The organism is Phyllobacterium sp. SB3 (genome assembly GCF_040009165.1).
GTDB lineage: Bacteria > Pseudomonadota > Alphaproteobacteria > Rhizobiales > Rhizobiaceae > Phyllobacterium.
The window spans coordinates 282,794-398,136 of record NZ_JBDYKI010000005.1; the positions used below are offsets into that span (position 1 = coordinate 282,794).

The following is a 115,343-nucleotide window of genomic DNA, read 5'->3' on the forward strand; positions in this document are numbered from 1 at the left end:
GGGAAGACGCTGCGGGTCGTGCGGTTGAGCAAGCGGACGCCGAGACTTTGCTCCAGCGCTCGCATGGTATGGCTCAATGATGAGCGCGACACGCCGAGTGAATCAGCCGCGGCCCGGAAGCTGCGGTGTGCGGCTATGGCGGAGAAGGCGATTAGGTCGGCGAACGTCGCTTTGGGCATTGGTGTCAATTCTTCACAAGGTCATGCCGTTTGTAGCGTATTCTCACACCAGTCTGAAGGGCTATATTTCTGGAAACGAGCAAGAAGGACCGCAATGCCGGATACGTGGTTCCCAGTAGGGCAGCCCGGCTGCAGCCTCGTACTGCGGGAAAGTCTTAGCCCACCAGGAGCTGGAAGTTGAACAAAAAGACCGCGACGCCTCCAATCGAAGCCACGATGTCGCAAGCTTCGATCAAGCTGTTTTTATCAAGGACATTACGGGCTTCTTCTCTAAGTGGCGCATCCGAAAATGCTGTTAAGAAAAAATCAGGACCCAGCCACGAATACGGAGGTCACCTCTCAACGCAAATCAAGAGACGCAGCTCTCATGGAAGACCAACATGACCAATACGGTCCTGATTACCGGTGCGTCGAGCGGCTTTGGCAAAGATGCCGCACTGTTGTTCAAGTCGAAGGGCTGGAACGTCGTGGCAAGCATGCGTTCGCCGGAAAAAGCTGAAGCGTGGACTGTGCCGGCGGGACTGTTCGCGCCAAGGCTTGATGTGACAGATCGTGCTTCTATGCAGTTTGCGATCGATGAAACCGTTAGCCGGTTTGGCGGGATCGACGTCCTGGTCAACAACGCAGGCTTCGGGTTAATGGGCCCGCTCGAAGGCGCATCACCTGCCGATATTCGACGCGAGATCGACACGAACCTGATGGGCGTCATCGAGATGACACAACTAGTCCTGCCCTTGATGCGAGCGGTCAGAAACGGCGTGATCATCAATGTCTCGTCACTCGGTGGCCGGGTGACCCTTCCCCTCTTCTCGACCTATCACGCAACGAAGTTCGCGGTGGAGGGCCTGACCGAAACCTTGCAGTACGAGCTGCAGGGGCATGGCATTCGGGTGAAACTGGTCGAGCCGGGCGGCTCGCGGACCAATTTTGATGGCAGTAGCATGGTTCGGACGCCACACCCCGCTTACAAAGCCCTTAGCGATGGCTTTGACAAAACTTGGGAAAAAACAGCGGCCAGTCTTCCCGGTCCCGGGAAGGTGGCGCAAACCATTTATTGCGCGGCCACCGACGGAACGAAGCGTCTGCGTTACCCTGTTTTGGCATTCCCCTTTCTCACCATTCGCAACCTTGTTGGCGCGCGCGGATGGAGCGCCCTCATGAAGGCAATGGCGCGGCGCATGAATTGACCGTCGGGCAACGGGCTTTGGAATTGAATCGAGAGTCTTGCGGGCAACTTCCTAGATTGCTGGCGCACTATGACCGGCTGCAATCGCACTCCTTTTGGCGTCAGTTGAAGACGGGATCACCGGTTAGCCGCCGAGCATGGTAGCTTTCGGCGTGCAGCCGAATCCCTCAACGTCTCTTAGTCATCCGCTAGTCGGCGGATACAGATTCTTGAGCGTAGGCTCGGAGTTCCGATGTTCACCCGGTTACTGAGTTACGGACGGGTATGGAGGAGTTGTTTTTATTCGCATCGACGGTGCCAAAGAGGTCATCTCTTTGAGTGTGATTTGGAGAAATGCAAATGAGGTCACGCTCTAAAAGTGATGCTCCAATTAAGTAAAAATGCGGTCTAGCGGGCTTGATCCGCCAACAGCCGTCGGGCGCGGATGAACGCCCGATCTGTCCCAAGAAATCGCTCCAGCATCGGTGGGATCAAACGCATCGCATCTCCGACAGATTGTCCAGTTTCCATCGCATGAATTTCGGCATAGGCGATGAGATCGCTATGCAGCGCAGCCGGCAGCGCGAGTGTGACTTTGACCGGCTTGTCGTTCGCGATCGGCCCGAGCTTCAATTTCGTCATCACGATCCTCCATATGGTTCGAGTATCAAATCCCGAGTGACGATCACGCGCACAGGAAAGCCCGGTCGTATCGTCAGGGTCGGCGCGATGTTAAGCTGACGGCGCACGATCTGCTGGCCGGCGTCGTTTATCGTGTCCTGCCCGCCGTTGCGGATCGCGCTAATTAGTCGATCGTCGTCGTTTGTGGCCAGCTCCGCGCCGACGCTGAGCAAGGTCGAGAGCCCTGCCGCCTTCGCCAGATCCCACCAGTGATAGTCGACGCCGTCCTGGAGACCGGCGAATCCTTCGGCGTCTGCGCCTGGCTGACGCTCGAGAACGATCGAGCGACCGTTCGGAAAGACCAGGCGGTTCCAGACGAGCAGCACACGGCTTTGCCCGAACTGCACGTTGTTGTCGTACTGGCCGATGACGCGCGTGCCCTGCGGCACGAGGAGGATACGTCCGGTCGGGCTGTCGTAGATGTTCTCGGTGACCTGGGCGGTAATCTGGCCTGGCAGATCGGATCTGATGCCGGTGATCAGCGCGGCCGATATGACTGCGCCTGCCTGCAGGATGTTCGGAGATGCGGGCGCGATGACACGATCGACCGCAACCGTGCGGCGATCAGGCGCCGCGTTGAGGAAGGCGGTTTGGCGGTCCTGCGCCGATGGTGTCGCCGGCGGAGGCGCGAGGCCAAGGCCCGCGAGGTCAGGCGCTGGCAGCGGAGCGATAGCAGGCGCCGCCACGGAGGCCCCAGTGCGCGTCTCGGTGCCGGAAAATAGTCGACTGGTTCTGGCGGTTTCGATCTCCTGCAGCCTGCGCTGTTCTTCCGGACTGATGCCTGGATTGGGAGTGGCGATGCCAGGAGTTGGAACAGGCTGGCCTCGCTCCTGCGCGCCGAGGATCGGGCGGCCGAGATCTCCCGGCAGGGGCGGACCAAGGCGCGGTACACCGCTATAGTCACGCGGCAATCCGGCGAGCCCATCGGCGGTTGAGCGGTTCTCTGTCGAATAGAGTTCCTCGTTCGAGCGCGTGCCATCGCGGGTCTGAAGCGCATAGACGAGTGCGCCACCAAGCCCGACGCTGGCGACGAGGCCGATTCCTGCGAGAACCTTACGCGATAGCCGAGTGACACGTGGCGGCTCGGCCCGCAGTCGCATAGGCGCGGCGCTAACCGGCTCGCCGGTCAAGGGCTGGGTATCGTCAGCTGGTGTTTGCTCGTTCGGGCGCTCGTTGTCACTCATGACGCTGGCCGCCCGTCGGTGCGGGTGATGCGCACGCGCTTCTGGTGATCGCCGGAACCAAAGCGCAGTTCGGCGGCGGCAAAGAGCCGGTCGACGATCATATGGTTGCCGCGGACCCGGTAGTTCACGAGTTCGGAGGTGCTGCCCTCGGGGCCGACGACGAACAGCGGCGGCATCTCGCCTTGGCCGATTCCGCGCGGGAATTCGATGAAGACTTGGCGGCCGTCGTCGAAAGCGCGCAGTGGTCGCCACGGCGCACGGTCGCCGTCGATGGCGTAGCGGAAATTGACGTTGGTGAGATCGACGCCGCTCGCCACCGGCTGGGAGGCCTGCGCTTCGGCGTTCTGCCGGCGCAGAGCGATCAGTTGGTCCTGCGGATATTGCCAGGAGACCGACGCCATATAGGTCCGCTCGGTCGAGCGAAGCTCCATATGATAGGTGCGCAGATTGGTGTTGATGATGAGGTTCGTCATCAGATCGGTGCGTGTAGGCTTCGCGAGGATATGGACCTGCCGGGTCGCGCCCGAGCCGCTCTCGGTATCCCCGATGATCCAGCGCACGGTGTCGCCGGCGGCGACTGGCCCCGAGCCGACGAGCTGCTCGCCAGGCTGCAGAGCGATGTCCGTGATTTGCCCGACGGCGGTATAGACCTGATAGAGCGCGCCTTGCGTGAACGGATAGACCTGCATCGAGTTGATGAAGCCGTCGCGCACCGGCTGGATGCGCGCGGCGGCATTGGCCTGGTTCACCCGCGCCGTTGGATCGGTCGGTTCCGGTATGCGCCGGGATGGCTCGACGCGCTGCAACTGGCCAGGCAGCGGCAGCGGCCGAGGCAGTTCGACTACCGTTACGGGCGCAGGCGGATCGACGGTCTGCACGGCCGGAGCCGCATTGTCGTAGGAGATTTCCGGCGGCGGATTTGCGGTGGCGCAACCGGCAAGCGCGGTTGTCGCCAGTAGGACGACGGGGAATGCGGCTTTCCGGAAAGTGGCGACAACGGATGTGTGTGAAGCCGGGCTTCCGGCTTTACGGAAATACGGCTTCATTGCCCAAGCTCCCGTGACCAGTTGATGGCGTTGACGTAGATGCCCAGCGGGTTCGCCCTGAGCCGGTCGGCGTTGCGCGGGATCTGCACCACGATCGTCAGGATCGCGGTCCAGCGCGTGGTCTCGGCGAGCTGGCCGTTCTCATAGCGGCGCTCGACCCAGGCGACGCGGAAGCTGTCGGGGGACGCGCGAATGACGCTGGAGACGTCGACCGCGATCTGCTGGCGGCCGACCTTCGCGAACGGGTCGTTCGACCGGGCATAGTCGTTGAGAGCCATGGCTCCGCGATCGGTTGTGAAGTCGTAGGCGCGCAGCCAATTCTGGCGGACGATTATGGCGTCCGACGGAATCGAGCGGACCTGCTCTATGAAACGCGCGAGGTGGAAGGCGATCTGGGGATCGGTCGGCCGGTAGTCGGCGACGGCAGGCGCCACGGCCTGCGCCTGGCCGAGTCGATCGACCTGCACCACCCATGGTACGATCGTGCCTCGCGCCGATTGCACGACGAGCGCGGTAGCAAAGCCGGCGGACAGGATCAGCGAGCCGAACGCCATCAGCCGCCAATTCTTGGCTTGCACGCGCGAGGCGCCGATGCGCTCATCCCAAACTTGGGCGGCGCGCTGATAGGGCGTCTCCGGCTCGGAGGCTTTGCCGTAATGGGTGGAGGGTCGTTTGAACATCAGCGATCACCTTCGGAAAGATTGACGGAAGAGCCGCCGCCATGGGCGTCGCCGGAGCGGACGGCGTGGGCCGCGGCCTGGGCGGCATGGGTCATGTGCTGCGAGCGGCGCATCCGCTGCGCCCAGGCGGGGGGACCGCCGGCGTTCGCGGAGTTTGCGGCAGCGGCGCCGTCACCGGCCGCGTCACCGCCGATCGAGCCTGCGGTGGATGTGCCGCCCGTCACCTCGAAGGCGGCCTTGCCGCCGGCATTGAAGCTGGAGCGCATGCTTTCGGCGGCGCGCGAGGCGGCGCGGCGCAGTGGTGAGACGGCGGCGCTGCCGCCAGCGCGGCCAACGCCGCCGAGCCCGGATGCGACCCCGGATGCACCGGACTGGCCTGCTGCGCCAAGGCTGTAGGCGGTGGACGCGCCGCCGGCGATCGCAGCACCGCCGCGAGCGGCAGCGGCGGCGCCGCCGGCCAGCGCAGCACCACCGGAGGCGGCGGCGCCGATGGCGCCAGCGCCGAGCGCGACCATGCCGCCTGCGGCGATGCCCGTGCCGACCGCTGCGCCGGCGCTGAGCTGCGGGCCGCCGGAGACCAGACCACTGGCGATACCGGGACTGAAGATGCCGAGGCCGAGCAGCGACAGGGCCGCGAGCACGATCGCCATGGCCTCGTCGATAGTGGGGGTTGCGCCGCCAAAGCCTGACGTGAATTCGGAGAACAGCGTCGAGCCGATGCCGATGATGACGGCGAGCACTAGGACCTTGATGCCGGAGGAGATGACATTACCGAGCACGCGCTCGGCCATGAACGCCGACTTGCCAAACAGACCAAACGGGATCAGCACGAAGCCGGCGAGCGTCGTCAGTTTGAATTCGACGAGCGTGACGAAGAGCTGGATGGCGAGGATGAAGAAGGCGAGCAGCACCAGCGCCCAGGCAAAGAACATGCAGGCGATCTGGATGAAGTTCTCGAAGAACGACCAGTAGCCCATGAGGCTCGAGATAGAGTCCAGCAGCGGCCGGCCAGCGTCGAGACCGGTCTGTGCGACCTTGCCGGGGCGCAGCAGATCGGCCGTGGTGAAGCTCGTCCCGCTGGCCTTCAGGCCGAGGCCGGCGAAGCTTTCGAAGATGATCCGGGCGAGGTTGTTCCAGTTGCCGATGATGTAGGCGAAGACACCGACGAACAGGGTCTTCTTCACCAGGCGGGCCATGATGTCGTCGTCGGCGCCCCAGCTCCAGAAGAGTGCAGCCAGCGTCACGTCGATGACGATCAGGGTGGTTGCGATGAAGGCGACTTCACCGCTGAGCAGCCCGAATCCGCTGTCGATGTAGCGGGTGAATACTTCGAGGAAATGGTCGATGACGCCGGTGCCGCCCATGATGTTATCTCGACTCGTTGAGCTGCGACGGCGCGATCGGCGCGGCAGGCTCCAAGGCCGGCTGATCGGTGCGGCCCGGTCGGGGAATGGCGTCGTTTCGCGGCGCTGGCGGCATGTCCGGCAGTCGCTCGGCAGGTCGTGCGCCGGGCGCGAGGAAGCGATTGCGGTTTTCGGCCCAGGCGCGCAGGCATGCCGGATCTCGCGGCCCGGCTTCGCCGAGCGCCTGGCAGCGGATCAGCTCGTCGCGCAACGGGTCGGCCGCGGTCACGGCGGCGCGGCCGGACGGCCACGCCTCGGGCGCTTCCTCTTTCCGGCTCATCTCGATCGCGGTCGCAGTGATCGCGACCGCGACGAACACGACGGCTCCAAGCCGGGCGAACATCTTGCCGTCCATCGCCGCGCCCTCAGTTGCCGTTAGGGAACATGCGGGCGTTGCCCGGCTGGTAGCCGCTGCCCGGCGTCAGGAAGCGACGGCGCTGCTCGCGACCTTGCTCGGCCGCGGCCGAGCGCTCGGCCTCGGTCAGGCTCTGCGCGCGACCGTTTGCGGCGACCACAGCCGTCAGATCGGCGAGCTGTTGTGCTTGCAGGGCGAGAAGCTGGTTGCCAGCCTGTGTCGCCTGCAGAGCGCCGGTGGCGCCCTGGCTCTGGCCGACCAGTGCTGACATCTGGGTCCGGTTCGTGTCGATGTTTCCGACGACGCCGGCCTGGACGCGCATCGCATCCTGCAAGCCGCCGACCGTGTTCTGCCAGCGCTCCCGCGCGCCGGCGACGAGCTGCTGGTCCGAGGCGGTCATCGACGCGTTGCCGTAGGTCGTGCGGAACGCCTGGTCGATGTTCTGCACATTGTAGGCGATGTTCTGCGCTTGGGTGAGGAGCTGTTGCGTCCGCTGCACGGACTGCTGAAGCTGCTGCAGTGACGAGTATGGCAAGCTCGCGAGGTTGCGCGCCTGATTGATCAGTGACTGCGCCTGGTTCTGTAGCGAGGTGATCTGGTTGTTGATCTGCTCAAGCGCGCGGGCGGCCTGAAGAACGTTCTGCGCGTAATTGGTGGGATCGTAGACGATGATGGCGTGCGCCGGCGCGGTGAGCAGCGGTGACAGCGCCAAAGGCGCCGCCAGAATGGAGAAGGCGAGCCGAGCGGCGCGTGAGCGGGAACGAACGGAACGAGTCATGGGCGTACCTCCGGATCGGTTTGGGGGATGACGTTGGTGAGGTCGGCGATGAGGTCGGCGGCCCACGCGAGCCGGTTTTCGGCGAGCCACTCGGCGAGAAAGCCGTCAGTGCCGCTGCGGGCGTGAACTTCGGCGATCAGCGCCTGGTGCTGTTTTGACGATGCGGCGCAGAGCGCCAGCGCCACGTCCGACAGGCCCAGCTCGAACAGCCGGTTGCCGCGCCGTGACTGGCAGTAATAGTCACGCTTCGGCACCGCCCGCGCGAGGATCTCGATCTGGCGATCGTTCAACCCGAAGCGGCGATAGATGGCGGTGATCTGCGGCTCGATCGCGCGCTCGTTCGGCAGCAGGATGCGGGTCTGGCAGCTTTCGATGATAGCCGGCGCGATGGCCGAGCCATCGATGTCTGAGAGCGATTGCGTGGCGAAGATGACGCTGGCGTTCTTCTTGCGCAGTGTCTTCAGCCACTCGCGGAGCTGGCCCGCGAAGCCCTCATCGTCCAGCGCCAGCCAGCCTTCATCCACGATCAGCAGCGTCGGCCGCCCGTCGAGCCGGTCCTCAATGCGGTGGAAGAGATAGGCGAGCACCGCTGCAGCGGCGCCCGTGCCGATGAGCCCTTCGGTCTCGAAGACCTGAACGTTGGCTTCGCCGAGATGCTCGGCCTCCGCGTCGAGCAGACGTCCATACGGGCCGCCGACGCAATAAGGTCGGAGCGCCTGTTTCAGGTCGTTGGATTGAAGGAGAACCGACAGACCCGTCAGAGTCCGTTCGCTGACGGGCGCGGAGGCCAGCGACGAAAGCGCCGACCAGAGATGCTCCTTGACCTCGGGCGTGACCGGAACGCTTTCGCGCCCCAGGATGGCGACCAGCCAGTCGGAGGCCCAGGCGCGCTCAGCGACATCGTCGATGCGCGCGAGCGGCTGAAGCGACACGCTGTCGTCTGCTCCCTCCGTGAGGCCGCCGCCGAGATCGTGCCAGTCGCCACGCATGGCGAGCGCGGCTGCCCGGATCGAGCCACCGAAATCGAAAGCGAAGACCTGGGATTGCGGATAGCGCCGGAACTGCAACGCCATCAGCGCCAGCAGCACCGACTTGCCGGCGCCTGTGGGGCCGACGATCAGCGTATGGCCGACATCGCCGACATGGATGGAAAGCCGGAACGGGGTCGAGCCCTCCGTTCTGCCGTAAAGCAATGGAGGTGCATCGAAGTGCTCGTCCCGTTCAGGTCCCGCCCATACCGCGGAGAGCGGGATCATGTGGGCGAGATTGAGTGTGGAGATCGGCGGCTGGCGGACATTGGCGTAGACATGGCCGGGTAGCGAGCCCAGCCAGGCGTCCACAGCGTTGATCGTCTCGGGCATCGCGGTGAAGTCGCGGCCCTGGATGACTTTCTCGACCATCCGCAGCTTCTCGGCGGCGATACGGGGATCATCGTCCCAGACGGTGATCGTCGCGGTCACATAGGCCTGGCCGGCATAGTCGGCGCCCAGCTCCTGCAACGCCATGTCGGCATCGGCCGCCTTGTTGGACGCATCGGTGTCCACGAGGGCGGAGGCCTCGTTCGTCATTACCTCCTTCAAGATGGCGGCGATCGATTTGCGCTTGGCGAACCATTGCCGCCGGATCTTGGTCAGCAGCTTGGTGGCGTCGGTCTTGTCGAGCAGGATGGCCCGCGTCGACCAGCGATAGGGAAAGGCCAGCCGGTTCAGCTCGTCGAGGATGCCGGGCGTCGTCGCCGTCGGGAAGCCGACGATGGTGAGGATGCGGACATGCGCGTCACCGAGCCGGGGCTCCAGCCCGCCGGTCAGCGGCTGATCGGCGAGCAACGCGTCCAAATACATCGGCGTTTCGGGCACGCGAACGCGATGCCGCTTGGTCGAGACGGTCGAGTGCAAATAGGTCAGCGTCTCGCCGTCATCGAGCCAGGCGCATTCCGGCATGAAGGCGTCGATAAGCTGGAGAATGCGATCGGTGCGGTCGGCGAAACCGCGCAGGATCTCATGCGCGTCGACACCGGCGTGATCGCGGCCCTCATAGAGCCAGGTCTCTGCCCGCGCGGCATCCTCGGCGGGCGGCAGATAAAGGAAGGTCAGGAAGTAGCTCGACTCGAAATGCGCGCCGGCCTCTTCGAAATCTGCCTTGCGTTCCGCGTCGACCAGGCCGGATGCGCTGTCGGCGAACATGCTGGCCGGATAGGTCGCGGCGCCATGGCGCTGCGCTTCGACGAAGATGGCCCAGCCGGAGCCGAGGCGACGGAAGGCGTTGTTGAGCCGGCCGGCGACGGCGACCAACTCGGCCGGCACGGCGCTGTCGAGGTCGGGGCCGCGGAACCTTGCGGTGCGCTGCAGGCTGCCGTCCTTGTTCAGCACGATGCCTTCGCCAACAAGTGCGACCCAGGGCAGGAAGTCGGCGAGCCGCGTATTGCGGTTGCGATATTCGGCGAGGTTCATCATCGGCGTCGCTCCTCAGACCGACAGGTGGCCGGGGATGCGCAGATGCTTGCGCACGACGTCGACGAACTGCGGATCGCGCTTGGCAGCCCAGACGGCCGCGAAATGTCCGACAGCCCAGAGGCCGAGGCCGACCAGCCAGAGGCGAAGGCCGAGGCCAAGCGCGGCCGCCAGCGTGCCGTTGAGGATGGCGAGCGAGCGCGGGGCGCCGCCGAGCAGGATATGCTCGGTCAGCGCCCGATGGACCGGGACCGAGAAGCCCGGCAGCTCGCCGCCATGGTCCGCGCCGTCGGCCATCAGACGAGCGCTCCGCCGCCGAACGAGAAGAACGACAGGAAGAAGCTGGACGCGGCGAAGGCGATCGACAGGCCGAAGACGATCTGGATCAGACGACGCGCGCCGCCCGATGTGTCGCCGAAGGCGAGCGTCAGGCCGGTGATGATGATGATCATCACCGCGATGATCTTGGCGACCGGCCCCTCGATCGATTCGAGGATCGATTGCAGGGGTGCCTCCCAGGGCATCGACGAGCCGGAGGCGTGGGCGGCCGGCGCGAGCGCCAGCGTGAGAAAACTGACGGACACCGCCGTGGCGATATGGCGGCGGATGCGCAAAGCATGCTGGATCATGACGGGTCTCCTGTGAGGGGCTGGCTTGCGGGGGTGACGCGGTAGTCGCCGTTGGGGCCGAGACCCTCGATGCGGGCGAGTTCGGCGAGCCGGCGCGAGGCGCCGCGGCCGGAGAGCACGGCGACGAGATCGATCGTTTCGGCGATCAGCGCGCGCGGGACGGTGACGACGGCTTCCTGGATGAGCTGCTCCATCCGACGCAGCGCGCCGATGGCGGTGCCGGCGTGGATCGTTCCGACGCCGCCGGGGTGGCCGGTGCCCCAGGCCTTCAACAGATCGAGCGCCTCGGCGCCGCGCACCTCTCCAATCGGGATGCGGTCGGGGCGCAGGCGAAGCGAAGAGCGAACCAGATCCGAGAGCGAGGCGACGCCGTCCTTGGTCCGCATCGCGACCAGATTTGGCGCGGCGCATTGCAGCTCGCGCGTATCCTCGATCAGCACGACGCGGTCGGAGGTCTTCGAGACCTCGGCTAGCAGCGCGTTGGTAAGCGTGGTCTTGCCTGTCGACGTCCCGCCGGCGACCAGGATGTTGCGACGGTCGGCGACGGCCTGGCGCAGCGTCTCGGCCTGACCGGCCGCCATGATCCCGGCGGCGACGTAATCGTCGAGCGTGAAGACGGCGACGGCGGGCTTGCGGATCGCGAAGGCCGGCGCGGACACCACGGGAGGCAACAGCCCCTCGAACCGCTCTCCCGTCTCGGGCAGCTCGGCCGAGACACGCGGGGCGCCGGGATGAACCTCCGCACCGACATGATGGGCGACGAGGCGGATGATCCGCTCGCCGTCCGACGGCGACAGCAGCTCACCCGTGTCGGAAAGCCCTTCAGAAAGCCGGTCGATCCAGAGCCGCCCATCGGGGTTGAGCATCACCTCGACGATCGCGGGGTCTTCCAGAAACCGGGCGATCGCCGGCCCGAGGGCCGTGCGCAGCATGCGCGCGCCGCGAAGGATCGCCTCCGATTTCTGGTGAGTGGGCGCCACGTCGTCCCCGTTCTCTTGCGGGACCGCGACATGCGGCCCTGGATCGGGGATGAGTAGAAGAGGCAGAAATCATGGCCTGACAACAACCATAATGTGGTCGTCGTACTGTGGCGTGCAAATACAGGGAAACGGCGGAATGTCGCCGAGCATTGTCGTTTCAGCTAAGGTAGTGTGGGGCCGATCACGTGACGTTTCTCTGCGGATATGGAAAACGGAGAAGCTGCTACGCAAGCCAGTAAAAATAATATCTGCAATCTTAGACAAGGAATACAGCCACAATGAAATGCGGGATTCTTGTCGTTGGTTCGCTCTTGTGGGATGCGGAGACGGTTGGGCGGGCGGATTGGCGAAATGAACGTCTCGAGCTTGAGCAACAAAGTTCGGTGACTGCGCCAATATACTACGGTCGCAAATCGAACTCCCGCGGCGGCACATTCACGATGACGTTTCGTCGGGATGGGCCGTCAGGCTTAGCCATCGTCGTGCCTTGCAAGCGCGATATCGAGAGCATCCAGGACGTGATGATCGAGGCTCGCGCACTTTGGAAAGCCGAGGCCCCAAACTCAAAATCCGGTGCAATCGCCAGCGCGTGGGGAAGCGTCGGTATTCTCTTTGGAAATAACGGAGCGCGTGATTTGTTGGCCGCCGATTGGAGCTGTTGTTTCAAAAACGCAGGTGGGAAGGAGTTTTCGGTAGTAACGGTCGATGGGCAGTTTGATATCGCTTGGCCGACAAACGCCGATGGCACGCCGGTAGAGCTGGATATCATATTGGCAACCGCGACGATTCCGGAACTCGATCAGCCTCCTGTGGAAGCGGTCGCAGACGCATGGATAAACCAGAATGGTGGCTATGAGCGCTATTTTATCGAGAACGTGCGCAATGGTATCCGAACTGCCGACGATCTCGGTATTTGGGCGCGCATCGAAAAGCAGGCGCCCACATGGCTTGCAACGGCGGACTCGTATAGCGAAGCTTTGATGCTGCTGCGCACTGAGACGGCGGAAAGCGGGGCTGGCTGATTTCGCGAGAATCCCAGCGTGCGACAATCACTTCGGCTGACCCGCAGCATCTACGTCCTCCGAGATCTCTTGCCGAAGCTTCGGTCCGTGAGCGAGTCTGCGGCCGAGCGCGGTGACGAAAGCTTCATAGCGCTCTCCGGCCTTGGAGCGCGCCGCGGCCTGGGCGGGCTCGGGGAGCGGCGGGTTCGTCCTCAGCCAGAAGCGGATGAACACGGCCAGCGTTTCGACGGCGATGCCGAGGTCGCGTTCCATGCGCGCCAGTCGGCGATCGAGCTGGTCGAGCCGCTTCGTCGTCGCAGCCTCCTGCCGTTCGGCGGCATCAGGCGACAGGAAAGAGGCGATGCCGGCTTCCGCGATCAGCGAGAGGGATTGATCGCGCCGGGCGGCGTGTGCGGCGAGCGCCTTCATGACGTCCGGTTCGAGATAGACAGATAGCCGCTGCTTCTTGGGAGGCTTTGCCATGGTTCCTCCTAAAGCTCGATACCGTCGCCGGGATCGAGCGACGCTTGGCGTGCCACCTGGCGCATGGTCTGATTCATCCGCGAGAGGCGTGCGGCGTCCTCGTCGGCGTCGTCGCGGGGATCGATCTCGAACTCGTTTTCGATGGGTAGCTTAGGCTCGACGGGTTTCGAGCGGCTCAGTTCTGGCTGGTGCCGGCGTTCGGAGTCGGTCGTATCCTCATCCTCCGATCCGCTGCCGCCCGTAGCTGTCGCCACCGCCGGCGTCACCGGAAGGGGCAGCGTGCTCCAGTCGTCCGGTCGGGCCGTTGTCGGCTTAACGAGGTCCGGCGGCGTTACGATGCGCTCCTGAAACCGGCGATCCTCATAATATCGCGCCTTCTTCGCGCGGATCGGCGGGGTGCCGGCGACCATGACGATCTCGTCGGATGGCGGGAGCTGCATGATCTCGCCTGGCGTCATCAACTGCCGGGCTGTTTCCGAGCGCGAGACCATCATGTGGCCCAGCCACGGCGACAGGCGATGACCGGCATAGTTCTTCATCGCGCGCATCTCGGTCGCGGTGCCCAGCGCGTCCGAGACCCGCTTGGCGGTCCGTTCGTCATTGGTCGCGAAGCTGACGCGGACATGGCAGTTGTCGAGGATAGAATTGTTCGGCCCATAGGCCTTCTCGATCTGGTTCAGCGACTGCGCGATGAGGAAAGCTTTGAGGCCGTAGCCCGCCATGAAGGCGAGCGCGCTCTCGAAGAAGTCGAGGCGACCCAGCGCCGGGAATTCGTCGAGCATGAGCAGCAGCCGGTGGCGATTGCTCTTCGCATTCAGATCCTCCGTGAGCCGTCGACCGATCTGATTGAGGATCAGACGGATCAGTGGCTTGGTCCGATTGATGTCCGACGGCGGTACGACTAGGTAGAGCGTCGTCGGATGTTTGCCGCCGACGATGTCGGTGATCCGCCAGTCGCAGCGGCGCGTGACCTCGGCGACGACGGGATCGCGGTAGAGGCCGAGGAACGACATGGCGGTGGACAGCACACCCGACCGCTCGTTGTCGGATTTATTCAGCAGTTCGCGGGCCGCGCTGGCGATCACCGGATGGGGGCCGGCCTCGCCGAGATGAGCCGTCCTCATCATGGCGGCCAGCGTCGAGTCTATCGGCCGCTTCGGATCGGAGAGGAAGGCGGCAACGCCCGCCAAGGTCTTGTCGGCCTCGGCGTAGAGGACGTGCAGGATCGCGCCGACCAGCAACGCGTGGCTGGTTTTTTCCCAGTGGTTCCGCTTCTCCAGCGAGCCTTCCGGGTCGACCAGGATGTCAGCGATATTCTGGACGTCGCGGACCTCCCACTCGCCACGGCGGACCCCGAGCAGGGGATTGTAGGCCGCCGATTTCGCGTTGGTCGGATCGAACAGCAGCACGCGGCCGTGCCGGGCTCGAAAGCCCGCCGTCAGCGTCCAGTTCTCCCCCTTGATGTCGTGGACGATGGCCGAGCCCGGCCAGGTCAGCAGTGACGGCACGACCAGGCCGACACCCTTGCCGGACCGGGTCGGCGCAAAGCACAGCACATGCTCGGGACCATCGTGGCGGAGATAGTCGCGCTCGAACTTTCCGAGAATGACGCCATCCGCGCCCAAGAGGCCGGCGGCACTCACTTCGCGGGCATCAGCCCATCGGGCGGAGCCGAAGGTCTCGGCGTTCTTGGCTTCGCGCGCCCGCCAGACGGACATGCCGATTGCGACGGCGATGGAAATAAAGCCGCCTGACGCGGCGATATAGGCTCCCTCGATGAAGATCGGAGGTGCATAGGCGTCGAAGAAGTACCACCACCAGAAGAAGGCGGGCGGATAGTAGATTGGCCAGCCGGCCAGTTCGAACCACGGAAGTCCGAGCTGCGGCTGGAAGCCGAGCCGATAGGCCGTCCACTGCGTCGCCGCCCAGGTCGTCATCAGCACGATCAGGAAGACAGTGAGGATTTGGCCCCAGAGGATCTTGGTCGCCGACATGGTGGGCACTCCTTTCTTGATTGGGCTACATGCCGAGGCCGCGATTGCGGCCGAAGCTCCAGTCGACGCCACCGGCGCCGCGCGACACGCCGGAGACGTGCTGACCGATCTGACGCTCGATGGACGGCGACCAGGGCACGAGCTGGAAGCCGAGGCCGTCGTCGATCATGGCGAAGCGGCCGGACGCGAGCGCAAAGCGCTGGCGATAGGTGCCGGCCACATATTCGCCCGCCGCGGCCTTCGAGAATTGCCGACCGGTCTCGGCCGCAAGCTTCTCGCCAAGCGCGTCGACCTCGCGCTGGCGCAGCGTGTCGATCAGCCCGGGGGTGAAGCTGACACCGCGCGTCTGCCGCTCGGCAAGGCCCTGAGCAACGAGGTGCTCGGCACGGCGGTCCATCGCCTGGCGAACCTCGGCGCCGAAACCGCCGCCTCCGAGTGCAACGGGATCGCGGGCGATCGCCTGCCGATCGAGCCAGGTCGCGCCGGTGGCGTTGACTTGGGCAGAGATGTCGAGATCGGAGCGGACGGCGAGCGCGACACGTCTGCGTCCCTGGGCGTCGTCGAATTTCCGCAGCTCGACGATCGAGCCCGGCGCGCTGTCACCGGCCGCGTCGAGGTCGGGCAGCTTGATGTGGTGGGTGCGTCCGTCCGTGCCATCGACCACGGCGTAGGCCGTGCCCTTCAGCTCGTCGTCGAGACCGCGATCAACCAGCCGGCCGACGACGGGATCGTCGAGGCTCTCGCCGGCCAGCACATAGCTCGCCGCGCCGCGCTCGATACCGCGTTCCGTCAGGCCACGATGAATGCGCTTGATGATGTCGCCGCGCTCGCCAAGCTCGCGCAGCGTTGCCTCGGCGTTCTCCGATACGACCCACTGACCGGGGCCGACCTGATCGGCTAGACCGAGCGTCTCCAGCTTCCGCAGCCGGCCAACTTTCATCGCGTGGAATTCGTCGGGCTGGCGGTCGGGGTGTGGCGCAAGATCGACGACGCCGGTGCGATAGCCGTCGCGGGCAAGTTGGCGGTCAAGATTGGTCCAGCGCTCGGCGTCGATCTGACGTTGGAGATTGCGGCGGATCTCGTGATCGGTGCGCGGCCCCAGCTCCTGCGTGACGAGGTCCTGCGCGCGGGCGCGCATGCCTTCCTTGATGTAGTCGCGCGAGATGACGAGGTCCTGGCCGTCGTCGGTGCGACCGCGCAGGATGATATGGACGTGCGGGTTGTCAGTGTTCCAGTGATCGACGCCAACCCAATCGAGCTTCGTGCCAAGGTCCTTCTCCATCTGTCCCATCAGGTCGCGGGCATAGGTTTTGAGGTCGGACATCTCCGTCGCGTCCTCGGGCGAGACGATGAAGCGGAAATGATGCCGGTCATCCTGGGTTCGCTCGGCGAAGGCCTTGGGATCGGCGTCCTCGGTCTCGGGACCGAACAGCCGTGCCTTCTCTCCATCCCGGGTGACGCCTTCGCGCCGCAGATAGCTGAGGTGCGCGGCGAGCGGCGCGGCACGCGCTGAGTGCCGGACGACGCGGGTCTTGATGACAGTGTTGCGCGATCGGCTGGTGAGCAGCCGGTTGGCTTGCACGGTCGCACGCTGGCCGCGCCCGAAACGCGAGCGGTTGCCCGAGCTGATCTTGCCGGAGCGCGAGACGCTGCCGCCGGCCCGCTGTGCGGCGGCGAGAGCCTGGGCGATGAAGGGTCGCGCCTGCTGAGCGCGGGTGGAGCGGATGCGGCCTGGCCGGATGCGGAAATCGTCGTCGCCGCTCATGGTCGCGGCCCCGCACATCGCGCAAACGCGCGGAAATCCTTGGCGAATTGGCGAATGCGCAGCCTGCGCCGATCAGGCGCACCTCGCGCAGATGCGCCATAAGTCCCTGAAAACACACGACCGCACCAAGCCGCACATCGCGCGCTTTTATCTCGCCATCGTGCGGTTGTGTTGCCTGCTCCTCCTCCTCGGACCGCCCATCCTCCGCCAAAGCACGCCATTCCACGAAATGCTGCGAACACCGTCATCGCGGCCCCCCATCGCCGTTTCGGGCGACAAACAGGCCTGCGGATTGCGGAGCGATGGCTATGGCATCGCGCACCGGAGTTGCAGCCGGAGCCTCATTCGAAGCGCGATCGCCGGGTGTCGGAGCAGCGGTCGCGGCGCGCTCGGACTGCACGATGAAGAGTGGCGAGCGTGTCCAGGCGTTGGGATCGACTGCCGCGACCGCGACGGGAGCAAGGGTATCCGCGCCGCTGATGATGGGCGCGAGCGTGGCGACATAGGCGCGGGTTTCGGCCGGCAATGGTCGACCAGCGAGATACTCTTCATAGCGGCCAGGACCTGCATTATAGGCTGCCAGAAACCCCGGCGAACCATAGCGGTCGTGCATCTCGCGGAGATAAGCCGCGCCTGCCAAAATGTTGTCGCGTGGATCGTAAGGATTCGCGCCGAGCCGGTGACGGGCGCGCAGGTCAGCCCATGTGGCGGGCATGACCTGCATCAGGCCCACCGCGCCGGCTGACGAGATCGCCCGCACGTCGCCAGCGCTTTCCACGCGCATGACGGCGCGTATCCAGTGCTCGGGAACGCCGAACCGTTGCGCGGCCTCGGCGATGAATGTGGCGTAGGGATCGGCGCGAGAGGGCCGCTCGGCCGACACGGTCTGCGCACTCGCATTGGCGCAGAGCGGCGCGTTGAGCAGCAGGCCGGAAAGGAGAAGGAGGACTGTGCGCCGGGCGGTGTTTGACCGCCCGGCGACAGCTTTGGGGAGCGGGACCGACATCGCTCAGTCCCGCTCGGCGCGCTTAGGTGGACGGTTCCAGTGCAAGCCCCAGGCGGACTTGTCGCCGGCCGACTGGAAGAGGTTGGCGCGGATCGGATGACCGAAGGTTGGATCGTCGATGTGCAGCGAGACGTAGTCGCCGGCCTTCTCGCCGGTGCGCTTCCAGCCCGCACCGATCTCCGCGCCGGTTTCGTTGTTCATGCTGTTGAGAACATGGACGCGGAAGTCTGGCGCGTTCTCGGCATCGGACGGTTCGGCCGGAACGATGATAATGTCTTGGTGCAATGACAGCGTCATCAGGTGGCCGATGAAGCCATCATTTTCGCGCGTGAATTGACCGATAATGGACATGGGTCGTTTCCTTCAGATTGCGGTGGACAAGGTCATGGGCGTGCCGTCACCGCGTCGGCGCGCGCCAGACGAAGCGGCCATCGCCGTCCTCGTCGGTGTAGAGGGGGGTCGCCACGCCGATGATGGAGTTGGCGGGGAGCGGGCCGAAGTAACGGCCGTCGAGGCTGTCACGGACCTGCCAGTTCATCAGGAAAAGTTCGCCGTCGGCGACGACGCGGCATCCCTGCCAGATGGGCAGTTCGCGGCCCCGGCGATCACGGTCGAGCGCATTGCCGATGGTCTGGCCATCGACGGTGATCGTGTGGCCGGTTCGGCACACACGTTGACCGGGAAGGCCCGCGACCCGCTTCAGCAGCGGCACGCCGCGCGGCAGATATCCGGCATCGGCAAGGAACGTGGCGATCGGCTCTGGCGCCGCTACGGCGACGAGGTCGGACGCTTCCAATTCGTCGCTGGCGCTGATCGCATAGAGGCCGATCGGCGTGCTGGCGGAGGCATTCCAGATCAGCTTCGGCGCGAACGAGACGATCGACAGGATGCCCATCAGCATCACCGCGAAGTACGTCGTCATGACGTATCCAAAGCGGCTCATGGCATGATCCCCCGGCGCAGGAGAAAGGCATGATGCTGCTGCGCGTCGTAGGCGCGCGGTGCTTCACCGACCGTCAGACGGTTGTGGACGTGTCGCCAGTGATCGGGCGAAACGTCGATCGCCGCGATGCCCCGTGCCTCGATGGCGTCGATGAGCTGGAGCACGCGCTCGACCTTCGGCCAGCCATCGGCGCGCAACAGGATGTCACCGCCAGGGCGCACGAATGGCAGGGTCTGGCAGGGTTCGGCGGCACTCACGGCGCGCACGATGTCGAGCCGTGACAGCGCGGTGCCGTAGTCGTTCGAGGTCCAGCGAACGAAGGCGAAGACACTGCCCGGCGCGAACGACACGACGCGTCGGCGGCGGTCGAGGATCTGTTCAGCAGTCTCGCGACCGAACCTGATCCAGAATTCGATCGTCTTCTCGATCCATGTCAGCTCGACATGGGTCAGGGCATCGGCCGCAGGCGCAGGCGGCAAGCCGCTGCGTAGCGACGGGTCGGCGACACCGATCATCGTGGCTCTCCTTCGCTGGTGGGAAATTCGCGCTCGAACAGCGCGCGCAGCATGTCGGCGACGGTCTGCCCGCGCTGGAAGGCCACGATCTTGATCCGTCCGCGCATGTCGGCGGTGACATCGATCGTCAGCCTGGCGGTGAACTCGGCTCCGGTCTCAGCGCGCGACACTGGACGGTCGGGTGATTTGACCCAGCTTTCCGGATCGACCGGGCGGGATGCGAAGCCGCGTTTCGGGGACGGCTCGCTCATGCCCCGATCCTCGTGACTTCGGCGGCAAGCGCGGCGATCTCCCGCGCTGCGGGCGACGCATCGTCCTGTTCCGCTGCAAGCCGCCCAGTCTGCACGACGTCGGCGAAAGCGATGCGCTGGCCGATGGTGGTCAGGAGCGGTGGCGGGTCGTGATCGGCAAGCGTCTCTGCTGTTTCGCGGGCGAGGATCGTGCGGGCCGCACAGCGGTTGAGCACGAAGCGCGCCTTGAGGTCCGGCCGATAGATTCGAGCTTCGCTGAGCAGCGTCAGCATCTCGGCAGACGCCCAGCCGTCGAGCGGCGACGGCTGTACCGGGATCAGCACAAGATCGGCCGCCAGCAGCGCCGAGCGCATCAGGCCGGCAACACGCGGGGGTCCATCGATGACGACATGATCGACATCGCGCGCCAGCTCCGGCGCCTCGCGGTGGAGCGTGTCGCGCGCCAGGCCGACGACACCGAACAGCCGGTCCAATCCCTCCCGGCTGCGCTGTTGTGACCAGTCCAGAGCCGAGCCTTGCGGATCGGCGTCGATCAGCGTGACGCGCTTTCCGCCGCGCGCCCATTCGCCGGCGAGATGCAGCGCCAGCGTCGTCTTGCCGACGCCGCCCTTCTGATTGAGGAACGCGACGATCATGACGGTCTCCCGGCGATCGGGAACTCGTCCACAGCGGTCGAAAAACGCGGTCGCGTTAGAAAGATTCCGTAGGAATCTAGGTTAGATAAGTTACAGGGCTCGCAAGTTGCTGATTCAGCACGAGAAATCGGCGATTTCGGTCCCCGATAGCACGAGAGTCCAGTCCCCGATGGCACGATAGTGCCGGTCCCTGATAGCACGAGATGATTCACAGCTTATCCCCAGGGCGAGTTGTCGAGCGGCGTCGGCGGCGAGGGATGCCGAGGGCGTCGGGATCGGTTGGTACGAAGGACAGGATTTCGGGGCCGCCGACGCATTGCTCGATGGCCAGGCGATAGCCGGGCAGCGGCTGGCGTCGGACAATGTCGCGCAGGTCGTAGGCGAAATGCTTGAGCGGCGAGAGGCTGCCGGACTTCGCGTGCAGATGCGGAAAATCGAAGCTCCAGCCGAACTCCTGCTTGCCGCCGTGCTTGCGCACGAGGCGGTAGAGCCAGCGCTCCAGACCACCGGTGAGATCGAAGTATTTGCGGTCGATCGTCAGCACGAGCGCGTCGTCGAGGACGGCGCCGTAAAACCAGTCGGGGAGGATCAGCTCGAGGCCAAGCGGTCGGCCCCGATGGTCGGCGCGCTCCTTCCATTCGTTGATCCAGGAGAAGCGGTGCATCCGCCGCTCGGTGGGCTGGCGGATCGAGGTCGCGACGGTGGTCGATTGAAGCCGGTCGAGCGCGGCCTTCAGCCGGTCGTAGTCGCGGAGCGACACACCGCGTCCAATGAAGTTCAGAATTTCATAGGGCGTGGTCGCCATGAGGCGAGACGGGCGCAGGCCGACGTCACGGGCTTCGACGATCTGCGATGCCGCCCAGATCAGAACGTCCGCATCCCAGATCGTCGCCATCCCGTGTTCGGGCACGGCCTCGACGCGGATCTTCACCGAGCCGGCCTTGAAGTCGATCGGCGCCAGGCGCTTCGACTTGGCAAGCGAGAAGAACGGATAGGCCATGAGGTCCTGCGCATCGCGCGGCGCGAGATCGCCGGGCAGCGCCCGGAACAGATCGAGCTGCGCACGCTCATCGTGTTGTGTGTGGCGGGACGACATGGCAGGTCGTCTCAGCGCGGCTGGCGGCCGGCGAAGCGGCGATCGGAAGGCTCCTGCCTCTTGGCTGGAAGCACCGTGCCGCGCGGATCGGAGGTCGAGCTGACGAGGCCGCGATCGGCCCAAGTCTGGAGATCCTCGATGGCGTATACGACTCGGCCGCCGAGCTTCCGGTAAGCCGGGCCGGTGCCGTAGGTGCGATGCTTCTCAAGCGTGCGCTCGGAAAGTCCGAGGAAGCGGGCTGCCTCCTGCGTGCGCAGGTAGCGCGGCGGGATGCCGGCGGTAGTTTCGGCCATTGTCGAGCCTCCGTGGTCTCATCGGGGGCCGCTGCCGTCAGGCGGCGGTTCGAGAGCACGGTGGCGTGAAGACGGTGGGTCGGACGATGTCGAAGATAGGAATCTAATTTCGACACGCCTCAGGCGATTGATGGCGGCCTATGATCGGCGGGGTCGGCGCAGGAGGGAGCGGTAACCGCCTTCCACGAGTTTCACGCCGTCACGCACGAGGCGGATCGTCGTTTCACGAACCGAGTTTCCGACCCAGGATTGCGCGTCGATCTGGTAACCGAGAAAAAGGATTTCGCCGATGGCGCGGTAGGTCTCACCCGCATAGTGCGCGTCGACCGCTCGAAGCATCGTACGCATTCGCTGGCGTCGTGGGGTGGTCAGGCGATCGTCTGGAGCGGTCTTGCGCCTCCACATCGTCGACCAAAAGCGGTCGATCGCCTGGAGCCGATCCGGCGTGATGTCGTCGAGTATGACGAGGGCGGCGAGCGGTGCGTCACCGGCTTCGCCGTGAAAAGCGATGTCGAACATCTGGCCATTGGCGGCGAGACGAATGGACTCATCGGCAGAAAGGTGAGTGGGGGAAATTGTTTCGCTGGTTACCCCTCTGCCAGCGGGCGATGCCGGTGACGGAGCGAGGAGAAGTTTGAACGGATCGGCGGTAAGGGTCCAGGAGATAACCGTGGTCAAGGCATTGAGGGCTGGGTCTGTAGCGAAAAGACAACCCCCAGTGATCAGACAGAGCCCTTGCTTTGTCTGGAGCGAGGTGGCCGGCTTGCTGTAATTCCGCGTATTCGCGGCGGTAGTCGCGGTTTCTCCGCAGAAACTCCCACGCGATATCTGGCGCACTTAGGCCGTCGATATAGTCATAGGCCGAGCCAGTTCTCCAACTTCCTTCCTCAGACATGCTTTTTCCTCTCCAGCCGCGCCTCTCTGAAGCGAGCAATGCGGAGAACACGATTCCAAGTTGTCTTAGGCTTGGGAAGTTCGAAGGTGGCGCGACGTGATGCAGGTTCTGCATCACTGGTCGATCAGTGGTAACTCGACCGGACCAGATGGCGAAAGCCGTTCTCCGTCATCCATTTCGCCCGGGCCAGGTGGCTGGTGTAGACGCGCTCAGCCCGCTGGGCCTCATTGTCTGGATCGAGGCCGAATATAACGGCGACCGCTTCTTCCCAGCACGCCCCGTCGGCCTCGGCGTCCAGCAGTCGCAGATAGGTTTTCAGGTGCTCGCGATCATACGGCGTGAGCACGGCGCTCTCAGGTGGTTCGTCTAGGAAGTCTGTCTTGGTCACACCGGTCCCCTGACGTCATTCTTATCCATTCCGGTGGCATTTGTTAACCTTGTCTTGGTTGCATCGCAGCAAAATATACGCCGGTGATGCCAAAGGCGTGCCGGGGGCACGCGGTTGGCAAGGGAGACGTTATCGCCTGTCGATTTTCCCACGAACCACCATCACTCCTTCGCCTTGGTCGGTGGTCAGGAGGAGGATGCCATGGCCCTCAAGCGTCCGACGCACCTGATCGCGTGTGGTCTCATACACCTCGAGCCCGCTTGCGGATTCGAGGCGCTTGAGCGCGGTCAGTGATACCTGGGCCTTGTCAGCGAGCGTCTCCTGATTCCATCCAAGCAACGCGCGTGCGGCCCGCGATTGTCGGGCGGTGATCATGCATGATCACCTCCCACTCAGACCGACGCGTACACCAGAACTACGACTATAATAGTCGCTCTTGAGCGGCAATGCTACCTGAGACTGCCTATACGGCTGAGGCTGACAACCATTGGGCCTCCAACTGATTCGGTCGCCCGCAGAAGCGTTTGGCCCCGCCCGGATTGTCCGGGCGGGGCGTTGCGCTGGTCTTACTCGCCGTTGCGGCGGCCGTTCGGGCGGGACCAGATGAGGCTGAAGGCTTCGCCTTCCTCGTCGTCGAAGAGGTTGGCGTAGATCGGGGCGTTGAAGCTGGGATCGTCGAGCTTCAGGCCCAGATAGGCGCGCCCCTCGTTGGAGGTCTTGGACCAGGCGGCGCCGATCTCGGCGCGGCCGACGAAGACGCGGTGGCTGGGGGCGTTCTCGCCGGTCGCGCGGGCCTCGGGGACGATGCGGACGTTCTTGGTCTGCAGGCTGAGGGTGACGATTTCGCCGGTGAACTCGTTGTTGCCGGTTTTCTTGAAGGTGCCGATGGTCGCCATGGTAGTTCTCCTTGAACTCTGTCCCGAGCCCGCACCATTGCGGCCTCGATGGCGATCGACGGGCCGGAGGCGATTGACGGCGCACCCCGCAGGGGCCTGACAGCAAAGGAGGGGCTTTCTTGGCGCGCGAGGAATGACGGCGCAGCCGGCAGGGGAAGAAAGTTTCGACGCCGCTGTTGCGGCATAGGCGATCGAGGCGCAGCCGACCTTCGGCCAGATCAGCCCATTGAAGAGGCCGTTTTGGAGCGGTCGACCTGACAGAGACGCATCACAGGAGAACGTGGCGACCACCCCGAACCGATGGACCGTGACGACGCCTGACACCGCGGTTCAAACCAGCTCCGGCAGACGCTCCGTTCCGCCGACTCCTGCCCGTCGCCCACGAGATCGGCACTCGCACCGTCGTTGGGCGCGCCGTCAGGGCATTGCCCCCAGCACCGTCACCGAGGGCATGGCGCGTCAGTTGGGTTAGCCGTCGATCCGATCAACGCGATTGCGAACGACCCTGCCGACGAGGAGCGCGACACGTAAGACATCAACCCACCGTCCTGCCGCCGCCGGCAACGATGTCAGGCGCGCGCGACGTTCTGCACGGTTGGCCCGGGCGCGGCCATGGCTGTCACCCGAATCAGCGCCGTGACGCCAACGGCGATTGCGCCGATAACGGAGAAGATGATCTGCCACGTGTCGGAGGGCATGGTGTGTTTCAAGATGCCATGCGTCGCGTGGTAGCCGGCGAGCGTAGCGGGCGCGACGAAGGCGAGTGCGATCGCGAGCCGTATCCAGAGCGGTCGGATGAAGGCGAGCAGGAACTGCCCGAGGCCGAGTGTGAGTGCGGCAGCGACAAGGCCGACGATGATCGCGCCGAGCCAACCGACGCCGGTCTGATAGGCCCATGTCCCGGCGCTGACGCCGGCGAAGAACGGGAGCGCGAAGACGGCCAATGTGAACAGCAGCCAGCAGAGAACGCCGATCGCTGCGATGCTGGAGAGGATGCCGATGAAGATCATGGTGGTGTTCTCCGTGAGATAAAGGTCTGACGGTCGCGCCACCACCACCACCACGGCGCGTTGCCAGTATAGCCGAAGAGAAGGCAGGACGGGAGCGGAAATCCCGTAGGATTCCCGCATGCGGCCGCGACGCCTTGCCCGCGGTCAGCGGGCGAAAGGATCGATCTCGTGAACGATGGCGGCGAGTTCGCCGTCATATTCGCCGGCGGGCATGACGCCCATGGTGCCGTCTCCGGCCTGGAAGATGACGATCGAGACCATGAGGGTGGTGGCGAGGCTGAAGGCGAAGGCGTGAGCTTGATTGAGGGACATCTGACCGGCTCCTGTCTTGGAGGCGGGAGACCATCTCCCGCGCGACAGGCGCCCGATGTGTCCGGCCGGATGGCCGCAATCACCGCGCAGGCAAAGCTGGAGCGGCGGCATGCTCGCATAGCCGACCCTTTACGGGTTGATGGCGTCAGGCCAGCGGCTGGACCAAGGATCAGCGCAATGGAAGCGGGAGATGGTTTTCCGCCATGACCGAAGCCATGATGGAAATGCCCGCTCAATGCTTTCGGGCCAAAGCATCGCCGCCATGCTGCCGGTCGTGATGCTGCCGACATGGACAGGTATAGTCATCCTAAGCGCAAAAGCCGAAGAGGACGCCCATGCCGAAGCTTCCCAAGAAAAGCGATTTCCCGGTGAGCCAGGTGCGGCGCTATCTGGAGCCCGGCCCGATCGTGCTGGTGTCGTCGAAGTGGCAGGGCGCGACCAACATCATGACGCTCGGCTGGCACACGATCCTGGAATTTTCGCCGTCTCTGGTCGGCCTGATGATCTCCGGCGGCAATCACAGTCACCGGATGATCCGCGAGAGCCGGGAGTGTGTGATCAATCTGCCGACGACGGCGCTGACCGATACCGTGGTCGGGATCGGCAATACGTCGGGAGCCGAAATCGACAAGTTCGCCAAGTTCGACCTCACGGCGGAAGACGCGAGCGAGATCAATGCGCCGCTCATCGGCGAATGCCATGCCAGCTTCGAATGCCGCCTTCACGACGACGCACTGGTCGACAAGTACAATTTCTTCATCCTCGAGGTGGTGAAGGCGCATGTCGCCGCGTCGCCAAAGCATCCCGAGACGCTGCACTACACCGGCGATGGCGTGTTCGTGGTGTCCGGCAAGGTCATCAGCCGCAGATCGCTGTTTCGACCCGAAATGCTGTGAGAGGCGGCGCTTACGCGCCACCTCCCTTCGGGCGGAAATCGAACAGCGGGATGCCGAGCTTCCTGGCCTTGTCGGCAAGGTTGTCCTGGATGCCGGTGCCGGGGAAGACGATGACCCCGATCGGCAGGACGTCGAGCATCTGATCGTTGCGCTTGAACGGTGCGGCCTTGGCGTGTTTCGTCCAATCGGGGGCGAAGCCGACCTGCGGCACCTTGCGGGCGTCGGCCCATTTGGCCGCGATCTTCTCGGCGCCCTTGGGCGACTTGCCATGCAGCAGCACCATGTCGGGGTGCTTGGCGTGGACCTGATCGAGCTTGGCCCAGATCAGGTGGTGATCGTTGAAGTCGAGCCCGCCGGTGAAGGCGATCTTTGGACCTGCCGGCAGCAGCACCTGATTGTCGGCCCGCTTCCTGGCGGCGAGGAAGTCCCGGCTGTCGATCATCGCCGAGGTCAGGTTGCGATGGTTGACCATCGATCCGCTGCGCGGTCGCCAGTTCGATCCGGTGTGGCGCTCATAGTGCTCGGCGGCCTGGTCGCGCATCAGCTCGAAGGCGTTGCGGCGTTCGATCATGGTCTGGCCCTCGGCCGTCAGGCGTTCCAGCTCGACGGCCTTCACTTCGCTGCCGTCCTGTTCGCGCTGGCCGCGGCGCTGTGCCTGCTCGTTGTCGTCCAGCTCGCGCTCGATCCGGTCGGTGGCTCGGTGGAAGACGTTGACCGTCGACCAGAGGAGATCGTCGAGGTCGGGTTCGAGGCGGGTGTCCTCCAGGGTGACGATCAGGGCATCGAAGATGTCGGCGATGGCGCCGGCGACATGGTCGCCCTCCGGAAGTGGTCGGGGATCGGGTTCATCCGTGAAGGGACGGTAGCCGTAAAGCTGGAGTTCGCTCAGGACATGGTCGGTGGGTGAAGAGGCGTGGTGCGGTTCGTGGTCGTCGTGCTCGCTCATGGGATGCTCCGTCGGTTCGACCGCGACCCTCGCGGCCTTCATGGCGACGAAAGCCGGCGGGCGGTTCGGACCTGCACCCGCAGCGAAGTGGAGGGCCGGAGCACAGCGGAGGATGACGAAGGCGGGCTATTTTGCTTCGCGATGGAAAGCGGCCTCTGGCCGCGCCGGAAAATAGTCCGCCGCAGGCATTGCGGGTCCGGGCCGTTTGGTGGCCGATCGCCCTCTCGAAGGCCGGGGCGCGGTTCTCTCCGACCTGGGAATCATCTGAGCGATGCCGACGACGGCGCTACCCGCCGTTTGCACCTCGCCTCGGCCTATGCCGTCAGTGCCATAAAGCGAGCGACGTCCTGGGGCGCGATCTGCACCCGGGCCGCTGCCCGGAGGCTGTCCAGACCCGCCAGGCGGAGGTCCTCGTTGAAGTCGCCCAATGTTGGAGACACCACAATCGCCTCGATCCCGGCCGCGTTCGCCCGTTCGATCAATGCCGCCATCGCCCCGTCGCCGGCCGGATCGTTGTCGCGGGCGATGTAGAGCCGTCGCAGCGTGTCGGGGAACAGGATGGCCGAGAGATGCGCCGCCGAGAGCGCCGCCGCCATCGGCATGTTGGGCAGCGCCATCCTGAGCGACAGCATCGTCTCGATCCCTTCGCCCGCCGCCATCACTTCGCCCGCTACACCGAAGCGAACGGCATGTCCGAGGAGGTCACCCATCGCCCGTCTCGGGGTGTCGATCGGGGCCTTGTCCGAGCCGTCAGGTGCGAGCCAGGTGCGGTGCGCGCCGGTCTGATGTCCGGCGAGATCGGTGACCGATGCGATCATCGCCGGCCAGGTCTCGGTCGGGGAATACTCGTCGGGCCGATAATAGCACCTGGGATGAAAACGCAGGTTTCCGGTTCCGTGCAAAGCCGTAATCGCACGGTTCCGTAGATACGTTTCCACGACAGTGCCCAAAATCGGCTGCGACATCCCGACGAGCCGCCGTGCTGCTTCCGGCGATCCGATCGGCGCTGGTGCTTTGCGTTCGCCATCATGCCAGCGGTCCGGTTCGGGATGCGGCATCGACAGGAAGGTCCGTGCCTCGTCGGCGACGTCCTTGAAGTCGACCAGGCCGCAGCTCTCGCGAATGACGTCGAGCAGATCGCCATGCTCGCCGGTGGCGGCGTCGGTCCATTTACCAGCCGCACCCTTGCCGGTTTCGCCGCCCTTCAGCCGCACGAACATCGAGCGGCCCGGCGTGTTGCGGACATCGCCGACCAGCCAATAGCGCCCCTCGCGATGGCCGGTGGAAAGATAGTGGCGGCACACCGCCTCGGCCTGTCGGCCGAGACGGATCGCCAGTTCGGAAGCGTCGTGCCGCGCCATCACGCCGCCTCCCGTTCGCCGATGCGCTCGACGGGATAGCGCTCCAGCACGTTGGCCAGGATCGCAGCGCCGGTCGTATCGGTCGGCACGAACATCCGCAGCTTCCACGAGATGATCTCGTGAAACAGGCCATAGGCCCGCAGGCGATCGCGCATGGCGTCGGTGAACCCCGACAGCTCGATGCGGTTGGCGCCCATGACCCGGACGCGGCGAAGCTGAAGACCCTCGGTCAGATCAAGGATGGTCTTGCCGTCCATCAGCGCCACGAAGGCGTCGTCGGGCGTCAGCGTTGACGTGCCGGCCGCGAGCGCGCCGGCCACCCATGCGGGGGAGACGCGGCGGCCGACGATGCGCTCGCCGTCGTCTGTCTGGAGTCGATAAACCCGAGTCGATTCGTTCGGAAGCCGCTTCCAGATCGGCAGCAATAGCCCGCTGACGACATGGATGGTGCTATCGGCATACTCCGGCACCTCGGCGGCCTCGGCATCCCATGCCGCTGTGAAGGCGATCCGCTCCGCCTGCACCCAATGGGTCTCGTCCATCACCTTGATGGGAATGTTGTGCGCCTCCATCGGCCGGATCAGCCGCACGCGCCGTTCGATCTCGCCATCGTCCAGCATGATGCTGGTGGTTGGTATCTGCACGGCGGCGCGGCCCGAACGCTCGTTGACCAGCAGCTTCGCGCCCGGGTCATCGAGATGGTCGAGCGCCTCGGCCAGCGTCACGGGACGGTTTCGCTGGCGCTGGGTGATGGTCAGCAGACGAGCTTCGGCGCCGGTGCCGGGATGAACGTGGATCGTCCGGCGATCGGTGACGACAAAGCTCTCGGCCTGCAACGTCTCCAGCCCGGCATCGTAGCTCCCCGACGCGATGGCGCCCTCGATCTTGGCGTTCAGCAGCCGCTCGAATGCGGTGAACAGGATGCCCTGAAGATCGATGGTCAGCGCCAGCAACCTGTTCAAGAAGGTGGTGATCGGCGGAAGTTCATCTTTGATGCCGGTGGAATCCATCAGCGAGAGGCCGGTGGCGTCCTCGAACGTCTGGAGCGAACAACCCTCGACCTTGCCGCGCACCAGCAACAGGTAGAGCTGCCGCAGCGCGTCGCGGGCGTAGTAGCTCTCCAGATTGTCCTCGGGCCGGAACAGGCCTTGACCGCCCGTCTGGCGCTGGCCGCGCGTGATCGCGCCTAGCGTGTCGAGGCGGCGAGCGATGGTCGAGAGAAAGCGCTTTTCCGCCTTCACGTCCGTCGAGATCGGCCGGAACAGCGGTGGCTGCGCCTGGTTGGTCCGGTTGGTGCGGCCCAGGCCCTGAATGGCGGCGTCGGCCTTCCAGCCCGGCTCCAGCAGATAGTGGACGCGCAGGCGCTGGTTCCGCGCCGACAGATCGGCGTGGTAGCTGCGCCCGGTGCCGCCGGCGTCGGAGAAGATCAGAATGCGTTTCTGATCATCCATGAACGCCTGCGTCTCGGCCAGATTGGCCGAGGCGGCGCGGTTCTCCACGGCGAGGCGGTCGATGCCGCCGGGGCTGGTCATGGAGTCGGCACCCGACTTGCGGACGATGCGGCGCGAACGTCCCGTCACCTCTGCTACGACATCGGTGCCGAAGCGCTGGACGATCTGGTCGAGCGCGCCGGGGACGGGTGGCAGCGAAGCGAGCCTCTCGATCAAACGGTTACGACGGGCAACAGCGTCGCGGCTTTCGACCGGCTGGCCGTCGCGAAACACCGGCCGCGACGACAGGTTGCCCTCGCTGTCGGTGAACGGCTCATAAAGCTGCACCGGGAAGGAATGGGCGAGGTAATCCAGGACATACTCGCGCGGGGTGATGTCCACCCGGACGTCATTCCATTCCTCGGTGGGGATCTCCGCGAGACGGCGCTCCATCAGGGCTTCGCCGGTCGACACGATCTGGATCACGGCGGCATGGCCGTCGACTAGGTCCTGCTCGATCGAGCGGATCAGGGTGGGCGTCTTCATCGAGGTCAGCAGATGGCCGAAGAAGCGCTGCTTGGCGGATTCGAAGGCCGAGCGGGCGGCGGATTTGGCCTGGCGGTTCAACGTGCCGCCGTCGCCAGTGATGTTGGCGGCCTGTATGGCGGCGTCGAGATTGTTATGAATGACGGCGAAGGCGCCGGCATAGGCGTCGTAGATGCCGGTCTGCTCGGGGGTGAGCTGGTGCTCGACCAGTTCGTATTCGACGCCGTCATAGGACAGTGAGCGGGCCGTGTAGAGACCGAGCGAGCGCAGGTCGCGGGCCAGCACTTCCATCGCCGCGACGCCGCCATCCTCGATCGCCTCGACGAATTCGGCGCGGGTAGAGAACGGGAAGTCCTCGCCGCCCCAGAGACCGAGGCGCTGGGCATAGGCGAGATTGTGGACGGTGGTCGCGCCGGTCGCCGAGACATAGACGACGCGCGCATTCGGCAGGGCGTGCTGGAGCCGGAGGCCCGCACGGCCCTGCTGCGAGGCGGCGACGTCGCCGCGTTCGCCTTTTCCACCAGCGGCGTTCTGCATGGCGTGGCTCTCGTCGAAAATGATCACTCCATCGAAGTCGGAGCCCAACCATTCGACGATCTGCTTGACGCGGGAAAGCTTCTCGCCCCGGTCGTCGGACCGTAGCGTGGCATAGGTGGTGAATAGGACGGCTTCCGAGAGCGTGATGTCCTTGCCCTGCGGGAAACGCGACAGCGGCGTGACCAGCAGCCGCTCCATGCCGAGGGCCGACCAGTCACGCTGCGCGTCCTCCAGCAGCTTGTCGGATTTCGAGATCCACACCGCCTTGCGGCGGCCCTGCATCCAGTTGTCGAGGATGATGCCGGCCGACTGGCGGCCCTTGCCGGCGCCGGTCCCGTCGCCGAGCATGAAGCCACGGCGGAAGCGCACAGCGTTCGGCGCATCGTCGGGAGCGGCCGAGACGACATCGAAGGTCTCGTCGAGCGTCCATGATCCCGCGAGGAAGTCGGCATGCGCCTCGCCGGCGTAGATGACGGTTTCGAGCTGGGCGTCGGAGAGAAGGCCATCCGAGACGATGTTGGCGGGCAGTCGGGGCCGGTAGCTGGGCTTCGGCGGCGCGACCGAGGCCATCGCCACGGATTGCACCAGTTTGGTGGGATGGGCCTGCGCACCGGGAATACGGATCGCCTGCAATCCGTATTCTTCATAGATCGCGTCGGTGATCCGGCCGTCTTCGGCGGGTGTCCAGTCCACGGTCTCATAGACGAGTTCGACGCCTTCGGGCTCGATGGACGCGGGCGTGGCGGGATGCGCGGCAGTGGTGCGAGCGAGGTATCCGCGAACGGTGCGGGGCGTCGCGGCGGACGCCGAAGTCGCCACTGGCGGGAGGGCAGCAGTCGGACGCGGCGGAACCTGCGTCTCGATCCAGCCGAGCAGCGTGCCGAGGTCGGGCGCGATGCCGGGCGAAGGGGTAAACGCTGAACGATCGTCGGCCGGCAGCTTGTCGATGACCGTCAGCCGCGTGTCGATGGTCGTGCCGTGCTTGGCATAGACCGAGCCGTCCACGGCCGCGGTGAAGACGACGCGGCCACGCTCCTGAAGCCGGACGAAGGCCGCTGCCCAAGCCGGATGGTCGGGGCTGAAGTTGGCGCCGGTGATCGCCACCAGCCGCCCCCCATCGGCGAGCCGGGCCAGCGCCGAGGCGACATGGCGATAGGCGGTGTCGGCCACGCGGCCGGAGATGTTCGCCATCGCGGAGAACGGCGGATTCATCAGCACGACGGACGGGACGGCCCCCTGTCCGAGATGATCGTCGATCTGGGCGGCGTCGAAGCGCGTGACGGCAACGGCCGGAAACAGCGCAGCGAGTAGATCGGCGCGGGTTTCGGCCAGTTCGTTGAGGAGGAGCGTTCCGCCTGATATCTCGGCCAGGATGGCGAGCAGGCCGGTGCCAGCCGACGGCTCCAGCACGATGTCGCCAGCAGCAATGGCGGCGGCCGCCACTGCGGCGAGACCGAGCGGCGCCGGCGTCGAGAACTGCTGGAGCGCCTGCGATTCTTCCGAGCGTCGCGTATGCGTCGGCAGGAGCCCGGCGATCTTTGCAAGAGCGGACTGACGTGCAGCCGGAGACGCGGTCTTACGGAAAAGCGCCTTTCCGTATTTGCGCAGGAAGAGGACTGTCGCGACCTCGCATGCCTCATAGGCCGCCTTCCAGTCCCAGGCGCCGCTGGTGTCGGATGCGCCGAAGGCTGCTTCCATCGCTGCACGGAGGATCGCAGCGTCGATGCGCTGGCCGCGTTCGAGATGATCGAGAAGCTGTAGCGCCACCGCGAGGATTGCGGACGCACGGGTGACGGGCGCGGCCGGAAGGGCCACGGGAGACAGAATGTTCATGGGGGAACCTCGGGAGAGCGGAAAGGACAAGCCCGGCGGCGCTCTCTCTCGACCGCCCGGACTCGACCCGTCCCGGCCGTCCTCTTCCTCTGATCCGCCGACATAAAAAACGCCCGACCGTGAGGCCGGGCGCTAAGAGAGAGGGCAAGTTTCAGTCGATCGCCTGGAAGATCTCGGCGGATTCCGGATGGTCTGCGGCGTAGTCGTAGAGGCGGCCATATCCTTCCGACATCGCGTCGACCGGGTACTTGAAGGAGAGATGGGAGAAGGCGAACAGCGTCGTGATGATGCCGGCGGCGTCGGCCGTTACCTCGCCCTCATAGCCGTTGGTGTCGCAGACGATCTGAAAGCGGGGCTTCGAGGTCGGCGCGAGGTATAGCGGCCTGCCGTCGCGCTCATAGAAGTCCCAAAGGCCGCCACGATAGTCGAGCGGGCTCAGGCGCTCCATCAGGTGATAGACGGTCATCTCCGCCACCAGGACATGCTGGCGGCCGAAGAGCAGCGGCAGGAAGTCCATCCGGCGGGCCTCCGGTACGAGGGCGACGGCGCGCGCCGAGGAAGCGTCAGTGCTGTTTGTAGTGTCGGGCATGGGGATTTCTCCAAAGAGCGGGATCGGAAGACCCGGACAGCGCTCTCTCTCGACCGGACCGGCTCGAACCCGTCCCGGCCGCCCTCTCACTCTGGCGCGCGGCATGACCGGCTGATCGCGCGGCCTTCCGAGGTGGACCGCGCGGCGTTACACTCCTTCATCCAGCATATGGCGGACGGCGACCCGGGCAATCGGGGACGCATGTCCGCCCGACCGAGCGAGGCCCCGAAGGGAGACGGTGATGAAGGGAAGTGTGATCGGCATGGTGGCCGGAGGATGCCTCGTGGTCGGCTTTGGGGCGGGGTTCGCGCTCCGCCCGGTGATCGCGCCCGGCGGCGCATCGGCGGCCGCAGTTGCGGGCGTGGCGCAGCCAACAGAAGAAGAGGCCATCGCAGCCGTCCGCCGCCATCGTCTCTTCACGGGGACGTCGCTCGCCAATGCGACGCTCAAGCTCGGTGATTGTTCGCCGAGCGGTGTCGGACCCGGCGTGACGTGCATGACGCAGCTCACGATGGATACGACCCGGGCGAACGCCACGCCCCAGAACCGTCCGGTCGGCTTCGCGCGCGTCAACGGGCAATGGGAAGTGGCCGTCTGGTAGAAATCAGGCAGCCATTTCGCCGCCCGTGTCGGGCGGAAGGTACGCGTCATAGGGATTGCCGTCCGCCAGGTGGCCGAACGGCGTGAACATATAGTCGCCACCGTCACGACCGACCGCACAGATGACATAGCGCGGTTCGCCGGTTGCGGCGTCGGTGCATTCCATCAGCGCCAGGTCGCCGCTTTCCGCGGCGCGCAGCAGGGTCTGGAAGTTGGCGTGCGCGTGATCGGGAATCATCGCACACCTCCCTCAGCGAGCCAGCGGCTGGTGCTCATCCATTCGATCGTGCGGCCGGTGGAAAGATCGAGCAGATGGGCGCCGCCGGAGAAACCGTCGACGACAGGGTCCGACGCGATGCCGGCCCACTGAAACCCCCAGGTGCCGGTGAGCGCGAATGTTTCGGCGCAGCGCGTGACGAAGGTAATCAGCAATTGCGGATCGGCCGTGCCGGGATCGCGAAGCCAGAGGCGCGTCGCGCCATACTCGGGCGTTAGCGAAAGCCGGAACGGCTCGGCGGGCGGGTCCTCGCGACCGTTCTCGGCCATCAGCGCGGTGTAGATGTCGAAGGCCCGCACGACATTGGCGACTGAGCCGACGTCGAGCAGGCAGGAGAAGCGGGTGAGAAAATCGGTCATGTCGGGCTCCTGAAACGAAAAGAGCCCGGCGCTGGGCCGGGCTCGTGTGGGTCGGGATCGTGGCTAGGAGGGCTAGTAGCCGAACTGCCAGGACGGCCAGGATTGGCCGTCGTCGGCGGCCGCCACGGCCTGGGTGAGGTATTCGGGGTCGCCGTCGACCACGGTGGGGTCGCGGACAGGCGTCTCGTCGATGACGGTCACTCGGGAAACGAGGCCATCCTCGACCTCGACGTGGACCGGCACGAGATACTGGAATACGACGCGCCGGATCGACGCGGGGCTGAATTGCACCATGCGAACGCTCCTTCGATTTGGGGGAGAGGAGCGGAGCGGCCGAAGCCGCCCCGCGAGCCACTCATTCGGCGGCTACGAGGTGACGTTCGTCATCCTCGCCATCAGCCGGCGATTCAGAGCCATCGTCGGTGCTGAGGAAGTCAGGCAACTCGGCCCCGTCGGCTTCTCCACCGCCGTCCACTTCCGATGCCGGATCGCCATCAACGCCGGCAAGTCGAAGCGGCTCGGGCAGCCAGCCACTATCGGCCAACAGACGCTCAGCCTCCTTGGCCATGTCGCCCTTTTTCAGATGCCCGATAAGCTCGGCGGCTCGCTCGCCGGCGCCTTCGCGGACGGCTTCGAGGATGCGGGGCTTGGTGACACGGTTGAGGTAGTTGCCGAAGGTCGGGCGCCAGCCGGCTTCGACGATGTCGAGCCCGGTCGCCCGCGTCAGCCGGTCGGCCTGCGCGAGCCTCATGTCGAGCGTGTGCTGCGACACGCCACCAGCGCTGTGCGGGTTCGGCCGCTCGTAGAGCGCGTTAACGCCATAGCTGACGCAATGCGCCAGCAGAGCCATGCGGCTGGCATCGTCGAGCCCGGCCAGCCAATCCCAAAGGGCTTCATCGTCCTTCGGGATGTCGCTGGCCCAGGCGTCGTGACGCTCCTGCACGGCCCGCGCGGAGGGGCTGTCCTTCAGCGCCTCGTCCTGAACGGGGAAGAAGATGTGCTTCACCCCGGCCTCCATGGCGCCCGTGTACATGCGGGTCATGAAGGTGTCAGAGACGAGCTTATGGAGAAGCGCCGTCATGGCGATGTGCGGGTTTTCAGCCACTGCGTTGCGCAGCGCTAGGGTGCGGTAGGCGGTCAACTCGACAACGAGGCGTTCGGGCAACGGCTTGATGCTGTCGTCCTCATCGTCCTCCTCCGGTTCGACAGGCCGGCCGCCGATAGTGATGACAGCGCGTTGCACCGAGGGGCTCGCGGTGCCAGCGGATTCGGTATCGGTCTCCGATCCTTCCTCACCATCGGTCCGGACCTGAGGCACATCCTCGGGCCGGACGAAGCCGCGATCGACCGAAAGCGATCCGTCGGCGTCGATGCTGACAAAGACGCCGGCGATGGCGATGTCGGCCGGGTCGAATTGCTCGGGGCGATCGTCGAACGCGGCCAGAGCCGTCTCGATCTCGCCCAGGCGCTCGTCGACCTCGTCGGGCAGTTCGTCGGCGTCCTGATATTCCGCCTCGAGCCTGGCCTGCTCGGCGGTGAGCGCCTCGATGGTCGCCTGTTCCTCGGCCGACAGATCGATCGGCGCGCCGGAGACCTCATGCAGGCCGCGTACCGCGTCGTAGGGGAAGCTGACCGCGACCTCGATCCACTTCCAGCCTTCGGCGGCGATCGCGTCGGCCTCGGCCTTCAGCTTCTCGGCGACAAGTCGATCGAGAAGCCCGACGTCCTGCAGCCAACCGCCATCATCGGCCTGGAAGAGGTCGCGCATGACGATGCCGCCAGCCGCCTCGTAGGCTTCGATGCCAAGGAAGGCGGCACGCTTGTCGGAGGCGCGCACCGTGGTCTCGGTCAGCATGCGCCGGATCTGATAGGGCTCCTTCGACCAGGCGTCCTTGATCGCGTCCCAGACCTGGGTCTGACGCTCGTGGTCTTCGGAGACGGTGAAGGCCATGAGCTGCTCCAACGTCATGCCATCGTCGGCATAGACCTCGTGCAGGACGGGCGAGACGGTTGCGAGGCGCAGCCGCTGCTTGACCACGTTGACGGGCACGAAGAATGCAGCGGCGATCTCCTCCTCGGTCATGCCCTTGGTCAGCATGTCGTGGAAGGCGCGGAACTGATCGAGCGGATGGAGCGGCGCGCGCTCAATATTCTCGGCGAGCGAAACTTCCTCGGGAAGGATTGCGCCGTCGCGATCACGGACCACGCAGGGCACGGGCGCGATCTTGGCGAGACGCTTCTGCTTCACCAGCAGTTCGAGCGCTCGGAAGCGGCGGCCGCCGGCCGGCACCTCGAACATGCCGGTCTCAACGCCTTCGGCGTCAACGACGGGGAAGACGCTGAGACTCTGGATCAGGCCGCGCCGGGCGATCGAGGCCGCGAGGTCCTCGATCGAGACGCCGGCCTTGACGCGCCGGACGTTGGACTGGCTGAGCACCAGCTTGTTGAAGGGGATGTCGCGCGAGGACGACAGGATGATCTTCTGAACGGCAGTAGCCATCGGGATTTACTCCGCGACGGGCGGCCGAGAGACTCTCTCTCAACCTCCAACCCGTCACGAAGCGAAGCGCCGCCCTCTTCCTCTAAAGGGGGCAACGCCACGGACCGGCAAACCTGGAAGGCACGGAAGCGCAAAGCCGGAGACGCGGAAAACCGCATCCCCGGCTTTGCGGAAATCAGGCGGCTCGATCGAGCAGCTTCTTGGCCTTGCCCTCCATGTCGAGGCGGGCGTCCTGATGGGGCTTGTCGCGCGCGACGGCGGTGATGCCCTGCACGAAGTCGAAGATGCTCTCGGGCGGGCGGCCTTCCTCAGCCAGCACCCTGTCGATGATCTTGCCGGTCTCGGCCTTGGAGAAGCCGCGCCGACGCAGGAAGTCAGTGCGGTCTTCGTCGGTTCTGGCGACGATCCGCTCGCGGGCGGCCTTGATGCCGTTGACGAACGGCAGCGGCGAGGAGTTGGCGAAGTTCAGCAGCGCCGGGGCCGCCTCGTGCGCGAAGCGATTGGCGGCGTATTTGGAGTGGCGGATGGTGATTTCCTCGAAATCCTCCACGCCCCACAAATTCCGATTCTGGCAGACCGCGCGCAGATAGAAGCTCGCCATGCCAAGCGTCTTGGCGCCGACCTCGGAATTCCAGCAGTAGAAGCCGCGGAAATAGAGATCGGGAGAACCGTCAGGCAGCCGGCCGGCTTCGATGGGGTTCAGGTCATCGACGAGGAACAGGAAGACGTCGCGGTCCGAGGCGTAGAGCGTCGTGGTGTCCCTGGTGATGTCGACGCGCGGATTGTAGATGCCGGTCGACCAGTCGAGCACGCCCGGGACCTTCCAGCGGGTGTCGCCCGTGCCGTTGCCGGCGATGCGCTGCACCGCCTCGACCAGTTCGTGGTCGAAGATGCGGCCATAATCCGGGCCTGTGACGGCGCGCAACTCGACGCGGCCAGTGTCGGTTTCGAACGTCTTGATCTGCTCGGCCCGATTGGAGGTCAGGCCGTATTGCAGGTTGATGGCGGCAAGTGCGGCCGGGAGCTGCCTGAGATAGGCGGCGGGAGCGCCGACCAGGCTGGCGAGTTGTCCGAAGGACCAGTGTGTCGGCGCGATTGCCGCATCCGTGCCCGGCAGGATGAGGGCCAACCGCTCGGAATCGGTGCGGTTCGCCTCGACATGGATGAGCGCGCTCTCCACCACCCGCGTCCGGCTGCGTTCGGTGCGGTCGCGGACCGTGTGGGCCAACTCGGACAAGGAGAGGTAGCGCTCGTCGGCCGGACGCGAGAACCACTCTGACGAGACGCGGCCGACCCGCTCGCCACGGCCGACATCGACCTTGTAACCGCCGCTGGTGTCACGGCGCGCATCAAGGACCTGCATATTCATGGGACCAATCTCCATGACGGGCGTCAGAGACCTCTTCTCCAACCTTCAACCCGTCACCGGAAACAAGTCCACTCTCTCACTCTCAGCGGGGCGTTGCGGGGCAGCCGCCCCGCAGAAGGGGTCGGTCGAGACCAAAGGCTCGGACGCAGGGGAAGGCTTTCCCCTCCCGGTGCGGATGTACAAGGTGACCCGATGAGCAATCTTCGCTGTTGGCTCAGGGGTCCGTTTGAGGCGAACGCGTTTCGTAGAGCGGCAGCCTCTTCTACCTGGCACCTTTCCTCGCCATGCGAAAAATGATACAAATCCTCGGACAGTAAGTCCTATGTTCCGAGTTTCCGTATCGTGCCATCATCCATGTCCCAACGCCAGATTGCCCATACCGTGCTGACGGCGCGCGGCATTTCGCGCCTGGCAGAGCTGCGCGAGGCGGGCGTAACAGCCGCCACCATGAGCCGCATGGAACGCGACGGCGAGGTGCTTCGGCTCGCGCGAGGACTTTATCAACTTTCTGATGCACCCCTCGACGTTCACCACAGTCTGGCAGAGGCCGCCAAACGGGTTCCCAAGGGCGTCGTTTGCCTCGTTTCGGCCCTGGCTTTTCATGGTCTGACGGATCAGCTCCCGAGGCAGGTTTGGCTCGCCGTGGGGCAGAAGGACTGGTCCCCGAAACCCGAAGGCACGCCCATTCGGCTGGTACGTTTCACAGATCGTCTGCTGACGGAGGGTGTTGAAAACCATCCTGTCGAGGGGGTAACCGTGAAGGTCTTCGGCGTCGCAAAGACGATCGCCGATTGCTTCCGGTATCGGAACAAGATTGGCCTGTCCGTGGCAATCGAAGGCCTTCAGGAAGCGCTGCGCCAGCGCAAGACGACGCCGGGCGAGATCGCTAGGCAGGCTGAGCGAGGAACGGTCGCCACGGTCATTCGGCCCTATCTCGAGGCGCTGACCGCCAATGGCTAAAGAGATAAAGAATATCGGCGCCTCGGTTCGCGCCCGCCTGCTGCAGGTCTCCAAAACGAGCGGCCAGACCTTCGATCTTGTCCTGACCCGCTTCGCCCTGGAGCGGCTGCTCTTCCGGCTCAGCCAGTCACGCCACGCCGACCGCTTCGTGCTGAAGGGCGCGATGCTGATGATGAGTTGGTTCGATGACCCACACCGCGGCACGCGCGACCTTGATCTGCTGGGCTTTGGCGATCCGAGCGCGGAGCCGATGCTTGCGACGTTCCGCGAAATCCTGACTCAGGACGCTGCCGACGGCGTGGAATTCGACATCGACGCCCTTCGCGTCGACCGCATTCGTGAGGAACTAGAGTATGGCGGGCTGCGGCTGAGGACGACGGCCTCGATCAGCGGCGCCCGGATCAGTCTGACGATCGACATCGGCTTTGGCGATGCGCTGGAGCCTGCTGCCGAAGAGCTGGACTATCTCTCAATGCTGGACTTTCCCATGCCCCGGCTGCGTGGCTACGCGCGAGAAACCGTCATTGCCGAGAAATTCCAGGCGATGGTGGCCCTGGGGCGGGCTAATACCCGGATGAAGGATTTCTACGACATCTGGATTCTCAGCCGGTCCTTCAACTTCGACGACGACAGATTGCCAAGAGCGATCGCCGCCACTTTTGCGCGGCGCGAGACGGCGATACCTCAAGACCTGCCGGATGCGCTGACGTCGGCTTTCGCCGAGGACGCGCAAAAGCAGCGACAATGGCGCGCTTTCGTCGAGGGAGTAGCCCACGATCCGGGTGATCTCGCGAATGTCATGAAGGACATTGCCGCATTCCTCATGCCTCGCGCGACGTTGGCGCTGAGCTTGGGTCAATGAGCGGTTGATCTCTTCGGTCGGTATTTGGGAAGTTTCACGATCACCGGATATCGGCCCCATCGGCACATCCCAAGGCGATGAAACCTCACATCGTGGAAGCAGCGCTCATATCGAGGCTGGCGTTTGGCCGATACGGCCTGCTGCGACGCCAATTGACAGCCACTGGTCTTGTTTGGGCTATTCAACCAAAACTCGCTTGGAACGTCGTCGCAGTCAGCGAAACGTGGGCATCCAGTGGAGGGTATAATTCGAACGCTTTTGGCTCGCGAGAAAAGTTCCAGAGGCGGAAAAGGCACCACTCAGATCGCCTCTGCTCGGCCACCGCCAGTTCGTTCCGCGTTATCTCAAAGGGGGTGCGTTCCCAGCCGTTGGTAGTTTTGACCTCGATTAGGCGTGATCGGCCATTGGGAGTGAAACTTGCGACATCGTATCCGAGTCCATCCCCATCTTCGTTCGCCACCCAACGTATCTTTCTGGCAAGGTCGGCACGGCCTGCGCCGATCAATGCCGCGTGTTCGTGTTCCAAGACACGTTCTTCGCCAGCTCGCCCCAGGACACGATTGCGCTCGTCTCTCGCCGCAACGTCGAACTTTCGAGCGATGTGGAGCGTCTGCTCCAGTTCTTGCGGCGGAGGCTGATTCGAATGTGTCGGCGGAGGTCCGATCCAAATGGACGAAGGCTCCCTCAGTGCAGATTTTGTCGACATATTCGGCTTCCGGGCCAGCCAATGCGGGTTTCGCGCAAGCCAGCGCGCCACCGCATCGACCAAAGATGCCTGGAAATGGAAAGCGGGCTTGTAGCCCGGAATCCAATCCTCGCCCAAGCCCTTGAGTACAGCGCTGATATTTTGATGCTTGAACTCGACGGACTTTCGAGAACGATCGATTTTCTCTAGCATTCGTCGATTATGATCAGACTTGCTATAAGGGCGCCCTGCGACGTCATCAGCAAGCATCGTGAAATAGTCCACGACGATCAGGTCATTCTCTTCGTCTGTCCAAGGCCCGGTCGACATTCTGCAAATGCTAGAGGCAAGAGGGCCGTCTGTCAGGCGCTTTCCGCGTATATCCACGTCTATCGTGGCTACGCAGGACATGCGGTCCACTCGATGGGCGGCTGCATGCGGAGGACGCCCCAAAAGTGCGAACGGAATTACCGGTTTGTCGTCGTTTCCATCTCAATGGCATTGAGTGCGAGGCGAAGGTTTTCATACATCCATCCCGCCTTCTTGTCGGAAGTCATCAGGCCCTCGTAATATGTCCCGTACACAGCAAAGCTTAGGTCGATGAGATCGTTTCTCGCTCGATCAAGCCGCTTTTGAGCCTGATTTCCATTCCTGATCCACCAGAGAAGGTAGATGACGAGCGCAAGCGCATAACGGTAGAGATAGGTGTGAGTTTTATTTTCGGCGAACCCTGACGGAGTGGAACGACGCTCTCCTCCATCTGACAATGTCTCCCATATCTGGTCGGCAGCTCCGAAAATCGAAGAAAACATTTCCGGAGTATATCGTGAGTTCTGCCTAATGATACGGAGGTGCTGGGGCTTGAACATTTGCTCGGACATCTCTGGCAGAGAGGCCATTATATCTTGAGCGCCTTCGAGCATGCCAGGAAGAAAATTCACAGCGCCATCCCACATTCGATCCAACTGATCAAGAATCTCTGGCGCGTTTCGACCAGGTCCATTCAGGATGTCGACCATTTCTCGAATGCTCCCTGCCGCATCCTCATACTGCATCAGGGACGGCATCATTGGCGTTCGGGAATCGATTTCCGCGATCTCCCGTCCTGACTTCAAAACAATGACCTGTTCAGGAAAATCACCAATCACGGATAGGGCCGAAGCAACCGCTTCGATTGATCTCTGCTTGTAAATTTCAAACCAAGCGAAATCGGGTAGAACCGCAAAATTGGTAGATGAGGTATTGAGAAAGTACCTAAGATGTTCCGATTGCAGCATGTTGCTATCGATGATCAGACGCTGAATCACGGCAATAGTTCCGGTGCTGAATTAACTAGGTAGATCTAATCACTTTTGTTTCGATCAATGCAAACATATGATCACGCAAATTGGTTGGGGTTGAGCCGCCGGTGAGCAGAACACCTGCCTCCATATTCTTTTCTAGTGCGTGTCCTGTCAGATTGGCACTCGTCAAGAATGCAATGGCTCCGTCCGCGACGGCCACCTTCGCGTGAACCCGACCATTGGTGAATGGGTGCGGGCGATCGGTCCAGACGTATAACCGGGCCAAGGGAACGGCATTTCTCATCGTCGCCACCGGATCGACGAGCAAACTGCCACCCTGGGTCAAGGAGGCCTCGACGAGAATACGGGTATCGACGCCTCGATCAATGGCGTCGTTGAGCGCTGTTATGACCGAAGGCACGTCGTACGCGACGAAACTTACGACGAAAAGCTCTTGTTTCGCCTGTCTGATGAGATCCAAGAGCACCTGTTCGGTACGACGGGTCGCGACGAACGGCGTCGTCGGCCCAGTCCACACGAGCTCAACGCTATGGTCTCGCTGCGTCTGCTGCCTGGTATGAGCCGCTCCCAACAGCATTCCCGCCACGACATCACCAGGCAAAGCGGTGTCCCGCCAAGCAGTCATAAGCGCGGCCAAGGCGGCTCGACCCGCTGGTGTGCCAACGACCTCCTGGAGGTTTTGCCCCCGGTCGGAAGGTAAGAGGCCACGTAGTCGTGACGCTATTGCTTCGATCTTCGATGGCGACACCAAGGCCACGAATTTCGCGACCGCATCCAAGAGCGGTCCCATCATGAGCTCCGGAAAAATGCCGCGTTCGGGTTTTCAAGCGTGGGGACCACCAGCGCACGATCCAAATGCCTATTGCCCCTTTCGCAAGACGTTTCCGAGACGAAGGAACAGGCGTGGCAGGCAGCGCCATGCAGCGACTGGTCTTTGCTAGGATCGTGCTCGGAGCATAGAGGGTCGGAGGCACAGACGTGGGCGCGATCCAGAGCCTGTCTGAGCAATCGTCCGAGGTTTTCAGGTTTTCCCAATTCGACCAAGCCACCAAGCGTTCCGTCGGAGTCTGCGGCGGCGGTGTAAATCAGGATTCCGGCTTGATCTTTTTCGCCGTCGACTTCTCCATATATTCGTTCGCGGATGCTGGCGGCATTATATCCGCATTCCAGAGCCAGTTCTCTGATCAGCATGTGGGTCAAGGTGTGTAGAAACACGTACCGCACGCCCGGATAAGCTTCTCTCGGATCGAGGTTCCGTTTTTGGCGCCACCCGCGATGTCCCGTACGCAAGCGGGCATCGATTTCCTTGACCGGATCCTCGTCCGCCCATGCGTCCAAAGCACCGGCGTCGAAGCGAATGAAGATTCCCTCACCATGCACCTGGGTCGCCGGGACCCAATTCGGTGCCGAACGCCCCAGCGGAGCACGTGGCGCAGCATCGTCGCCGGATCCCTCGTCCGGTGATTCGACGCGCGTGAAACCGAGCAAAGCATTCACCTCGCGCAGGCGTTCCAACAGCAAGACGCGAGAGATTGCCGTTTCGAACCCTTTTGGAACTCCAACCTTCCGGCTCATGAAATGCGGGTAGTCGGTCGGTGGATCGTCCGCCGTGAGAACCTGCCATTCGGGTTCTTTGAGGTCGCTTTGGTCGACGTCCGCGCCTCCGCTCCTCTGAGCCTCTATGGCAGTCCAAATTTGCTGGTTGGTGAACTGATCGATGCCGGGGAGCTGAGCCGTCTTCTTCAGTGTCTTGACCACGAATCCGACCTCGTCGGCCGAGGAAACATCTTCAAAGAAGGTCCAGCCATCTCCAACGAGTTGCGCCAAGGGGCTCCCCGTTTGAGGAATGGCGAGGACAGACAATGTTACCGGAAACCACCCATTGGTAGCGCCGAGAAGGATCGCCCGAGGATCTTCGGGGCAGTCATCATCGAACCGATCGATATGGGGATGCCTTCCGCGGCAGGCGGGGAGGTTGTCTCTTCCGGCTTGACCGAAGGCCTGGGCCATATTCTTCGATGCGCCGCAGGCATCGCACTTAACCCAGAGATTCTCGGTTTGCAGCGAGGCTCCGCTTTCGAAAAACCGGAGTGTCCCGCGGCAATCCGACGGACCGCCATGAACGAACCAATGCCACGGGAAATCGTCGAGATGTCCTTCACGGCAGGCCATCAAAAAACGCGCCGGCACGGCATCGGCGTCTTTGGCCCGTTGATCGTTGTTCGAACCTCTACATCCCTCATGGACGAAGCGTGTCAGTTCCGGACGATACCGGTTCTCTTTCAATTTGAAGAGGCCAGCATCGTACGGCGACAGCAGACCGCATTTCACGCAGCGCAACCATCGGGGAAACGGCTTGACCGGGACGCCGATGAGAGCCGCAGCGGAGAATGGATCGACAACGTCACGGTCGCCGAGCGGAGGCATTCTCAGCGATTCCACCTGCGGGCCGAGAACACTTCGAACGTTCGCGAGTAACCGGGCTTCCTGGATGGGCTGGCACCTGTCTTTTTCCCAACGATCAATGCCCATCGTGACGACAGAGAGGTTGGGCAGATCGATCAGGGCGCCGGGGCCGTAAGTCCAAAGGAGTTGGCTGGGCCGAATTTCACCGACGGGCGTCTTGCTCATGCATCACCCCCATCGGCTGGAGCAACGCGGGCGCGCCAGACCGGATCACTGTTCGATCGCGAATCTTCCATCACCAATCTCACGCCGGGTTCGACCTCGCGCATAGACATCGGTACGGTCCAATCCGTCCAGGGCTTCACGCCCGGTGTTTCCAGCAGGGGATAGGCCGTCGGACCAGCGCCATATTTTTGATAAACGAGGGCACGACCTCCGACGCTCGCCTCCTTGGCCCAGTCGTCGGCACGATGCCTGAGTTCCTGTTCGGTCAACGACTTTTTGGCCGAGTCTTCCGTGACCTCCCAGGTTCGTTCGGAAACGACGCGGATCGTCTCCGTCATCTCTGGTCGGCTGGGGCTGTTCATGGCGCCAGCGCCCGCATTTGGAGCGAAGGGATCATAAGTGTTTCGCATGATGGACAGCATCGCCCCCGTAAGACCGCGATCCAACGCGCGGGGAGAGAATGGCGTCACGGATTGGGCTTCGACATGCTGATAGAAGGTCGCGTGGTAGTGCTCGAAGGTCTCGTAGTGAGAGAGGTCGCGAGGACGTGCCCAAGTGAGCACGGTAGCAACCAGGCCCGGCGGCGAGCGACCCACGCGGCTGGTCGCCTGAATATACTCCGCTGTTCCCTTCGGCTGACCATTGACGACCATGACTCCGAGACGATTCACGTCGACGCCGACTGAAAGCATGTTGGTGGCGAGAACGACATCAATAGGGCGTGGGGAGCCCGGAGCCCGATGCTCCTTCCATGTACCCGTTGCAGGATCCAGGGTCCCGGTGAATGGAATTTCCATCTGATCGAGATAGCGTGGGATGTCATGGCTGGAGACACGCGAGGTGAGTTCACGAACGTCATCGACGCGACGTTGTGACAAACCCGGGCGATCGACCAAGCTCATGTTGACGCGGAAGGAACGCGTCTGCACGTCATCCTCCGCGAGACGCTTCATTCCGCCCAACTCGCGCAACGAATTGAAGTAACCGACGAGCGTCATATAGGGATCGGCGACCGGGCCGAAGCGATCGTAGAGCGCTTGGGCGGCGGTGAGGAAGGCCGTGTACGTCCGGATCAATACCGCAGGTCGGGAGCTGCCGGGGGCGCAAATACCCATGTAGCGGCGGCCGGGCTTCTCGTCGACGGGGCGCTGAACCGAAAAGAAATTGTCCTCGACGTCGAGGCCGGTGGGTGGAAAGATCGAGGTACGCCGCATGAATACATTGCGGACCTGATCTTCGGCACGCCGAACCGTAGCGGTCGATGCTACGACTTTGGGCCGGACCTTTGTGTCACCGAGATGCCAGGAACTCAACTCATCGACGGCGCTCTCGTAGAGACCAACCATGGTGCCGAGCGGCCCGCTGATGAGATGGAACTCATCCTGGATGATGAGATCGGGAGGCCGAACGGCGGCGCGAACCGGCTTCACCCTCGCCGCGCGATGAGCGCCGCGCGCGCGATGCCCCTTGCCGCAATCGTGCCCCGGCCAGAGCAGGCCGTGACGCTCGCATTCTTCATCGACCCGGCCGAATAGGTTTCGCACTTCCGGCCGCCACGCCATCATTGCGAACTTGTCGACGGTGGCGATCATCATGGTCGGCGGACGATGATAGATTTCCTCATCAACCACCTTCACGGGCAAGCCGGGATGTGGGCTGCCGCTAGAGCCGGCACGCGAGAATTCACAAGTGCCGAGTTTGTCGCTGCAATGGATAAGCGTTCGCCCGGCAATCCGATCGACCTCGATATCGCGACCCGCGGAGATCTCGGACCCGCACCAAGGGCAGCTCGTCAATTGTGCCGGCGACGCGACACCAGATTTGTTTCGGTCGCCGTTCCGCAATGCCTCGATTGCTTGATGGGCGTCCTCGGTTCGACCCGGCGTCACCCGATTGCCGACCCACAGCCCCAGCGAGAAGGGTTCCTTGCCCCAGAGCTTCTCGTCGGCGCGACGGATCACTTCCATAGCACACAGAAGCGCCGCAGCACGCTGGAACTGTTGCAGGGTCAACAGGCGTAGCGTGTACCGCATGATAACGGCCAAACCACGTGATGCATCGAGGCCGCCGAGATCATTCTTCAATCGGCGCATCGCCATCGCGAAAGCCGCCACACCCAGATAGGCTTCGGTCTTGCCACCGCCCGTTGGGAACCAGAGGAGATCGGCGAAGGCTTCAGCGGGCTTCGTTCGATCTGGATGTGCCGGATCGGCGAGGGATGGGACAGACAACAGGAGAAACGCCAACTGGAACGGGCGCCAGGACCTATTTCTCGGGATGTCGAGTTGCGCGGCGTCGGCCGTCTCGCCGCGTCTGCGTTTGAGGGCGTAGAGGCTTCGCACGCGCTGAAGTGCCATCGACTTGTTGGCGAAGCGGAATGCCGATAGCGCAGCATTGTCGGAAAAGAGCGTGTCCATTCCTTCGCGAAGGCGGCGCAGGGTCTCTTCGCAGCGGGCGATCACATCTTGTCCCGGAATGTCGAAGCCGACGATCTCGGTTTTCAGTCGCGTTCTCTGTTCCCCGATCCACGCCGCATAGTCCTCGACCAAGCATGTAAGGGCCTTCCGCAATTGTTGCGGTGCCATGTCCGCGAGGCGGCCCATGTCGAGCCATCCTTCGTCGATCATCCGGCGCATGGCAGGGCGATCGTACGAATCGAGACCTGGTGTTTCGGTCACAGCGACCTCGTAGCGCGGGATGATTTCCGTGCGGAGGTGTGAAGCTTTTGCGGGATCTTCTAGCGTCGTGTCGGCATGGACGGATACGCCGTGGCCCACGGCGAACTCCAGCCGATTACGATAAATCAGGGCCAAGCGATCGCGTTCCGGATCATCGACGACGATTTCATTAGCAGGGCGACGCCTGAAGATAGCCGGATCAGTATCGCCTTCCGGCCCAGCCACCGAGATTTGAGGTTGGAACAGCCAAGCGCGATCCTTGTTTTCGTCGGGCTCCAACTGGCCGTTCACGAGGAACAGGGTGACGAGGCGCTCCCCTTGGGCATTCGTTCGGATAGTCCCTTGTAGCCGCACCTCGGGCTGGTCACGATCCGGCGTCGCCGGCCGCAACGGGCCTTCTTTCAGCGAAAGGGAAAGCAATCCGCCGCAAGGGACTCTCCGCCATAACCTGACTTTGGTCTCCTCCTCACGGCCAGTCGCTCGGTTCTTGCGTGTCTTGACTACATCGTGTTCGTCGCTTGGGACGCGCTCATAGCGTCCCCACCGAACCTCGGCGGCCAGTGACTCCACACCCGGCGCGACGCAGAAGGTAAACCCGATGCTGGACGGCACGAGGGACTGATTGTTCGTGGTGTCGATTTCGTCGAGGGCGTCGTCCTCCGGCTCCACGCGCCCTGACACGCTCGCGAACTCAGCACCGGGCTCATGGATGGGTGCCGCCCGCTCGTCCTCGATGTCTCGGATTTCATCTGCGCCGGCAGCCGGCTCGACGGCGACAATATCGGTGTCGCCCGGCCGTCGCGGTGCGAGTTTGCCGACTAGGTAGCGGTCGCGGACGCTCATGTCTTTGATCAGCTCGTGCGGCCCACTGGCGGGGCCGAGAAGATCGTCGCGGACTGCTATCTCGAGCAGATCGCGAACGTAAGCGACGTCCTGTATGAGCGGAACATCGGCTATCGATATGCCATCCAGGGCGAGAATGTTCGCGAGATCTTCCGGACGAAGCCGCGCGATTGGGCCGGTCGGTAGCGTCAATCCGAGGTCGGAGATTGTTCCCGACCCGCTGAAAGCATGGACATGATCGAAATAGACCATCGTTGTGTTTAGATCGGCCCGGATGCGGAGAATCTTGCCGACGCGCTTCAGGTTCCCATCAGCTTCCGCCGCGACGACCCAATGCCCCTCATTGAGGGCCGGAAAAGCCGAGCGCTCGCCCTCCAGCCTTGCCATATACGGGCCAAGCCAAATCAGCTCCTTTGTGAGCCAAATTTGCGGGTCTGAAGTAACGGTCAAGCTCATGCGTCGCCCTCGAATGGATCTCTACAGCTCGACGCGAGAGAAATGTGGATAGATACGATAGAATTTCTTGAAGACCGCTATCGGATCTTCGCCCATATCAGATTTGGGAAGATCGAAGGCCATCTTCTCTCGAATGTCGTCGTTTGACTCCATGGTCAAACGCTCCAGCGTGGAGAGGGCGGGTAGATCAAGGCGATGGGGAACGTCCGGCGTCGAAAGGAACTCCCATTCCTTCAAGAGATTTCCAACGGAAGCGTCGGCGGCTGCGCACACGACAAGTGCGGCCGTTACCATGGCCTGACCGTCCTTGTAGTGGGTCGCTAGTGACCATACGATCTGGCGATCACGAAAATTGAGCGCTTCCTTTTCGACCGCCAGTTTGAGAACACGCAGTACGCTCGCCCCATAGGTCTTGTGCGTCATACCCTCGGGGGATAGTCCGCTCGGAAAAAGTTGACCAACGCGCTCCTTGAAACGAGCAAGGCGCCACTCCTGCACCGTTGGCTTTGCCGCACGGTCACCCGATGCAGCGTCACCGATCTCGACCGAAATGTCGCTTGGGAGCGGCTTCCCGAGCGATTCTGGATTGGCATTTAGCGTTATCCGAAGCACGCTCCCGAGCGGAACCGCGCCAATCGTCAGTGCAAAGCGTTCGATTTGCGTAGTGATGCCCTTCGGCTCCGTGTAGTCGAACCAGACGATCGCCGGCGTATCGAAATCGATCCCGTCCAGGTATTCTTCGAGCGTGTTGTGGACACACTCGATTGATGCGATTGGCCGATTGAAGAGTTGGCGTTTATGGACCTCAGCTTCAGTTTCGATGCAGGTCATCCGACCGACGCCGAGCCTGGCATGAACCAATCGGAAGTCTTCGAGAAACGGTCCGCCGAGGCCGACATAATGATATTTCTCTAGCGAAAGGACAGGAGCCAACCGCATCAACAGGGAGAGAAACAATTCTCGGTCGACAGCCTTGTTGGGCCTCAGGCGGTAGGGGAGCGAAGATCCGGCGCTCATGTCTCAAGCTTCCTGTTTCTTGGCTTTGGCCAGTGTCAGCTCAAAACATTTCTCGCCGACGATCCCCGGCTTCTCGTCATCGACGTCGAACAGCATTTTTGAAACGAGACGCAATTCTTCCATGGGCCGCGAGAACACGACGCGCCTTGATGACGGCGTCTTTCCAGGCGGTTCGGGCAGAACCTTCGCCTTCTGCGGGTTGAATTCGATCTGACTGTCACTCTTTTTGACATCGCTACGCAAAGCGATTGCGGCGATCGTCTTGCCCAAAGACAAAGGCCTTGAGTCCTCCCAGTAATTCGACTGGTCAACGCGGGGATGGTTCTTCCACTGGTTGGTATACGAGATCCAAATCCGCATACCTTCCTTCATCTTGACCAAGGACTCGAGCCAAACATTCGATGATGTGTCGAGCGCGCGCTTCGTTGTCGTGACCGGGAGTTTGTCAGCAAGCTTGGATCGGAACTCGATGATGCCGGTAATGATCGCAAACTGCGGGTGATATAGTGGAATGCCATCACCCCAGCCCGTCAGTCGGCTCTTGTCGCCGACGATCACCGCGCGATCGTTACAGAGGACCGTCCAGCCCGCAGTTGCTGACGAGCGGTCGCGCTCGAAGCCCGGTTCGTCCTCGTCATCGTTGCCGAGGCTACGGCCCGTGTTGAGGCCGACGGTAATCGAAACCAGCACATCGTCGATGGTCTTTTGGAAGACGAACGGCGCCGGTCCATCGGCACGGTTGGAAACCAGAACTTCGACAAAAACGGGCTCCACCGGCGTACCATTGAGATCGACTTTCAATCCCCATTGGAGGAACATCGTGAAATGTTCGGAGATGGCCGTGCGGACTTCGTTCTCAAATGCCTCGTTGGCGAAATGCCTTGCGACGCCCTCGTATAATTCGTCGACTCGAATGACAGTCCCGGGCTCCGCGAGCTCCTCGCTCGCTTCCGTCGGCTCGTTGATCGGGAGTGGGTCCCAACCTTTGGCTTCGAGCCAAGCCGACGTGATCGGCACCTCGAACGTATCGTCCCCATGACGGGTTCGCACCAGCGCCTCACGCCCCATTTTGAAGATCGCGCGCTTCATCCCGACGCCGTACATGCCAATGGTTTCGGATTCGGAGTCCCGGTCATCGTCGGGCTCGCGGCCCATCTTGAAGGCGTAGTTCTTGGCGACCTCACGCGGGATGCCGCCGCAATTGTCTTCGATCGAGAAGTGATCGGCGGCGAGTTTGATTTTCACAAAGTGCTGCGAGTAATCGACGTTACCGCCGTTCGCGAGCCGAAGCGCGCCGTCGAGACAATTGTCCAGAAGGTCGAGGATCGCGTCGGCGAGGTTGATGTCGCGCGTCAGCATGGACACGAAGAACCGTTTGGTTGGGCTTGCCTCCGCCTGATCGGTGGTGGGTTTCGTCATCGGCAAGCCCTCTCCTTGAAAAAAGGGAGCACGTTGAGATCAACCGCCATATAGGTGCGATCAATCATCAATCATCTCCATCTCGGTGATGTCGGCATTAAAGAGATCACCAACGTCATTGCTGAGTCGTTTCTTGCCGGACTTTTGGTTTGTGTTTGTCTTGTGAAGTCCCGCTTCGATTTCTTTTTGATATTGGTTACGGTTCATATCTGCGAAGCGATATAGCACCTCTGCGCGGGCGGCATCGGAGATAGTGAACCTTACGCGATCATTCTCAGCGAGATTTGGCTGTTCGTGATAACCATGCCCGAGATCTATATCGTCCCATCCGTAGGCACGCATGACTGCTGCGTCGATTTCGCGGTGCTGCTCACGAAGACGCTCTATGACGCAATCGGTGTCGGCTGCGTCATGGAAGCGGTTATAGAGCTTTGTGAGACCGATGGGTTTGGCCGGATCGGTCATCAGTTCGTGACGCGATTGGAGGTATTCACGGCCGAGTCCTTCGAAACGAATGATTTCGGAGGGCTCCAAGAAAGGAAAGGTCTCGACCGCGTCGGACGGTGAGAAATTTAGGTCAAGCTTCATCCGGGAAGACTGTTTCCAAACCCAAGCATCCACTGGGGATGAATTGAAGATTGCCGCGTGCGCGTATGGTTCTGCCGCGGCGAAGACTACGCACTTTTCATGGAAAATAACGTCGTTTGGTACCACTGATGGATTGAAATATTTACCGACGCGGCCAGCTACAAAGACGAGTTCGAGCGGCTTTGCCAGTGGATTCCAACCCGCTGGATGTTGTCCAAAATGGTGACCGCGGCCGATCGCATGATAGAGACCAGGACGCTTGTCACCGAACTGCCACCATCGCTGGGGCAGCGGTTTTCGAAGAACGAACTCACCTTGCTGATTGACGCGTTGACGTTCCGGTCTGACTCGATCTTCGATCCATTGCCACGGCAATTCATATTCTTGCGCGCGCTCCTCCGACCAGTCCCAGAAACTGATTACCCAGCGAGTGGGCCGCTGCTCTGGAACTGATTTGAGATCGTCTCCGTCAAGATAGGGAAGAATGACATCGGCGTTTTTCGGGTCGGAATCCAGCATTTGCTGCGCGACTTCCGATGAGAGCACGAAGCCCTTTCCAAGCACATAGGAACCGATAAAAGCAATACTTTCCGAGGCCTTAAGTCCCTTCGGACTCCATTCCTTCCGGTCGGAAAGATAGGCTGACACAAATGCAGTGGGACATCCGCGCAACGAGCACACGCCGCGCCACTCACCCTTGTGGACATGGACGCGACTGGTGACGACTGCGGCCTTTCCGGGCCAAGGTTCATTAGGATAGGCGGCATAGATTACCGCGCCACCACTGACCATAGCCTCTAAACCAACTTGTCTCGTATCACCTTCTGCAATGGTGTTGACTGCAAGCAGCCCGAAACCGCCTCCGACACGTAACAGTGAATAAGCACGCAAGAAAAAGTATGCCACTAGGTCAGCCGACCCACTGCGCCTCTCGGCAATATGCTCCATCAGCCAATTTCGATATACGGTGCCAGCTACGCCGGTGATCCTTTTCCCGCCGAGGAACGGCGGATTACCGATGAAGGCATCAAAACCACCGCGCTCCCGTAGAAATACTTCCGGGAATTCGAGCGGCCAGTGAAAAGGGCGCCGTACAGCCCCGTCTGGAGAATCATTCACGAGATCGATCTTTGCCTGCAGCAACAGGCGAGCCCGTGCACTCGCATCACCGCCTGCGGCCTCATCGGCCATGGTCGCCAGCGCCGTAGTTCTCACGGCCCGGTCATTGGCGAGGGCGATGCCAACGTGGGCATCAGCGATCAGCTCTGGTAAAGCCAATTCGTTGCGCGATTGAGCGTCGAGCGCGACCATCGCCTCGACATCGCGGATGTCGCGAATGGGTATTGAGCGGAGCTGGCCGCGGAGCACGAGCGCCTTATCGACGGCCGACCGGATGGTCCGGCCGAAAAGGCGAAGCTGCGCGTTGCCCTTCGTCTTCATGTCTAGGTTGATGAGTTGGTCGAGATCGTGGATGCCGAGAAGGCTGTCGCCGCTCCGCAGGTTGTGATCAAGGAAGCCGAAAGGCCGCCCCTTAGCGAGCGTGGTCAGCCAGAGCGACAGCTTGGCGAGTTCAACAGCGAGCGGGTTCTTGTCTACGCCGTAGAGGCAACGCTCGGCGATCAGACGGCGCGCGAGGATGGCGCGCTCTTCGGTAGCACGCGACAGCGGCTCGAACCCGGCCGGGTCATCAGCGGCGCGGATGATACCTTCAGCGTCGATCTGGCTGCCCGCCGCTTCCATATCGGACCAGGCTTCCACCAGCCGGTCGGCGAGCCAGCGGCAAGCTTGCACGAGGAACGCGCCCGATCCCATCGCAGGATCGCAGACCTTGAGGTCGAGGAGGTCTTGGGCGCTCTTGAGCTTCCAATCCTCGCGTGCGGCTCCTTCGGCTGGACCGCCGTAGACGATCGGGACCAGCGTCTCCTCGACAATTTTCTCGGTTAGGCTTTTGGGCGTGTAGTGCGTTCCACTCTCGCGCCGGTCGGCGCCGAGGACGACGACGAAAGCGCCGGCGTGATGGACCAGAGGGTATCCCCACGGGTCCATCCGTAGGAGCTCGGCATAGCGCAGGATGCGATCACGCAAGGCCACGTCGCCACGGCAGACGATGAGCAGCCGCGCCGTCACGCGCTCGTCCGGTTCTCGGCCGATGGCGTTGCCGATGGCGGACTCGGAACGCTCGCTCCGTTCCTTAAGAAGGTCGACGACCTTAGCGGCGCCGTCGAGGTGCGCGGACTCTAGTTCGCCGAGCGAGACGCGGGCATTCTTGGCCTTGGCCGATCCTTCGAGTTCGAGCGTCACGTCATCGACCCGCTGGACCATGCGTTCGAGGAGACCCTCATAAACGTGACCGATCTGCTCCACGTCGAGCGCACGATAGGACAGCGTGCGCCCCTCGAAGGTCTGGATAGCCTCCAGCAGAAGTAGGACCGTGCGGTCGTCTATCGGCAGGGGTTCGGCGGGATCGCTCCGCCAGTTCGTGCCCCTTTTGCGGCCTTCGAGGAAGGGATAGCGATCCGGGTCGAAGAGCGAGCCACCCATCGCCGGCAGCCGCAGCAGCGGATGGTCGATGCCGCCATAGACTCCACGGAACAGGGCGAGCAGCCGCGACCATGCCGAGCGGCGGCGCTCGAGTATCTCCTCGGTATCGGCGCGCAACTGCATACGCAGGCTGGAGAGCGCATAGAAGGCGTCGTAGCGGGGATCGCCGAGCAGGAGCAGGCCGCGCTCTTCCGCTGCCAGCAGGAACACCAGCCGCATCATGACTGTGAGGCCGGCCTCGTAGAGTTCCTTCGGATCGACGTCGTGCAACAGATCCCTGTTGCGATCCTGGTCAGCGCGGTCGAGGGATTGGATCAGCACTTCCACGGCGCGACGGACCTGTTCGCCGAGCGCCTCGGTGACGTCATCCTGATGCTTAAGCGACCGCTCGAACAGCACCGGCAGCCTTTCAGCTTCGGGCCCGAAAAAGCGACGAACCCCGAGCAGGCTGACGAAAGCGCGGAGCGTTTCAGGCTCCTGGCCCCAAAGACGGGCATACCAACTGGCGAAACTCGTGACCGTGCCGGCTGGTGCGTGAAGCAGCATCCAGCGTTCGCCGTTGGTAATGAGACCGACCGGGCATCCGACGGCGCGGAGCAGCGCCACCATGCGGTCGCCCGGTGTGGTGACCAGCCCGCCGTAGTTCCGGGTGGTGTCGAGATCGGTGTCGGGATCGTAGGTCTGGACGAGCAATAGGGCGTCGTCGCCCTGGGTCGGATTAACGATCGCTAAGTCGGGCGTGATCGTGGCGCCGTGCTCGGGCAGCGATATCGTCAGCGACGTCGGCAAAGTAGCTGCCCGACGCAAAACTTGATCGTCCACCTCCAAAGCGGTCTGGAGAACCTCGTCGATCCAGGCCGTGTGAATAGCGGGTAGGTCGACATCGTCCGCATCGACGGCATCACGCCATTCGTCATAGGCCGCGCGCAGCCGCTGCGGGCGGCCGGAGGTCAGGGCTTCCAATCCTTGGGGAAGCACCTCCCGCAGCACGGGCACTGCAAGGAACGGTCCCGAGACCTCGATGAGGTTGAGCCATTCTTGGTTGGCGCTCATTAAGGCTTCCCCTTCGTCAAGGACTGGGGCACGAGCAGGATGACAGCGACAGGAAAGGTGTGATCCCGGACATTGGAATACCTGTTCTCGATGGCACGCACCTCTTGCTCCCGTTCCAGCGGAATGCGGGCGAGCCGCGCTTCGAGGGCGGCATGATCCCTTCGGAGCTGAGTGCGCTCGTCCTCGGAGAAGAGCGAGAGCTGTTGCGGCTCTCGGTCGGCGACGAGTTCGGCCCGCAGGGCCTTGTCGAGATCGTCGAGGACCTGCCGGATGTCGTCGCTCTCCCGTTCTTTACGCGTGTCGATCGAATTGGACAGGAAGCGCAGGCGGTCCTTTGAGCGCGCATCGACCGCTCCCAACACCGAGTCGCGCTGTTTGTCGAAGCGGGTGCGCAGCGCTGCGAAGGTCGTATCGGGCAGGACGGCCGGAGCGGAATCCTCAAGCCATCGGCGTACCTCCGTCACGCGGTCTTCGCGGCGAAAGCCAGCATCACGCAGATAACCGCCGGCCTCGGTGAGTTCCTCGTGCAGTCGGTGATGGCTACCACCAGTGATGACCAGTCGAGAAACTACGATGACGGCGGGGCCTTCGAGCTGACCATCGGGTAAGGAACGGGCGGAGACGCGGTGGATCTTCTTCACGTCGTCCCGCGCCCAGATTTCGGCGCGCAACAGGCGCAGGCTCATCTGGACGAGGGGATGATTGAGATGCACCAGCACGACGTCATCGCGCCCCTTTGCCACGTCGTGATCGAACGTGATGGGGCGGACCTTCTTGGTGTAGGGATGCTCCAGCCCCTCCAGGCACCGCGTCCATGAACCGGACAGCGCGGGCATGGTGAAAACGGCCCCGTCTGGAGCACCGGGCAGAGACGCGGCCCCGAGGTCCGGTTTGTCCGAAAGACGCAGAGCCGCTCTCACCGCCCGTTCGATGTGATCGGGCGTGAGATTTTGCTCGCGCTTGGTCTCTGCGAGGCGTTCGTGCAGCTTTGCGACCCGATCCCGGAGATCGCGCTCGGCCCTGACGAAGCGCCGCGATTTTTCCATGCGGGCTTCGGCCAGCCGGGTATCCAGGTCGCGCCGGCGCCCCTCGATGAGGTCCGGGAGCTGCGGGGCGATGACCGGATTGACGCTCCCCATGTCGGCCCGCATGGCTTCGAGTTTCCGAAGCGCTCGCAGGATGTCCTGTCCGTGATCGCCTTCGTCATCGATCGGATGCCAGATCACCACCTCGCTGGAGCGTTGGCCGTGACGGTCGATGCGCCCGTTCCGCTGCTCCATCACATTGGGATTATACGGAATTTCCAGATGGATCATCAGGTGGCAGTGGTTCTGAAGGTCGATGCCTTCGGATGCCGCGTCGGTCGCCAACAGGATTCTGACCGGCGATTCCGAAGGGCTGGCCTGGAACGCCGCCTTCACAGCCTCACGTTCGTCGTGATCCATGCCACCATAGATGAGCGCCAGCTGGTCGCCACCGAAGCCGTGCGACACGAGCGTCTCTTGCATCCACTGCTGCGTTGTCCGGTATTCGGTGAATAAGATGACCCGCTCATTCGTCCATTTACCGCCCTCCTGGAGGTGCTCGGTCAGCCATTTCAATATCGCGTGCGCCTTGGAATCCGCCTTGCGTGATGCTTGCTGCGCCCAAGAGCGCAGGCGTTCCAGCATCCGCCGCTCTTGCTCACTGGGCGGCCGGATGTGTTTGCCGGCTTCACTGAGCGCGTCGTATTCCGCCGCCTCGCGCAATGCGTCGTCGGCATAGTCTTCCTCAGTCTTCGATATGGCGCGGCGAAGGATGCGATCGTCCAGCTTGCGCCGGGTCTGGTCGGCCGACGAACGGCCTTCGGTCGTCGCTATGTGTTTTTCCAGCGTCGCTGCGAATGCGGCGGGCGACGACGCGAGGCGCTTGCGAAGCAATTGGTGGACGAACCGATCGACAGCTCGTGCGCTGCCCTCGCCACTCTCTCGCGACGATATGTAATCGCCGAGAAGATGCCGGATATGCCTTTCGTCAATTTCATATTTGATGGGGAGACCTTCGAGACGCCGCACCGGGTAAAGCCGCTTGCCGTTCGCATCCACCAGGTCGCTCTTCAGCCGCCGTACCATAACCCGAGCACGCTGGGCCTCACTCGGCAGAACGTTTCGGGCGAAGCGTTGGTCATCGAGCAGTTCGAGCAGAGCGGTGAACGACTCGGTGTAGCCGTCATGGGGCGTGGCGGTGAGAAACAGTTTGTGCTGAAAATGCGGAGCGAGCAGTCGCACCAGCCTGGTTCGGAGGCTTTCGACCGCGTAGTGTCCAACCGTGGGCGCTACGTTGTGCGCTTCGTCGATGACCAGCAGATCGAATTTTCGAGGATGATTGACAGTGGGTGGCAGCGCATCTCGGAACAGGCGCAGCCCTTCGCCCTGCTTCACCCAATCCATCGACGTAATGAGGAGAGGAAAAGAGGTCCACGGATTGGCGTGCAAGCCACGTTCACGGCGCAAGCGCTTGACGAACTCGGTATCGACGATGCGGAAATCGAGGCCGAATTTCTCCTGCATCTCCGTGCGCCACTTCTCCTGTAGGGACGCTGGACACAACACCAACACCGTGCGGGCACGATGGCGCAGGAGCATTTCCTGGATCACCAAGCCGGCTTCGATCGTCTTTCCGAGGCCGACGTCATCCGCGATGAGCAGGCTGATGCGGGCCATATCGATAGCTCGAACCAATGGGTCGAGCTGGAAGTCTTCAATGCTGACGCCGCTGCGAAAAGGCGCCTGGAGATAGGCCCTGTCCGCGTTGGTGGCGGCTCCCCATCGGACTGCATCAAGAAACGCTTGTAGGGCGGCTGGATCATCCAAGCCGGTGATGCGCGGCAGACCTGCTCGCTCTATGACGTGAGCACCGGGCTCCAACTCCCAAAGGACTTCGATTTCCTCGCCGAGGGCGTCTTCGTCGATCGACGTCAAACGGATGAGGTGGTTTTGCGGTAGGCCGGGCGCTGTCGAGCCACCGTCGACCTCCGACACGATCCATTGCCGTCGACGAGCTTCGACCAACTGACCGCACTCGGGAACGGTATGATGGGCGATCTGAGTTGCCGCACTGCTCGCATCTCTACCGATCATTGAAGCTCGCTCCCGCCTCGAACAACGTTTCCGATGCGTTCGGCTGCTTCGCCGGCGCGCTCATGCGCCCAGACGCGGATGACACGCCAGCCCAAGTCACTGAGGCGCTGGTCGGTATCAGCGTCTCGCGCGCGATTTGCTTCGATTTTATCACGCCAAAATTGCGCGTTGCTTTTTGGCCATGAGGCGTGTTGCGGGCAACCGTGCCAGAAGCAACCGTCGACAAAGACGGCGACTTTGGCACGGGGAAACACGATGTCAGCGACGCGGCGCGGCTTGGTCAGCAGGGGGACATGCAGACGATAGCGCAACCCTCTAGCGTGCAGTTCCCTGCGCAGAAAGAGTTCGGCATCGGTACCCTTCTGCCGCACCCGAGCCATGCGGAGGCTCGCCTCATGCGACGAGGGGCTTACGCGCGACATCCGCGGCGCCTCCCTTCTTCAGTTGCTCCGACTGCGCTGCAATGCCGAGGTGAGACACGATGCTTCGCCCAATCGCCTCGCCGAGGGCGACGGGCACGGCGTTGCCGATCATCCGGCCTAACGTCTTGAAATGGGTTGAGCCACCATCCCCCACGAAGGCGTATTTCTTCGGAAACCCTTGCAGAATGGCTCCCTCTCGTAACGAGATCGCTCGGTCCTGATCGGGATGACCGAAGCGGCCATTGCCGAAACCATAGAATTGTGTGGTGATCGTCGGAGACGGGTCTTCCCAGGTCATCCTTCCATAGACGCCCGGATAAGTGCGTCCGGTTTCTCGTTTATGGCATTCGGCGACCAGGCGCTCGGGCCAATCGCGCCAAGTCCCGCCAGGGCGGGAAGCGCGAATGCGCTCCAGGTTCAAATCTGAAAGTCTGGAAGAGACATGGAAGGTGTCATCGCCGTGGAAGCTTCCTGCCCCGATGGCGGGCAGCTTCCCGATCATGTCTTTGACGGTTCGCGGCTTTTTATGGGTCGGCGAGATCAACTCGATCGGGCCGATCAAGCTCGCCAAAATGACCATACGCCGTCTGGTCTGAGGCAACCCATATTGGGTGCAATCGACGACGTTCTTCCAGACTTTATAACCCAGTCGCTCAAGGGTGGCGACGAAGTCGTCGAAGACGGCATGTTTCTCGACTAGGGGTACGTTCTCCATGGTCACGATGTCCGGGCGAACGGATTTGACGAGGCGCGCGAACTGATACAGGAGGGGCCAGCGCGGGCTGGTGAGCGTGTCATAGCGCTGGGAGTACGTGGAGAACGGCTGACATGGAGCGCACCCTGCCAGGATCCGAATCTTCGCGTCGCCGTACAGCTTGTTCAACTCCGCTGGCTTTACGCTTTTGATATCTTTGGTAAGAAAGAGCGCGCCATTGTTGGTCTCGAATGGGTAGCGGCATGCCGTATCGACATCAATGCCTGCAACAACTGGGACACCTGCCCGGATGAGGCCATGCGTCAAGCCGCCCGCGCCGCAGAACAGATCAATGCAGGCGATATCGCTCATTTCTTACCCCTCTTTGCGGGCCCTTTGCTGCTCTGTGGATTGCTCACCGTATGCTCATTACCCTCTTCGGAAGCTTTGCCAGCCCTTACCCATGAATCAACCTCATCCGACTTGAACTTCCAAAGCCTTCCGACCTTATGAGCCGGCATATCTCTCTTGGTTATCCATCCGTAAACCGTGTCTTTGCTGACTCCCAGATAGCCGGCGATCTCTTCGACGGACATCCAGCGATCGGACATGAGGCGCACCCTTTCTCCGCTCGACGCGAACAGCGTGAACTATTTCACCGATGCAAGCTTTAGTAAAGCTGGTTTAGTCTGATCTACACGGATCTAGTCCGGAATTCGCCGGCTTCGTAGACGCCTTGTCGGGGAGGCTGGCGCGATCGGTTAAGCACTGGCAAGGCTCGACATCCAACGCTTGCTGAGCATAAAAGATCATCATATATGACACGTTAACGCTTCAAACTTACCATATATGGTTGATTGTCATGGGATCGCCGAAATCAAGGACCGCCGTCGAAAGGCTTGGACGCGATGTCCGCGGCGCTCGCTTGCGGCGCGGCATCACCGTGGCTGATCTGGCAGTGCGCGCGGGCACGTCGCCGAGCACCGTAGCGCGTTTGGAAAAGGGAGATCTCGGTGTCGGGATCGGCACGCTCGCGGATATCCTGGTTGTGCTTGGTATAGTGGATCGGTTGGCGGACCTGATCGATATCCGCAAGGATGATCTTGGGCTGGCGTTGACCGCCGCCCGCCAACCCCGTCGCGGGCGGTCTTTTGCGACCACACTGCGCAGACAAAAGGCTAAGGGGAAGACGGCACAGGATGACCCGGATGTCGTCGATCCGGATGGCGCATCGTTCTAACGCCCGACTTCAACGCCATGTAGTTCTCGGCTAGAACTTGCCACCCCTTTGGCCAATTGCTCTCCCGTATCCTGAGCCGCGCCTGTATTGGTCTTTGCCGATGATCCAGTTGGCATGATCATTTTCAACCAGCAACGCTGTGCCTCAAGGCCAGCCTGGATGGTTCGCATAGAGCCGGTCGCGCCATAGGATGGCATACGCCCACGATGCGTGATATGGTTCGCTGACGGTACTTTTCGAGGCACAGCCCGTTGCGACGCTGGGCGTGCTGAGGTCCAAAAATCAACCGATTGACTCCGATAGTCGGCGAAACCTCAAAAATATTTTTTCGGCGATTTTCCCTTTAAAATCAAAAGCGTAACTTTTCGACGGCCTCAGTGTCGGAATATTCTCGCCGCCATAAAAAATTTACGAGCAATTTCAATTGGTTATATGTTGTTTAAACAATCGAGTGGGAATGAGGGGTATTAGAAACGGCGGTAGACGGTGGCAAACGGATAAGTTTTCGGAATGCTGTCTCCGATAGACCATGAAAGTTAGCGATCGATTGGCAATGGTACGACATCGTGCCAGACACGCCGGGCGCCACAGGTTTTGTCGCTGGACTTGAAACTCTGCCCCACCTTGTCCAGCAGAATCTCGTCGTAGCGGGAATGGTCGCTCGGCGAGCGGTTGAGCCAGGCATGGAAGCTGGAACGGGAAACCCCAGCGCTTCGCAGAGCGATGCCACCAGCCAAATCGAACGGTGCTTCGCAATGAACGCAAACGTCATATCGTGTCCCTTGCAAATTAGGCTGCGGTGGGTTCAACGCAACATCTTCGGCGAGTTTATCAGCGGACAATCTCACGCTGCAACCGCTCGATCTCAAGCTGTCCGCCTTCATCTGGTAAAGTAACGGCTGTTCTGTGAGCTCTTTTTAGATAGTCGAAGGTACAAAACAGCTCACTGTTAGGAAAAATCATTTATAAAACCGAGCCATGGCCTCCAAAGGGCGAACTTTAATCCGCGAGCCTTGACCTGCTGATCCAAATCGTTCCAGCCGTTCCATACAAAGAGATTCCATCCGGCGTATCGCCGATTTCATCATTCCACGAATGTCAAAGGAACTCACGTTCTCCTGCAGATACTCCCGCGCAGATCCAGTGAGCGCCATACGTAAATCAGTGTCGATGTTGATCTTACGAACTCCCATTCTAATGCTTTTTTCGAGCTCGTCTAAGGGAACACCGTACGTTTTAGTTATACTGCCACCATTCGCGTTAATGAGCTCCTGCAGTTCTTCGGGAACAGTAGATGCGCCATGCATTACAAGGTGGGTGTTTGGCAACTTTGCGTGTATGGCTGCAATAACATCCATGGCTAGGAGATCGCCAGTGGGTTTGCGCGAGAATTTGTATGCGCCGTGGGACGTACCAATCGCCACCGCTAAAGCGTCTACCCCAGTGGCTTCCACAAAATCTGCAGCCTGTTGTGGATCCGTCAGCAAAGCCTCTCGTTCGAGCGTACCCAAAAAGCCATGCCCATCCTCCTGCTCACCACTACCCGTTTCTAGTGAACCCAATACGCCGATCTCACCTTCAACCGAAACTCCGCGGGCATGGGCCAATTCAACAGTTTTTGCTGTGACTTCCACGTTGTACTCATAACTTGCAGGTGTTTTCCCATCCGCTTCCAATGACCCATCCATCATTACGCTCGTAAAGCCGAGATCAATCGCGCTTTGGCAAATATCAGGGCTCGACCCATGATCTTGGTGAAAGCAGAGGGGTACGTTAGGAAATCTTTCGGCCGCAGCTTTGACCATTCCGCTCAGGAGCAAGTCATCGGCATATTTTCTTGCACTTTGGCTTGCCTGAACAATGACTGGGCTGTTTGTCCGTTCTGCGGCTTGCATAACCGATAATAAAGTTTCGAGATTAGTAATGTTGAAAGCCGGAATTCCGTAATTGTTCTCTGCCGCGTGGTCGAGAAGCTGACGTAGAGTTGAGAGTGCCATGAGATTAAGCCTTTAACTTGCTTAGAGAACGTCTGCGCAAATTTCGCAGCAACGCCGGGTTTCGATTTTGGAAATGTTTAACTAGGGAAGGCGCGATTGAGTTCAGTAATTTCGTCTGCTCGTAATGGGGAACTCTTTCGGTCACCAATGATGAAATAAAGTTTCGCCGTCTCTTCTAGCTCTTCATAAGCGTAGACGGCCTCTTCCAGCGACACTCCCGAAACGATAGGGCCATGGTTTGCAAGCAACATGGATCGATGCTGCTTCGATACTTCTCGTACTTCGTCAGCCAAAGCGCGGTCGCCAGGTCGAAAATATCGAACAAGTGGAAGTTTTCCGACCCTCATCACATGGTAAGCGGTAAGGGGCGGTAAAACATCGTCTGTCTGTTCGTGACAAAGGCACGAGACCGCAACTGAATAGGTCGAATGAAGATGGACCACCGCTCTGGCGGCAGGGCGTTCATCGTAAACGGCTAGGTGGAAGAAATACTCTTTCGAAGGTTTATCCCCGCTGATGAACTCGCCACCGGGAGTCAGTTTGGAGATTCGGTCTGCTTCGAGAAAGCCGAGACTAGAGTTCGTCGGTGTAACAAGGATTGACCCATCGTCCAGCCGGACCGATAAGTTGCCGGCGCTTCCATGGGCCAATTGTCGGTTATATAAAAGTGCGCCCATCCGCACCAATTTTTCGCGCAGTTCTGCTTCAGTACTCATTTTGGGTCGCCTCCTGCGAGGGCAACGAGTGCGTCGGTGAAGAAGGTTGGTTCCCCGAAATTGCCCGATTTTAAAGCAAGTGCGATGTCTCTCTGTCGGCTGATAAGGACTGGTACGCCAGGACTGATTTCTGGGCCAATCTCCAAGTCGCCCAAATCTAGCGCCTGTGCCACCGCTCCCGACGTCTCCCCACCGGCGACTACAAGTCGACGCAAACCGCGATCGACAAGATTTTGCGCCGTTTCCATAAATAGAGCGTCCAATCGCTCAGAAACTTTTTCACGTCCATAGCGCTGTTGCGACGCAACAACTTGTTCAGGCGTTCCCGAAGAATAGACAAGTGGGGCGCTTCCGTGATTAGAGGAGATAAACTCAACCAAATTAGCTGACTTGGTAGCGCCGTTCATAACATCATCGATTGAGATATTAAGGGAGGGATGGTCACGTGCGTGAAATTCGATTTGACCGCGTGTAGCCCCCGAACAACTCCCAGCTAAAATCGCCTCAGCCCCCTGCCGTCCTGCGAATTTTCGAACTTTCCCCGTTGCGTGTCCACTTCGGATGAAATTCGCGGGAAGCCCCAGCGCAATCCCGGATCCACCCGTTAGAAGCAGAACGTTAGCACATGCTTCGCCTATGGTGACCAGGTCGTCATTACTGACTGCATCCACTATTGCAAGGGTTTCACCTCTGTCGGCACTTGCGCGCAGCGCTGAGGACACTTCGGCAGGACCTGAGCGAACGGTCGCGGCGGATACCAGCCCCACCTCTGTCCGCGCCTGTAACCTCAGCCATCGACGGATGTCGGCGTCGGTCATGGGTGTCAAAGGATGTTTCTGCATTCCAGACTCATTGAGTAACCTGTCATTCACAAACAGGTGCCCCTGATAGACCGTGCGACCCATCGCTGGGAAGGCAGGGCACGCAACGACGCCTTTTACATTAAGCACGTCCGCAAGGGCTTCTGCGACGGGTCCTATATTCCCTTCTGCTGTCGAATCGAAGGTAGAGCAATACTTGAACACAAATTGACTGCAGCCTTGCGCTTGCAGCCAAGCCAGTGCTGCTAGTGACTGTTCGACGGCATCTGCAACAGGGATCGATCGCGATTTGAGAGAAATGACGCCGGCCTCTATATCGGGTCCGACGTTTCTGCTCGGAATCCCCATAAATTGCGCGGTTGACAGCCCCCCGGAACTTCCGTCACCTTTTGCCAAGGTATTGGCGATGTCGCTCGCACCTGTAAAATCGTCAGCAATAACACCTAGAAGCATAATCTTACCCTACCACCAGCGTTTTCATTCTTACTACGGCCGCTTCAGGCGCAGCGAAAACCGGCTTGTTCACAGCACGCCGCACCTCCTCAGCTGCGCGCGAAGTTGAAAAATGGGCAAGCATGATTGCATCGTGATCCGCGAACTTAGGCGCCATTTCGGCAACCAATCTGTTATGCGTGGTCGCATCTCCGCCACGAAGCAGATCGATAGCTTCGGGAACGACGATCGTCTCAAGCGTACTTGCCGAACCTATTTCGGCACTAAACTGACGAAACTCATCTTCCATTGTCGGGACAGCAGGCGCGAACGTTGCAAGCATGCCGATGCGCGTTCCGGAAGCGATCGCCTCCCGAAACATTGCTTCGTTTGGCCTAAGAATGGGGAGGGGAAGTTCCGCGATCATACGATCAATAGCAGGCCCAAACGCTGAACAAGTTATCAGGATGCCATCGGCGCCGATGCGACGCGCATATCGTCCGAAGTCGACGAAGCGACAGATCAGTTCCTCCGATATTTGGGCTCCCTCCTTAGCGCGGTCAATCGTCAAGCCGTCATCAAGAAGATTAACAGCTTCCGCTTCGGGCCAAAGCTGCTTCATCGCAGAATTGATTGGATCCATCGCGACAGGAGTTGCATGGAACAGGACGATCCGGGGCGCTTTTTGCGACATTGCTTTCTCCTTTTTCATGCAACAACTGGGGACTGAAGTGAGACGAGACCGTAACGTGAGAACGCCAAAGCTGACGACGGGCTCGTCAAAAATTCAATAAACGCTAAAGCAGCATCAACATCGGCAGCTTCAGCGAAAACTGCGGCAGAAAAATCTGTTCGTTTTTGTAGCTCGCCGGGGAATGGTCCTGCGATGTGAATGCCATCTACTACCATCAACTCGCTGATTTGCTGGATGGCCATGTCAGCCTCTCCGGAAATGATCTTTTGAGCTGTGAAACCAGCTGGTACACCAATCGCTTTGCGTTTGACTTCATCACCAATACCCAGCTGCTCGATGACGTCGAGAAAATGCCGACCACTAGCTCCAGTTAAAGAGTAAGCGATAGATCTGGCATTGATCACTGCAGATTTAAACGCGTCAATCGTTGTAATATCGGGGATCGCACCGCCTGCCAGCACACCAACGCCAAAGCCCGCTTGTGCAATTGGGCGGACGGTATCTACCCGTAAAATTCCATCAGCTGCCAAGCTGTTGGTTGGCTCGTCTATCGCGATGAGAACGTCACTCCGCGCGCCTTCGCGAACTTTATCGATCAATATGCTTGTAGGATTCCAGAACACTTGGACATTGTGACCGCCTTCCATCCAATCGGGCAGGATTGAACGTTTGAGCGCAAGCTCTACAGCAAGTGTACTCATAACTCGTAGGGTGTTAGCCAAGTTTTTCTCCCATCCATGTCATGCCGTAAAGACTGGTAGCATCATTGCATCCAGTACTTTCTCGTCTCGACGGATACTCGTGTGATTACAAGAACAGCGGGTCGAAAGGTCAACTTCAGAAAACTGGTTTTCACTGGATGAAAACCGGGTCAATTATAATAGAAGCTCAAACTGCGCTCAAACTTGTTTCAGCCCGTGGCGCGGCGAGCTCGCGGAAGCCGCTACAGTGCATTCAAGCTGGCAAGTGGATTTCATAATATGAAAATCAACTTAAACCCTTTGCTGTTGACCCATTAAGTAACTGATCCTAGCTTCTCTGACTGAGGAGGAGGAGCCGATGCAGATCCTGAAGGAATCCGGGCGGGAAGCCTTGTTTCGACAAAGCCAATATATGATGTCGTCCAAAGCCAATGCAAAGAATGATGGTAAAAGTATTCAATCAGTCGATAGGGCGCTTTCCATTATAGAAGCTCTGTCCATGAGCGATGCACCACTGATGTTGAACGAGATTGCCAAGCTGGTTGGTATAAATCTTTCCACCTGTCACCACCTCATAAAGACGATGGTAAAGCGCGGATATATCGTTTACGCGGGCCGAAGCAATGGCTATTTACTCAGTTCAAAGCTCAAAGCCATCGGACAGAGATCGGTTCGCGAGTTCAATCTCGTGGAGTTCGTGCGACCCAAGTTGCAGGAGCTAAATCTTGATCTGCGTGAGGCCGTGCAACTTGCGGTATTGCGAGGATCTGCTTTGGTCACGCACATTCGCCTCGCTTCTCATATCACGCCGCAGGCAGATCCCCGGGATTTGACAAGCCTCCACGCCGCCCATGCTTTGGCGACGGGCAAAGCTATCCTTGCCTGGTTGCCAGAGGCTGAACTCGCACGGGTGGTGGCTGACAGCGGGTTAACCGCGTTCACTGATAAATCAATTATATCACTTGGCGGATTAATTGAGGAACTTCGCTTGGTTCGTCGCTCCGGGTTTGCAATGGACGACGGAGAATTTCGAGTGGATTCAGTCGGGTATGGCGCGGCAGTGCGCGATATGTCCGGTGCAGTTGTGTGTTCAGTTGGTGTAACAATACCCAGAAAGCGGGCCAGTGATCCCTACCGGAACCACGTAGCCCGTGCTGTTGTAGAATGCGCACGTGATCTGTCGGGCCGAATGCCAGCAGGGTGCTTTGTGTAAGGCAAGAAAAGCCCCTGCACGGCCCTTGTAACTTGAAACGCTGGGACGCCTATTTTCATATTATAAAATTCACGCCTCTTAAAGAGACATATCCTCAAAGTGATTGTAACTAATACGCAAAGTAGTTTCATCATTCGGAGGAATAATAATGTCGGGTATTGCAGACGTTGGTGTGATTGGTCTTGGTACGATGGGATCTATGCTTTCGCTTAACTTTGCGGAAAAAGGTTCTGATGTCTCATTATACAATCGAACACATGAGAAAGCAGAAAAGTTACGCTCCGACAACTCAGATTTGTCGGCTCGCCTTCACCCGCAAAATTCTTTGGAGGCCTTCGTAGCATCGCTGCGTACCCCACGCGTTATCGTGCTGATGGTCAATGCCGGCAAGCCGGTGGACGACCAGTTGGAAGCGCTGGCTCCTTTGCTGGATAAAGGCGATATCGTCATCGATGCGGGAAACACTGATTTCAACGATACAGTCGTGCGAAACAATCGATGGGATAAAACAGGAATTCATTTCGTCGGCATGGGTGTATCAGGAGGGGAACAGGGGGCACGTCATGGCCCATCCATCATGGTTGGGGGAGATCAAAAAGTATGGACGCGTCTCAAGCCGTTGCTTGAGCCAATTTCCGCCAAGTATGACAACAGCCCATGCGTCGCGTGGCTCGGACCAGACGGGGCCGGACATTTCGTAAAAACGATACACAACGGCATCGAATATGCGGACATGCAAATGATCGCCGAAATTTACAGTGTCATGAGGGACGGGCTTGGCCTGTCTGCGAACGAGATGGCTGCGATATTCAAAGACTGGAACACACGCGGTCTCTCATCATATCTCATTGAAGTCAGTGCCACCGTTCTTGCCGAGCCGGATCCAGAGACGGGTAAACCCTTGGTCGATGTCATCGTCGATGAAGCGGGTCAAAAGGGGACAGGGCGCTGGTCTGTAATCGAGGCTCAGAAATTGGGGATAGGCGCAACAACGCTTGAAGCAGCGGTCTCAGCGCGAAGCATTTCGTCCCTTCGTCAGGAACGTCAAGCCAGCGGCAACATCTACGCGGATATCATAGTGGGAGAGTCTGATTTCAACAATAATGCTGAAGGAATTGAGGAACTGGAAGCCGCACTGGAGACAGCGAAAATAATCGCTTATGCCCAAGGCTATGCAATTATGACCGCGGCTTCGAAAGAATACGAATGGGACCTACCGCTGGGTGAGATCGCTCGTATATGGCGTGCTGGTTGCATAATTCGTTCCATTTTTCTGCAGGATATTACCAAGGTCTACGAAGCTGGCGCATCTGTCACTAATCTTCTGCACGCACCTTCGTTCTCCGAGCGAGTGAGCTCGGACCAGAGATCGTTGCGGAATGTAGTAGCTAAAGCGGCCAAGGCAGGCATACCAGTTCCAGCCCTGTCGGCTTCGCTCGCTTATTTCGACGATTACAGACGCGCCCGCGGTTCGGCAAATCTTATTCAAGGTCAGCGCGATTTCTTTGGTGCTCACACCTTCCGCCGTCTCGATGTTGAAGGCACACACCACCATCAGTGGCCAACAATTTAAAACGGGACATGACCATGACAGGCCAACAATTGACCGTCGATTTGTTCGACTACGTCATCTTCGGGGGCGGCGGCGATTTGGCAGAGCGAAAGCTGCTGCCTGCTTTGTATCATCGTGACCGTGATGGAAGCATTCCAAACGGGGCACGGATCATCGGGGTTTCGCGTACTGAACGTTCGGACGACGACTACAAGATTTTTGCGCGCAAAGCTATCGAGGCGCACGTTGCACCCGGTGATATGGATGCGGAGTCGATCCAACGCTTCCTATCGCGACTGCACTACATGAGTGTCGATGCTACCGGCACAACTGGCTGGAAGGAACTGAAGGCCTTGCTGGACAAAGGAGGCAGCGATCGGATACGTGCGTTCTATCTCGCCGTGGCTCCTACAATCTTCGGCGCAATCGCCGCGAAACTGAAAACGAACAGCTTGGTTAACGGTAACACTCGCGTTGTCATTGAAAAGCCGATAGGTCGGGATTTGAAATCGGCCAAGACGTTAAATGCAGAGATCGCGAAACATTTCAGCGAAGACCAAATATTCCGGATCGATCACTATCTTGGAAAAGAGACCGTCCAAAATTTGATGGCACTACGCTTTGCCAATACGCTTTACGATCCTGTTTGGAATTCCACTTTCATCGACCACGTTCAAATAACTGTAGCTGAAAGCGTAGGTCTAGGCAGCCGAGCTGGCTACTATGACACATCGGGTGCGTTGCGGGACATGATCCAGAACCACCTGGTGCAATTACTGGCGCTCGTTGCGCTCGAACCGCCGTCCGCTTTCAAGGCAGACGCTATCCGCGACGAAAAGCTGAAAGTGCTGCGCGCGCTCAAACCGATCAATGCGGACAATGTCTCGCAGGTTACTGTACGCGGGCAATATCGGGCCGGTGCCGGTGAAGATGGAGCCGTGAAGGGTTACTTGGAAGATCTCAACGGACCAAGCGATACAGAGACCTTCGTATCGTTGAAAGTCGAAGTTAACAACTGGCGCTGGGCTGGTGTTCCATTCTATTTGCGAACGGGCAAGAGGATGCCCACACGTGGCTCTGAAATCGTCATCACTTTTAAACCAATCCCTATGTCCATTTTCGAAGGATCAAGCGGTCGCATATTCCAGAACCGCCTCGTTCTTCGTCTTCAACCGGGTGAGGGTGTCAAACAATGGCTTATGATTAAAAATCCAGGCCCGGGCGGAATGAAGTTGCGGCAAGTTGCATTGGATATGAGCTTTGCCGAAGAATTCGAGGCGCGTCAGCCCGACGCTTACGAACGACTGCTGATGGATGTCATTCGAAGAGATCAGTCGCTTTTCATGCGCCGGGACGAAGTCGAAGCAGCGTGGGAGTGGGTTGATCCGATTCTGAAGGCTTGGACCGACACCGAACAAAGAGTTCAAGGTTACGCCTCCGGAACGTGGGGGCCCTCTGGAGCCGTCGCTCTGATCGAACGCGACGGCCGAACTTGGCATGAACCGGAATAATTAATCGCTCTGAAATCTGCAAGGAACAATTATTATGTTCATTTCTTTTGAAGACTATCTGAAGGACGTCGCTGCTGACCCATCGCTGAAGCAAGTCGCTGAAACAATCGCTCGGCTTTCCGAAGCTGCAATTGAAGTCCAGCGCGCTATCTCCGTCGGGCGAATAACTAAGACAACGCACGGGGACAATTCCGGCCAAAATGCGAGTGGAGAAACACAAAAGGCGCTGGATGTGTTCGCAGACGAAGCGTTTTTAAGGGCAGCGAAATCATCTCACGTTTTAGTTTATGGTTCTGAAGAGCAAGACGTCCCGGTGGTTTTCGACGCGGGTTCCCTAGCCCTGGCAATTGACCCGCTTGACGGTTCATCCAATATTGAAACGAACATATCGGTCGGAACTGTATTCTCGCTTTTGCCGGTACACGCGAGCCACAAAGAAGCACCGGCCGAGGCTTTCCAGCAGCTAGGAAAAAACCAGCTTGCCGCAGGTTTCTTTATCTATGGAGCCCAGTTGCTGCTCGTTATGACAGTTGGTGCGGGAACCAGAACGTTTATTCATATTGCCGAGCAGGGAGGCTTTTTCTTGCTCAATGAAATGAACATCCCGGTGACAAGTCGAGAATATTCTGTCAACGCCTCCAACCGCCGTTACTGGTCATCCGGCATAGCGCGCTACATCAAAGATGTAGAAGCTGGAGAGGACGGTCCCCGCGGCAGAAATTTTGGCATGCGTTATGTGGGTTCGTTGGTCGCCGAAGCTTATCGGATTCTGCAGAGAGGCGGAGTATTTCTCTACCCAGCCGATCAACGGGCGGGATACCACGAAGGACGTTTGCGGCAACTCTACGAAGCTAACCCCATCGCCTTTTGTATTGAGCAGGCAGGGGGCTCTGCCACCGACGGAACAACGAGAATACTTAACCTTGCGCCCAAAGATCTACATGCACGCACTCCGCTGGTATTCGGCTCACAAAGCGAAGTTGAGACCATTGCCGAGTATATCCACGTCCGATCAGCGTAACAACAACCCTTCAAGGCAACGAAATCATGTTGAAAACAGTCTCCAAGTCATATTCGGCAAGCAATGGGAAAGACATGGCGAACGCTTTGCGCTTTCTAGCGATTGACGCTGTGCAAAAAGCCCAATCCGGTCATCCGGGAATGCCAATGGGGATGGCTGATGTAGCGACCGTGCTTTTTCGGGATTTCCTCAATATCGATCCTTCCCAGTCGCACTGGCCTGACAGAGACCGTTTTGTTTTGTCGAACGGCCACGGATCCATGTTGTTATACGCTTTGCATTACCTAGTTGGATATGAGGATATGACGATCCAAGAGTTGCAATCTTTCCGGCAACTGGGATCGAAAACCGCTGGCCATCCAGAATACGGTCATGCCCTCGGCATTGAAACCACGACGGGCCCGTTGGGTCAAGGCATCGCCACTGCGGTCGGTATGGCGCTTGCCGAACGCATGCAAAACGCACGTTTCGGTGATGAACTGGTAAATCACTATACCTATGCCTTCTGTGGGGACGGGTGCCTTATGGAAGGAATAAGCCAAGAGGCAATTGATATTGCAGGGCATCTAAAACTCGCTAAGCTAATCCTTTTTTTCGATGATAATGGCATTTCAATCGATGGACCGACTAATCTTGCTACTTCCACGGATCAGCTAAAGCGCTTTGCGGCTTCGGGCTGGAATGTCGCTTCAGTGGATGGGCATGATCAGGACGCCATCCGTGAAGCTCTAAGCGTTGCCCATCGTTCGGACAAACCAACTTTGATCGCGTGCAAATCCATTATCGGCTTTGGATCGCCGAAGCTGGCCGGCTCGGAGAAGTCACACGGCGCTCCTCTAGGTGATGAGGAAATCGCAGCTACCCGCATCGCGCTCGGCTGGCAGTCTGGACCTTTCAGTGTGCCGGAAGATGTTCTCGAGGAATGGCGTAGCGTGGCGAAACGTGGTGAAGCTGCCCGAAAAAAATGGGATAAACGACATACGGTTTCCGCAAAACGGTTCGACTTCGATAATGCGATCAACGGAAAACTCCGCGACGATTTCGCTGAACGAATGACAGAATACCGAAGCCAGCTTCAGGCAGAAGCTCCCAAAATTGCGACGCGCAAATCGTCGGAGAACGTCCTTGGCGTCATCAATGAAATCACGGATTTAACGGTAGGTGGTTCTGCCGATCTCACGCATTCTGTATTCACGTTGACCAAAGGTATGAGTGACGTGCAGGCAGGGAGCTACGAGGGCCGATACATTCGCTATGGCATTCGCGAACATGCCATGGGAGCACTGATGAACGGACTCGCCCTTCACGGCGGCTTCATACCCTACGGTGGTACTTTCCTTGTCTTCTCAGACTATATGCGAGGGAGTATCCGCCTTTCCGCACTTATGGGACTGCGCGTAATTTATATACTGACGCATGATTCCATCGGTCTAGGAGAAGACGGCCCGACCCATCAGCCGATTGAACACCTTACAATGCTTAGAGCGACCCCGAACTTGCTTGTGTTTCGACCTGCAGACGCTATCGAGACGGCAGAAGCATGGGAAATTGCTCTTACCCAAGCCCGCCCCTCGGTGCTTTCGTTGTCACGCCAAAACCTGCCTTTGCTACGCACCGAGGTCGTGCAAGGCAATCTGAGTAAACAGGGTGGTTACGTCATTAGAGATGTGACCGGGAACCGTGACATCACTTTACTAGCAGCTGGTTCCGAAGTCGAAATAGCGGTTAACGCAGCCGAGGTATTGCTGAAGGACGGGATCAAGGCCGCAGTCGTTTCGATGCCGAGCCATGAACTCTTCCTTGAGCAGGACGAAGCCTATCGCCACCGCGTGCTTGGCAATACCCCACGTGTAGCGATCGAAGCAGCTTCAGGAATGGCGTGGGATAGATTTCTCGCTTTGACTGACGCGTTCATAGGAATGCAATCTTTTGGCGCGTCCGGTCCAGCGCCGGAACTATACCGACATTTCGGCATCACCGTTGAGAATGTCGTCTCCAGTGCGCAAAAACTGATCCAATTGTCCAAATCCTAGCTTTCGCACGTTTCCCTCGCAAAGATTTGCACACGACGCTTCAGATGGGTGACGACAGCTAATGCCGTCACCCAAAATGTTTTTAACGTTATGAAAAACGGACCGATCTCTATATTAGCGACAACTTTTGCTAAGAAAAAAAGACTACGAAATCCGAGAATGTATTAGTCCGGATGTATTTGCCCAAAGAAAAATGATCCGGTGTTAGCAGCATTTGATTTTCACATTAGGAAAGAGACCTCTGTTTCGTTGACCCCTAGAACCTTCAAGTAGATATTGCGCACAACGACAGGTCAAAAATATGATCTTGCTTCCAAAGGGAAATTAAATCCTTGAAGTATTAAGAATGCCCTGCGTGCCAAAGTATTAGCAAAAGTATAATCGCAGATGCGGTTGCATCGTGATGAAGAGATCAATTGTTCTTTCATGGAGGAGAGGCCAACATGCCGCAACCAGCCGACGTTAAAACGAGCCCCGACTACCTTATCCCGGATAAGATGAAAGCTTGGGTGCTTGGCGATCCTGGCCAACTATCGCTCATCGAGAAGCCAGTTCCGTCACCGAAAAAAGCTGAGGTGCTAGTGCGCATAGATGCTGTCGCCATTTGCGCAACAGATCTCGAGATTATCGCACACGGTCCGCCTGCTCAAATACAGGGCGGAGCGCCTTTCAACAAAAACTTTACACCAGGCCATGAATACATGGGGACGGTTGTTGCGCTTGGATTTGGCGTGGACGAGTTTAAGATTGGTGAACGCGTAACCGTTGAAATCCACGCAGGCTGCGGACAATGCAAGCGTTGCCGCCAAGGCATGTACACATCGTGCCACAACTACGGCAAAAATTATGGCGACGTCGACAAAGGCCACCGTGCGAACGGTTTCACCACTGACGGCGGTTTCTGTGAATATCAGGTGAACCACGTCAACACGCTTATTCATGTCGCGGACACCATGAGTGATGAAGAAGCGACTCTGGTCGTGACTGCGGGAACCTCGATGTACGGCCTTACCGAACTTGGAGGGTTGATCGCTGGTGATGCGGTTGTGGTCAGTGGTCCAGGCCCGATTGGCTTGCTCGGTGTTGCGGTCGCCAAGGCTCTCGGTGCTCAACCCGTTATTCTCACGGGGACACGAGACAACCGGCTCGAAATCGGCAAGCGCCTCGGTGCCGACCACGTGATTAACGTGCGCAAGGAAGATGCTGTAGAGACAGTGCGCCGGCTAACGGACGGCAAGGGCGTCGATTTCGTCGTCGAGTGTTCTGGAGCGCCCAACGCTGTCAACGAAGCGGCGCAGATGCTCAATCGCGGTGGGAAAATCTGCCTAGCAGCCTTTCCAAGCGAAGAGGTTCCTATCGATGTTGCCTATCTCGTTCGAAACAACATTTATCTCTACGGCATCCGCGGCGAAGGCAAGTCCGCAACACATCGCGCCGAAGCTTTCATGAGACAGAAGCGTTTCGATGCAACAATTATCCACACCCACACTTTTGATATGACGGATCTGCCTGAGGCGCTGCGTTATGCAAAAGAGCGTGTCGAGGATGCCATCAAGGTCGTGGTCAAAAACAAGTCCTCCGCCCAAATGGCCGAGGCGGCGGAGTAAGAAAAACGGCTGCCGTCGCAATCGCAACGGCAGCTGTTCTGCTTTGTTAGAGGGCATAGCTCTGCATCGGCGAAAATCAAAGATTATGCAGCCGACGGACTGAGGAGGTCGTCGAGCGGATAGTTCATTGAACTTGAAGATATTCGTTTACCGGGAGGAAAAAATGGCTCAAGCAGCTTTAGCACCAGACACACAAAAGAAGAACTTGATCACGACCTGGCTTGGCAAGCTTTATGTCCAAGTCATCATCGGCGTGATCATCGGCACATTAATTGGCCATTTTGAACCACAGCTCGCCGTCCATTTGAAGCCATTGGGCGACGTATTTATCCGTGCGATCAAGGCAGTGGTAATGCCAATCATATTCCTGACAATCGTCGTGGGAATTGCAACGATTGGAGACATGCGTAAGATCGCCAATATCGGCTTGAAATCCCTTATCTACTTCGAGGTTGCGTCGACAATTGCGTTGCTTATCGGGATGGCAGTGGGAAACCTTTGGCCTGTAGGACAGGGAATAAATGCCGATCCGGCCACACTCGATGCGGGTGCCGTCTCGACCTATGTGCAAAAAGCGCATGATATTACGATGGTCGAATTCCTCATCAACATAATACCGAATACCTTCGTAGCTCCCTTCGTCAGCGGTGAGATCCTTCCCGTCCTTTTTGTTGCGGTCTTGTTCGGTCTTGGCTTGTGCAAGCTAGGTGAGAGGGCAAGACCATTTATATCCATACTTGAAACCGCTTCTCATGCATTGTTTGGCATGGTGAATATTATCATGCGTGCGGCTCCTCTCGGTGCCGCTGGTGCAATGGCGTTCACAATCGGCAAATATGGTATTGGTACCCTTTGGAACTTGGGCGAACTCGTTCTGGCTGTCTACGTGGTCAGCATCCTTTTTGTCGTACTTGTTCTGGGAACTTTCCTGCGTATGGCTGGCTTTAGCTTGTTTAAGGTGCTGTCTTATTTCAAGGATGAGATTTTGATCGTTTTTGCGGCCACATCCGCTGAGACAATGATCCCGCGAAGCATGGCCAAGCTCGAACACCTTGGGGTGAAAAAAGAAGTCGTCGGCCTTGTTATGCCAACTGGTTTCTCATTCAATATGGATGGCACCGCTATCTACATGACCATGGCGGTTCTCTTCATAGCCCACGCGACGAACACGGATCTGACTCTCTGGCATCAGCTAACCATACTTGTGATTATGCTTTTGACCTCCAAGGGTGCAGCCGGCGTGACGGGTGGTGGTTTTATCGCCCTAGCGGCAACCATGCCCGCAATTGGTGTTCTTCCTGTAGCCGGTCTTGCCCTTCTGATTGGTGTGGATCGTTTTATGGCGGAGATCCGCGCAGCAACCAATCTAACCAGCAATATTATCGCAACGCTGGTAGTCGGCCGGTGGGTGGGTGCAATCGACAATGAGAGGGCTCAGGCCATACTCGACAGCGGTGAGATGCCGGACCAGGTTACACCCGGCATGGTCCCCGTTAGTGCCATGGAAGGCAGGGTCGTTAGCGGTTGACAATAAGGCTTGGCTAGTCCGTCGCTCGCGACGGGCTGGCCAAGGTTCAGCGATCCGCCAATGCCATTCACACGTCAATTCGAACATTTGAAAGACTTCCAAATTCGGTGGCTCGATAGAATGAGCAACCATGTCATAATGAAAGGATCCCACAATGAGCTTTGCGTATTCTGAAGGAAACCCAGTCGAGGACACTTCCAGACTGAACAAGCCGCCCTTCGACACAAACCGTCTCGACCGTCTGATGGAAGAGGCTGATCTTGATGCGTTGCTGGTTACATCAAAGCACAGCATTCAATATCTTCTTGGTGGATATCGCTTCTTTTTCTATGATTATATGGATGCACATGGTCTTAGCCGTTACTTGCCATTTTTCATTTATGTAAAGGGTCGGCCCTCAGATTCGGGATACGTCGGTGCACCGATGGAACGTTACGAAAAGCAGCTCGGGAGCTTCTGGGTTTCAAACCTCAACCTTAAGAATTATATCAGCCCAGGTTATGCAGCTGCAGCAGCAGATCTCCTAAAAAGCGTCAAAGGCGCAAGGGGCCGCGTTGGAATTGAGGCGGGTTTCATGCCGATCGATGCATACCGTGTGCTTGAAGAGCAGCTGCCGGAAGTAAAGCTGGTCGACGCGACCTATACTTTGGAGGTTCTGCGCTTGCTCAAAACCCCGGCTGAACTCAGGATTCTACGTGAGGCTTCCGAGAAGGTGGTAGACTCGATGCTCGCAGTCATCTCAAAGCATGGTCCTGGAGTAAGCAAGCTCACATTATTTGACGCATTGCGTCAGGAAGAAACGGCGAGGGGTTTGAAATTCGAATACGCTCTTACGAATGTCGGTACTGCATTCAACCGTGCTCCTTACGACAAAATTTGGGAAGATGGAGAGACGTTGGCGCTTGATTCCGGCGGCAACTATAAGGGTTACATCGGCGACGTATGCCGCATGGCTTACACGAAAGAGCCGGATCAGGAACTCGTCGATCTGCTTGGACAAGTTGAACTCGTTCAGCAGACCGCGCGCAGAAATCTTCGCCCGGGCACTCGCGCAGGTGATATTTTTGATAATGCGGGTGAGGCTCTTGCGAAGTGTTCGGCCAACAACAAAATGTTCTTCTCAGCTCATGGCATGGGCATCGTCAGCCACGAAGGACCGTGGCTCATGAATACCGCTGTCCCGAATTACCCTGCGCACCATCGCGAGCAGCCGTTGGAGGAGGGGATGGTAATATCCATTGAAACGGAACTCCATCACACTGAGCGAGGTTTCATCAAGCTTGAGGACACAGTTGCAATCACCGCAGATGGCTGTGAGGGATTTGGCGATCACGGCCGCGGCTGGAATATCGCCGGTCAATAATAATATTCGGCGTCGGGATATTGAGTTCTCGACGCCGCCCTTCAAGAGTTAGAGACCCCATAATGTCCAATTTTAAATACAGCGCTCACATTGGCTATCTCTTCAACGACAGACCTCTCAGCGAGCGGATTGCTGCAGCGGCCCGATGCGGCTTTTCGGCTGTCGAGCACCCTTCACCATACGAAGTGCCAGCGCAGGAAATGGCTGATTGGCTCAGCAGTGCAGGCGTTCCCTATACACAGTTTGGTCTCTACTCCGGCAACGCCAGACTTGGAGAGAAGGGACTAGCCATCTTCCCCGATCGGAGAGAAGAATTCCGTCGTAGTCTATCGGATGGACTGCACTACGCCGAGGCGATCGGCGTTAAAATGGTCCACGCCATGGCGGGTGTTTTACCCGTTGCCAGCCGTAATCGGCACCATTGGGATTGCTACATCGAGAATCTTTCCTATGCTGCGAAACAAGCAGAACGGCGGGGGATCACCATTGTCGTCGAAGCTATGAGTTCAGGCGCTGTACCCGACTATTTCATAGAGACTCCCGATCGCGGTGCTCAAGCTATTGCAGAAACCGGCCAGTCCAATATCGGTCTTCTGTTTGACGTTTTTCACACGGTAAATATGGGTTTGAATCTTGACGAGCAGATCAGAAAACACGCCGCGCTGATTTCCCATGTTCATATTGCGGATTTTCCCGGACGCCACGAGCCCGGGTCAGAGACGCTTGATTACAGCGCTATCGAGCGCTCCCTCGCCGAGATCGGTTATGAGGGTTGGCTCGGCTGCGAATATGTGCCGGCGGGTCGGACCGAAGATGGCCTCGGCTGGCTTAACGCAAAAATTGCTTCCAGAGCTTCAAAGCACGAACATGTTTGAGGTCAATCCAATGAAGTCGAAGCTTGCACAATTGAGGACCATGACAAAAGTGGTTGCCGATACAGGCGATCTTGAGGCCATCAGAGAACTAAAACCGTACGACTGCACCACCAACCCCTCTATTGTACTCAAGGCGGTTTCTGCACCATCTTCCCGGCCGATTTTCGATGAAGCCCTCTCCTGGGGAGCAAAGCAATCAGGTACTAAAGAGGCGATTAATAATGCTGTTGCCGACCGTCTTGCGGTATCGATCGGTGTCAGCCTTGCTGCTGAAGTACCTGGGAGGGTGTCTACTGAGGTAGACGCTGATTTGTCGTTCGACATCGAGCGGTCCCTTGAACGCGCACGACGGATCATTACTGACTATGAACACAGGGGCGTCGATCGTGGTCGTATTCTCATCAAGCTGGCAGCTACCTGGGAAGGTATCAAGGCGGCAGAGATACTCCAGAACGAAGGTACTGATTGCAATCTGACACTCGTATTTTCACTGGCACAAGCGATCGCCTGCGCCGATGCTAATGTATTCTTGATCTCACCCTTCGTCGGCCGGATCATGGATTGGCATGCAAAAGCCACAGGTAAAACCTATCTTCCTCAAGAGGACCCAGGTGTGCTCTCTGTCCGTTCAATCTATGACTATTACAAATCAAATGGCATCGATACTATCGTGATGGGTGCATCATTCCGCAACGTCGGAGAAATTGAAGCCCTTGCCGGGTGCGATAGATTGACGATCGCTCCCCCGCTACTGCAGGAACTCGAGGTGTCGCAAGGGCAACTCGAACGCCAGCTATCGCCGGAGTCCGTGCGGGCAGTCGCGCCAATATCTATGGATGAGGCACGGTTTCGCTGGGCGTTAAACGACGACGCAATGGCGACAGAAAAACTGGCGGATGGCATTCGTCTCTTCGCTAAAGATCTCACAGCGCTACGCTCGATGGTTGCAAGCAACCTGGCACTCGTCGAAGCATGAGGAAAAGAACGACAATGTATGACGACGAGTTAGGACCAACACCCACCATCGATCTTCTTCGCCAGCTCGGAACCAAGGCCGCGTCGGTCGGTATATGTAGCTTATTCGAAAAAGAGCCAGACCGTTTCGATGACTTTTCGGCGTCCTTAGACGATCTCACGCTCGACTACTCCAAAACGGCCCTTTCAAGAGAGGATCGGGAAAGCTTGTTTGCATTCGCACGCGCCAGTAAAATCGAGCAGCGACGAGACGAGATGTTCGCTGGGCAGCGCATCAATACCACCGAAGACAGGTCGGTCTTGCACGTTGCATTGCGCGGAGAAACCGCCGACTGCTATATGGCCGATGGCGTTAGGGTAAGCAACGACGTGGAAAACGTACTAGAAGCCCTTGGCGCGTTTGCAGATGGGGTTCGCAATGGTTCGATTTCATCAAGTAACCAGAAAAAATTCACTGATGTCGTTAACATAGGCATTGGAGGCTCCGACCTCGGTCCATGTATGTCTGTGCTAGCGCTTTCTCCGTATCATGACGGACCCCGAATGCACTTCGTATCCAACATTGACAGTTCCCACCTTACTGACGTGCTGCGAGGACTGGACCCCGCCTCTACACTGTTCATAGTGGCCTCAAAAACTTTCACAACCATCGAAACTATGACCAATGCTGCAACGGCACGTCTCTTTATAACAGGTGCACTGGGTGAGACAGCCGTCGCTCAACATTTCTGCGCAGTCTCCACTGCCTTAGATAAGGTGAAAAAGTTTGGGATTGATCCAACTCGCAGTTTTGGATTTTGGGATTGGGTGGGCGGCCGCTACTCCATCTGGTCGGCAATCGGCCTGCCCTTAATGCTCGCAATTGGTCCGGTAGCCTTCCGACAATTTCTGTCAGGTGCGCGTAGTATGGATCAACACTTCCGGCATGCGCCTATGGAAGGCAACTTGCCGATCTTGCTCGGTTTGGTCGGCTGGTGGCATCGTGTTGCTCAAGGTTACAGTTCCAGGGCGCTTATTCCCTATGATCAGCGCCTTGCAAGATTTCCAGCATATGTGCAGCAGCTCGACATGGAGTCCAATGGCAAGTCTATCGGACTGGACGGCCAGCCCGTACCGACGCCTACCGGCCCGGTCGTATGGGGTGAACCCGGAACGAACGGTCAGCATGCATTCTTTCAGCTTCTTCACCAAGGGACGGATACAATACCCGTAGAATTCCTCATCGCCGCACAATCACATGAACCCGACCTGCAGGAACACCAAGACCTTCTGATCGCGAACTGCATTGCCCAAAGTGAAGCCCTTGCGCGAGGCCGGACGTTGGAAGAGGCACGCGAACAACTGGCCAGTGCCGGGCGATCTGAAAGCCAACACGAAGTGGTGGCTAAACACCGTCAGTTTTCCGGCGAGCGCCCTTCGATTACTCTTTTTTACAAGAAGCTCGACCCATACGGATTGGGTCGTATCATCGCACTCTACGAGCACCGCGTGTTTGTTGAGGCGCAATTGTATGGGATAAATGCCTTCGATCAATGGGGCGTTGAACTTGGCAAGGAGTTGGCTATGAAACTCTTGCCGGTAGTACGAGGTGAAATTGCGGTTGCGGACTCAGGACGCTTAACGCAAGGTCTGGCAGAACAAATACTGTCGCTTCGAAAACGACCTGCTCCCAATAGCGATATCCCGACCTTGTTTTGAAGTCGGAGCGAATATATTAGAGCATTCCACGCCTTTCGCTCGGCATTCAGAGTGCACTATTTTCTCGATTATGGACCTCGTTTTTTCTGCAGCGGAAAGTTTGGCTGCGGAAGCGGTTCATTATAACGATCTTCCTGCGCCGTTGGCTTGCCGATACCGGTTCGTCGAGCCGCTTGAAGCACTATTCTGGGTGAATTCTAAATTCAGAAAAATACGTCTGTTTGTCGGAAACCCAGACCTCATATCGTGATGAAAACGGCGGCATTTAGCCGTTTGCAGTGCCCTGTCGCACGGATGAGCCTCTTGGCGAGATGAACTTTATCTACGGCACATTTCATGTGACGCGTTGGAACTGCGGACGACCGAGTTCAGTCATCCGGTTAAGAACATGACCGCCGATCCTGATTTCCGTTTTCTGATTGTCGAAATGCCTGGCTCTGAGCTTTGGTCCGATCGCGATATTCCATCGGGCCATCTGAGTTTCAATCCGACTGCGCTGATTGTAGCCGGTGGATTTCTGCCAGTCCAACCGGCCGCGGGTCTCTGTTTCGGCGATATGGCGGTCCCGGATCGATGGGGCCAGCGCCGCCTGGCCACTGACAACGGTATTTTTCGGAGGCGGGATGATAACCTGCAGAGCATTGCCAATGCGTGCTGCCAGAAGATCATGGGTTGGCAGCCGGATCGTCGATCATTTGACGCGGCTCGATTTTGTCGTTCTTGATCAATCGAGCTATCTGCCTTTAGCCCAGGCTGGCGGGCAACTACTCTTTTACGTGATCAGCCAGCTTTATGAGCGGACCTCCATCATCGTCACCACCAATCTGGCGTTCGGCGAATGGCCAACTGTCTTTGGCGATGCCACGGCTAACCGCAACGCCATAATCTGCGGCAACTTTGGTCATAGGCTTGGACCAAACCTGCTCGTAAAGATATTCGCGAGAAACCGTTTTCGTGCGGCCTGGCGAATCTAACGGGCGCTCTCGATCTCTGATATTTTCAACATCTCTCTTATATCCCTTCCAGATACTATTTTTGACGCTTTAGGACCAACTCGGCCTTTTCATCGGTGCGGTTGTTGACCCGCTGCGCTTGCAACGGGATATCTCGGACATGCACGCAGCTGCCTTTGGGAGGAGGTCATCTTGTCGCAAACCGATGAAAATGGACTAGTGATCGTTACCGGCGGTGCCTCCGGTATCGGCGCGAGCGTCTGCGAACTCCTGGCGGCGCGCGGCTATGCGGTGATCGTTGCGGACCGTGCGCTGGAAAAGGCGCATGAGCACGCTGAGATCTTGAAACGCCATGGCGCGAATGTCGAAGCCCGGGCGCTCGACGTCGCCGATCCGGCTGTTGTCACCAATCTCTTCCCTTGCCGCTTCCGCCCGTACCGCGACGGCGCTCGTGAACTGTGCGGGTATCAACGTCCGGGCGGCGGCAACCGATTTCCTCGTAGAAGACTGGGCCCGTATCCTCGATGTCAATCTCCGAGGCACAGTACTAGTCGCCCGCGAGTTTGCGCGCAGCCTCATTACAGCAGGCAAGGCGGGGGCGATCGTCAATGTCGCCTCGATGCTCGCCCACTATGGAACGCCGAACCTTGTCTCCTATTCTGCATCGAAGGGTGGCGTTGGCATGATCACGCGGTCCCTCGCCGTCGAATGGGCGCCACACGGCATTCGCGTCAATGCGGTCAGTCCCGGCTACATCGAGACCTCGCTGACGACACGCATCTTCGGCGTGCCGCGCTATCGCGAGACGCTTCTGCGTCGTACGCCGATGGGCCGCTTCGGCAAGCCTGAGGACTTGGCGCGCGTTGTCGCCTTTCTTCTGTCGGAGGATGCGCGCTTCGTCACCGGACAGATCATTCCCGTCGACGGCGGCATTACCGCCGGAGATCCCACGCTCGGCCCGCCCTCGGATGCGGAACTGGCGGAAAGCGACCTGGCCGGCAGCTGGCCGACCCCCGCAAACACTTAAAGCACAGGACATCAATCGACATGGTTCACTCTCAAAACAACCATGCTGGGATCGCCAATGATTTCAGCTTTCTGGCCGACAGGGCTGCCTGGGTGCGCCGCTGCGTCGTAGATCTGGCGGCGATTGCCGGCAGCGGTCATATCGGTCCGGCACTTTCCTGCAGCGACGTGCTTGTCAACCTCTACTACGGCTACATGAACATCGATCCCAAGGACCCGCAGAAGATCGACCGCGACCGGTTCATCCTCAGCAAGGGCCATGCCTGTTCGGCGCTGTACCCTATCCTCGCCGACCTCGGCTATTTTCCGATCGACGAGCTCAACGACTTCACGCAGCTTCATAGCATTCTCGGCGACCATCCCAACATGCTGAAGGTGCCGGGTATCGACTTCTCCTCCGGTTCGCTCGGCCATGGTCTTGCCGTCGGCATAGGCATGGCGGAGGCCGCCCGCTTCCGAAAGACCGGCGAGCGCGTAATCGTCATGCTCGGTGACGGGGAGCTCAACGAGGGACAGATATGGGAAGCTGCGGGTTATGCCTCCGCCCGCAATCTCGGCAGCCTCCTGGCGATCGTGGACAAGAACCAAGTCCAAGTCGACGGCAACACGGCCGACGTTCTCAACTTCGAGCCGCTCAACAAGAAGTTCGTCGCCTTCGGGTGGCATGTCGAGGAGGTGGACGGCCATGAGTTCGCTGAACTCCAGTCGGCGCTAGAGCGGTTCGACAGCCGTCGCGCGGCTGCCGATGCCGCTCCCACCGTCATCATCGCCGATACCGTCTCGGGCAAGGGCATTCCCTTCATCGAGGGCATGGCGGAGTGGCACATCGGCTATCTCGCAGGCACCGATTACGATCGGGCCATCGACGGCATCAACGCGGTACATGCAAAAGGCTGATGGAATGAGCACGATTCAAGCAAAGACCCTTCGCGATCTTCGTCCTCTCGCGGATCTCAAGGACGAGCGTTCCTTCGACATGGCAGGCCGTGACGGCGGCGAGACTGCTCTCGTTTCCGGCAGTGTCCTTGCCGATCTCGCCCGCACGGACGAGCGGATCGTACTTGGCACGGCCGACCTGCAGTTCGCCACACAGATGGTGCAGTTCCGCTACGAGTTTCCCGAGCGTCTTCTGCAATTCGGCATTTCCGAGCGTAACATGCTGGGCGCAGCTGCCGGCCTCGCGTCGGCGGGCTATATTCCCTATGTCTGCACCTTCGCCTGCTTTGCCGGGATAATGGGTTTCGAGAACATTAAGACCGACATGGCCTATCCGAAGATGCCCGTCCGCGTGCTGGCGACCCATGCCGGCATTTCCATGGGCTTCTTTGCCACCTCACATCATGCAACCGAGGATATCGGGGCGCTGCGCACCGTCGCCAATTTGATGATCCTGTCACCGTCTGATGGGCCGTCTTTCGAAGCCATGCTGCGTGCGACGGTCGATCATCCGGGCCCGATCTACTTCCGCCTCGGGCGTGGACGCGAGCCAAGAATCTACGGCAGCCACCAGGTCGCGCCGACACCCGGCGCCCCGACGTTGGTGCGCGATGCCGGCAACAAGGTGCTGATCGTTGCGACGGGTGCCATGGTGTATCCCGCAATCAGGGCGGCCGAAGCGCAGGGCGACGGCGTGTCAGTCTTCGATGCGCATACGCTGAAGCCGTTCGATCTCTCGACCATCATCGCCGCCATCCGTGAGGGCACGAAGATCCTCGTGGTCGAAGAGCACAATGTCGAAGGCGGGGTGGGCACCATCGTTCGCGAAGCTCTGTACGACAATGGGGTTCACGTCCCGGTCTACAAGCACGGGCTTCTGGATGAGTTCGCCATCGTCGGACCGCCTGCGCATCTCTACCAGTACTACGGTCTCGACGCCTCCGGCATCGCTACCATCGCAGAAAGGCTGGAAGCGGCTGCCGGATTGCCCAGGGCCGGTTCGCTCTGGACGGAGGACGACCGCACGGCCGTGTCGCGTGAAGTCGCCGCCAACCGGAAGGTGCGTGCTACCGTCAACTGGACCGGTCGCACTGGCGCATAGGTAACAGGATGGAGAAAACCATGCAGGCGCTTGTAACCACGGATGTCCGGACGATGGAGCTTCGGGACGTCGCCTTGCCGGGGGAGCCCGGCGAGGGACAGGTGTTGCTTGAGGTGGAAGCCGCCGGTATCTGCGGGTCCGACTACGGGCTGTACCTTGGCAAGCATCCGCTTAGCAATTTCCCGATGATCCAGGGCCATGAGTTCTGCGGAACGGTCAAGGCGCTGGGGCCGGGATCAAGTGGGCGGATTGCCGTCGGAGAGCGGGTGGCCGTCGAGCCGCTCCTGGGGTGCGGCAAGTGCCAGCCATGCCGGTTCGGCCGCTACAACTGCTGTGTCGAACTCAAACTCATCGGCGTTCATACACCCGGCGGCTTTCAGGAGGCCGTTCTTGTCGACGAGCGGCTGCTTCATCCCACGGGTGACCTGCCGGCGGACATTGCAGCCTTCGCCGAACCGATGACGATCGCACTCCAGGCGGTCAAGCGTGGCGGCGTCTCGAAGGGTGAGAAGATCTATGTGATCGGCGCCGGACCGATCGGACTTGCCATTCTCCTGGCGAGTCGATGGCTGGGGGCAGATGTCGCCATTTCCGATCTCGTCTCGCACCGGCTCGATAAGGCCCGGCGGATCGGTGCCACGCTTGCGCTCGACGCCAAGGGCGATGCTGCGGCTGCGCTATCGGAGTGGACGGACGGCGAGGGGCCGTCTGTTGTCATCGATGCCACCGGCGTTCCTTCGGTCATCCTTAGCGCTGTCGATATGGTGGCAGCAGGGGGGCGGATCGTCACGGTTGGGATTTCAACCGCCGACGTGCCGCTTCCGCTTGCAACCCTTATCCGTAAAGAACTGACGATCTACGCCTCGCGCAACAGCGTGCGCATGTTCGGCGAGGCGATCGAGGCGGTGCGCCGGTTCCGCGCCGAGGTTGCCGAAATCATCACCCATCGCATCCGGCTTTCTAACGTCCAACCGACCATAGAACTGGCGTTGGGGCGGCCCGACATCGTGGAAAAGGCCATTGTCATCTTCGATCGTGTGGAGGCACACCGTAGACGACGCAGGTAACAAAAATGAGAAACGCACTGTCACACTGGGAGGAAAAAAATGACACGTCGTACGATCGATATGCATCTGTCTCGCCGCACAATCCTGAAGGGTATGGGCGCGGTGGCGTCTACCGGCCTGTTCCCGTCGCTTGCCTTCGCGCAAGCCGGAAAGGGGCCGCTCTCCGCCTTCTTCGGCGCGGGCAATCTCGAAGCTGGCGCAGGCATCAAGTGGGCGCATGGCCTCAACCTTGCGCTGACGGGGACGGGCGCGGCCATCGGCCAGGCGATGACGCAGGGCGCACAGGTGGCGGCAGATCTGGCGCTGGCATCCGGAGGTCCGGAAATCACGCTCAAGCTCAACGACCATCAGGGCGGTCTCGTGCCGGCATCCGTGACCGGCGTGCGCCGGCTGATTTCGCAGGAAGGCATCAAGTCGCTCGGCACCTCCTATGGTCCGGCGTCCGAAGCGCTGTTCCCGCTCGTTGCCAATTCGAGCATCACTACCTTTTGGAGCGGCGGTGCCGGCCCGGGCGGTCTCAATAAGCAGAATGTCTGGGTGACGATGGCGCTCTTTGCCGTTGATCCGGCAACCGGCGGCCTTGCCTATCTCGCCAAGCGCTTCCCTGACGCCAAGAAGCTTGCGCTGGTCGGCCAGCAGGAAAACGGCATCGGCGCCGTCAAGGAGATTGCGCCGAAAATCTGGCCGCAGGTCTCGAGCGGCGGCGCGGTTCTTGACGCGGAATATGTCAATATCGGCACCACGGATTTCAGTGCACTTGTTGCGCGTCTAAAGAGCGCGAGAGCTGACGCCATCTTTACCACCATCTACGGCAACGACCAGGGCTACATGATCCGTCAGCTGCGTGAGGCGGGCGTGAGTATTCCAATCATGTCGATCGATCTGGCGACGCCGACGGTTCCCGACATTGCCGGCGATGCAGTAGCCGACAATTGCTTCCTCGCCGTCGACGGCTATCTGCCGGAAAGCGAAAACCCCTACAACAAGCTCTTCGTGGACACTTATTCGCAGAAATACGGCACCAAACCCGATTACTTCGCGGCTAATTTCTTCGAGGCGACGGCCATTCTTGCCGCGCTCGTCGCGCGCGCCAAGAAGGCCGGCAAGAACCCGGAGGATCCGAACGTGCTTAGCCAAGTACTGGCCGAGAACCCGACTTTCCCCTCGGTATATGGCGGATCAGCCTCCGAGCCGGGTCTCATGAAATTCAACCCGGACGACCACTCGGTGTCCAAGCCGATCGGCGTCTTCGAGATCGGCGCCAAGGGCGTCCTGAAGAAGGTGGCGACCATCACCAAGGATTCGACCGAGCTCGGTGATGCCTGATGTCTCCAGTGGCGGGGCAGAGTTCCCCGTCATCCTCTCCTTCATCTTACGGTAATGTTATGATGCAACTCTCCCAATTGATCGTGTTCGGTATCGTGCAGGGCCTGACCTATGCGCTGCTCGCCTCGAGCTTCTGGATCATCTATTCGACGACGCGGACCTTTCATCTTGCCCATTCTCTGACCTATGCGATCGCGGGCTATGCTGCCTATCTGACATCGGAGCAACTCGGGCTTTCGCTCTGGCTGGGGTTTGCGGCGTCCCTGATATGCGCAGCACTTTTTGGATGCGCGATCGAGGCGTTGCTGTATCGCCAGCTTCGGCGCCGATCATCGACGGTGCTGGGTATCTTTCTGTCCTCACTCGGCATAGCCGCGGCCGGAGCTGCGCTTTTGCAGATCATTTTCGGTCCCATGGTGAAGCGCGTGCCGGGATTTCCCAATGCGACGCTCTCTTACGGCGAAATCAGCGTGACCACGCTACAGCTCACCGGGGCCCTTGCGGCATTTGTTGCGATCGGTGCCGTCACCATACTCCTGACGCGCACGTCCGTCGGCAATGCCGTCACGGCGGTCAGGACCAATCCGAAACTTGCCATGGCGGTTGGTATCCGGGTGGAGCGCATTTCCCTTCTCGTCTTCGCGATCGGTAGCGCGATGGCGGGCCTTGCCGCCTATGTCGAAACCATCGCCTTCGTCGCCTATCCGACGATGGGCCTGCAACCCGTCATGTTCGGTGTCATCGGTGTCTTCCTCGGTGGCGCTGGGAGCATCAAGGGCGCGGCACTTGGCGGTTTCGTACTGGGTTTCCTTCTGGTCTTCAGCGGCCTTTTCCTGTCGCAGAACCTCGGCGTGATCCTCGTCTTCACCGTCCTTCTCATCATAATCGTATTTCGTCCAGAAGGGCTCATCCGCAGCCCCGTGGGAGAGTGAGGGATCATGGCTGGCTCCTATCTCGCTGACCTTGCAAGCCAGGTCACCTTTCTCATCGCGCTTACAGTATCGCTCAACCTTCTCCTCGGCTTTGCCGGGCAGATGTCGCTGGCGACGGCGGCCTTCTACGGGCTTGGCGCGTATACGTGCGCCGTGTTGACGGGGCAGGGCGCATCTCTGACGGGCCAGTCGCTTTTTGCACCGCAGCTTCCCTTCGTCGGCGGCCTTGTCGGTGCCGTGCTGGTGACCTTCGCAGCCGGACTGATCGTTGCAGCGCCTGCCGCGCGGCGCGTGCGGGGTGATTATCTCATCTTGTTGACGCTTGCCTTCCATTTCCTCTTCGTCACCGTCACATCGACATGGGTGGATCTGACAGGCGGTCCGAACGGCATGATGCTGCCGCCGCTCTCCCTCTTTGGCTTCGAGATCACGACGACGGACCAGGCGTTCTGGATGGTGCTTGCCTGGGCGATCGCCGTTTCACTCATCTGCTGGCGCATTGGCGCGTCGCCGTTCGGGCGCATTCTGCGAGGCGTTCGTGAGGACGAGGTCGCGCTCCAGGCGCTCGGCAAGCCGACGGTCTGGCCGAAGTCGCTGACATTTGGATTCACTGCGGCGATTGCTGGCGCGACCGGGGCCGTTTCGGCGGCTTACATGCAGTTCGTCGCGCCCACCACCTACAGTCTCGACCTTGCGATCCTCGTTGCGGCCTGTGTTGCGCTCGGCGGCGCCGGGAATATTGTCGGCAGCGTCATCGCAGCGGTAATGATTGGCTCGCTTCGACCGCTCTTGGAAAATACCGGCCTGTTTTCCAGCGATACGGCCGTGCCGTGGCAGACCGTGATCTACGGGGTCATTCTCGTCCTGTGCATGGTGTTCCGGCCCGCCGGCCTTCTGCCGGAAGGCATCGGTTTTGCCTCAGGCCGGTCGCGCAAGACCCTGCCCGGCGAGCCGCGCAACGTCGTCGATTTGAAACGCACGGAGAAGGCGGCGCCAGGATCAAAGCGCGGCGATGCGGAGATTGTCGTGGAGGTTAGGGGCCTTTCGAAAACCTTTGGCGGACTAAAGGCGGCGCAGAATGTCAGCTTCAACCTGCGCAAGGGGGAGATCGTCGCGCTCATCGGCCCGAACGGTGCCGGCAAGAGCACGATCTTCAATCTGATGACGGGCGCGATTTGCCCGGATGAAGGAGACGTCGTCCTGCGCGGCCGGTCGATCCTCGGCGAAGACCCGTGCCGCGTGGCAAATCTCGGTATGGCCCGCTATTTCCAGCATGTGCGGATCCTGGAAGGGCTGACGGCGATCGACAATGTCGCGCTCGGTGTTCCCGATCAGGCCGGCGAGAAATTGAGCCGCGTGTTCCTTTCGCCCGTTGCGGTGGCGCGGCGCGAACGGGAGGTTCAGGTTGAGGCCATGCATCAGCTCCACAATGTCGGGGCGGCGGGTTATGCCGGCGAGACTGCCCGCGACCTCGCCTTCGGCCAGCAGAAGCTCATCGCCTTTGCCCGGCTTCTGGCGACCGGCGCAGACGTATTGCTTCTCGACGAGCCGACCTCCGGCGTGGATCCGCGCTCGGCCGAACAGATCATCGAACTGGTGCGCGCGCTTGCGCAAGCCGGCAAGACGATCTGCATCGTCGAGCACAGCCTGCATGTCGTCTCCGAACTTGCCGACCGCATTGTCTTCATGGATGCGGGCGCGGTTGTTGGAGAGGGTACGGTCGCCGAGATCACCGGTCGGCAGGACCTCGTCGAACTCTATTTCGGTACGTGAGGCAAGGGACATGAAGAACGAGATCCACAACGACACGGCCACGAGCGGCACATCCCTGAAAATCGATGGCCTTTCCGCGCGATACGACAAACGCGCGGTCCTGACCGATATCGACCTTTCGGTGGGCGCGGGTGAGATCATCGCGGTGCTCGGCCATAATGGTGCGGGCAAGACAACGCTGCTGCAATCGATCATGGGGATTCATGTGGAGCGCAGCGGGCGGATCGAATGCTTCGGGGCGGATATCTCGCGGCAGCCCTATTATCGCAATGCCGCGAGCGGTATTTCGTTCACGCCGGCCGATGCGCCGGTGTTCCGCCCGCTCAGCGTTGAGGCCAATCTGCGGCTTGGCACTTACGCCACGGCTCCGGCAGACATCGACGAGCGGCTGGAAGGCGTCTATGCGACCTTTCCGAAGTTAAAAGAACGCAGGCTTCAGGCGGCTGGCACACTGAGCGGCGGCGAACAACGCATGCTGGCCGTCAGCATGGCCGTCATGAACAAGCCCCGCCTGATGCTGCTCGATGAACCGTCGATTGGCCTTGCGCCGGCAACTGCCGACCGCATCATGAACGAGATTGCAGCGATGAGCAAAGTGTTCGGCACGTCGGTCTTGATCGTAGATCAGAACGTGCGCAGCGCGCTACGCATCAGTTCCCGCGTCTATTTCCTCAGAATGGGGCGGATCATTCTTGAGGAGCCGGCAGTCGTATCTGCCAAACGCGAACATTACTGGGACCTTTTCTAGGAGGAGCACATGGTCAATTCCATTCTGGGCAGCGGCGTCGTCGAGGGCGAGGGACCGGTCGTGCTTTCGGACGGCAGCCTCATGGTCGTCGAGATGGCCGGTTCACGCGCCTGCGTGACGCGGGTGGAAGCGGACGGCACGGTCAAGACGGCGATCAAGGTCGGCGGGCGCCCGAACGGCATGACGATCGACGGAAGCAGCCGCCTCTGGGTGGCCGAGGCGCGCGAGGGCGAGGTTCATTGCTATGAGCCGGACGGAATGTTGCGCGCGGTCGTGCGCCCTCCGCAAAGCCGGTTCCTATGGCCCAACGACCTGCGTTTTGGCCCTGATGGCCTGCTGTATCTGACGGATTCCGGCATTCTCGACACTGTGTTCATCACCGGCATCGCGATCAATCCGAAATGGGCAGAGCTCGATTATCGCGGCTGCGTCTACGTCATCGATCCGGTAGCGGCCCGCGTCGTTCGACGGTTCGACGACGATATCCAGTTCACGAACGGGCTCGCTTTTGGTCCGGACAATCGCTTGTACGTCAACGAGACGATCGGCGGGAACGTCTACCGCTACGATGTCTTCGCCGGTGGCGAGCCGGAGCGCGAACTGTTCGGCAACGTCAATACGCCGGATGGACCGGGCGGCTGGCGTGGGCCAGACGGCATGGCCTTCGGCAGGGACGGACGGCTCTATTGCACGGTTTATGGACAGGGCGACGTGACGGTGCTCGATGCCGAGGGGTACGTCGCCGAGCGGATGCCGACGAATGGGCTGAGGCCGACGAACATCGCCTTTGCCGACGGCAAGCCACTGGCCTATGTGACGGAAGTTCTCAATTCCTGCGTCGAGGCGCTGGACATGCCCTGCGAGGGCCTGCCGCTCCACCGCCCCGTTTTCGACATCCAAGCACAGTAGGACGATAACGGTTGGAGAGGTGCATACCATGGCGGATACGGGGGTGGAGGAGAAGCAAGCGACCGCGGCGGGTGGTCGGGATCCGTACACCATCGCGATCCTTGCGGATGTCAAGACAGGCGACTTCGAAAACCGCGTCATGCCGCTTATGCGTGAAGTTCTGTCTCGGCAATTGCGGCCTGTCCTCGTTCCTGCAACGGACACGAGCCTTGCGGACATTGCCGCGCTTGTGCCTGAACTGGCCGGAGCGATCGTGCTGTCGGACGGCCCCGCCCTTGATGTTCTCTCGAGCACCCTTGCCGTAGTCAGCGTTCGCGAGCGCTTAGTACCGGATGCGGCATTCGATCAGTTGATTCTCGATACCGAGGCCGTCGGCTTCCGCGTGGCGGAATATATCGCGTCCGCCGGCCGCACGTCGGTCGCACTTGTCGGGCCTCAAGGGCCGGAAACGCCGCTGGCACAGGGATTCGCCAAGGGTGTCGATACCTATGACCTGATGCTGCCGCGGGATTTCGTCATTTCCTGCCCACCGGTCAGCGAAGCGGCTGTAGCGACATTCAGGGCGTTCCTGCGGGCGGCCAGCGCGTTCCCGCAGGTGATCTATTGCACCGACCCGGCCGTTGCCTGTGGTGTCTACGAGGCTTTGTCAACGGAAGGTTTCGAGATTCCGAACGATCTTTGGGTGCTCTCGCACGGCGAAACGGTGATGACTCTTTCGCCGTTCTATGACGTGACTAGTGTCGCCGCAGCGCCAGGTGCCATTTGCACGGCAGCCCTCGATCTTCTCTGTCTGAGACTGAAAGATATGGACGGTGAGCGTATCATCCGGCACATTGGCCTCAACATTGTGGCACGATCCACCACGGAACATTTTTACATGACGAAAGCGGTGCCATGAACAAGTCCGTCTCTGTGCCGTTGGCGCAGACCGAGATGAAGCTTGCCGAAAGGCTGGACAGGCTGGTGAACAACGCCAATCTGGGCGTCGAAGATGCGCGCGCAGCCCTTCTAGACGCCAAGGCTGCCTTGCGTGCGCAGGACGGGCGGCAGAGCGTGCTCGCCGCGCTTTACCAGACAGCGACGGAAATCATCGACGTGCATGTGGTCGGGCAGGTTCTGGAAGCGGCGGTCAGCCGCGCCAAGGCGCTGCTCAAGGCAGATCTCGGCTATTTGGCGCTTTACGACGCCGAATCGCGTGGGACGCGGGTGACGGCGACGGTCGGCTCGATCTCGCCGGACTTCGGCTCGCTGCATGTACCGCTCGGCATCGGCATGGGCGGTCGGGTCTCGCAGATGCGTGAGCCATTCGTAACGACGGATTATCTCGCTGACGAACGACTCGTGCACCTGCCCCGCGTCGACGAAGGCATACGGTCTGAAGGCATACGCGGGATGGTCGGCGTGCCGCTGATTGCCCGGCACCAGTTCCTCGGCGCGCTCTTCGTCGCAGACCGCACAGTGCGCCGCTATACCGATGAAGATGTGAGCTGCCTGCAGGGACTTGCCGCGCTGATCGCGGTGGCGCTGGAGAATGCGCGCCTGTTTGAACGCGAGGATGCCGCGCTGAAGCGCACGCAAGTTGCCTACCGGTCGCTGAACGCCCGTCTTGTCGCTTCCGAGCGGGAGGCTTCGCTTCACCGCCGGCTGGTGGCCGTCGTCGGACGCAATGGTTCGCTGGAGGAACTGGCCGGGATTGTCGAGAAGGAACTGGGTGCGACGGCGCATTTTGTGCCGACCGCCGATGCACCGCCTATCGAGTATACGGATGATGGCGCGCGCTACAGCGCGCGCGTCGGCGTCGAGGCGGTGTGGACGCTGCGCGTGGATGCGTCTGCGCCGCTGACAGGCACCGACCGCCGGTTGCTGGAGCGTATTGTCCAGTCGGCGGAAACGCTGCTTTTGCGCAAGGACCTCAATGAAATCGAGCGAGTCTGGCGGGGCACCATCGCACTGCAAAACCTGCTGACGGACGGTTTGACGTCCGCCCAAGTCGAAGCGCTGAAAGCCGAAACGGGCGTCGACCTGCTGCGCCCCTTCAGGGTCGTCGCGTTCAAGGCTGCTGGTGTCCTGCCGGAAAAGATCGTTTCGCTACTGCGCAGCGTTTTCGGCACCCAAGCCTGCCTGATCGGACAATACAGTAAGACCGCGCTGACTCTTGTGGCAGAGGGGCAGGGCGTCGATCTGGCCCATTTGCAGGAAAGCCTCAACACGCTCGCCGGCGAGCCGGTGGCGATCGGCACGGCACTGTGCCGCGAACCGCTGTCGCGATCGCGCCAATCGGCGCTCAACGCCGTGCATTCCGCGGAGATGATCATGGCGCTCGGCCAGGCAGGCGCGTTCTCAGACATCAGCATTCCACCGGAAATGCTCCTTCTGAGAAATGCCGAGCCGGAAGACATCGAGGCCTATATTGGTGCGGCGCTGGGGCCGTTGATCGATCCGCGAAACCGAAGCGCGGGCGATCTGATTGCCACGCTGCGCGCCTACTTCGACACTGGGTTGAACGCCATGAAGGCGTCGGCGGAACTCGGCATCCACTACAAGACGATGGCGCAACGGCTCGAGCGGATATCGAAGCTCATAGGCCTGGATTTCAGGGAATCTCGACAGGTGCTACACGTACAGATCGCTATTTTACTGCTAGGTTTCCGGAAGCGATCACAGCATGTGAGCGGACCATTTGGCCTCAACCATGATCCAGTTGATGGCGAGACCAGTACGAGGGTGTTTGAAGATGACTAGTCTGGAAGCGACTTGGAAATAGCTGAGGACTTCGGTGCCCGTTCTCTCAAGTTGGCGAGCGCCGCCGCCTGGGTTATGGAAGGTCCCTTTACCCTGCGGATCTCCAATTGCATTCCCGGCAACCGGACCGTCGCATAACCTAGGCGACCTGTTCGAATCGGGTTAATCGATCATCTCCAGCGATCGCTCTAATATAGGCACTGAGCTGACGACAGATCGATACTGCACAGAGATAAGACCTCTGTCGTGAACGTTACGAACATCATACACTGCAAATGTGGCTGCGAGCAGTGATAAGCCTCTTGACCCGGAAGTGGTAATCCGCACCTAGCACCACACAGTTACGGCGAAGTCTTCCCGACGCTGATATCCCGGTTGCTTTGATGTCGCTCGGCCACAGGCGGCAGTGGTTGTTTTTGGACCGGTTTGCCCTGTTCGAGTTTGGCCCAGTACCCGCGTTCCAGTGTGGGAATGCGGCGATCGCAGGTCTTCTTCAATGCCGTATCTGTGACGCTATAATCTGCGGCAACTTTGGTCATGGGCTTGCACCAGACCTGCTCCTAAAGCTCCTCGCGAGAAACCATATTCACCGTCTCAGCCTCTCTCTTCTGCGTACAATGCACGCAACCCCGTACCAACGATCCATTGAAGCGATGATCAGGATGTTCTACCGATTCAACGGTTTTGACGGTACTTTATTGGGCGCTAGATTTAATCTTCGCCGCCTATGGCACCCCGCAAAATGGCCTATAGATATCGATAGTCCACAGAATTTTTACATTTGTAGCTGCGCCGAAAAACCCTCTAAAAACAACAGGCTAACTTTTTAACGGTTCCGTTAGCGGCATAGGAAGAGAAAAATAAACTTTCGAGAGTAAAAACAAATGCTTAGGGCAGAAAGAATAATAGAGCGGGAGTAATATCCCACTACGCCTGACCGCATGCTGGATGAGTATCATGACGATTTGTTTGAGGACTTTTGTCGGTGCGCTGCTTCTCTGGATGGGAAGTGCATCGTTTGCGGCTGGGCAGGATACAAACCTTGTCTTGTCAGTGACGCCGCACAAGGTGCGTTGGGCCGCCGTTTACAACAGCCCGCAGAATAACGATCCATTCTATCATGTTCAGGTCTTCGAAAAAGATCGGGGCAGCAAGCCATGGGTGTACAAATTGTTGGCCTTACACCTTGTGGTGACCCCTGAAGCTTTGGCTGCAAGTAAACAAGGCAAACAGGCAAAGGTCTATCAATATAAAGATGTGGAGTTTCGTTATGCCTACCGTGCTTGGCTAAACGATCCAGTCGAGCGTCGTAAAACTCCTGTTTGCCGGACCAGCATTCTCGATTGCCTAGAACGGTAATGAAGGAATCCCGCTGACCCTCGCAATTTTAGCCGGTTCATTTCAAATATAACTCTGCCGCGTTTGCTTCGTGGCAAAAGCCATATCTTTTTCCAAAAAGTTTTCTCGAAAAAATCACACCCTCCAGCCGTTTGCTGCGTTGCGGGAAGCGCATGAATTATCGAGTTTTTTGGTACTCAGCGCTCTCCTGGCCAATCGGCTTTGTCACATCATCACTCTTGGTGAGTGTTGAATGCTGGCCCAACGTCACTTGACAAATTTTGCAGCAGGTGAAATTATTTTCACTAGAAGATAAAAATATCAAAAACGTGTTCAGGGTGGAGACATGGCAATGGCAGGTGGCGGTTCTCTTCGCGAAGAAGAGTCCAGCATGGCAGCACGCGCTGCCTGGCTGCATTATGCCGGTGGTCTCACCCAATCCGAGGTAGCAAAGCGCCTTGGGCTGACCTCCCTCAAAGCTCATCGTCTGATCATGAAGGCCAATCAGGAAGGTCTGGTGAAGGTCTATATCGATGGCGAGGTTTCGGAATGTGTCGAACTCGAGCAAAAGCTTTCGACCCGCTATGGGCTCGATTACTGCGAAGTTGTGCCTGATTTCGATCCCGATGAATTGCCTTTGAAAGCGCTTGGCATTGCAGGAGCCCAATTTCTCAAGCGTGAGATCGAACGCGATGGCGAGTTGCTTATCGGTATGGGCCACGGGCGTACACTTGCCGCCTGCGTCGATTATCTGCCGCGCATCGCCAGTAATAATGTGCGCTTTGTTTCGCTGCTCGGCGGCCTGACCCGCAAATTTTCCGCCAACCCCCATGACGTTATTCACAGGCTGGCCGAACGGATCGGTGCGGAAGCCTATGTCATGCCTGTTCCGTTCTTCGCCAATACAGTCGAGGACATGGACGTATTGTTCAGTCAGCGCGGCGTGCGCGAAATCTTTGATATGGCAAAGAGCGCCAATCTTTCCCTCGTGGGTATTGGTACTGCGGAGCGCGAAGCTTCGCTGGTATCCACTGGCATGATCGAGAAAAGCGAGATCGAGGACATCAAGAATGCCGGGGGAGCGGGAGAGCTTCTCGGGCATTTCTTCGATGATGCAGGCAAGGCGATCCAGACAACCTTGTCTGACCGCACATTTACCTTGAGCCGGGAGGACCTGAAGAAACAGCGAATGATCGCGGTTGCAGGCGGCAGGATGAAGGTAAGAGCCATTCGCGCGGTGCTGGAAAGCCGGTGCCTCAATGGTTTGATTACAGACGAGAAAACAGCGCAGCAACTCGTCGCAAGCGATACCTGACACAACGTCAGGGAGGGGATGCGGGAAGCCGCGTCCGGGAGAAGTACCGGCGGGGTATCCGGTTCGTAATACCCGATGAAGGAGGAGAAAGACCAATGCATGACAAGGAAAAAGACCTTATCAGCGCCTTCCTGCGCGGATCGGTTGACCGTCGCGGCCTGTTGAAAGGCCTCGGAACCATGGGTATCACTGCAGCTTCGGCTGGCACGCTGATGAACATGATGTCGACCAATGCGCAGGCGGCAGATTTTGACTGGAAGAAACATTCCGGCAAATCCCTGAAGCTGCTCTTGAACAAGCATCCATATGCAGACGCGATGATCGCCAATCTGCAGAATTTCAAGGATCTGACCGGCATTGATGTCAAATACGATGTCTTCCCGGAAGATGTCTATTTCGACAAGGTTACGGCAGCCCTCTCGTCGGGCTCGACCGAATATGATGCATTCATGACCGGCGCCTATATGACATGGACCTATGGTCCTGCCGGCTGGATCACCGATCTGAAGGAATGGATCAACGATCCGGAAAAGACCAATCCGAACTACGCTTGGAATGACTTCCTGCCGGGCGTGAAGAACTCCTGCGCATGGAATGGTATTCCGGGCGGTGCACTTGGTTCTGAAGACGCCAAGCAATGGTGTATTCCATGGGCATTCGAACAGAACAACATCACCTATAACCGTGAGATGTTCGACAAGGCCGGAGTTGAAGTTCCGGGCAATATCGATGAGATGATCGCGACTTCCGCAAAGCTGCAAAAGGATATTGGCGGAATTTACGGCATTGGCGTTCGTGGCTCGCGCTCTTGGGCGACGATCCATCCGGGCTTCCTGTCCGGCTATGCGAACTTCAACCAGAAAGACCTGAATGTATCTGCCGACGGCAAGCTTTCGGCAGCAATGAACACGACTGAATCAAAGGCATACCACACCAAGTGGGTGCAGATGATTCAGGAAAGCGGCCCGAAAGACTGGTCGACCTATACCTGGTATCAGGTCGGTGCCGATCTCGGTGCCGGTGCTTCAGCCATGATCTTTGATGCAGATTGCCTTGGTTACTTCATGAATGGCGGCGACAACAAGATGGCCGGGAAGCTCTCCTATGCCGCCTTTACCGCCAATCCGGAAGCCAAGTCATCGACACCGAATATCTGGATCTGGTCGCTTGCCATGTCCAATTTCTCCAAGAACAAGGATGCCACCTGGTACTTCCTGCAATGGGCTTCAGGTCCGGAACATGCGCTGTTTGGCGCAACCAAGATGGACTTCGTTGATCCGGTTCGCCAGTCGATCTGGAAGGATGAAATGTTCCGCGACAAGCTGAACAAGAAGTATCCGGGCTATGTCGAAATGTTCGATGCCTCGGCTGCCGGTGCGAGCATCAAGTTCACGCCGCAACCACTGTTCTTCGACGTGACGACGGAGTGGGCATCAACATTGCAGAAGATGGTTGCCAAGGAAGTGCCGATTGATGAGGGGCTGGATCAGCTCGCCCAGAGCATTGATCGTCAGCTCAAGGAAGCCGGTCTCGGCTGATCTTCATCCCACCAATACCCGGCGTTAAAAGCGCCGGGTATTCAGATGTGCGGCAAACGTGATTTCTTAAACGATCCTGAGCGCACAAGCGTGATTTCTTAAACGATAAGGAGCTTTAAATTGGCTTCACCATCCATTCCACGAAAGCCGGCCTCACGGTTCAGGATCAGCAGAAAGATGCTGCCCTATGTCCTGAGCTTGCCCGCATTGCTCGTTTGCATCGGCATTCTTATTCCCTTTGTCACTGCCGTGATCTACTCGCTTCAACGTTACCGGCTCAGCCAGCCATGGAGCCGCCAGTTCAATTGGGGTGAGAACTATTATAATTTTCTGTTCAATGATCCGGGTTTCTGGAACACGCTGAAAGTATCGCTGCTCTATGCCGGTATAACCGTGACGTTGGAGCTTCTTCTGGGACTGGGTATTGCCCTGCTTTTGCAGAAGCGTTCGCGGGTCAATAATTTCATTTCGATCATGCTGCTTTTGCCACTGATGATTGCGCCAGCGCTGGCCGCATTGATGTGGAAGCTGATGACCAATCCGGGTTTCGGCATTCTCAGTTACTTGGCAAATCAGGTCGGATTGCAGAATTTCCGCTGGGCGTCATCGCCGGATACGGCGCTGTTCACGGTCGTGCTGGTTGATATCTGGGTTTATACGCCCTTCATCATGATCCTGCTTCTGGCGGGTCTGCGCTCGTTGCCCACACAGCCCTTTGAAGCTGCCGCGCTTGACGGCGTACCACGCACATTCGTGTTCTTCCGCATCACCCTGCCGATGCTGACACCCTATATCCTTACGGCGACGCTGTTCCGCCTGCTCGATTCCATCCAGCAGTTCGATATCATCTATGCGATGACGCAGGGCGGTCCCGGCAATGCGCTGACAGTGTTTCAGGTCGAAGCCTATCTGAACTTCTTCCAGTCCACGAATGTCGGACGGTCGGCGGCGCTGATGGTCATCCTCTGGGCGATCACATACCTGCTCTCCAATATCTTCATCAAGAACTGGCTGCGGCTGCGCGAACGCGCACGCGGCGAGGCGTGAGGAGTACATCATGGAAACCACATCCACCCTCGAAAAAAGCCTGCGCTTCGTCGCATTGTCGCTGGTCGTCATCTTCTTTATGTTCCCGATCTTCTGGATTTTTCTCATGTCATTCCAGACGAACGAAACAATCCTGACGATCCCGCCAACTATCGTTTTCACGCCGACCCTTTCCAACTATGCCGCGCTCATCACCGGTAAGCTGACCACATCGGCGGGTACGCTGGATATCGCCTTTATGCGCAATCTCGGCAATTCGGTCTTTCTCTCGGTCACATCGGTTGCGCTGGCTCTGGTGCTCGGCGTACCTGCGGCCTATGCCTTTGCCCGCCACAAGTTCCGTGGCTCGGAAGACATTGCATTCACGCTTCTGTCCTTCCGTTTTGCCCCGCCGTTGTTAGTGCTGCTGCCATTGACGCAGTATTTCCAGTGGCTTGGCCTGTCCGATACCTATTTCGGTCTCATCTGGGTATATCAGCTGATCTGTCTGCCACTGATCCTGTGGATCGTGCGCGGCTATTTCGAAGATATATCGGCTGACGTTGAATATGCCTATCGCATCGCGGGCCACTCATGGTTTGCCACCTTCCGCAAGATTGCACTGCCTCTCGCAGGCCCGGGCATTGCAGCGGCTGGCCTGCTTGCCTTCATCTTCGCCTGGAACAACTTCGTCTTCGCGCTAGTGCTTGCCTCGGCGGACAAACAGCCGGTCACGGTGGGTGCGCTTGCCTTCGTCACCTCATCCGGCATCCAGTACGGCCAGATCGCCTCGGCTATTGTGCTCTCGGTCACGCCGACGCTTGCGCTTGCTCTTTATGCACAGCGCTATCTCGTTGAAGGCCTGTCACTTGGCGCGGTGAAGGGATAATTTCATGACCACTTTAGAACTCAAGAATATCGTCAAGCGTTACAAGACCAATACGGTTCTCGATGACCTGTCGCTTGACGTTGCAAATGGCGAAACACTGGTCCTGTTTGGCCCTTCCGGGGCTGGAAAGACCGTCCTCCTGCGTCTCGTCGCCGGGGTGATCGATCCGGATGAGGGCAAAATCCTGATCGGTGGTGAAGACATGACCGATGTAGATGCGGAGCATCGCGGTATCGGCATGGCGTTTCAAAACTTTGCGCTGTTTCCGCATATGAGCGCCCATGACAATATCGCCAGCCCGTTGACTGCAACGCGGTCTTCGGCAGAGGCCATAAAGTCGGGCGTAGGCAAGGTAGCGAAGCTGCTCAAGATTGATCATGTGCTGTCGCATCATCCGAAAGCACTCTCGAACGGGCAAAAGCAGCGCACCGCGCTTGCCCGCGCCCTTGCGGGCTCACCGCCACTGCTGCTGCTTGATGATCCGCTGCGCAATGTCGATGCGAAACTGCGCTTCGAGATGCGGCTGGAATTGCCGCGCCTTCTGGCTTCGCAGGGCGCAACGGTCGTCTATGTGACGCAGGATTATAAGGAAGCCATGGCACTCGGCGATCGCATTGCGGTCATGGCGAACGGCAAGATTCGCCAGATTGGAACGCCGGAGGAGATCTACAACGCGCCTTCAGACATCGGAATTGCCAGTCTGTTCGGTGATCCGACAATCAACCTGCTTGATGTAACGCCACAAAAGGACGCGGAAGGCATTTATGTCGAGATATCCAAGGTTCGCGTGGCTTTGCCCGGCATGCCGGATAGTGTTGCGGGGCAATCCTGCGTCATCGGCATTCGCCCTGAATCGATCACCTTCGCCAAAGATACGGCCAAGGGCGCGGTTCCTATCGAGGTCGAGGCAGAAACCCCGCTCAACGAAAAGACGGTCACGCTGGTTCTCACTGTCGGCAAGCGTGAAGTGCTGGTTTCGCGGCCTGCGGGAACGCCGGGCCCGGCATCCGGTCCGGCTCACATTGTTATTGATGGCAGGACCGCGTTTCTTTTTGATAAGGCCAGCGGCGAGTTGATCCGCAAGGCAGGCACGACACAACAGGGAGTAGCGGCATGAGTGACACTGCTCTGTTGATCAGGAACGTCGATAAATTCTATGGCCCGATAGACCATGGCGTCCATGCGGTTCGCAATATCAGCATGGATGTGAAGAAGGGCGAAATCATCGCGCTTCTTGGTTCGTCCGGCTGCGGCAAGACATCGACCCTGCGTATGGTTGCCGGGTTCGAGGCTGTGTCCCGCGGAACGATCTCGCTGAAAGGCCGCGAGGTTCAAACGTTCGCTCCGGTCCGGCGAAATGTTGCCATGGCCTTTGAAGGCTATTCGCTTTATCCGCCTTTGACGGTGAAGGAGAACATCGCCTTCGCGCTGAAATCCTCGAAGCTGTCCCAGTCGATTGTCGAAGAAAAAGTCGCCTATATCGCCAAGCTTCTGGAGATCGAGGATATTCTCGGCCGCTATCCGAGTTCAATCTCCGGTGGCCAGCAACAGCGTGCCTCGCTTGGCCGTGCGCTGATCCGCGATGCCGATCTGCATCTGCTTGATGAGCCGATGGGCCAGCTTGAGCCGCAATTGCGTGCCGTGCTGCGAGGCCGCATCAAGCACTACATCAAGGAGCGTGGACTTACCGCCATTCTGGTGACCCACGATCAAACCGAAGCGAACGCGCTTGCTGATCGTATTGCCGTCATGGAAGGCGGCGAGTTGCAGCAGTTCGATACGCCGCAGATGATCAAGGAGCGTCCAGCCAATCTGTTTACCGGCACGTTCGTCGGTGAGCCGCCAATGAACGTCTTCGAGGCAACGGTTTCCACCAACGATAGTGCAATAGCTTTCGGCCTCAATCAGGGTGTGAAGCTTGACTATGCCGCATCCGATTTCTCGCCAGCAGTCAGGGCTGAGCTGAAAAAACATCAGAAAGTCGTTGTCGGTATACGTCCCTATGCGGTTCGCCGCAGCGAGGGCGGCGTCGAAGCCCGTGTTTCAGTCAATCAATGGCTCGGCGACCAGACCCATATTGCGGCAGACTTTGCCGGCGGTTCGCTGGTTCTTGTCGAACATGACCGGACTGATGTGGCAATCGGTGAAACGATTGCAGTTCGCCTCGATCCGGCGAGCCTGCATGTATTCAATGGCGAAACCGGTGTTGCCATCAGCCATGGTCAGGAGCTTGCGTGATGACACGCGATATCCTCATAGGGATTGACGCGGGAACCTCCATCATCAAGTCGGTGGCCTTCGACCTGTCAGGCCGCCAGATCGCATTCGCCTCAACGCCGAACAGCTATGAAACCGTTGGCAGGGCAGGGGTTGTGCAGGATCTTGCACGTACGTGGGCCGATGCAGTTAAGACTCTGGTCGATCTCGCTGCGAAAGTCGACAATCTTGCCAGCCGCACTGTTGCCGTGTCTGTCACAGGTCAGGGCGATGGCACATGGATGATCGACAAGAACGGCGAGGCGGTCGGCAAGGGTTGGCTATGGCTCGATGCCCGTGCGGGCGATACGGTCGATAACCTTCGCAAAGAGCGCGGCGATCTTGGCCGTTTCACCCACACCGGCAGCGGCCTCGCCGCCTGTCAGCAGGGCTCGCAGCTACGCTGGATGATGGATGAAGCGCCGGAGCTTTATGCCGGTGCAACCACGTCTTTTCACTGCAAGGACTGGCTCTATTTCAAGCTGACAGGTAAGCGCGCCACCGACCCTTCGGAAGCGGTTTTCACCTTTGGAGACTTCCGCACCCGCAACTACTCAGACAGCGTGATTGATTTTCTCGGGCTGGAAAAGCTCAAATATCTGCTGCCCGAAATCGTAGATGGTGCGACCACCCATCATGAACTTGATGCCGAGGCCGCCAGATTGACCGGATTGCTTGAAGGCACGCCCGTTGTGCTGGGCTATGTAGATGTAGCCTGCACTGCGCTTGGGGCGGGTCTGTATGAGCCCGGAACGGATACGGGTTGCTCGATTATAGGCTCGACCGGCATGCATATGCGCCTCGCAACAAGCCCGGATGATGTGCAGCTCAATCGCGACCTTACCGGCTATACGATGTGCATGCCCATACCGGGCGTCTATGCACAGATGCAGTCCAACATGGCTGCAACGCTGAATATCGACTGGATATTGGCCGTTGCCGGAGACCTTTTCAAAAGCGTTGGCATTGAAAAGTCCAAGGCCGAACTGCTGGCCTATATGGAGACTTGGCTTGCCGATGCAAAGGCCGCTTCCGTAATCTATCACCCTTATATTTCCGACGCAGGCGAGCGGGGACCATTTGTCGATGCAACCGCCCGCGCTTCGTTCATAGGGCTTTCGACCAGTCATGGTTTTGGTGATCTTGTACGTGCCGTGTTCGACGGTTTGGCCCTTGCTGCGCGGGATTGTTTTGCCGCCATGGGGCCTCTGCCAAAACGTGTCCGCGTCACTGGTGGAGCCGCCCGCAGTGCTTCATTGCGCAAGATTTTGGGCGGGGCATTGGGTGCCAGCATCCAGACCAGCGAGCGCGAAGAAGCGGGAGCTGCAGGCACTGCCATGATCGCAGCGGTTTCTCTCGGCATTTATGGCTCAATGGCGGATTGCGTCAAAGACTGGGTAACACCGTTCCAGCGCGCGCCCGAAACCGCCGACGAAGAACTGTCCCGAATTTATGAAAAGGCTTTCCCGGCCTACCGCCAGTCACGGCTGGCGCTGCAACCGACTTGGCACACGCTAACCGCCAGCAGCAATTGACGAATAGGAAGACCGCAATGACCAAGAAGATAGCCATCATCGGCGACCGGTTCATGCTTCCGGAGGTATTCCGGGAAAAGATCGTGGAGCTATGTGGCGATGAACACGATATCCGCACGCTGCAGCAACCTTGGCCGGATGTACCCATGGAGCACGGCTATGCCGTCAAGGGCATGGATGGGCTCAAGGAATATCTCGGTGATCCCGATGAGATTGTAGAATTCATCGGCGATGCGGAACTCTTCATTACTCAACTTGCTCCCATGTCAGCCGGTATGCTGGAGCGCCTGCCGGATTTGAAGTTCGTTGCTGTTTCCCGTGGCGGACCTGTCAATATTGATATGAAGGCTGCACGCGATGCGGGTGTCCTTGTCGTCAATACACCCGGCCGCAATGCCAGCGCCGTTGCCGAATTCACCCTTGGTGCCATTCTGGCTGAAACGCGCCTTATTCGCAGTGGTCATGAGTCCTTGCGCAAGGGCGAATGGCGCGGCGAGCTTTACCGTGCCGACAAGACAGGCCGCGAGCTTTCGGAAATGACGGTTGGTGTAGTCGGTTATGGCAATATCGGCGCAAAAGTGGTGCGCCTGCTTCGGGCTTTTGGCACGAAGGTGATTGTCTACGATCCCTATGTGCAGCTCTCCGCCGATGACCGTAATGCAGGTGTCGAACTGGTAGCTTTCGACGATCTTCTGTCACGCTCGGATGTTGTTACGCTGCATCCTCGCGTGACGGACGAAACCAAGGGCATCATGAATGCCGAGGCGTTTGCCAAGATGAAGCAGGGCGCGATTTTCGTAAACACGGCGCGTGGTCCGCTGGTCGATTATGATGCACTTTACGAAGCGCTGACCAATGGTCATCTTGGCAGCGCCATGCTGGAAACCTTTGCTGTCGAGCCGGTGCCAGCTGATTGGCCGCTTCTGCAACTGCCGAATGTGACGCTTACACCGCATATCGCGGGCGCATCCGTGCGCACTGTCACCTATGCCGCTGAAATGGCCGCCGAAGAAGTGCGGCGCTATATAGCCGGTTTGCCGCCGGTCAATCCTTGCTGAGGCCGTCATCATGCCAGAACTTGAGCTTAGACAATCGATTATCGATCACTGCCGTCAGATGAATGCTTCCGGTATCAATCAGGGCACATCGGGCAATATCAGCCTGCGTTTTGAAAACCGCATGCTTATCACACCCTCTGCGGTCCCCTATGACGAGATGACGCCGGACATGATTGCCTCCATGCCGCTCGATGGTGAATATGGTTCTTGGGAAGGCCCCAAGAAACCTTCCACCGAATGGCGTTTTCATCTGGACATTCTGCGGACTCGCCCGGAAATAAATGCAGTGGTCCACACCCACGCGACTTTTTCGACGATCCTTGCAATTGCGCACAAGTCCATTCCGGCCTGTCATTACATGGTCGCCGCATTTGGCGGCAATGATGTGCGCCTATGTGACTATGCGCGCTACGGCACCAAAGAGCTTTCCGACAATGTATTGAAGGCATTGGAAGACCGCACAGCCTGCCTCATGGCCAATCACGGCATGATTGCGACGGGCGGAAGTCTTGAAAAGGCCATGTGGGCAGCTGTCGAACTTGAGACGATTGCCAAGCAATATTATCACGCGCTGCTTCTGGGTGGAGCGGTTGTTCTGTCGCCCGAAGAGATTGAAGGCGTCCGCCGTGGCTTTGCCAGTTATGGCCTTCAGGACAAGCCTGCACAGCAGGGAGCCGGGCATTGAGCACAGAAACCGGCATATTCGACCTCTTTATTATCGGCGGCGGTGTTAATGGCGCTGGCATAGCCCGTGATGCAGCCGGGCGAGGGCTATCGGTGATCCTCTGCGAAAAAGACGATCTCGCGCAAGGCACAAGTTCGCGCTCCGGCAAGCTTGTCCATGGTGGTCTGCGCTACCTCGAATATTATGAGTTCCGGCTGGTGCGTGAAGCACTGATCGAACGCGAGGTGCTGCTGGAATCCGCACCGCATATCATCTGGCCCATGCGCTTTGTCCTTCCCCATAATCCGGCGGATCGCCCGGCCTGGCTGATCCGCCTCGGCCTGTTCCTTTATGATCACCTTGGCGGGCGCAAACGCCTGCCGGGTACGCGCACGCTTAATCTGAAGACTGCGCCGGAAGGTGCGCCGCTGAAGGATGAATATGGCAAGGCGTTCGAATATTCCGATTGCTGGGTGGATGACGCGCGGCTTGTGCTTTTGAATGCCCTTGATGCCGCCGCGCGCGGCGCTGAAATTCACACGCGCACCGCATGCAGTTCCGTTCGGCGCGAAGGTGATATCTGGATCGTTGAGATGACTGACACGGTTTCCGGTGTCAAAAGAACGGTGAAGGCCCGCTGTGTGGTCAACACTGCCGGGCCATGGGTCAATGATATTATCCGCCGTGTTGCTGGCATGAATTCCAGCCGCAGCGTTCGGCTGGTCAAAGGCAGCCATATCATCGTTCCGAAATTCTGGGAGGGTCGGCAGGCCTATCTGGTGCAGAACCCCGACAAGCGCGTGATCTTCATCAACCCATACGAGAATGATCTGGCGCTGATTGGCACGACGGATATTCCTTATGACGGCCGCCCCGAAGATGTCGCCGCTGACAACAACGAAATTGACTATCTGCTGAAATCCGTGAACCGCTATTTCAAGCAGCAGCTCGTGCCCGGCGATATCGTGCACAGTTTTTCCGGCGTGCGCCCGCTTTATGATGACAGTGCGGAAAACCCCAGCGCCGTGACCCGCGATTATATTTTCGAGGTCGATGCGGAGAACAACAAGGCTCCATTGCTTTCGGTGTTCGGCGGCAAGATCACCACGTTCCGCAAGCTTTCCGAACACGCGCTTGATCGCCTGAAACCTTTCTTTCCTGACATGCGCCCGGGTTGGACGGCGAAGGCGCATCTTCCCGGCGGTGATATGGCCAATGCCGATTTCGAGCAGTTTCTGGGAGACGTGCGGGCCAGATATCCATGGCTGCCTTTTGATCTCGCGAAACATTATGCCCGGCTTTACGGCACGCGCATGCACGAATTGCTTGGCTCGGCACGATCAGTTGCCGACCTTGGCCCTGCATTCAGCAAGCTGTTATATCAGCGTGAGGCCCAATTTCTCCGCGACACGGAATGGGCACTTCAACCTCAAGATGTTTTGGAGCGCCGTACCAAACACGGTCTGCACATGACAGAAGAACAGCGTGAAGCCTTCTCCAGATGGTGGACAGAAAAGCAGGCGGCAGCATGAGAAGTGCAGAGTTCGAAGCCCTTCTCGATCTGTCTGCACGCATAGGGGCTGATCCGGCGCTGGTGCAGGCTGCTGGGGGCAATACCTCTATCAAGGAGGGAGGCACGCTCTGGATCAAGGCGTCCGGTCTCTGGTTGAAAAATGCCCGCAATGCCGACATGATGGTGCCAGTCGCATTGGACCCGTTGCTGGATGCGTTGGCACGGTATGACCCGTCCGCCGAGAAAGCACAGGACTATGTGATTGCCGACCGCAATCCCTCCGGTCTGCGTCCATCGATTGAAACCACGGTCCATGCGCTCATGCCGCAAAAAGTGGTTGTCCATGTTCATTGTGTTGAGACCATTGCCCTTGCTGTTCAGGCTGATGCGGCGGCTCTGGTTGCAGCGCGCCTTGGCGATATTCCACATGCCTTCGTGCCTTATGCTCGCCCGGGACTGCCGTTGGCCCGTGCCATAGCCGAACGTTTGGAAGACGATACTTCCGTGCTCATTTTGGGAAATCATGGACTTGCCGTCGCGGCGGAAACTGTCGATGAAGCAGAGGCCCTGCTGGCTCAGGTCTCGCGTCTTCTGTCTGCCGCCCCGCGTCAGGCGCCGGTCACGGATATCGCCTCGCTACAGCGACTTGCGGTCAATAGCCAATACAGGCTTCCCGAGGATGCAGCGATCCATCGGGCGGCAACCGATCTTGCCAGTTGTCGCATCGCGGCCGGCGGCAGTCTCTATCCGGATCATGTCATTTTCCTCGGCAAAGGCTCTGTCATTGCCGGGCCGTTGGATACTGCCCTGACAATCGAAGGAAAACTGGAAGAGGGTACGGCGTTACCGCCCGCCATCCTGTTCCCCGGCAAAGGCGTTTTGGTGTTGAAAGAAGCAACATCAGGTGCACTTGCCATGGCGCGCTGCCTTGCGGACGTCACCTCCCGCATTCCGCAAGGCACGCGCCTGAATTATCTGACCGACGAAGAAAATGTCGAATTGCTTGGCTGGGACGCCGAGAAATACCGGCAAACGCTTAATCGTGCCGGGCAGGCGCTGCAATGACAGGCCAAGCGCTCTGCATCGGCATTGATATTGGCACGTCAGGCGTTCGCGCAGTGGCCATGGCGGCTTCGTTTGACATTGTTGCGAGCGGCTCCGCACGGCTGGATGCCTTCTCAGCCAATCATCGTGATCCAGCAGGCTGGTGGTCAGCGGTGCAATCGGCCCTGTCACAGGTGCTGGAGCAGATTGACCGCAAGCAGGTTCGGGCCATCAGCATAGACGGCACCTCCGGGACCGTCCTGCCAGTTAGTTCCTCTGGCGAGCCTTTGGCTGAACCGCTGATGTATAATGATCCGGTGCAGGACCAGACAATTCTTGATGCAATTACCGCCCATGCGCCAGCCACCAGTGCCGCTCACGGAGCCACATCCGGCCTTGCCAAGCTTCTGCATTTCCAATGTATCGGCAATGTCTCGCGCATAATCCATCAGGCAGACTGGCTGGCCGGACACTTCACCGGCCTCTATGATGTTTCCGATGAAAACAATGCGCTGAAAACCGGCTATGATCCTGTTGCGCGGAACTGGCCCGTATGGATCGGCAATACCGGCGCGCATATGGAAATGCTGCCGCATGTCCTTCCAGCGGGCTCGCCGATTGCGACTATCTCTCCGAAGGCCGCCGCTGCTTTTGATCTGCCGTCATCGGTTATCATCGTCGCCGGGACGACGGATGGCTGCGCGTCATTTCTAGCTACAGGTGCTGACAAGCCCGGCGATGGCGTCAGTGCGCTCGGCACCACGCTGACCGTCAAGATGCTCTCGGATCGACCGCTATTTGCCCCTGAATTCGGGCTCTACAGTCACCGCATCGGCGACATGTGGCTTGCAGGTGGTGCATCAAATACGGGCGGCAATGTACTCGCCCACTATTTCGACAATGGCCGGATCGGGCAGCTTTCCAACGCCATTGATCCAATGACGGAAACTGGTCTGAATTACTATCCTCTGATCAAGGATGGCGAGCGCTTTCCTATCAACGATCCGGCCATGAAGCCGCGCATGGAGCCGCGCCCCGATGATGATGCGCAATTCCTGAAGGCAATCTTTGAAGGTATCGCCAATGTCGAGCAATTGGCCTATGGCCGTCTGGCAGAACTCGGCGCGCCAAAGCTGCGTTCGGTGAGAAGTGTCGGCGGCGGCGCGAAGAACAGGGTCTGGTCTGCCATTCGTGCGCGCAAACTTGGCGTTGCCATGCCGCCGGTGCTTTCCGAAGAAGCCGCATCCGGTACAGCGCGGCTTGCGATCATGGGCGGAAGAGCGGCGGGACTGTTATGACAGTTCCAAAGCACATATCCGGCCTGCGCGATCTGCAAGGGCGTTTTGATGCCTTCCTCATCGACCAGTTCGGGGTACTCCGTGATGGTCGCGGGCCTTACCCCGAGGCTGCGGCGACCCTTGCCGCTCTCAAGCAGACCGGCGCACGCATTATCATCCTGTCCAATTCCGGCAAGCGTTCTGCCGAAAACGATCGGCGTCTGGCGAAGCTGGGTTTCGATCCGGCAAGCTGGGACTGGTTTCTCACATCTGGCGAAGTTGCCTGGCAAATACTGGCTGCTGAATCCGCAAAGGCTGAGAAACAAACTACCCGCTGCCTGCTCATCAGCCGCGATGGCGATACATCGCCGCTCGACGGTCTTGAACTTGAACGCACCCAAAGCGGCGATGATGCGGATATAGTGCTGATCGCCGCCAGCGAGGGCGATATCCACGATCTGGATCATTACCGGCAGTTGCTGGAACCGGCGGCCAAACGTGGCGTTCCATGCCTGTGCACAAACCCGGACAAGATCATGCTGACCACCGAAGGCACGGCATTTGGTGCAGGGCGTATTGCCGAGCTTTATCAGGAATTGGGCGGCGAAGTGCGATGGATCGGCAAGCCTTTCGCCGATATCTACGTTTCGGCGCTGGATTTTCTCGGTAATCCTGACCCCGCTCGTGTCTGCTGCATTGGCGACAGTATCGAGCACGACATTGCTGGTGCAGCGGGCGCTGGCCTCAAGTCCATGCTGGTCAAGACCGGCATATTGGCCGGTTCAAGCCCACAGCAGCTACAGACGCTTTTCGCCGAACATGGCGCAATACCCGATTACACAATTGACCGTTTTATCTGGTAGGAGAATATGGCTTTCACCCTCTCGCTCAATACCAATCCACTGGTGAACCGCTTCGCCGAAGCCGACGATCTGATTGATACAATCGCCGAGAAAATCCGCATTGGTTATGTGCAGCTAACGCATGAATTCATCAATCCATCCTGGCCGCAAGCGACAATCTCCAAGCATGTGAAGCAGTTCCAGAAAGCGCTGACCCGAACAGGTGTCAAAGTCACGTCCGGCATGACCGGTCCCTATGGACGTCTCAATCATTTCGGTCACCCGGATGCCGATGTCCGGCAATATTATGTCGACTGGTTCAAGACATTCGCTGATATTTCCGCCGACCTCGGCGCTACCTCGCTCGGCACGCAGTTCGCGATCTTCACACACAAGGATTACGACGATCCGGACCGCCGTGAAGAGCTGATGAAAATCGCCATTGATTGCTGGCGGGACGTTGCTGAACACGCCAAGGCAGCCGGGCTGACCTATCTCTTCTGGGAGCCAATGTCGGTAGGACGCGAGTTTGGCCATACAATTGCTGCCTGCCGCGAGCTTCATGATCGTTTGCAGTCGTCGCACCTTGCAATACCGCTTCTGATGATGGTCGATATCGATCATGGCGATGTAACATCAAGCAACCCTGCTGACATTGATCCCTATGCTTGGGCGGAGGCTTTCCCGAAAGAATCGCCCATCATCCACATCAAGCAGTCCTCAATGAACAAGGGTGGCCACTGGCCCTTCATTGCCGCGCATAACAAGGATGGCCGGATAACGCCGGAGAAATTCCTCGATACAGTCCGGCGCGGCGGCGGCACGGATAATGAAATCTGCCTTGAACTATCGTTCCGCGAACGCGAGCCAACCGACCATCTGGTGGTCGATATGATCCGCGAGTCCGTGGAGTTCTGGGAGCCTTACATCGATACGGGATTGAACCAAATATGACGAGTTTCTGGGTCGGTACGAGCTTCAAGATGAACAAGACATTAGGCGAGGCGCTGGCTTTTGCCGGAGCGCTTGCGGCCAGTGATGAAAGCCGCGACGAGCGCTTTCAACGTTTTGTCATTCCACCTTTCACGGCGGTACGCGACGTCAAGGCCGTGTTGAAAGACACCAGCGTCAAAGTCGGTGCGCAGAATATGCATTGGGATGATGCCGGTGCTTGGACAGGTGAAATATCGCCCTTGATGCTCAAGGACTGCAATCTTGATCTCGTCGAGCTTGGCCATTCCGAACGGCGTGAGTTTTTTGGCGAGACGGATCGCACCGTTGGCCTCAAGGTCGCGGCGGCAGTGCGTCATGGTTTGACGCCGCTGATCTGCATTGGTGAAAGCCTCGCTCAACGCGAGGCGGGAGAGGCGGATGATGTCCTCGCTGCGCAGGTGCAAGGCGCGTTGGGCTTGCTCGAAGGCAACGCCAAAGCCAGCCCAATTCTCCTCGCTTACGAGCCCATTTGGGCCATTGGGGTAAACGGTATTCCCGCAACATCCGAATATGCCGACGAGCGCCATGCGAAGATCGCAGCAGTGGCAAAGTCGGTACTCGGCGTCCCTGTGCCGGTGCTTTATGGCGGCAGCGTCAACCCTGAAAACTGTGCCGAACTGATTACCTGTCGCAACATTGATGGCTTGTTCATTGGCCGTTCCGCATGGGCGATTGAGGGCTATCTCGATATTTTGCAACGCGTTTCACGCGCGATTTAAAAAGGAAAGTTCATGAAAATAGCAATTGGAGCCGATAGCGCAGGAAAGCCTCTGCTCGATGTGATTGCCACACATCTCGCAACGAAATCGGAGCATGAAGTCAGCGATCTCAGCCAGTCAGGATTCTATGCGGACCTCTCACAAAAGCTGGCACAGACGATTGTTGACGGGACAAATGAGCGCGGCATTCTGATTTGCGGCACGGGCATTGGCGTCAGCATTTCAGCAAACAAGGTGCCGGGCATTCGCGCTGCGCTCACACACGACACCTATTCCGCTGAACGCGCCGCCAAATCCAACAACGCACAGATCATCACCATGGGTGCGCGGGTCATCGGACCGGAACTTGCCAAGGCTATTGTTGATAAATGGCTGGAGTCCGAGTTCGATCCCAATGGCGCATCAGCGGGAAATGTCGAAGCAATTGATAGATTGGATGCGGGGAAGTAATGCTCTGCTTATCTCCCCCCTTGTGGGGGAGAAAGAGTTTTCCTGAATTTAGCCTCTTCGCTAAATTCTTGGAAAACTCAAGAGAGGGGGTAGTTTAATACAGCAAATCCCCTCTCTTGCGATTTCTAGCACTTAGCCAAGAAGCTAAGATGCTGAAATCGCTTTCTCTCCCACAAGGGGAGAGATAAAGCGAGGTGCGTGTTTCAATCCAATCCTCTACCAATCGCTCTAATGAGTATAGCTGCGGAGGCAGCGCCGGGATCGATATGGCCAATGGCGCGTTCACCAAGCCGTGCAGAGCGGCCCTTTGAGGCGATCATCGCTTTTGTCGCTTCAGCACCTTTTTCTGCAGCTTTACCAGCTTCGTCCAGTATTTCGGCCAAAGAGGCACTGCGCGCTTTCGCAGCCTCAACGGCACTGGCAGCAGGTGCCCATGCATCGATCATGGTCTTGTCGCCAATTTCCGCTTTGCCTCGATCCTGAATACCCTTGGCCATGGCAATGAATGCGTCCGCAAAATCAGCATCGCTCAATACGTTCTTGCCCTTTACGCTCGCTCCGGCGCGCATGAACGCCGTCGCATAAAGCGGGCCGGAAGAAGCGCCTACGGCATTGAGGAAAGACTTTGCAGCTGTATTGAAAACCATTGCCGGATCGGTGGCGGCAGCGTCCAGTGCACCGAGATTGGTGGCAACGGTTGAAAAACCCAAATCCATGGCAATGCCATGATCCGCATCGCCGATAACGCCGTCGAGTTCACAAAGATGCGCCTTTGCGTCAGCCATGGATTTGGCTATCTCGGCAAACATGGCAATGAGATTGGCGGAGGTAATTTCGCTCATGGTTCAGCCCGCCCGGAACATGGCGCAATCGCAGGGATGGTCGATCATTTCCTGCAATTCATCATCAAGATGCATAACCGTAATGGAAGCGCCTGCCATCTCCAGCGATGTGCAGTAATTGCCAACAAGACTCAGGTGCAGTTCCAGCCCGGCTTGATCCAGCCGCTTTTTGACTTGCCGCATCATGATGTAAAGCTCCATCAGCGGCGTTGATCCGAGCGAATTAACGATCACTGCCACGCGGTCGCCTTTGGGCGCAGCCATTTCATCCAGTATCTTGTCCATCAATTCATCGGTGATGGCGTCGGCGGGTTTCAGCTGCTCGCGTGAAATTCCGGGCTCGCCATGGATGCCCATGCCGACTTCCATTTCGTCTTCGCCCAGTGTGAAGTTGGGCTTTAGTGTCTGAGGAAGCGAGCAGGGGGCAAGTGCCACGCCAAATGTGAATGTGCGGTCATTGGCCCTACGGGCAATGCGTTCACATTCATCGATAGATAGCATCTTGTCACAGGCTGCACCGGCCGCCTTGAACACGAATACGTTGCCTGCAACGCCGCGCCGTTTCTCGCGCTGATCGGCGGGAGCGGAAGCAACGTCATCCGTGGTTAGCACGGTGCGAACTTCGATATCGTCCATGGCGACCATCTCGGAGGCCATGTCGAAGTTCATTACGTCACCGGCATAATTGCCATACATATAGAGCACTCCGGCGCCGTTACTGACTGCCTTGGTGCATTCGATGATCGGGTCTGGTGGAGGGGAGGCGAAGACATTGCCGATAGCCGCTGCATCCGCCAATCCCTTGCCAACAAATCCGAGGAATGACGGCTCATGTCCCGAACCGCCGCCTATGACCATGCCGACCTTGCCGGGACGGGGGCCGTCCCGGGCAATAATCGAGCGGGGAGAATGATCGAGCGCAAAGACCTTGGCGGAATGGGCGGCAAGCACCCCTTCCAGCATTTCGTCGACAGCATTGGCGCCGTCATTGATGATCTTCTTGGTCTTCACGTCGATCCTCCCAG

General features: G+C 59.5%; 104 protein-coding genes and 2 pseudogenes (1 of these 106 cut by a window edge). 47 read left to right on the forward strand and 59 right to left on the reverse strand.

What is annotated here, in order from left to right; all coding sequences use genetic code 11:
• Positions 1–179: the start of a LysR family transcriptional regulator gene (locus ABKW30_RS20170; protein ID WP_348600706.1), read on the reverse strand. Its footprint begins 775 nt before the window's first position; only the first 179 of its 954 coding nucleotides appear in the window; the start codon lies at positions 177–179; its stop codon lies beyond the left edge, outside the window.
• A gap of 380 nt (positions 180–559) precedes the next feature.
• On the opposite strand from ABKW30_RS20170, the gene ABKW30_RS20175 reads away from it, so the two are divergent.
• Positions 560–1,366, forward strand: a complete 807-nt coding sequence (locus tag ABKW30_RS20175; protein WP_348600707.1) for an SDR family oxidoreductase — start codon at positions 560–562, stop codon at positions 1,364–1,366.
• Positions 1,367–1,752: 386 nt separating this feature from the next.
• Here the strand turns inward: ABKW30_RS20175 and ABKW30_RS20180 are convergent, their stop codons facing one another.
• Genes ABKW30_RS20180 through trbB form a run of 11 tightly spaced genes read right to left on the reverse strand, consistent with a single transcriptional unit; the run spans position 1,753 to position 11,530 of the window.
• Complete coding sequence (locus ABKW30_RS20180; RefSeq protein ID WP_348600708.1) at positions 1,753–1,986, reverse strand: DUF2274 domain-containing protein; 234 nt, start codon at positions 1,984–1,986, stop codon at positions 1,753–1,755.
• Positions 1,986–3,209: a TrbI/VirB10 family protein gene (locus ABKW30_RS20185; RefSeq protein ID WP_348600709.1), complete on the reverse strand. Its 1,224-nt coding sequence runs from the start codon at positions 3,207–3,209 to the stop codon at positions 1,986–1,988. The genes ABKW30_RS20180 and ABKW30_RS20185 overlap by 1 nt, the downstream gene beginning before the upstream one ends.
• Positions 3,206–4,255, reverse strand: coding sequence for a P-type conjugative transfer protein TrbG (trbG, locus tag ABKW30_RS20190; protein WP_348600710.1), 1,050 nt, complete (start codon positions 4,253–4,255; stop codon positions 3,206–3,208). Before trbG ends, ABKW30_RS20185 begins: the two co-directional genes overlap by 4 nt.
• Entirely contained in the window at positions 4,252–4,935 is a 684-nt protein-coding gene (trbF, locus tag ABKW30_RS20195) for a conjugal transfer protein TrbF (RefSeq protein ID WP_348600711.1), read from the reverse strand. Before trbF ends, trbG begins: the two co-directional genes overlap by 4 nt.
• A complete protein-coding gene (trbL, locus tag ABKW30_RS20200; protein WP_348600712.1) occupies positions 4,935–6,299 on the reverse strand; it encodes a P-type conjugative transfer protein TrbL in 1,365 nt (454 codons plus the stop codon). Before trbL ends, trbF begins: the two co-directional genes overlap by 1 nt.
• A 4-nt stretch (positions 6,300–6,303) precedes the next feature.
• Positions 6,304–6,693, reverse strand: a complete 390-nt coding sequence (gene trbK-alt / locus ABKW30_RS20205) for a putative entry exclusion protein TrbK-alt (RefSeq protein ID WP_348600713.1) — start codon at positions 6,691–6,693, stop codon at positions 6,304–6,306.
• 10 nt (positions 6,694–6,703) lie between these two features.
• Positions 6,704–7,471: a P-type conjugative transfer protein TrbJ gene (trbJ, locus tag ABKW30_RS20210; RefSeq protein ID WP_348600714.1), complete on the reverse strand. Its 768-nt coding sequence runs from the start codon at positions 7,469–7,471 to the stop codon at positions 6,704–6,706.
• Entirely contained in the window at positions 7,468–9,924 is a 2,457-nt protein-coding gene (gene trbE / locus ABKW30_RS20215; RefSeq protein ID WP_348600715.1) for a conjugal transfer protein TrbE, read from the reverse strand. Before trbE ends, trbJ begins: the two co-directional genes overlap by 4 nt.
• Before the next feature lie 12 nt (positions 9,925–9,936).
• Complete coding sequence (locus ABKW30_RS20220; protein WP_008827607.1) at positions 9,937–10,218, reverse strand: VirB3 family type IV secretion system protein; 282 nt, start codon at positions 10,216–10,218, stop codon at positions 9,937–9,939.
• Positions 10,218–10,550: a TrbC/VirB2 family protein gene (locus tag ABKW30_RS20225; RefSeq protein ID WP_099555744.1), complete on the reverse strand. Its 333-nt coding sequence runs from the start codon at positions 10,548–10,550 to the stop codon at positions 10,218–10,220. Before ABKW30_RS20225 ends, ABKW30_RS20220 begins: the two co-directional genes overlap by 1 nt.
• Complete coding sequence (trbB, locus tag ABKW30_RS20230; protein ID WP_348600717.1) at positions 10,547–11,530, reverse strand: P-type conjugative transfer ATPase TrbB; 984 nt, start codon at positions 11,528–11,530, stop codon at positions 10,547–10,549. The genes ABKW30_RS20225 and trbB overlap by 4 nt, the downstream gene beginning before the upstream one ends.
• 278 nt (positions 11,531–11,808) lie before the next feature.
• Here trbB and ABKW30_RS20235 point away from each other — a divergent pair, with 278 nt between their 5' ends.
• The gene (locus tag ABKW30_RS20235) at positions 11,809–12,552 is read left to right on the forward strand and encodes a hypothetical protein (protein ID WP_348600718.1); all 744 of its coding nucleotides are present in this window, start codon (positions 11,809–11,811) and stop codon (positions 12,550–12,552) included.
• A gap of 27 nt (positions 12,553–12,579) precedes the next feature.
• On the opposite strand, the gene ABKW30_RS20240 is transcribed toward ABKW30_RS20235, so the two are convergent.
• From ABKW30_RS20240 to ABKW30_RS20320, 17 genes are all read right to left on the reverse strand, one after another.
• On the reverse strand, positions 12,580–13,014 hold the full coding sequence (locus ABKW30_RS20240) for a CopG family transcriptional regulator (RefSeq protein WP_348600719.1): 435 nt from the start codon (positions 13,012–13,014) through the stop codon (positions 12,580–12,582).
• Positions 13,015–13,022: 8 nt separating this feature from the next.
• A complete protein-coding gene (locus ABKW30_RS20245) occupies positions 13,023–15,008 on the reverse strand; it encodes a conjugal transfer protein TraG (protein WP_348600720.1) in 1,986 nt (661 codons plus the stop codon).
• Between the two features lie 25 nt (positions 15,009–15,033).
• Positions 15,034–16,773: a DUF3363 domain-containing protein gene (locus tag ABKW30_RS20250; RefSeq protein ID WP_348600721.1), complete on the reverse strand. Its 1,740-nt coding sequence runs from the start codon at positions 16,771–16,773 to the stop codon at positions 15,034–15,036.
• A 244-nt stretch (positions 16,774–17,017) separates the two neighbouring features.
• Positions 17,018–17,779, reverse strand: a complete 762-nt coding sequence (locus tag ABKW30_RS20255) for a lytic transglycosylase domain-containing protein (RefSeq protein WP_348600722.1) — start codon at positions 17,777–17,779, stop codon at positions 17,018–17,020.
• A gap of 3 nt (positions 17,780–17,782) precedes the next feature.
• Positions 17,783–18,130, reverse strand: coding sequence for a DUF736 domain-containing protein (locus tag ABKW30_RS20260; RefSeq protein ID WP_348600723.1), 348 nt, complete (start codon positions 18,128–18,130; stop codon positions 17,783–17,785).
• A 46-nt stretch (positions 18,131–18,176) separates the two neighbouring features.
• The gene (locus ABKW30_RS20265; RefSeq protein WP_348600724.1) at positions 18,177–18,722 is read right to left on the reverse strand and encodes a S26 family signal peptidase; all 546 of its coding nucleotides are present in this window, start codon (positions 18,720–18,722) and stop codon (positions 18,177–18,179) included.
• Positions 18,719–19,237 (reverse strand): DUF2840 domain-containing protein, encoded by a 519-nt coding sequence (locus tag ABKW30_RS20270; RefSeq protein WP_348600725.1) that lies wholly within the window; start codon positions 19,235–19,237, stop codon positions 18,719–18,721. Before ABKW30_RS20270 ends, ABKW30_RS20265 begins: the two co-directional genes overlap by 4 nt.
• A complete protein-coding gene (locus ABKW30_RS20275; protein ID WP_348600726.1) occupies positions 19,234–19,488 on the reverse strand; it encodes a hypothetical protein in 255 nt (84 codons plus the stop codon). The genes ABKW30_RS20270 and ABKW30_RS20275 overlap by 4 nt, the downstream gene beginning before the upstream one ends.
• The gene (gene parA, locus ABKW30_RS20280; RefSeq protein ID WP_348600727.1) at positions 19,485–20,123 is read right to left on the reverse strand and encodes a ParA family partition ATPase; all 639 of its coding nucleotides are present in this window, start codon (positions 20,121–20,123) and stop codon (positions 19,485–19,487) included. The genes ABKW30_RS20275 and parA overlap by 4 nt, the downstream gene beginning before the upstream one ends.
• Positions 20,124–20,331: 208 nt before the next feature.
• Positions 20,332–21,219, reverse strand: a complete 888-nt coding sequence (locus tag ABKW30_RS20285; protein WP_348600728.1) for a replication initiator protein A — start codon at positions 21,217–21,219, stop codon at positions 20,332–20,334.
• Positions 21,220–21,230: 11 nt separating this feature from the next.
• The gene (locus ABKW30_RS20290; RefSeq protein ID WP_044417548.1) at positions 21,231–21,512 is read right to left on the reverse strand and encodes a helix-turn-helix domain-containing protein; all 282 of its coding nucleotides are present in this window, start codon (positions 21,510–21,512) and stop codon (positions 21,231–21,233) included.
• A gap of 138 nt (positions 21,513–21,650) precedes the next feature.
• Positions 21,651–22,349 carry a DUF2285 domain-containing protein gene (locus ABKW30_RS20295; RefSeq protein WP_348600729.1) on the reverse strand — a complete coding sequence of 233 codons (699 nt, stop codon included), beginning with the start codon at positions 22,347–22,349 and terminating at the stop codon, positions 21,651–21,653.
• 182 nt (positions 22,350–22,531) lie between these two features.
• A complete protein-coding gene (locus ABKW30_RS20300; RefSeq protein WP_192117492.1) occupies positions 22,532–22,795 on the reverse strand; it encodes a DUF2285 domain-containing protein in 264 nt (87 codons plus the stop codon).
• 129 nt (positions 22,796–22,924) lie between these two features.
• Positions 22,925–23,170, reverse strand: a complete 246-nt coding sequence (locus ABKW30_RS20305; protein ID WP_348600730.1) for a hypothetical protein — start codon at positions 23,168–23,170, stop codon at positions 22,925–22,927.
• A 191-nt stretch (positions 23,171–23,361) separates the two neighbouring features.
• Complete coding sequence (locus ABKW30_RS20310) at positions 23,362–23,691, reverse strand: DUF736 domain-containing protein (RefSeq protein ID WP_348600731.1); 330 nt, start codon at positions 23,689–23,691, stop codon at positions 23,362–23,364.
• Positions 23,692–24,260: 569 nt separating this feature from the next.
• A complete protein-coding gene (locus tag ABKW30_RS20315) occupies positions 24,261–24,701 on the reverse strand; it encodes a hypothetical protein (protein ID WP_348600831.1) in 441 nt (146 codons plus the stop codon).
• A gap of 144 nt (positions 24,702–24,845) precedes the next feature.
• Positions 24,846–25,013 (reverse strand): hypothetical protein, encoded by a 168-nt coding sequence (locus tag ABKW30_RS20320; protein ID WP_168436638.1) that lies wholly within the window; start codon positions 25,011–25,013, stop codon positions 24,846–24,848.
• Positions 25,014–25,348: 335 nt separating this feature from the next.
• On the opposite strand from ABKW30_RS20320, the gene ABKW30_RS20325 reads away from it, so the two are divergent.
• The gene (locus ABKW30_RS20325; protein ID WP_348600732.1) at positions 25,349–25,909 is read left to right on the forward strand and encodes a flavin reductase family protein; all 561 of its coding nucleotides are present in this window, start codon (positions 25,349–25,351) and stop codon (positions 25,907–25,909) included.
• A 10-nt stretch (positions 25,910–25,919) separates the two neighbouring features.
• Here ABKW30_RS20325 and ABKW30_RS20330 read toward each other — a convergent pair whose 3' ends face one another.
• The 4 genes from ABKW30_RS20330 to ABKW30_RS20345 all read right to left on the reverse strand — a co-directional run bounded on the left by ABKW30_RS20330 (position 25,920) and on the right by ABKW30_RS20345 (position 33,151).
• Positions 25,920–26,855, reverse strand: a complete 936-nt coding sequence (locus ABKW30_RS20330) for a DUF2493 domain-containing protein (RefSeq protein ID WP_348600733.1) — start codon at positions 26,853–26,855, stop codon at positions 25,920–25,922.
• A 314-nt stretch (positions 26,856–27,169) separates the two neighbouring features.
• Positions 27,170–28,216, reverse strand: coding sequence for a toprim domain-containing protein (locus ABKW30_RS20335; protein WP_348600734.1), 1,047 nt, complete (start codon positions 28,214–28,216; stop codon positions 27,170–27,172).
• Positions 28,216–32,562 (reverse strand): strawberry notch family protein, encoded by a 4,347-nt coding sequence (locus ABKW30_RS20340; protein ID WP_348600735.1) that lies wholly within the window; start codon positions 32,560–32,562, stop codon positions 28,216–28,218. The genes ABKW30_RS20335 and ABKW30_RS20340 overlap by 1 nt, the downstream gene beginning before the upstream one ends.
• Before the next feature lie 151 nt (positions 32,563–32,713).
• On the reverse strand, positions 32,714–33,151 hold the full coding sequence (locus tag ABKW30_RS20345) for an antirestriction protein (protein ID WP_348600736.1): 438 nt from the start codon (positions 33,149–33,151) through the stop codon (positions 32,714–32,716).
• A gap of 241 nt (positions 33,152–33,392) precedes the next feature.
• Between ABKW30_RS20345 and ABKW30_RS20350 the strand changes: the two genes are divergently transcribed.
• On the forward strand, positions 33,393–33,752 hold the full coding sequence (locus tag ABKW30_RS20350; RefSeq protein WP_348600737.1) for a hypothetical protein: 360 nt from the start codon (positions 33,393–33,395) through the stop codon (positions 33,750–33,752).
• Between the two features lie 3 nt (positions 33,753–33,755).
• Here the strand turns inward: ABKW30_RS20350 and ABKW30_RS20355 are convergent, their stop codons facing one another.
• The 5 genes from ABKW30_RS20355 to ABKW30_RS20375 form a co-directional block, all read right to left on the reverse strand.
• Complete coding sequence (locus tag ABKW30_RS20355) at positions 33,756–33,989, reverse strand: DUF6117 family protein (protein WP_348600738.1); 234 nt, start codon at positions 33,987–33,989, stop codon at positions 33,756–33,758.
• Positions 33,986–34,387, reverse strand: a complete 402-nt coding sequence (locus tag ABKW30_RS20360; RefSeq protein WP_348600739.1) for a hypothetical protein — start codon at positions 34,385–34,387, stop codon at positions 33,986–33,988. The genes ABKW30_RS20355 and ABKW30_RS20360 overlap by 4 nt, the downstream gene beginning before the upstream one ends.
• 72 nt (positions 34,388–34,459) lie before the next feature.
• Positions 34,460–34,681, reverse strand: a complete 222-nt coding sequence (locus tag ABKW30_RS20365; protein ID WP_348600740.1) for a hypothetical protein — start codon at positions 34,679–34,681, stop codon at positions 34,460–34,462.
• A gap of 61 nt (positions 34,682–34,742) precedes the next feature.
• Positions 34,743–36,887, reverse strand: coding sequence for a ParB N-terminal domain-containing protein (locus ABKW30_RS20370; protein ID WP_348600741.1), 2,145 nt, complete (start codon positions 36,885–36,887; stop codon positions 34,743–34,745).
• Between the two features lie 175 nt (positions 36,888–37,062).
• Complete coding sequence (locus ABKW30_RS20375) at positions 37,063–38,256, reverse strand: DUF932 domain-containing protein (RefSeq protein ID WP_348600742.1); 1,194 nt, start codon at positions 38,254–38,256, stop codon at positions 37,063–37,065.
• 342 nt (positions 38,257–38,598) lie between these two features.
• Between ABKW30_RS20375 and ABKW30_RS20380 the strand changes: the two genes are divergently transcribed.
• Positions 38,599–39,216 (forward strand): type IV toxin-antitoxin system AbiEi family antitoxin domain-containing protein, encoded by a 618-nt coding sequence (locus tag ABKW30_RS20380; RefSeq protein ID WP_348600743.1) that lies wholly within the window; start codon positions 38,599–38,601, stop codon positions 39,214–39,216.
• Entirely contained in the window at positions 39,209–40,078 is an 870-nt protein-coding gene (locus tag ABKW30_RS20385) for a nucleotidyl transferase AbiEii/AbiGii toxin family protein (RefSeq protein ID WP_348600744.1), read from the forward strand. Before ABKW30_RS20380 ends, ABKW30_RS20385 begins: the two co-directional genes overlap by 8 nt.
• A gap of 181 nt (positions 40,079–40,259) precedes the next feature.
• On the opposite strand, the gene ABKW30_RS20390 is transcribed toward ABKW30_RS20385, so the two are convergent.
• The 12 genes from ABKW30_RS20390 to ABKW30_RS20445 form a co-directional block, all read right to left on the reverse strand.
• Complete coding sequence (locus ABKW30_RS20390; protein WP_348600745.1) at positions 40,260–41,093, reverse strand: DUF3883 domain-containing protein; 834 nt, start codon at positions 41,091–41,093, stop codon at positions 40,260–40,262.
• A gap of 137 nt (positions 41,094–41,230) precedes the next feature.
• On the reverse strand, positions 41,231–42,070 hold the full coding sequence (locus ABKW30_RS20395; RefSeq protein ID WP_348600746.1) for a hypothetical protein: 840 nt from the start codon (positions 42,068–42,070) through the stop codon (positions 41,231–41,233).
• A 25-nt stretch (positions 42,071–42,095) separates the two neighbouring features.
• Positions 42,096–42,860 (reverse strand): DISARM system phospholipase D-like protein DrmC, encoded by a 765-nt coding sequence (drmC, locus tag ABKW30_RS20400; RefSeq protein ID WP_348600747.1) that lies wholly within the window; start codon positions 42,858–42,860, stop codon positions 42,096–42,098.
• Positions 42,857–44,698 (reverse strand): DUF1998 domain-containing protein, encoded by a 1,842-nt coding sequence (locus ABKW30_RS20405; protein WP_348600748.1) that lies wholly within the window; start codon positions 44,696–44,698, stop codon positions 42,857–42,859. Before ABKW30_RS20405 ends, drmC begins: the two co-directional genes overlap by 4 nt.
• Complete coding sequence (drmA, locus tag ABKW30_RS20410; protein ID WP_348600749.1) at positions 44,695–48,675, reverse strand: DISARM system helicase DrmA; 3,981 nt, start codon at positions 48,673–48,675, stop codon at positions 44,695–44,697. The genes ABKW30_RS20405 and drmA overlap by 4 nt, the downstream gene beginning before the upstream one ends.
• A 21-nt stretch (positions 48,676–48,696) precedes the next feature.
• Positions 48,697–49,692, reverse strand: a complete 996-nt coding sequence (locus ABKW30_RS20415; protein WP_348600750.1) for an O-methyltransferase — start codon at positions 49,690–49,692, stop codon at positions 48,697–48,699.
• A gap of 3 nt (positions 49,693–49,695) precedes the next feature.
• Positions 49,696–51,111, reverse strand: a complete 1,416-nt coding sequence (locus tag ABKW30_RS20420; protein WP_070151268.1) for an ATP-binding protein — start codon at positions 51,109–51,111, stop codon at positions 49,696–49,698.
• Between the two features lie 60 nt (positions 51,112–51,171).
• Positions 51,172–55,293, reverse strand: coding sequence for a hypothetical protein (locus ABKW30_RS20425; protein WP_348600752.1), 4,122 nt, complete (start codon positions 55,291–55,293; stop codon positions 51,172–51,174).
• Complete coding sequence (gene drmD, locus ABKW30_RS20430; protein WP_348600753.1) at positions 55,293–58,412, reverse strand: DISARM system SNF2-like helicase DrmD; 3,120 nt, start codon at positions 58,410–58,412, stop codon at positions 55,293–55,295. Before drmD ends, ABKW30_RS20425 begins: the two co-directional genes overlap by 1 nt.
• Complete coding sequence (locus ABKW30_RS20435) at positions 58,409–58,834, reverse strand: very short patch repair endonuclease (RefSeq protein ID WP_348600754.1); 426 nt, start codon at positions 58,832–58,834, stop codon at positions 58,409–58,411. The genes drmD and ABKW30_RS20435 overlap by 4 nt, the downstream gene beginning before the upstream one ends.
• A complete protein-coding gene (locus ABKW30_RS20440) occupies positions 58,806–59,900 on the reverse strand; it encodes a DNA cytosine methyltransferase (RefSeq protein WP_192117519.1) in 1,095 nt (364 codons plus the stop codon). Before ABKW30_RS20440 ends, ABKW30_RS20435 begins: the two co-directional genes overlap by 29 nt.
• On the reverse strand, positions 59,897–60,139 hold the full coding sequence (locus ABKW30_RS20445) for a helix-turn-helix domain-containing protein (protein ID WP_192117520.1): 243 nt from the start codon (positions 60,137–60,139) through the stop codon (positions 59,897–59,899). The genes ABKW30_RS20440 and ABKW30_RS20445 overlap by 4 nt, the downstream gene beginning before the upstream one ends.
• A gap of 251 nt (positions 60,140–60,390) precedes the next feature.
• Between ABKW30_RS20445 and ABKW30_RS20450 the strand changes: the two genes are divergently transcribed.
• Positions 60,391–60,768, forward strand: coding sequence for a helix-turn-helix transcriptional regulator (locus ABKW30_RS20450; protein ID WP_348600756.1), 378 nt, complete (start codon positions 60,391–60,393; stop codon positions 60,766–60,768).
• A 560-nt stretch (positions 60,769–61,328) separates the two neighbouring features.
• Here ABKW30_RS20450 and ABKW30_RS20455 read toward each other — a convergent pair.
• From ABKW30_RS20455 to ABKW30_RS20480, 6 genes and pseudogenes are all read right to left on the reverse strand, one after another.
• Positions 61,329–61,641: pseudogene (locus ABKW30_RS20455) on the reverse strand (IS3 family transposase); the annotation flags it as partial.
• A gap of 86 nt (positions 61,642–61,727) precedes the next feature.
• Positions 61,728–62,765: a class II fructose-bisphosphate aldolase gene (gene fba / locus ABKW30_RS20460; protein ID WP_348600757.1), complete on the reverse strand. Its 1,038-nt coding sequence runs from the start codon at positions 62,763–62,765 to the stop codon at positions 61,728–61,730.
• A gap of 77 nt (positions 62,766–62,842) precedes the next feature.
• Entirely contained in the window at positions 62,843–63,481 is a 639-nt protein-coding gene (otnC, locus tag ABKW30_RS20465) for a 3-oxo-tetronate 4-phosphate decarboxylase (RefSeq protein WP_348600758.1), read from the reverse strand.
• A complete protein-coding gene (otnK, locus tag ABKW30_RS20470) occupies positions 63,478–64,755 on the reverse strand; it encodes a 3-oxo-tetronate kinase (protein WP_348600759.1) in 1,278 nt (425 codons plus the stop codon). Before otnK ends, otnC begins: the two co-directional genes overlap by 4 nt.
• A 4-nt stretch (positions 64,756–64,759) precedes the next feature.
• On the reverse strand, positions 64,760–65,428 hold the full coding sequence (locus ABKW30_RS20475; RefSeq protein WP_348600760.1) for an aspartate/glutamate racemase family protein: 669 nt from the start codon (positions 65,426–65,428) through the stop codon (positions 64,760–64,762).
• A 14-nt stretch (positions 65,429–65,442) separates the two neighbouring features.
• Positions 65,443–66,150: a substrate-binding domain-containing protein gene (locus ABKW30_RS20480; RefSeq protein WP_348600761.1), complete on the reverse strand. Its 708-nt coding sequence runs from the start codon at positions 66,148–66,150 to the stop codon at positions 65,443–65,445.
• Between the two features lie 337 nt (positions 66,151–66,487).
• Between ABKW30_RS20480 and ABKW30_RS20485 the strand changes: the two genes are divergently transcribed.
• From ABKW30_RS20485 to ABKW30_RS20595, 23 genes and pseudogenes are all read left to right on the forward strand, one after another.
• Positions 66,488–67,342 carry an IclR family transcriptional regulator gene (locus ABKW30_RS20485; protein WP_348600762.1) on the forward strand — a complete coding sequence of 285 codons (855 nt, stop codon included), beginning with the start codon at positions 66,488–66,490 and terminating at the stop codon, positions 67,340–67,342.
• A gap of 148 nt (positions 67,343–67,490) precedes the next feature.
• Entirely contained in the window at positions 67,491–68,915 is a 1,425-nt protein-coding gene (gene gndA, locus ABKW30_RS20490; protein ID WP_348600763.1) for an NADP-dependent phosphogluconate dehydrogenase, read from the forward strand.
• A 14-nt stretch (positions 68,916–68,929) separates the two neighbouring features.
• On the forward strand, positions 68,930–70,405 hold the full coding sequence (gene zwf, locus ABKW30_RS20495) for a glucose-6-phosphate dehydrogenase (RefSeq protein WP_348600764.1): 1,476 nt from the start codon (positions 68,930–68,932) through the stop codon (positions 70,403–70,405).
• 34 nt (positions 70,406–70,439) lie between these two features.
• On the forward strand, positions 70,440–71,426 hold the full coding sequence (locus tag ABKW30_RS20500; RefSeq protein ID WP_348600765.1) for a class 1 fructose-bisphosphatase: 987 nt from the start codon (positions 70,440–70,442) through the stop codon (positions 71,424–71,426).
• Between the two features lie 26 nt (positions 71,427–71,452).
• Positions 71,453–73,459, forward strand: coding sequence for a transketolase (gene tkt / locus ABKW30_RS20505; protein WP_348600766.1), 2,007 nt, complete (start codon positions 71,453–71,455; stop codon positions 73,457–73,459).
• Between the two features lie 443 nt (positions 73,460–73,902).
• Positions 73,903–75,066 (forward strand): zinc-binding dehydrogenase, encoded by a 1,164-nt coding sequence (locus tag ABKW30_RS20510; RefSeq protein WP_348600767.1) that lies wholly within the window; start codon positions 73,903–73,905, stop codon positions 75,064–75,066.
• Positions 75,067–75,229: 163 nt separating this feature from the next.
• On the forward strand, positions 75,230–76,594 hold the full coding sequence (gene dctA, locus ABKW30_RS20515; RefSeq protein ID WP_348600768.1) for a C4-dicarboxylate transporter DctA: 1,365 nt from the start codon (positions 75,230–75,232) through the stop codon (positions 76,592–76,594).
• Between the two features lie 154 nt (positions 76,595–76,748).
• Positions 76,749–77,957: a Xaa-Pro peptidase family protein gene (locus ABKW30_RS20520; protein WP_348600769.1), complete on the forward strand. Its 1,209-nt coding sequence runs from the start codon at positions 76,749–76,751 to the stop codon at positions 77,955–77,957.
• A 62-nt stretch (positions 77,958–78,019) separates the two neighbouring features.
• Positions 78,020–78,832 (forward strand): TIM barrel protein, encoded by an 813-nt coding sequence (locus ABKW30_RS20525; RefSeq protein WP_348600770.1) that lies wholly within the window; start codon positions 78,020–78,022, stop codon positions 78,830–78,832.
• 10 nt (positions 78,833–78,842) lie between these two features.
• A complete protein-coding gene (gene tal / locus ABKW30_RS20530; protein ID WP_348600771.1) occupies positions 78,843–79,808 on the forward strand; it encodes a transaldolase in 966 nt (321 codons plus the stop codon).
• On the forward strand, positions 79,805–81,505 hold the full coding sequence (gene pgi / locus ABKW30_RS20535; protein ID WP_348600772.1) for a glucose-6-phosphate isomerase: 1,701 nt from the start codon (positions 79,805–79,807) through the stop codon (positions 81,503–81,505). Before tal ends, pgi begins: the two co-directional genes overlap by 4 nt.
• Positions 81,506–82,185: 680 nt before the next feature.
• Positions 82,186–82,368, forward strand: a pseudogene (locus ABKW30_RS20540) (ATP-binding protein); the annotation flags it as partial.
• 442 nt (positions 82,369–82,810) lie between these two features.
• Positions 82,811–83,485: an SDR family oxidoreductase gene (locus ABKW30_RS20545; protein ID WP_348600773.1), complete on the forward strand. Its 675-nt coding sequence runs from the start codon at positions 82,811–82,813 to the stop codon at positions 83,483–83,485.
• A gap of 20 nt (positions 83,486–83,505) precedes the next feature.
• Positions 83,506–84,381, forward strand: coding sequence for a transketolase (locus ABKW30_RS20550; protein ID WP_348600774.1), 876 nt, complete (start codon positions 83,506–83,508; stop codon positions 84,379–84,381).
• Positions 84,382–84,385: 4 nt separating this feature from the next.
• Entirely contained in the window at positions 84,386–85,522 is a 1,137-nt protein-coding gene (locus tag ABKW30_RS20555) for a transketolase C-terminal domain-containing protein (RefSeq protein ID WP_348600775.1), read from the forward strand.
• Positions 85,523–85,542: 20 nt separating this feature from the next.
• Positions 85,543–86,589: an alcohol dehydrogenase catalytic domain-containing protein gene (locus tag ABKW30_RS20560; protein ID WP_348600776.1), complete on the forward strand. Its 1,047-nt coding sequence runs from the start codon at positions 85,543–85,545 to the stop codon at positions 86,587–86,589.
• Between the two features lie 39 nt (positions 86,590–86,628).
• Positions 86,629–87,915, forward strand: coding sequence for an ABC transporter substrate-binding protein (locus tag ABKW30_RS20565; protein ID WP_348600777.1), 1,287 nt, complete (start codon positions 86,629–86,631; stop codon positions 87,913–87,915).
• 59 nt (positions 87,916–87,974) lie between these two features.
• The gene (locus tag ABKW30_RS20570) at positions 87,975–88,847 is read left to right on the forward strand and encodes a branched-chain amino acid ABC transporter permease (RefSeq protein ID WP_348600779.1); all 873 of its coding nucleotides are present in this window, start codon (positions 87,975–87,977) and stop codon (positions 88,845–88,847) included.
• A gap of 6 nt (positions 88,848–88,853) precedes the next feature.
• A complete protein-coding gene (locus ABKW30_RS20575) occupies positions 88,854–90,620 on the forward strand; it encodes a branched-chain amino acid ABC transporter ATP-binding protein/permease (RefSeq protein ID WP_348600780.1) in 1,767 nt (588 codons plus the stop codon).
• A 10-nt stretch (positions 90,621–90,630) separates the two neighbouring features.
• Entirely contained in the window at positions 90,631–91,368 is a 738-nt protein-coding gene (locus ABKW30_RS20580) for an ABC transporter ATP-binding protein (RefSeq protein WP_348600781.1), read from the forward strand.
• A 9-nt stretch (positions 91,369–91,377) separates the two neighbouring features.
• Positions 91,378–92,277, forward strand: coding sequence for an SMP-30/gluconolactonase/LRE family protein (locus ABKW30_RS20585; protein ID WP_348600782.1), 900 nt, complete (start codon positions 91,378–91,380; stop codon positions 92,275–92,277).
• A 28-nt stretch (positions 92,278–92,305) separates the two neighbouring features.
• Positions 92,306–93,175, forward strand: a complete 870-nt coding sequence (locus ABKW30_RS20590) for a substrate-binding domain-containing protein (protein WP_348600783.1) — start codon at positions 92,306–92,308, stop codon at positions 93,173–93,175.
• A complete protein-coding gene (locus ABKW30_RS20595; RefSeq protein WP_348600784.1) occupies positions 93,172–95,019 on the forward strand; it encodes a helix-turn-helix domain-containing protein in 1,848 nt (615 codons plus the stop codon). The genes ABKW30_RS20590 and ABKW30_RS20595 overlap by 4 nt, the downstream gene beginning before the upstream one ends.
• Positions 95,020–95,360: 341 nt before the next feature.
• Here the strand turns inward: ABKW30_RS20595 and ABKW30_RS20600 are convergent, their stop codons facing one another.
• Positions 95,361–95,558 (reverse strand): hypothetical protein, encoded by a 198-nt coding sequence (locus ABKW30_RS20600; RefSeq protein WP_348600785.1) that lies wholly within the window; start codon positions 95,556–95,558, stop codon positions 95,361–95,363.
• A 418-nt stretch (positions 95,559–95,976) separates the two neighbouring features.
• Here ABKW30_RS20600 and ABKW30_RS20605 point away from each other — a divergent pair, with 418 nt between their 5' ends.
• The 17 genes from ABKW30_RS20605 (at position 95,977) to ABKW30_RS20685 (ending at position 113,476) form a co-directional block, all read left to right on the forward strand.
• A complete protein-coding gene (locus ABKW30_RS20605) occupies positions 95,977–96,378 on the forward strand; it encodes a DUF5086 family protein (RefSeq protein ID WP_348600786.1) in 402 nt (133 codons plus the stop codon).
• A gap of 325 nt (positions 96,379–96,703) precedes the next feature.
• The gene (locus ABKW30_RS20610; RefSeq protein ID WP_348600787.1) at positions 96,704–97,672 is read left to right on the forward strand and encodes a sugar-binding transcriptional regulator; all 969 of its coding nucleotides are present in this window, start codon (positions 96,704–96,706) and stop codon (positions 97,670–97,672) included.
• Positions 97,673–97,767: 95 nt separating this feature from the next.
• Positions 97,768–99,210 (forward strand): extracellular solute-binding protein, encoded by a 1,443-nt coding sequence (locus tag ABKW30_RS20615; protein WP_348600788.1) that lies wholly within the window; start codon positions 97,768–97,770, stop codon positions 99,208–99,210.
• Between the two features lie 177 nt (positions 99,211–99,387).
• Complete coding sequence (locus tag ABKW30_RS20620) at positions 99,388–100,257, forward strand: sugar ABC transporter permease (protein ID WP_348600832.1); 870 nt, start codon at positions 99,388–99,390, stop codon at positions 100,255–100,257.
• A 10-nt stretch (positions 100,258–100,267) separates the two neighbouring features.
• A complete protein-coding gene (locus tag ABKW30_RS20625; RefSeq protein ID WP_348600789.1) occupies positions 100,268–101,125 on the forward strand; it encodes a carbohydrate ABC transporter permease in 858 nt (285 codons plus the stop codon).
• A gap of 4 nt (positions 101,126–101,129) precedes the next feature.
• The gene (locus ABKW30_RS20630) at positions 101,130–102,242 is read left to right on the forward strand and encodes an ABC transporter ATP-binding protein (RefSeq protein ID WP_348600790.1); all 1,113 of its coding nucleotides are present in this window, start codon (positions 101,130–101,132) and stop codon (positions 102,240–102,242) included.
• A complete protein-coding gene (locus ABKW30_RS20635) occupies positions 102,239–103,363 on the forward strand; it encodes an ABC transporter ATP-binding protein (protein WP_348600791.1) in 1,125 nt (374 codons plus the stop codon). The genes ABKW30_RS20630 and ABKW30_RS20635 overlap by 4 nt, the downstream gene beginning before the upstream one ends.
• Positions 103,363–104,916, forward strand: a complete 1,554-nt coding sequence (locus tag ABKW30_RS20640; RefSeq protein WP_348600792.1) for an FGGY-family carbohydrate kinase — start codon at positions 103,363–103,365, stop codon at positions 104,914–104,916. Before ABKW30_RS20635 ends, ABKW30_RS20640 begins: the two co-directional genes overlap by 1 nt.
• Before the next feature lie 17 nt (positions 104,917–104,933).
• Complete coding sequence (locus tag ABKW30_RS20645; RefSeq protein ID WP_348600793.1) at positions 104,934–105,974, forward strand: 2-hydroxyacid dehydrogenase; 1,041 nt, start codon at positions 104,934–104,936, stop codon at positions 105,972–105,974.
• Positions 105,975–105,984: 10 nt separating this feature from the next.
• On the forward strand, positions 105,985–106,659 hold the full coding sequence (locus ABKW30_RS20650) for a class II aldolase/adducin family protein (RefSeq protein ID WP_348600794.1): 675 nt from the start codon (positions 105,985–105,987) through the stop codon (positions 106,657–106,659).
• Positions 106,656–108,170 carry a glycerol-3-phosphate dehydrogenase gene (locus ABKW30_RS20655; protein WP_348600796.1) on the forward strand — a complete coding sequence of 505 codons (1,515 nt, stop codon included), beginning with the start codon at positions 106,656–106,658 and terminating at the stop codon, positions 108,168–108,170. The genes ABKW30_RS20650 and ABKW30_RS20655 overlap by 4 nt, the downstream gene beginning before the upstream one ends.
• Complete coding sequence (locus tag ABKW30_RS20660) at positions 108,167–109,216, forward strand: class II aldolase/adducin family protein (RefSeq protein ID WP_348600797.1); 1,050 nt, start codon at positions 108,167–108,169, stop codon at positions 109,214–109,216. The genes ABKW30_RS20655 and ABKW30_RS20660 overlap by 4 nt, the downstream gene beginning before the upstream one ends.
• A complete protein-coding gene (locus tag ABKW30_RS20665; protein WP_348600798.1) occupies positions 109,213–110,493 on the forward strand; it encodes an FGGY-family carbohydrate kinase in 1,281 nt (426 codons plus the stop codon). The genes ABKW30_RS20660 and ABKW30_RS20665 overlap by 4 nt, the downstream gene beginning before the upstream one ends.
• The gene (locus tag ABKW30_RS20670; RefSeq protein ID WP_348600799.1) at positions 110,490–111,335 is read left to right on the forward strand and encodes a TIGR01459 family HAD-type hydrolase; all 846 of its coding nucleotides are present in this window, start codon (positions 110,490–110,492) and stop codon (positions 111,333–111,335) included. Before ABKW30_RS20665 ends, ABKW30_RS20670 begins: the two co-directional genes overlap by 4 nt.
• A gap of 6 nt (positions 111,336–111,341) precedes the next feature.
• Positions 111,342–112,268: a TIM barrel protein gene (locus tag ABKW30_RS20675; RefSeq protein ID WP_348600800.1), complete on the forward strand. Its 927-nt coding sequence runs from the start codon at positions 111,342–111,344 to the stop codon at positions 112,266–112,268.
• Complete coding sequence (locus tag ABKW30_RS20680) at positions 112,265–113,026, forward strand: triose-phosphate isomerase (protein ID WP_348600801.1); 762 nt, start codon at positions 112,265–112,267, stop codon at positions 113,024–113,026. Before ABKW30_RS20675 ends, ABKW30_RS20680 begins: the two co-directional genes overlap by 4 nt.
• Before the next feature lie 12 nt (positions 113,027–113,038).
• Positions 113,039–113,476 carry an RpiB/LacA/LacB family sugar-phosphate isomerase gene (locus ABKW30_RS20685; RefSeq protein ID WP_348600802.1) on the forward strand — a complete coding sequence of 146 codons (438 nt, stop codon included), beginning with the start codon at positions 113,039–113,041 and terminating at the stop codon, positions 113,474–113,476.
• Positions 113,477–113,679: 203 nt separating this feature from the next.
• Here the strand turns inward: ABKW30_RS20685 and dhaL are convergent, their stop codons facing one another.
• Positions 113,680–114,318: a dihydroxyacetone kinase subunit DhaL gene (dhaL, locus tag ABKW30_RS20690; protein WP_348600803.1), complete on the reverse strand. Its 639-nt coding sequence runs from the start codon at positions 114,316–114,318 to the stop codon at positions 113,680–113,682.
• 3 nt (positions 114,319–114,321) lie between these two features.
• On the reverse strand, positions 114,322–115,329 hold the full coding sequence (locus ABKW30_RS20695) for a dihydroxyacetone kinase subunit DhaK (RefSeq protein ID WP_348600804.1): 1,008 nt from the start codon (positions 115,327–115,329) through the stop codon (positions 114,322–114,324).
• Between the last annotated feature and the right edge of the window lie 14 nt (positions 115,330–115,343).

What these genes read in the sequence shown, in the direction of transcription:
- ABKW30_RS20175 (WP_348600707.1), top strand. Translation starts at nt 560, where the DNA reads ATGACCAATACGGTCCTGATTACCGGTGCGTCGAGCGGCTTTGGCAAA.
- ABKW30_RS20180 (WP_348600708.1), bottom strand. Translation starts at nt 1,986, where the DNA reads ATGACGAAATTGAAGCTCGGGCCGATCGCGAACGACAAGCCGGTCAAA.
- ABKW30_RS20185 (WP_348600709.1), bottom strand. Translation starts at nt 3,209, where the DNA reads ATGAGTGACAACGAGCGCCCGAACGAGCAAACACCAGCTGACGATACC.
- trbG (WP_348600710.1), bottom strand. Translation starts at nt 4,255, where the DNA reads ATGAAGCCGTATTTCCGTAAAGCCGGAAGCCCGGCTTCACACACATCC.
- trbF (WP_348600711.1), bottom strand. Translation starts at nt 4,935, where the DNA reads ATGTTCAAACGACCCTCCACCCATTACGGCAAAGCCTCCGAGCCGGAG.
- trbL (WP_348600712.1), bottom strand. Translation starts at nt 6,299, where the DNA reads ATGGGCGGCACCGGCGTCATCGACCATTTCCTCGAAGTATTCACCCGC.
- trbK-alt (WP_348600713.1), bottom strand. Translation starts at nt 6,693, where the DNA reads ATGGACGGCAAGATGTTCGCCCGGCTTGGAGCCGTCGTGTTCGTCGCG.
- trbJ (WP_348600714.1), bottom strand. Translation starts at nt 7,471, where the DNA reads ATGACTCGTTCCGTTCGTTCCCGCTCACGCGCCGCTCGGCTCGCCTTC.
- trbE (WP_348600715.1), bottom strand. Translation starts at nt 9,924, where the DNA reads ATGATGAACCTCGCCGAATATCGCAACCGCAATACGCGGCTCGCCGAC.
- ABKW30_RS20220 (WP_008827607.1), bottom strand. Translation starts at nt 10,218, where the DNA reads ATGGCCGACGGCGCGGACCATGGCGGCGAGCTGCCGGGCTTCTCGGTC.
- ABKW30_RS20225 (WP_099555744.1), bottom strand. Translation starts at nt 10,550, where the DNA reads ATGATCCAGCATGCTTTGCGCATCCGCCGCCATATCGCCACGGCGGTG.
- ABKW30_RS20235 (WP_348600718.1), top strand. Translation starts at nt 11,809, where the DNA reads ATGAAATGCGGGATTCTTGTCGTTGGTTCGCTCTTGTGGGATGCGGAG.
- ABKW30_RS20240 (WP_348600719.1), bottom strand. Translation starts at nt 13,014, where the DNA reads ATGGCAAAGCCTCCCAAGAAGCAGCGGCTATCTGTCTATCTCGAACCG.
- ABKW30_RS20245 (WP_348600720.1), bottom strand. Translation starts at nt 15,008, where the DNA reads ATGTCGGCGACCAAGATCCTCTGGGGCCAAATCCTCACTGTCTTCCTG.
- ABKW30_RS20250 (WP_348600721.1), bottom strand. Translation starts at nt 16,773, where the DNA reads ATGAGCGGCGACGACGATTTCCGCATCCGGCCAGGCCGCATCCGCTCC.
- ABKW30_RS20255 (WP_348600722.1), bottom strand. Translation starts at nt 17,779, where the DNA reads ATGTCGGTCCCGCTCCCCAAAGCTGTCGCCGGGCGGTCAAACACCGCC.
- ABKW30_RS20260 (WP_348600723.1), bottom strand. Translation starts at nt 18,130, where the DNA reads ATGTCCATTATCGGTCAATTCACGCGCGAAAATGATGGCTTCATCGGC.
- ABKW30_RS20265 (WP_348600724.1), bottom strand. Translation starts at nt 18,722, where the DNA reads ATGAGCCGCTTTGGATACGTCATGACGACGTACTTCGCGGTGATGCTG.
- ABKW30_RS20270 (WP_348600725.1), bottom strand. Translation starts at nt 19,237, where the DNA reads ATGATCGGTGTCGCCGACCCGTCGCTACGCAGCGGCTTGCCGCCTGCG.
- ABKW30_RS20275 (WP_348600726.1), bottom strand. Translation starts at nt 19,488, where the DNA reads ATGAGCGAGCCGTCCCCGAAACGCGGCTTCGCATCCCGCCCGGTCGAT.
- parA (WP_348600727.1), bottom strand. Translation starts at nt 20,123, where the DNA reads ATGATCGTCGCGTTCCTCAATCAGAAGGGCGGCGTCGGCAAGACGACG.
- ABKW30_RS20285 (WP_348600728.1), bottom strand. Translation starts at nt 21,219, where the DNA reads ATGTCGTCCCGCCACACACAACACGATGAGCGTGCGCAGCTCGATCTG.
- ABKW30_RS20290 (WP_044417548.1), bottom strand. Translation starts at nt 21,512, where the DNA reads ATGGCCGAAACTACCGCCGGCATCCCGCCGCGCTACCTGCGCACGCAG.
- ABKW30_RS20305 (WP_348600730.1), bottom strand. Translation starts at nt 23,170, where the DNA reads ATGATCACCGCCCGACAATCGCGGGCCGCACGCGCGTTGCTTGGATGG.
- ABKW30_RS20310 (WP_348600731.1), bottom strand. Translation starts at nt 23,691, where the DNA reads ATGGCGACCATCGGCACCTTCAAGAAAACCGGCAACAACGAGTTCACC.
- ABKW30_RS20315 (WP_348600831.1), bottom strand. Translation starts at nt 24,701, where the DNA reads ATGATCTTCATCGGCATCCTCTCCAGCATCGCAGCGATCGGCGTTCTC.
- ABKW30_RS20320 (WP_168436638.1), bottom strand. Translation starts at nt 25,013, where the DNA reads ATGTCCCTCAATCAAGCTCACGCCTTCGCCTTCAGCCTCGCCACCACC.
- ABKW30_RS20325 (WP_348600732.1), top strand. Translation starts at nt 25,349, where the DNA reads ATGCCGAAGCTTCCCAAGAAAAGCGATTTCCCGGTGAGCCAGGTGCGG.
- ABKW30_RS20330 (WP_348600733.1), bottom strand. Translation starts at nt 26,855, where the DNA reads ATGAGCGAGCACGACGACCACGAACCGCACCACGCCTCTTCACCCACC.
- ABKW30_RS20335 (WP_348600734.1), bottom strand. Translation starts at nt 28,216, where the DNA reads ATGGCGCGGCACGACGCTTCCGAACTGGCGATCCGTCTCGGCCGACAG.
- ABKW30_RS20340 (WP_348600735.1), bottom strand. Translation starts at nt 32,562, where the DNA reads ATGAACATTCTGTCTCCCGTGGCCCTTCCGGCCGCGCCCGTCACCCGT.
- ABKW30_RS20345 (WP_348600736.1), bottom strand. Translation starts at nt 33,151, where the DNA reads ATGCCCGACACTACAAACAGCACTGACGCTTCCTCGGCGCGCGCCGTC.
- ABKW30_RS20350 (WP_348600737.1), top strand. Translation starts at nt 33,393, where the DNA reads ATGAAGGGAAGTGTGATCGGCATGGTGGCCGGAGGATGCCTCGTGGTC.
- ABKW30_RS20355 (WP_348600738.1), bottom strand. Translation starts at nt 33,989, where the DNA reads ATGATTCCCGATCACGCGCACGCCAACTTCCAGACCCTGCTGCGCGCC.
- ABKW30_RS20360 (WP_348600739.1), bottom strand. Translation starts at nt 34,387, where the DNA reads ATGACCGATTTTCTCACCCGCTTCTCCTGCCTGCTCGACGTCGGCTCA.
- ABKW30_RS20365 (WP_348600740.1), bottom strand. Translation starts at nt 34,681, where the DNA reads ATGGTGCAATTCAGCCCCGCGTCGATCCGGCGCGTCGTATTCCAGTAT.
- ABKW30_RS20370 (WP_348600741.1), bottom strand. Translation starts at nt 36,887, where the DNA reads ATGGCTACTGCCGTTCAGAAGATCATCCTGTCGTCCTCGCGCGACATC.
- ABKW30_RS20375 (WP_348600742.1), bottom strand. Translation starts at nt 38,256, where the DNA reads ATGAATATGCAGGTCCTTGATGCGCGCCGTGACACCAGCGGCGGTTAC.
- ABKW30_RS20385 (WP_348600744.1), top strand. Translation starts at nt 39,209, where the DNA reads ATGGCTAAAGAGATAAAGAATATCGGCGCCTCGGTTCGCGCCCGCCTG.
- ABKW30_RS20390 (WP_348600745.1), bottom strand. Translation starts at nt 41,093, where the DNA reads ATGTCGACCGGGCCTTGGACAGACGAAGAGAATGACCTGATCGTCGTG.
- drmC (WP_348600747.1), bottom strand. Translation starts at nt 42,860, where the DNA reads ATGATGGGACCGCTCTTGGATGCGGTCGCGAAATTCGTGGCCTTGGTG.
- ABKW30_RS20405 (WP_348600748.1), bottom strand. Translation starts at nt 44,698, where the DNA reads ATGAGCAAGACGCCCGTCGGTGAAATTCGGCCCAGCCAACTCCTTTGG.
- drmA (WP_348600749.1), bottom strand. Translation starts at nt 48,675, where the DNA reads ATGAGCTTGACCGTTACTTCAGACCCGCAAATTTGGCTCACAAAGGAG.
- ABKW30_RS20415 (WP_348600750.1), bottom strand. Translation starts at nt 49,692, where the DNA reads ATGAGCGCCGGATCTTCGCTCCCCTACCGCCTGAGGCCCAACAAGGCT.
- ABKW30_RS20420 (WP_070151268.1), bottom strand. Translation starts at nt 51,111, where the DNA reads ATGACGAAACCCACCACCGATCAGGCGGAGGCAAGCCCAACCAAACGG.
- ABKW30_RS20425 (WP_348600752.1), bottom strand. Translation starts at nt 55,293, where the DNA reads ATGAGCGCCAACCAAGAATGGCTCAACCTCATCGAGGTCTCGGGACCG.
- drmD (WP_348600753.1), bottom strand. Translation starts at nt 58,412, where the DNA reads ATGATCGGTAGAGATGCGAGCAGTGCGGCAACTCAGATCGCCCATCAT.
- ABKW30_RS20435 (WP_348600754.1), bottom strand. Translation starts at nt 58,834, where the DNA reads ATGTCGCGCGTAAGCCCCTCGTCGCATGAGGCGAGCCTCCGCATGGCT.
- ABKW30_RS20440 (WP_192117519.1), bottom strand. Translation starts at nt 59,900, where the DNA reads ATGAGCGATATCGCCTGCATTGATCTGTTCTGCGGCGCGGGCGGCTTG.
- ABKW30_RS20445 (WP_192117520.1), bottom strand. Translation starts at nt 60,139, where the DNA reads ATGTCCGATCGCTGGATGTCCGTCGAAGAGATCGCCGGCTATCTGGGA.
- ABKW30_RS20450 (WP_348600756.1), top strand. Translation starts at nt 60,391, where the DNA reads ATGGGATCGCCGAAATCAAGGACCGCCGTCGAAAGGCTTGGACGCGAT.
- fba (WP_348600757.1), bottom strand. Translation starts at nt 62,765, where the DNA reads ATGGCACTCTCAACTCTACGTCAGCTTCTCGACCACGCGGCAGAGAAC.
- otnC (WP_348600758.1), bottom strand. Translation starts at nt 63,481, where the DNA reads ATGAGTACTGAAGCAGAACTGCGCGAAAAATTGGTGCGGATGGGCGCA.
- otnK (WP_348600759.1), bottom strand. Translation starts at nt 64,755, where the DNA reads ATGCTTCTAGGTGTTATTGCTGACGATTTTACAGGTGCGAGCGACATC.
- ABKW30_RS20475 (WP_348600760.1), bottom strand. Translation starts at nt 65,428, where the DNA reads ATGTCGCAAAAAGCGCCCCGGATCGTCCTGTTCCATGCAACTCCTGTC.
- ABKW30_RS20485 (WP_348600762.1), top strand. Translation starts at nt 66,488, where the DNA reads ATGCAGATCCTGAAGGAATCCGGGCGGGAAGCCTTGTTTCGACAAAGC.
- gndA (WP_348600763.1), top strand. Translation starts at nt 67,491, where the DNA reads ATGTCGGGTATTGCAGACGTTGGTGTGATTGGTCTTGGTACGATGGGA.
- zwf (WP_348600764.1), top strand. Translation starts at nt 68,930, where the DNA reads ATGACAGGCCAACAATTGACCGTCGATTTGTTCGACTACGTCATCTTC.
- ABKW30_RS20500 (WP_348600765.1), top strand. Translation starts at nt 70,440, where the DNA reads ATGTTCATTTCTTTTGAAGACTATCTGAAGGACGTCGCTGCTGACCCA.
- tkt (WP_348600766.1), top strand. Translation starts at nt 71,453, where the DNA reads ATGTTGAAAACAGTCTCCAAGTCATATTCGGCAAGCAATGGGAAAGAC.
- ABKW30_RS20510 (WP_348600767.1), top strand. Translation starts at nt 73,903, where the DNA reads ATGCCGCAACCAGCCGACGTTAAAACGAGCCCCGACTACCTTATCCCG.
- dctA (WP_348600768.1), top strand. Translation starts at nt 75,230, where the DNA reads ATGGCTCAAGCAGCTTTAGCACCAGACACACAAAAGAAGAACTTGATC.
- ABKW30_RS20520 (WP_348600769.1), top strand. Translation starts at nt 76,749, where the DNA reads ATGAGCTTTGCGTATTCTGAAGGAAACCCAGTCGAGGACACTTCCAGA.
- ABKW30_RS20525 (WP_348600770.1), top strand. Translation starts at nt 78,020, where the DNA reads ATGTCCAATTTTAAATACAGCGCTCACATTGGCTATCTCTTCAACGAC.
- tal (WP_348600771.1), top strand. Translation starts at nt 78,843, where the DNA reads ATGAAGTCGAAGCTTGCACAATTGAGGACCATGACAAAAGTGGTTGCC.
- pgi (WP_348600772.1), top strand. Translation starts at nt 79,805, where the DNA reads ATGAGGAAAAGAACGACAATGTATGACGACGAGTTAGGACCAACACCC.
- ABKW30_RS20545 (WP_348600773.1), top strand. Translation starts at nt 82,811, where the DNA reads ATGGCGCGAATGTCGAAGCCCGGGCGCTCGACGTCGCCGATCCGGCTG.
- ABKW30_RS20550 (WP_348600774.1), top strand. Translation starts at nt 83,506, where the DNA reads ATGGTTCACTCTCAAAACAACCATGCTGGGATCGCCAATGATTTCAGC.
- ABKW30_RS20555 (WP_348600775.1), top strand. Translation starts at nt 84,386, where the DNA reads ATGAGCACGATTCAAGCAAAGACCCTTCGCGATCTTCGTCCTCTCGCG.
- ABKW30_RS20560 (WP_348600776.1), top strand. Translation starts at nt 85,543, where the DNA reads ATGCAGGCGCTTGTAACCACGGATGTCCGGACGATGGAGCTTCGGGAC.
- ABKW30_RS20565 (WP_348600777.1), top strand. Translation starts at nt 86,629, where the DNA reads ATGACACGTCGTACGATCGATATGCATCTGTCTCGCCGCACAATCCTG.
- ABKW30_RS20570 (WP_348600779.1), top strand. Translation starts at nt 87,975, where the DNA reads ATGATGCAACTCTCCCAATTGATCGTGTTCGGTATCGTGCAGGGCCTG.
- ABKW30_RS20575 (WP_348600780.1), top strand. Translation starts at nt 88,854, where the DNA reads ATGGCTGGCTCCTATCTCGCTGACCTTGCAAGCCAGGTCACCTTTCTC.
- ABKW30_RS20580 (WP_348600781.1), top strand. Translation starts at nt 90,631, where the DNA reads ATGAAGAACGAGATCCACAACGACACGGCCACGAGCGGCACATCCCTG.
- ABKW30_RS20585 (WP_348600782.1), top strand. Translation starts at nt 91,378, where the DNA reads ATGGTCAATTCCATTCTGGGCAGCGGCGTCGTCGAGGGCGAGGGACCG.
- ABKW30_RS20590 (WP_348600783.1), top strand. Translation starts at nt 92,306, where the DNA reads ATGGCGGATACGGGGGTGGAGGAGAAGCAAGCGACCGCGGCGGGTGGT.
- ABKW30_RS20595 (WP_348600784.1), top strand. Translation starts at nt 93,172, where the DNA reads ATGAACAAGTCCGTCTCTGTGCCGTTGGCGCAGACCGAGATGAAGCTT.
- ABKW30_RS20600 (WP_348600785.1), bottom strand. Translation starts at nt 95,558, where the DNA reads ATGACCAAAGTTGCCGCAGATTATAGCGTCACAGATACGGCATTGAAG.
- ABKW30_RS20605 (WP_348600786.1), top strand. Translation starts at nt 95,977, where the DNA reads ATGACGATTTGTTTGAGGACTTTTGTCGGTGCGCTGCTTCTCTGGATG.
- ABKW30_RS20610 (WP_348600787.1), top strand. Translation starts at nt 96,704, where the DNA reads ATGGCAATGGCAGGTGGCGGTTCTCTTCGCGAAGAAGAGTCCAGCATG.
- ABKW30_RS20615 (WP_348600788.1), top strand. Translation starts at nt 97,768, where the DNA reads ATGCATGACAAGGAAAAAGACCTTATCAGCGCCTTCCTGCGCGGATCG.
- ABKW30_RS20620 (WP_348600832.1), top strand. Translation starts at nt 99,388, where the DNA reads ATGCTGCCCTATGTCCTGAGCTTGCCCGCATTGCTCGTTTGCATCGGC.
- ABKW30_RS20625 (WP_348600789.1), top strand. Translation starts at nt 100,268, where the DNA reads ATGGAAACCACATCCACCCTCGAAAAAAGCCTGCGCTTCGTCGCATTG.
- ABKW30_RS20630 (WP_348600790.1), top strand. Translation starts at nt 101,130, where the DNA reads ATGACCACTTTAGAACTCAAGAATATCGTCAAGCGTTACAAGACCAAT.
- ABKW30_RS20635 (WP_348600791.1), top strand. Translation starts at nt 102,239, where the DNA reads ATGAGTGACACTGCTCTGTTGATCAGGAACGTCGATAAATTCTATGGC.
- ABKW30_RS20640 (WP_348600792.1), top strand. Translation starts at nt 103,363, where the DNA reads ATGACACGCGATATCCTCATAGGGATTGACGCGGGAACCTCCATCATC.
- ABKW30_RS20645 (WP_348600793.1), top strand. Translation starts at nt 104,934, where the DNA reads ATGACCAAGAAGATAGCCATCATCGGCGACCGGTTCATGCTTCCGGAG.
- ABKW30_RS20650 (WP_348600794.1), top strand. Translation starts at nt 105,985, where the DNA reads ATGCCAGAACTTGAGCTTAGACAATCGATTATCGATCACTGCCGTCAG.
- ABKW30_RS20660 (WP_348600797.1), top strand. Translation starts at nt 108,167, where the DNA reads ATGAGAAGTGCAGAGTTCGAAGCCCTTCTCGATCTGTCTGCACGCATA.
- ABKW30_RS20665 (WP_348600798.1), top strand. Translation starts at nt 109,213, where the DNA reads ATGACAGGCCAAGCGCTCTGCATCGGCATTGATATTGGCACGTCAGGC.
- ABKW30_RS20670 (WP_348600799.1), top strand. Translation starts at nt 110,490, where the DNA reads ATGACAGTTCCAAAGCACATATCCGGCCTGCGCGATCTGCAAGGGCGT.
- ABKW30_RS20675 (WP_348600800.1), top strand. Translation starts at nt 111,342, where the DNA reads ATGGCTTTCACCCTCTCGCTCAATACCAATCCACTGGTGAACCGCTTC.
- ABKW30_RS20680 (WP_348600801.1), top strand. Translation starts at nt 112,265, where the DNA reads ATGACGAGTTTCTGGGTCGGTACGAGCTTCAAGATGAACAAGACATTA.
- ABKW30_RS20685 (WP_348600802.1), top strand. Translation starts at nt 113,039, where the DNA reads ATGAAAATAGCAATTGGAGCCGATAGCGCAGGAAAGCCTCTGCTCGAT.
- dhaL (WP_348600803.1), bottom strand. Translation starts at nt 114,318, where the DNA reads ATGAGCGAAATTACCTCCGCCAATCTCATTGCCATGTTTGCCGAGATA.